Origin of the sequence: Phyllobacterium endophyticum (assembly GCF_003010935.1) — a bacterium.
GTDB lineage: Bacteria > Pseudomonadota > Alphaproteobacteria > Rhizobiales > Rhizobiaceae > Phyllobacterium > Phyllobacterium endophyticum.
On the sequence record NZ_PGGN01000002.1, the window covers coordinates 502,874 to 618,216 of the forward strand.

General features: G+C 57.1%; 101 protein-coding genes, 1 tRNA gene and 2 pseudogenes (2 of these 104 running past the window's edge). 66 read left to right on the forward strand and 38 right to left on the reverse strand.

Going from position 1 to position 115,343, the window contains the following annotated elements:
- Window positions 1-526, reverse strand: the 5' portion of a protein-coding gene (gene parE / locus CU100_RS10545) for a DNA topoisomerase IV subunit B (RefSeq protein WP_106716538.1). It extends 1,562 nt beyond the left edge of the window; 526 of the gene's 2,088 nt are visible here — the first part of the coding sequence; the start codon lies at window positions 524-526; the stop codon falls past the left edge of the window.
- Between the two features lie 286 nt (window positions 527-812).
- Entirely contained in the window at window positions 813-1,967 is a 1,155-nt protein-coding gene (locus CU100_RS10550; RefSeq protein WP_106716539.1) for an acyltransferase family protein, read from the reverse strand.
- 378 nt (window positions 1,968-2,345) lie between these two features.
- Between CU100_RS10550 and CU100_RS10555 the strand changes: the two genes are divergently transcribed.
- Window positions 2,346-3,257 (forward strand): DMT family transporter, encoded by a 912-nt coding sequence (locus CU100_RS10555; protein WP_106717218.1) that lies wholly within the window; start codon window positions 2,346-2,348, stop codon window positions 3,255-3,257.
- 220 nt (window positions 3,258-3,477) lie between these two features.
- Window positions 3,478-5,490, forward strand: a complete 2,013-nt coding sequence (locus CU100_RS10560) for an acetyl-CoA carboxylase biotin carboxylase subunit (RefSeq protein ID WP_106716540.1) — start codon at window positions 3,478-3,480, stop codon at window positions 5,488-5,490.
- A 212-nt stretch (window positions 5,491-5,702) separates the two neighbouring features.
- Here the strand turns inward: CU100_RS10560 and lipB are convergent, their stop codons facing one another.
- A complete protein-coding gene (gene lipB, locus CU100_RS10565) occupies window positions 5,703-6,419 on the reverse strand; it encodes a lipoyl(octanoyl) transferase LipB (protein ID WP_106716541.1) in 717 nt (238 codons plus the stop codon).
- 228 nt (window positions 6,420-6,647) lie between these two features.
- Between lipB and CU100_RS10570 the strand changes: the two genes are divergently transcribed.
- Window positions 6,648-6,732: transfer RNA gene (locus CU100_RS10570), tRNA-Leu, on the forward strand.
- 165 nt (window positions 6,733-6,897) lie between these two features.
- On the opposite strand, the gene CU100_RS10575 is transcribed toward CU100_RS10570, so the two are convergent.
- Together CU100_RS10575 and CU100_RS10580 are read right to left on the reverse strand one after the other, a co-directional pair.
- On the reverse strand, window positions 6,898-8,316 hold the full coding sequence (locus CU100_RS10575) for a hypothetical protein (RefSeq protein WP_106716542.1): 1,419 nt from the start codon (window positions 8,314-8,316) through the stop codon (window positions 6,898-6,900).
- Between the two features lie 169 nt (window positions 8,317-8,485).
- Window positions 8,486-11,218: a class I SAM-dependent methyltransferase gene (locus tag CU100_RS10580; RefSeq protein ID WP_106716543.1), complete on the reverse strand. Its 2,733-nt coding sequence runs from the start codon at window positions 11,216-11,218 to the stop codon at window positions 8,486-8,488.
- A 258-nt stretch (window positions 11,219-11,476) separates the two neighbouring features.
- Between CU100_RS10580 and CU100_RS10585 the strand changes: the two genes are divergently transcribed.
- Together CU100_RS10585 and CU100_RS10590 are read left to right on the forward strand one after the other, a co-directional pair.
- Entirely contained in the window at window positions 11,477-12,133 is a 657-nt protein-coding gene (locus tag CU100_RS10585; protein ID WP_106716544.1) for a class I SAM-dependent methyltransferase, read from the forward strand.
- 132 nt (window positions 12,134-12,265) lie between these two features.
- A complete protein-coding gene (locus tag CU100_RS10590; RefSeq protein WP_106716545.1) occupies window positions 12,266-14,308 on the forward strand; it encodes an NADH:flavin oxidoreductase in 2,043 nt (680 codons plus the stop codon).
- Window positions 14,309-14,507: 199 nt separating this feature from the next.
- Here the strand turns inward: CU100_RS10590 and CU100_RS10595 are convergent, their stop codons facing one another.
- The 5 genes from CU100_RS10595 to CU100_RS10615 all read right to left on the reverse strand — a co-directional run bounded on the left by CU100_RS10595 (window position 14,508) and on the right by CU100_RS10615 (window position 19,957).
- Window positions 14,508-15,509, reverse strand: a complete 1,002-nt coding sequence (locus tag CU100_RS10595; RefSeq protein WP_106716546.1) for an ABC transporter substrate-binding protein — start codon at window positions 15,507-15,509, stop codon at window positions 14,508-14,510.
- 152 nt (window positions 15,510-15,661) lie between these two features.
- Window positions 15,662-17,248, reverse strand: a complete 1,587-nt coding sequence (locus tag CU100_RS10600; RefSeq protein ID WP_106716547.1) for a 5-guanidino-2-oxopentanoate decarboxylase — start codon at window positions 17,246-17,248, stop codon at window positions 15,662-15,664.
- Window positions 17,245-18,432: a pyridoxal phosphate-dependent aminotransferase gene (locus tag CU100_RS10605; protein WP_106717219.1), complete on the reverse strand. Its 1,188-nt coding sequence runs from the start codon at window positions 18,430-18,432 to the stop codon at window positions 17,245-17,247. Before CU100_RS10605 ends, CU100_RS10600 begins: the two co-directional genes overlap by 4 nt.
- Window positions 18,432-19,091, reverse strand: coding sequence for a TetR family transcriptional regulator C-terminal domain-containing protein (locus CU100_RS10610; protein ID WP_106716548.1), 660 nt, complete (start codon window positions 19,089-19,091; stop codon window positions 18,432-18,434). Before CU100_RS10610 ends, CU100_RS10605 begins: the two co-directional genes overlap by 1 nt.
- Complete coding sequence (locus CU100_RS10615) at window positions 19,088-19,957, reverse strand: dimethylarginine dimethylaminohydrolase family protein (RefSeq protein WP_106716549.1); 870 nt, start codon at window positions 19,955-19,957, stop codon at window positions 19,088-19,090. The genes CU100_RS10610 and CU100_RS10615 overlap by 4 nt, the downstream gene beginning before the upstream one ends.
- A gap of 170 nt (window positions 19,958-20,127) precedes the next feature.
- Here CU100_RS10615 and CU100_RS10620 point away from each other — a divergent pair, with 170 nt between their 5' ends.
- The 9 genes from CU100_RS10620 (at window position 20,128) to CU100_RS10660 (ending at window position 30,848) form a co-directional block, all read left to right on the forward strand.
- Complete coding sequence (locus tag CU100_RS10620) at window positions 20,128-20,946, forward strand: ABC transporter ATP-binding protein (RefSeq protein ID WP_106716550.1); 819 nt, start codon at window positions 20,128-20,130, stop codon at window positions 20,944-20,946.
- Window positions 20,947-21,006: 60 nt separating this feature from the next.
- A complete protein-coding gene (locus tag CU100_RS10625) occupies window positions 21,007-21,789 on the forward strand; it encodes a transporter substrate-binding domain-containing protein (RefSeq protein WP_106717220.1) in 783 nt (260 codons plus the stop codon).
- A 122-nt stretch (window positions 21,790-21,911) separates the two neighbouring features.
- Window positions 21,912-22,625 carry an ABC transporter permease gene (locus tag CU100_RS10630; RefSeq protein ID WP_106717221.1) on the forward strand — a complete coding sequence of 238 codons (714 nt, stop codon included), beginning with the start codon at window positions 21,912-21,914 and terminating at the stop codon, window positions 22,623-22,625.
- On the forward strand, window positions 22,625-23,464 hold the full coding sequence (locus tag CU100_RS10635; protein ID WP_106716551.1) for an ABC transporter permease: 840 nt from the start codon (window positions 22,625-22,627) through the stop codon (window positions 23,462-23,464). Before CU100_RS10630 ends, CU100_RS10635 begins: the two co-directional genes overlap by 1 nt.
- 193 nt (window positions 23,465-23,657) lie before the next feature.
- Entirely contained in the window at window positions 23,658-25,661 is a 2,004-nt protein-coding gene (locus tag CU100_RS10640; RefSeq protein WP_106716552.1) for a CocE/NonD family hydrolase, read from the forward strand.
- 134 nt (window positions 25,662-25,795) lie between these two features.
- A complete protein-coding gene (locus CU100_RS10645; protein WP_106716553.1) occupies window positions 25,796-27,385 on the forward strand; it encodes an ABC transporter substrate-binding protein in 1,590 nt (529 codons plus the stop codon).
- A gap of 11 nt (window positions 27,386-27,396) precedes the next feature.
- Window positions 27,397-28,356, forward strand: a complete 960-nt coding sequence (locus CU100_RS10650; protein ID WP_106716554.1) for an ABC transporter permease — start codon at window positions 27,397-27,399, stop codon at window positions 28,354-28,356.
- Between the two features lie 9 nt (window positions 28,357-28,365).
- Entirely contained in the window at window positions 28,366-29,190 is an 825-nt protein-coding gene (locus CU100_RS10655) for an ABC transporter permease (RefSeq protein WP_106716555.1), read from the forward strand.
- Entirely contained in the window at window positions 29,190-30,848 is a 1,659-nt protein-coding gene (locus CU100_RS10660; protein WP_106716556.1) for an ABC transporter ATP-binding protein, read from the forward strand. Before CU100_RS10655 ends, CU100_RS10660 begins: the two co-directional genes overlap by 1 nt.
- Window positions 30,849-30,886: 38 nt before the next feature.
- On the opposite strand, the gene CU100_RS10665 is transcribed toward CU100_RS10660, so the two are convergent.
- The 7 genes from CU100_RS10665 to CU100_RS10695 are packed head-to-tail and all read right to left on the reverse strand — an operon-like array spanning window position 30,887 to window position 38,202.
- Entirely contained in the window at window positions 30,887-31,837 is a 951-nt protein-coding gene (locus CU100_RS10665; protein WP_106716557.1) for an alpha/beta hydrolase, read from the reverse strand.
- Window positions 31,834-32,616: a carnitinyl-CoA dehydratase gene (locus tag CU100_RS10670; RefSeq protein ID WP_106716558.1), complete on the reverse strand. Its 783-nt coding sequence runs from the start codon at window positions 32,614-32,616 to the stop codon at window positions 31,834-31,836. Before CU100_RS10670 ends, CU100_RS10665 begins: the two co-directional genes overlap by 4 nt.
- Window positions 32,613-34,691 carry an acetate--CoA ligase family protein gene (locus tag CU100_RS10675; protein WP_106716559.1) on the reverse strand — a complete coding sequence of 693 codons (2,079 nt, stop codon included), beginning with the start codon at window positions 34,689-34,691 and terminating at the stop codon, window positions 32,613-32,615. The genes CU100_RS10670 and CU100_RS10675 overlap by 4 nt, the downstream gene beginning before the upstream one ends.
- Before the next feature lie 11 nt (window positions 34,692-34,702).
- On the reverse strand, window positions 34,703-35,866 hold the full coding sequence (locus CU100_RS10680; protein WP_106716560.1) for an acyl-CoA dehydrogenase family protein: 1,164 nt from the start codon (window positions 35,864-35,866) through the stop codon (window positions 34,703-34,705).
- 2 nt (window positions 35,867-35,868) lie between these two features.
- Window positions 35,869-36,180, reverse strand: a complete 312-nt coding sequence (locus CU100_RS10685) for a hypothetical protein (protein ID WP_106716561.1) — start codon at window positions 36,178-36,180, stop codon at window positions 35,869-35,871.
- 45 nt (window positions 36,181-36,225) lie between these two features.
- The gene (locus CU100_RS10690; RefSeq protein WP_106716562.1) at window positions 36,226-37,290 is read right to left on the reverse strand and encodes a carnitine 3-dehydrogenase; all 1,065 of its coding nucleotides are present in this window, start codon (window positions 37,288-37,290) and stop codon (window positions 36,226-36,228) included.
- A 6-nt stretch (window positions 37,291-37,296) separates the two neighbouring features.
- Complete coding sequence (locus CU100_RS10695; RefSeq protein ID WP_106716563.1) at window positions 37,297-38,202, reverse strand: BKACE family enzyme; 906 nt, start codon at window positions 38,200-38,202, stop codon at window positions 37,297-37,299.
- A gap of 238 nt (window positions 38,203-38,440) precedes the next feature.
- Between CU100_RS10695 and CU100_RS10700 the strand changes: the two genes are divergently transcribed.
- The gene (locus CU100_RS10700) at window positions 38,441-39,424 is read left to right on the forward strand and encodes a GlxA family transcriptional regulator (RefSeq protein WP_407070319.1); all 984 of its coding nucleotides are present in this window, start codon (window positions 38,441-38,443) and stop codon (window positions 39,422-39,424) included.
- Between the two features lie 84 nt (window positions 39,425-39,508).
- Entirely contained in the window at window positions 39,509-40,000 is a 492-nt protein-coding gene (locus CU100_RS10705; protein WP_106716565.1) for a thioesterase family protein, read from the forward strand.
- A 208-nt stretch (window positions 40,001-40,208) separates the two neighbouring features.
- On the opposite strand, the gene CU100_RS10710 is transcribed toward CU100_RS10705, so the two are convergent.
- A complete protein-coding gene (locus tag CU100_RS10710) occupies window positions 40,209-41,105 on the reverse strand; it encodes a LysR substrate-binding domain-containing protein (protein WP_106716566.1) in 897 nt (298 codons plus the stop codon).
- A gap of 142 nt (window positions 41,106-41,247) precedes the next feature.
- Here CU100_RS10710 and CU100_RS10715 point away from each other — a divergent pair, with 142 nt between their 5' ends.
- Genes CU100_RS10715 through CU100_RS10725 form a run of 3 tightly spaced genes read left to right on the forward strand, consistent with a single transcriptional unit; the run spans window position 41,248 to window position 47,402 of the window.
- Window positions 41,248-42,480, forward strand: coding sequence for an aromatic ring-hydroxylating oxygenase subunit alpha (locus tag CU100_RS10715; protein WP_106716567.1), 1,233 nt, complete (start codon window positions 41,248-41,250; stop codon window positions 42,478-42,480).
- Between the two features lie 33 nt (window positions 42,481-42,513).
- Window positions 42,514-44,961 (forward strand): GcvT family protein, encoded by a 2,448-nt coding sequence (locus tag CU100_RS10720; protein ID WP_106716568.1) that lies wholly within the window; start codon window positions 42,514-42,516, stop codon window positions 44,959-44,961.
- The gene (locus tag CU100_RS10725) at window positions 44,958-47,402 is read left to right on the forward strand and encodes a GcvT family protein (RefSeq protein WP_106716569.1); all 2,445 of its coding nucleotides are present in this window, start codon (window positions 44,958-44,960) and stop codon (window positions 47,400-47,402) included. Before CU100_RS10720 ends, CU100_RS10725 begins: the two co-directional genes overlap by 4 nt.
- Window positions 47,403-47,430: 28 nt before the next feature.
- On the opposite strand, the gene rocD is transcribed toward CU100_RS10725, so the two are convergent.
- The gene (rocD, locus tag CU100_RS10730; protein WP_170113796.1) at window positions 47,431-48,642 is read right to left on the reverse strand and encodes an ornithine--oxo-acid transaminase; all 1,212 of its coding nucleotides are present in this window, start codon (window positions 48,640-48,642) and stop codon (window positions 47,431-47,433) included.
- Between the two features lie 126 nt (window positions 48,643-48,768).
- Window positions 48,769-49,788 carry an arginase gene (rocF, locus tag CU100_RS10735; RefSeq protein ID WP_106716570.1) on the reverse strand — a complete coding sequence of 340 codons (1,020 nt, stop codon included), beginning with the start codon at window positions 49,786-49,788 and terminating at the stop codon, window positions 48,769-48,771.
- A gap of 294 nt (window positions 49,789-50,082) precedes the next feature.
- On the opposite strand from rocF, the gene CU100_RS10740 reads away from it, so the two are divergent.
- The 6 genes from CU100_RS10740 (at window position 50,083) to CU100_RS10765 (ending at window position 56,468) form a co-directional block, all read left to right on the forward strand.
- Window positions 50,083-50,505 (forward strand): Lrp/AsnC family transcriptional regulator, encoded by a 423-nt coding sequence (locus CU100_RS10740; RefSeq protein WP_106716571.1) that lies wholly within the window; start codon window positions 50,083-50,085, stop codon window positions 50,503-50,505.
- A gap of 178 nt (window positions 50,506-50,683) precedes the next feature.
- Complete coding sequence (gene pabB, locus CU100_RS10745) at window positions 50,684-52,087, forward strand: aminodeoxychorismate synthase component I (RefSeq protein WP_106716572.1); 1,404 nt, start codon at window positions 50,684-50,686, stop codon at window positions 52,085-52,087.
- Window positions 52,084-52,662: an anthranilate synthase component II gene (locus CU100_RS10750; RefSeq protein WP_106716573.1), complete on the forward strand. Its 579-nt coding sequence runs from the start codon at window positions 52,084-52,086 to the stop codon at window positions 52,660-52,662. Before pabB ends, CU100_RS10750 begins: the two co-directional genes overlap by 4 nt.
- A 258-nt stretch (window positions 52,663-52,920) precedes the next feature.
- Window positions 52,921-54,369 carry an aldehyde dehydrogenase family protein gene (locus CU100_RS10755; protein ID WP_106716574.1) on the forward strand — a complete coding sequence of 483 codons (1,449 nt, stop codon included), beginning with the start codon at window positions 52,921-52,923 and terminating at the stop codon, window positions 54,367-54,369.
- A gap of 190 nt (window positions 54,370-54,559) precedes the next feature.
- Window positions 54,560-55,969 (forward strand): magnesium transporter, encoded by a 1,410-nt coding sequence (gene mgtE / locus CU100_RS10760; RefSeq protein WP_106716575.1) that lies wholly within the window; start codon window positions 54,560-54,562, stop codon window positions 55,967-55,969.
- Between the two features lie 112 nt (window positions 55,970-56,081).
- Window positions 56,082-56,468, forward strand: a complete 387-nt coding sequence (locus CU100_RS10765; protein WP_106716576.1) for a MerR family transcriptional regulator — start codon at window positions 56,082-56,084, stop codon at window positions 56,466-56,468.
- A 153-nt stretch (window positions 56,469-56,621) separates the two neighbouring features.
- Here CU100_RS10765 and CU100_RS10770 read toward each other — a convergent pair whose 3' ends face one another.
- Entirely contained in the window at window positions 56,622-57,590 is a 969-nt protein-coding gene (locus CU100_RS10770) for a DUF1624 domain-containing protein (protein WP_106716577.1), read from the reverse strand.
- A 214-nt stretch (window positions 57,591-57,804) separates the two neighbouring features.
- Between CU100_RS10770 and CU100_RS10775 the strand changes: the two genes are divergently transcribed.
- Window positions 57,805-59,004, forward strand: a complete 1,200-nt coding sequence (locus CU100_RS10775; protein WP_106716578.1) for an MFS transporter — start codon at window positions 57,805-57,807, stop codon at window positions 59,002-59,004.
- Here CU100_RS10775 and CU100_RS10780 read toward each other — a convergent pair.
- Window positions 58,999-59,715, reverse strand: a complete 717-nt coding sequence (locus tag CU100_RS10780) for a DUF599 domain-containing protein (protein ID WP_106716579.1) — start codon at window positions 59,713-59,715, stop codon at window positions 58,999-59,001. The genes CU100_RS10775 and CU100_RS10780 overlap by 6 nt on opposite strands.
- A gap of 216 nt (window positions 59,716-59,931) precedes the next feature.
- Between CU100_RS10780 and CU100_RS10785 the strand changes: the two genes are divergently transcribed.
- Together CU100_RS10785 and CU100_RS10790 are read left to right on the forward strand one after the other, a co-directional pair.
- Complete coding sequence (locus tag CU100_RS10785; RefSeq protein WP_106716580.1) at window positions 59,932-61,332, forward strand: L-serine ammonia-lyase; 1,401 nt, start codon at window positions 59,932-59,934, stop codon at window positions 61,330-61,332.
- Window positions 61,333-61,539: 207 nt separating this feature from the next.
- Window positions 61,540-61,977 (forward strand): DUF1489 family protein, encoded by a 438-nt coding sequence (locus tag CU100_RS10790; protein ID WP_106716581.1) that lies wholly within the window; start codon window positions 61,540-61,542, stop codon window positions 61,975-61,977.
- Between the two features lie 5 nt (window positions 61,978-61,982).
- Here CU100_RS10790 and CU100_RS10795 read toward each other — a convergent pair whose 3' ends face one another.
- Window positions 61,983-62,252, reverse strand: coding sequence for a hypothetical protein (locus CU100_RS10795; RefSeq protein WP_106716582.1), 270 nt, complete (start codon window positions 62,250-62,252; stop codon window positions 61,983-61,985).
- Between the two features lie 50 nt (window positions 62,253-62,302).
- Entirely contained in the window at window positions 62,303-63,730 is a 1,428-nt protein-coding gene (locus CU100_RS10800; protein ID WP_106716583.1) for a D-alanyl-D-alanine carboxypeptidase, read from the reverse strand.
- Window positions 63,731-63,921: 191 nt separating this feature from the next.
- Here CU100_RS10800 and CU100_RS10805 point away from each other — a divergent pair, with 191 nt between their 5' ends.
- The 5 genes from CU100_RS10805 to CU100_RS10825 all read left to right on the forward strand — a co-directional run bounded on the left by CU100_RS10805 (window position 63,922) and on the right by CU100_RS10825 (window position 68,447).
- On the forward strand, window positions 63,922-64,254 hold the full coding sequence (locus CU100_RS10805) for a phasin family protein (protein WP_106717223.1): 333 nt from the start codon (window positions 63,922-63,924) through the stop codon (window positions 64,252-64,254).
- A 198-nt stretch (window positions 64,255-64,452) separates the two neighbouring features.
- A complete protein-coding gene (gene clpS, locus CU100_RS10810; protein WP_106716584.1) occupies window positions 64,453-64,806 on the forward strand; it encodes an ATP-dependent Clp protease adapter ClpS in 354 nt (117 codons plus the stop codon).
- Between the two features lie 6 nt (window positions 64,807-64,812).
- On the forward strand, window positions 64,813-67,281 hold the full coding sequence (gene clpA, locus CU100_RS10815; RefSeq protein ID WP_106716585.1) for an ATP-dependent Clp protease ATP-binding subunit ClpA: 2,469 nt from the start codon (window positions 64,813-64,815) through the stop codon (window positions 67,279-67,281).
- Between the two features lie 66 nt (window positions 67,282-67,347).
- Window positions 67,348-68,100: an AzlC family ABC transporter permease gene (locus tag CU100_RS10820; RefSeq protein ID WP_106716586.1), complete on the forward strand. Its 753-nt coding sequence runs from the start codon at window positions 67,348-67,350 to the stop codon at window positions 68,098-68,100.
- A complete protein-coding gene (locus CU100_RS10825; RefSeq protein WP_106716587.1) occupies window positions 68,097-68,447 on the forward strand; it encodes an AzlD domain-containing protein in 351 nt (116 codons plus the stop codon). The genes CU100_RS10820 and CU100_RS10825 overlap by 4 nt, the downstream gene beginning before the upstream one ends.
- On the opposite strand, the gene CU100_RS10830 is transcribed toward CU100_RS10825, so the two are convergent.
- From CU100_RS10830 to CU100_RS10855, 6 genes are read right to left on the reverse strand one after another with little or no spacing between them, the layout of a single operon-like run.
- Window positions 68,437-68,871 carry an HIT family protein gene (locus CU100_RS10830; protein ID WP_106716588.1) on the reverse strand — a complete coding sequence of 145 codons (435 nt, stop codon included), beginning with the start codon at window positions 68,869-68,871 and terminating at the stop codon, window positions 68,437-68,439. The two genes, CU100_RS10825 and CU100_RS10830, sit on opposite strands and share 11 nt — an antisense overlap.
- Window positions 68,872-68,880: 9 nt before the next feature.
- The gene (locus CU100_RS10835; RefSeq protein ID WP_106716589.1) at window positions 68,881-70,065 is read right to left on the reverse strand and encodes a GNAT family N-acetyltransferase; all 1,185 of its coding nucleotides are present in this window, start codon (window positions 70,063-70,065) and stop codon (window positions 68,881-68,883) included.
- Window positions 70,066-70,097: 32 nt separating this feature from the next.
- Entirely contained in the window at window positions 70,098-70,367 is a 270-nt protein-coding gene (locus tag CU100_RS10840; RefSeq protein WP_106716590.1) for a type II toxin-antitoxin system RelE family toxin, read from the reverse strand.
- Window positions 70,351-70,578: a type II toxin-antitoxin system RelB family antitoxin gene (relB, locus tag CU100_RS10845; RefSeq protein WP_106716591.1), complete on the reverse strand. Its 228-nt coding sequence runs from the start codon at window positions 70,576-70,578 to the stop codon at window positions 70,351-70,353. The genes CU100_RS10840 and relB overlap by 17 nt, the downstream gene beginning before the upstream one ends.
- A 51-nt stretch (window positions 70,579-70,629) precedes the next feature.
- Complete coding sequence (locus CU100_RS10850) at window positions 70,630-71,349, reverse strand: glycerophosphodiester phosphodiesterase (protein WP_106716592.1); 720 nt, start codon at window positions 71,347-71,349, stop codon at window positions 70,630-70,632.
- Between the two features lie 2 nt (window positions 71,350-71,351).
- Window positions 71,352-71,816 carry a RidA family protein gene (locus CU100_RS10855; protein WP_106716593.1) on the reverse strand — a complete coding sequence of 155 codons (465 nt, stop codon included), beginning with the start codon at window positions 71,814-71,816 and terminating at the stop codon, window positions 71,352-71,354.
- A gap of 118 nt (window positions 71,817-71,934) precedes the next feature.
- Here CU100_RS10855 and CU100_RS10860 point away from each other — a divergent pair, with 118 nt between their 5' ends.
- From CU100_RS10860 to lpxB, 15 genes and pseudogenes are all read left to right on the forward strand, one after another.
- Window positions 71,935-72,756: a cell envelope integrity EipB family protein gene (locus tag CU100_RS10860; protein ID WP_106716594.1), complete on the forward strand. Its 822-nt coding sequence runs from the start codon at window positions 71,935-71,937 to the stop codon at window positions 72,754-72,756.
- Between the two features lie 96 nt (window positions 72,757-72,852).
- Window positions 72,853-73,041 (forward strand): annotated as a pseudogene (locus CU100_RS27215) (type II toxin-antitoxin system VapC family toxin); the annotation flags it as partial.
- A gap of 247 nt (window positions 73,042-73,288) precedes the next feature.
- Window positions 73,289-74,095, forward strand: a complete 807-nt coding sequence (rpsB, locus tag CU100_RS10870) for a 30S ribosomal protein S2 (RefSeq protein WP_106716595.1) — start codon at window positions 73,289-73,291, stop codon at window positions 74,093-74,095.
- A 117-nt stretch (window positions 74,096-74,212) separates the two neighbouring features.
- On the forward strand, window positions 74,213-75,136 hold the full coding sequence (gene tsf, locus CU100_RS10875) for a translation elongation factor Ts (RefSeq protein ID WP_106716596.1): 924 nt from the start codon (window positions 74,213-74,215) through the stop codon (window positions 75,134-75,136).
- An 87-nt stretch (window positions 75,137-75,223) separates the two neighbouring features.
- A complete protein-coding gene (gene pyrH / locus CU100_RS10880) occupies window positions 75,224-75,946 on the forward strand; it encodes a UMP kinase (RefSeq protein ID WP_106716597.1) in 723 nt (240 codons plus the stop codon).
- A gap of 45 nt (window positions 75,947-75,991) precedes the next feature.
- On the forward strand, window positions 75,992-76,552 hold the full coding sequence (gene frr / locus CU100_RS10885) for a ribosome recycling factor (RefSeq protein WP_106716598.1): 561 nt from the start codon (window positions 75,992-75,994) through the stop codon (window positions 76,550-76,552).
- Between the two features lie 131 nt (window positions 76,553-76,683).
- Window positions 76,684-77,424, forward strand: coding sequence for an isoprenyl transferase (locus CU100_RS10890; RefSeq protein WP_280951609.1), 741 nt, complete (start codon window positions 76,684-76,686; stop codon window positions 77,422-77,424).
- On the forward strand, window positions 77,421-78,242 hold the full coding sequence (locus CU100_RS10895) for a phosphatidate cytidylyltransferase (RefSeq protein ID WP_106716600.1): 822 nt from the start codon (window positions 77,421-77,423) through the stop codon (window positions 78,240-78,242). The genes CU100_RS10890 and CU100_RS10895 overlap by 4 nt, the downstream gene beginning before the upstream one ends.
- A 59-nt stretch (window positions 78,243-78,301) precedes the next feature.
- Window positions 78,302-79,441 (forward strand): RIP metalloprotease RseP, encoded by a 1,140-nt coding sequence (gene rseP / locus CU100_RS10900; protein ID WP_106716601.1) that lies wholly within the window; start codon window positions 78,302-78,304, stop codon window positions 79,439-79,441.
- A gap of 231 nt (window positions 79,442-79,672) precedes the next feature.
- A complete protein-coding gene (bamA, locus tag CU100_RS10905; RefSeq protein WP_106716602.1) occupies window positions 79,673-82,045 on the forward strand; it encodes an outer membrane protein assembly factor BamA in 2,373 nt (790 codons plus the stop codon).
- A gap of 52 nt (window positions 82,046-82,097) precedes the next feature.
- On the forward strand, window positions 82,098-83,153 hold the full coding sequence (gene lpxD, locus CU100_RS10910) for a UDP-3-O-(3-hydroxymyristoyl)glucosamine N-acyltransferase (protein WP_106716603.1): 1,056 nt from the start codon (window positions 82,098-82,100) through the stop codon (window positions 83,151-83,153).
- Complete coding sequence (gene fabZ, locus CU100_RS10915; protein WP_106716604.1) at window positions 83,146-83,631, forward strand: 3-hydroxyacyl-ACP dehydratase FabZ; 486 nt, start codon at window positions 83,146-83,148, stop codon at window positions 83,629-83,631. Before lpxD ends, fabZ begins: the two co-directional genes overlap by 8 nt.
- Before the next feature lie 8 nt (window positions 83,632-83,639).
- Window positions 83,640-84,467 (forward strand): acyl-ACP--UDP-N-acetylglucosamine O-acyltransferase, encoded by an 828-nt coding sequence (lpxA, locus tag CU100_RS10920; RefSeq protein ID WP_106716605.1) that lies wholly within the window; start codon window positions 83,640-83,642, stop codon window positions 84,465-84,467.
- The gene (locus CU100_RS10925) at window positions 84,451-85,347 is read left to right on the forward strand and encodes an LpxI family protein (RefSeq protein ID WP_106716606.1); all 897 of its coding nucleotides are present in this window, start codon (window positions 84,451-84,453) and stop codon (window positions 85,345-85,347) included. The genes lpxA and CU100_RS10925 overlap by 17 nt, the downstream gene beginning before the upstream one ends.
- Window positions 85,344-86,528: a lipid-A-disaccharide synthase gene (gene lpxB / locus CU100_RS10930; protein WP_106716607.1), complete on the forward strand. Its 1,185-nt coding sequence runs from the start codon at window positions 85,344-85,346 to the stop codon at window positions 86,526-86,528. The genes CU100_RS10925 and lpxB overlap by 4 nt, the downstream gene beginning before the upstream one ends.
- A 41-nt stretch (window positions 86,529-86,569) precedes the next feature.
- On the opposite strand, the gene gltA is transcribed toward lpxB, so the two are convergent.
- Together gltA and gltX are read right to left on the reverse strand one after the other, a co-directional pair.
- Entirely contained in the window at window positions 86,570-87,862 is a 1,293-nt protein-coding gene (gltA, locus tag CU100_RS10935) for a citrate synthase (RefSeq protein WP_106716608.1), read from the reverse strand.
- Between the two features lie 148 nt (window positions 87,863-88,010).
- Window positions 88,011-89,435: a glutamate--tRNA ligase gene (gene gltX, locus CU100_RS10940; RefSeq protein ID WP_106716609.1), complete on the reverse strand. Its 1,425-nt coding sequence runs from the start codon at window positions 89,433-89,435 to the stop codon at window positions 88,011-88,013.
- Between the two features lie 327 nt (window positions 89,436-89,762).
- On the opposite strand from gltX, the pseudogene CU100_RS10945 reads away from it, so the two are divergent.
- Window positions 89,763-92,038 (forward strand): annotated as a pseudogene (locus CU100_RS10945) (ComEC/Rec2 family competence protein).
- A 60-nt stretch (window positions 92,039-92,098) separates the two neighbouring features.
- Here the strand turns inward: CU100_RS10945 and lexA are convergent.
- Entirely contained in the window at window positions 92,099-92,815 is a 717-nt protein-coding gene (gene lexA, locus CU100_RS10950; RefSeq protein WP_106716610.1) for a transcriptional repressor LexA, read from the reverse strand.
- Between the two features lie 345 nt (window positions 92,816-93,160).
- Between lexA and CU100_RS10955 the strand changes: the two genes are divergently transcribed.
- Window positions 93,161-93,943 (forward strand): ThuA domain-containing protein, encoded by a 783-nt coding sequence (locus CU100_RS10955; RefSeq protein WP_106716611.1) that lies wholly within the window; start codon window positions 93,161-93,163, stop codon window positions 93,941-93,943.
- Entirely contained in the window at window positions 93,943-94,995 is a 1,053-nt protein-coding gene (locus tag CU100_RS10960; RefSeq protein ID WP_106716612.1) for a Gfo/Idh/MocA family protein, read from the forward strand. The genes CU100_RS10955 and CU100_RS10960 overlap by 1 nt, the downstream gene beginning before the upstream one ends.
- On the opposite strand, the gene CU100_RS10965 is transcribed toward CU100_RS10960, so the two are convergent.
- The 5 genes from CU100_RS10965 to CU100_RS10985 are packed head-to-tail and all read right to left on the reverse strand — an operon-like array spanning window position 94,987 to window position 100,427.
- A complete protein-coding gene (locus tag CU100_RS10965; protein ID WP_106716613.1) occupies window positions 94,987-96,195 on the reverse strand; it encodes a molybdopterin molybdotransferase MoeA in 1,209 nt (402 codons plus the stop codon). The two genes, CU100_RS10960 and CU100_RS10965, sit on opposite strands and share 9 nt — an antisense overlap.
- 1 nt (window position 96,196) lies before the next feature.
- Window positions 96,197-96,691 carry a cyclic pyranopterin monophosphate synthase MoaC gene (gene moaC, locus CU100_RS10970; protein WP_106716614.1) on the reverse strand — a complete coding sequence of 165 codons (495 nt, stop codon included), beginning with the start codon at window positions 96,689-96,691 and terminating at the stop codon, window positions 96,197-96,199.
- The gene (trpC, locus tag CU100_RS10975) at window positions 96,688-97,503 is read right to left on the reverse strand and encodes an indole-3-glycerol phosphate synthase TrpC (RefSeq protein ID WP_106716615.1); all 816 of its coding nucleotides are present in this window, start codon (window positions 97,501-97,503) and stop codon (window positions 96,688-96,690) included. Before trpC ends, moaC begins: the two co-directional genes overlap by 4 nt.
- A 2-nt stretch (window positions 97,504-97,505) precedes the next feature.
- Window positions 97,506-98,525, reverse strand: a complete 1,020-nt coding sequence (gene trpD / locus CU100_RS10980; RefSeq protein WP_106716616.1) for an anthranilate phosphoribosyltransferase — start codon at window positions 98,523-98,525, stop codon at window positions 97,506-97,508.
- Window positions 98,526-98,537: 12 nt separating this feature from the next.
- Entirely contained in the window at window positions 98,538-100,427 is a 1,890-nt protein-coding gene (locus CU100_RS10985) for a peptidyl-prolyl cis-trans isomerase (RefSeq protein WP_106716617.1), read from the reverse strand.
- A gap of 150 nt (window positions 100,428-100,577) precedes the next feature.
- Here CU100_RS10985 and tpiA point away from each other — a divergent pair, with 150 nt between their 5' ends.
- The 15 genes from tpiA to CU100_RS11065 form a co-directional block, all read left to right on the forward strand.
- Window positions 100,578-101,342: a triose-phosphate isomerase gene (gene tpiA / locus CU100_RS10990; RefSeq protein WP_106717224.1), complete on the forward strand. Its 765-nt coding sequence runs from the start codon at window positions 100,578-100,580 to the stop codon at window positions 101,340-101,342.
- 112 nt (window positions 101,343-101,454) lie between these two features.
- The gene (gene secG, locus CU100_RS10995; protein WP_106716618.1) at window positions 101,455-101,940 is read left to right on the forward strand and encodes a preprotein translocase subunit SecG; all 486 of its coding nucleotides are present in this window, start codon (window positions 101,455-101,457) and stop codon (window positions 101,938-101,940) included.
- Window positions 101,941-102,149: 209 nt separating this feature from the next.
- A complete protein-coding gene (locus tag CU100_RS11000) occupies window positions 102,150-102,821 on the forward strand; it encodes a L,D-transpeptidase (protein ID WP_106716619.1) in 672 nt (223 codons plus the stop codon).
- Between the two features lie 145 nt (window positions 102,822-102,966).
- Window positions 102,967-104,595: a CTP synthase gene (locus tag CU100_RS11005; RefSeq protein ID WP_106716620.1), complete on the forward strand. Its 1,629-nt coding sequence runs from the start codon at window positions 102,967-102,969 to the stop codon at window positions 104,593-104,595.
- Between the two features lie 71 nt (window positions 104,596-104,666).
- Window positions 104,667-105,563: a VOC family protein gene (locus CU100_RS11010; RefSeq protein WP_106716621.1), complete on the forward strand. Its 897-nt coding sequence runs from the start codon at window positions 104,667-104,669 to the stop codon at window positions 105,561-105,563.
- Window positions 105,560-106,393 (forward strand): 3-deoxy-8-phosphooctulonate synthase, encoded by an 834-nt coding sequence (gene kdsA, locus CU100_RS11015; protein WP_106716622.1) that lies wholly within the window; start codon window positions 105,560-105,562, stop codon window positions 106,391-106,393. The genes CU100_RS11010 and kdsA overlap by 4 nt, the downstream gene beginning before the upstream one ends.
- Before the next feature lie 90 nt (window positions 106,394-106,483).
- On the forward strand, window positions 106,484-106,840 hold the full coding sequence (locus tag CU100_RS11020) for a PRC-barrel domain-containing protein (protein WP_106716623.1): 357 nt from the start codon (window positions 106,484-106,486) through the stop codon (window positions 106,838-106,840).
- A gap of 150 nt (window positions 106,841-106,990) precedes the next feature.
- Window positions 106,991-108,268 carry a phosphopyruvate hydratase gene (gene eno / locus CU100_RS11025; protein WP_106716624.1) on the forward strand — a complete coding sequence of 426 codons (1,278 nt, stop codon included), beginning with the start codon at window positions 106,991-106,993 and terminating at the stop codon, window positions 108,266-108,268.
- A gap of 167 nt (window positions 108,269-108,435) precedes the next feature.
- The gene (locus tag CU100_RS11030) at window positions 108,436-108,768 is read left to right on the forward strand and encodes an FtsB family cell division protein (RefSeq protein ID WP_106716625.1); all 333 of its coding nucleotides are present in this window, start codon (window positions 108,436-108,438) and stop codon (window positions 108,766-108,768) included.
- A gap of 128 nt (window positions 108,769-108,896) precedes the next feature.
- Window positions 108,897-109,928, forward strand: coding sequence for a pyruvate dehydrogenase (acetyl-transferring) E1 component subunit alpha (pdhA, locus tag CU100_RS11035; RefSeq protein ID WP_106716626.1), 1,032 nt, complete (start codon window positions 108,897-108,899; stop codon window positions 109,926-109,928).
- 13 nt (window positions 109,929-109,941) lie between these two features.
- Window positions 109,942-111,342 (forward strand): pyruvate dehydrogenase complex E1 component subunit beta, encoded by a 1,401-nt coding sequence (locus CU100_RS11040; protein WP_106716627.1) that lies wholly within the window; start codon window positions 109,942-109,944, stop codon window positions 111,340-111,342.
- A gap of 15 nt (window positions 111,343-111,357) precedes the next feature.
- Window positions 111,358-112,716: a pyruvate dehydrogenase complex dihydrolipoamide acetyltransferase gene (locus CU100_RS11045; protein ID WP_106716628.1), complete on the forward strand. Its 1,359-nt coding sequence runs from the start codon at window positions 111,358-111,360 to the stop codon at window positions 112,714-112,716.
- An 8-nt stretch (window positions 112,717-112,724) separates the two neighbouring features.
- Window positions 112,725-113,363: an SGNH/GDSL hydrolase family protein gene (locus tag CU100_RS11050; protein WP_106716629.1), complete on the forward strand. Its 639-nt coding sequence runs from the start codon at window positions 112,725-112,727 to the stop codon at window positions 113,361-113,363.
- A gap of 18 nt (window positions 113,364-113,381) precedes the next feature.
- The gene (gene lpdA, locus CU100_RS11055; protein ID WP_106716630.1) at window positions 113,382-114,827 is read left to right on the forward strand and encodes a dihydrolipoyl dehydrogenase; all 1,446 of its coding nucleotides are present in this window, start codon (window positions 113,382-113,384) and stop codon (window positions 114,825-114,827) included.
- Window positions 114,828-115,168: 341 nt separating this feature from the next.
- Window positions 115,169-115,343 carry the 5' portion of a GlsB/YeaQ/YmgE family stress response membrane protein gene (locus CU100_RS11065; RefSeq protein WP_106717225.1) on the forward strand. It continues 104 nt past the right edge of the window, so the window shows 175 of its 279 coding nt (coding positions 1-175); its start codon is at window positions 115,169-115,171; the stop codon falls past the right edge of the window.

The window sequence follows — 115,343 nt, forward strand, 5'->3', positions numbered from 1 at the left end:
CGTTGACCACGGAAACACCGACGCCGTGCAGGCCACCGGAGGTTTCATAGACCTTGGAGTCGAACTTGCCGCCCGCGTGGAGCATCGTCATGATGACTTCCAGCGCCGACTTGTCCTTGAATTTCGGATGCGGATCGACCGGCATGCCGCGTCCATTATCCGTAACCGACAGATAGCCGTTTTGGTCCAGATCGATATCGATGAAATTGGCGTGACCGGCAACGGCCTCGTCCATGGAATTGTCGATGACTTCAGCGAAGAGATGATGCAATGCACGTTCATCGGTGCCGCCGATATACATGCCGGGACGGCGGCGAACGGGCTCCAGCCCTTCCAGCACCTCGATATCGGCGGCATTGTAGTTTCCGCTGGCCTCCGGCGTGGCGCGGGCTGTCCTTGCAGGAGTCGTCGGCGTCGCAGGTTTCGGCGAAGGCGCTACCGGCCGGGGAGGCGTCTGCTCGGCGGCGGCCTGCCGCTCGCGCGCAGTTTTTACGATCGCTGAAAAGAGGTCGTTACTGTCATCCATGGTTTTGTTCGGCCAACTTGATAGAGATTCGAATCACCCCTGATGGTTGCACGCTTCATGGCGAAACGCGATGGGAGTTCGCTGTCTGTTCCGGTAGTCACCCACAGAACTATACGCCTGAAGTTCAATATTCAAGGGTTGAAGATTTGGAGTGGCTGATAGAGTGCCGCATGGTCTGTCCGTCCTGAACACGGGTTGTACTGCAGAGGTGCATTGCGCTCAGTGACCAACTCTGGTGAGCAGAGCTGCTCTCTTGCATCAAGGTCCCTAGGTCTGGGTTACGTTTTCATGCCGCTACCGCCATCGGACTAACCTTATCCGTCTGGATTGACGAAGGATTGCGCTCCGTAAGATAAGGCACACGGTATTGTAGGAATGCTTTTTCGATAATTTCGTAAGATATGGCGCTCATGGCTATGGTGATTGGATAATGGAAGAGCAGGAGGATTGCGGTGCTATTCCATATATCAGCATCGAAGAAGCGAACGTCGACGAACTTCCGATAGACCTTGTCAGACAAACCCAGGGTTATGAAGTGCAGCATGTAAGTGCTGTATGAGATGGTCCCCAAGTAAGCGATCGATCTCGTGAGGCGATCCCTTCTTTGAAGCGTCAACAAACAGTAAAAGACAAGCGTTGAAGCCCAGAGAACTGCGATGATGGTGGGCCAGAAGATCCATACAACTGATCTCGATGGATGAAACGCCTGGTTGTAAAATCCTCCGAACGCATTGAACCAGTGGGCGGCACAGACTATCCCAGTGAACGAAACCGCAATGGACGTAACATATACTATGGTTCCACTTCGCGGCGGGTGGTCTCGTAGATGCAGGAACATCAATCCGGCCAGTATGCCCGCTATGAATGCGTCGCCCTGCCCAAATATCGTCCAATAGGCCAAGTTCTGAGCACTTCCCATGGTAGAGAAACAGGCGACCCTCAAAACCGTGAGAAACAGCAAAAGCAATCCGCAACAGCCGATCGTTTTGGTCACCGAATCAAACACTAGACGCTCTCTAAGAAAAGGATACGCAGCGTAGAACTGGAACTCCACTATGAGTGTCCACGTCCCATAGACGGTGCCGCCTCCCAATAGCCCGAAAAATAGGAACAGAGATTGATTGGATTTCCCTTCTACATTCACCGCGTAGAGTGTGACCAGGAATATCAAAGGCACTAAACGAAGAAACCGGTTTTTAAGAAAGGCGAAATACTCGATTTTCTTGCCATGAGTTTGAATCGTAAACACGAAACCGGTTATCGTTATGAAGAGGGAGACACCTATCCAACCCTCTTCCATGAGGCTGGCAATCCAACTATTTGGTACTGTACCGAATGGGACACCAAGCTGGTGAAGACCGTGCCAAGAGAATACCATCACGGCTGCGAACGCACGCAAGTGGTCCAAGCCTATCACATAGGCTCCAAGTCTTGGTGTCATATGGTTTGTCTCTTAGCAAATCGCTGCCATAAGCAAGAGGTGAAGGCTGGGTGCGCATCGGACGTTAGTGGACTAAATCCCCACCTCCGCTGAAGCGGGAGGTACATGCGCAGTTGAAAGCGGGGTTCTTCGGGAAGCATAAAAATATTGTGCAATTGGGACCGTAATTCTTGCAGATGATCGATCTAAATCCGTAAGCCAATGCATCCCATAAATTTTTTCGTAGAATGCGTCTATTGGACTTTAGACTAATCGAACAAACGCTTTTTGCCGTTTCCGCCTGGAACTCAGTCTATAGGGCGACCGAGATTGCATTTTTCGGCAGAGACGATATGCCAGCAAGCCATGTCTGCCGCTTCATCCAGAAAGATCGCCACCATGGAGAATACGACCTCGCAACAATTGCAGGGTGTTTCGCTTATGGCGGGGGCGATGTTCCTTTTGCCCATCATGGACGCGATCGCCAAGTGGCTTTCAACGGTGGACAGCGTGTCGCCGGGTACCGTAACGCTGTTCCGGTTTGCATTTCAGGCGGTGCTCGCGGCACTCATCATTGTCCCCACGACGGGGCTGGGATCGCTGCGACCGGTCAAGCTGTGGGGCAACCTGTTTCGCGGTTTCCTCATGGGCGTCGGCGGTCTTTGTTTTTATGCGGCGATCAAGTACATGCCCCTGGCGGACGCGATAGCGGTGTTTTTCGTCGAGCCGTTGATGCTGACGATGCTTTCGGCAATCGTCCTCAAGGAGCATGTCGGCTGGCGCAGGTGGATAGCTGTCGCAACCGGTTTTATCGGTACACTGATCGTCATTCAGCCGAGCTGGGAACTGTTCGGCTGGGTTTCGATCCTGCCGCTGGTGACCGCCGCTTCCTTCGCGCTCTACCTGATGCTGAACCGTCGCTACGGCACCGCCGACACGCCGCTCGTCATGCAATTATATGCGGGAGTAGGCGGCACATTGACGGTTCTCGTCGCACTGTTCTTTGGGGCGGCCTATGAGCTCGGCGACATGATGTTCAGCCTCCCTGCCAATGCCCTGTCATGGTCCTTGCTCTTGTTGATGGGTGTGATTGCGACAACGGGGCACCAGCTGATCACCAATGCCTCGCGTCTTGCCCCGGCCTCGCTGCTGGCGCCGTTTCAATATCTTGAAATCGTCATGGCCGTGCTCATCGGGCTTTTTGTCTTCAGCGAATTTCCCAGCGCATCGAAGTGGCTTGGCATCGCGATCATCGTCGCTTCCGGGGCCTATCTGATATGGCGCGAGGGCAAACGCAAAGCGAGAGCATGAACGAAAATTCGCCATGGAGGGGCTGCAAATGGCGGTTTTCTGCGCTCCGGTGCTCACGTACCAAAACGTACGCTGCGCTCCGGTGCTCGAAAACCACCATTTTCGCCACCCCCTGGCGGATTTTGGTTCGGGCTCTGGCGAGCCTGCGTATAACTGACAAGAAGCAGTTGAGTAGAACGAAGTTTGGCAATAGAAACAAAGACCTGTTGGGAGGTTTGCTTTGTTCAAAAAGATACTGATTGCCAACCGTGGCGAGATTGCCTGCCGCGTCATCAAAACTGCGCGCAAGATGGGAATTGCCACCGTTGCGGTTTATTCCGATGCGGATCGCGATGCGGTGCATGTGGAGATGGCCGACGAGGCCGTGCATATCGGGCCGGCTGCTGCGGCCGAAAGCTATCTCGTGGCCGACCGGATCATCGCCGCGTGCAAGGAGACCGGCGCCGAGGCCGTTCATCCAGGCTATGGATTTCTTTCCGAACGTGCATCCTTCTGCGAAGCGCTGGAAAAGCAGGGGATCATCTTCATCGGGCCAAAGCCCAAGGCGATCATCGCCATGGGCGACAAGATCGAATCGAAGAAATTCGCCAATGCGGCCAAGGTGAGCACGGTCCCGGGCTTTCTCGACGTCATCACCGACCCGGCCCATGCGGAGCGGATCGCCGGCGAAATCGGCTATCCCGTGATGATCAAGGCTTCCGCCGGTGGCGGCGGCAAAGGAATGCGCATCGCCTGGAACGAATCGGAGGTGCGTGACGGTTTCGAACGCGCCACGTCCGAAGCGCGCAATTCCTTTGGCGACGAGCGGGTCTTCATCGAGAAATTCATCGTCGACCCGCGCCATATCGAGATTCAGGTGCTGGCCGACAGCTTTGGTAGCTGCATTTATCTCGGCGAGCGCGAGTGTTCGGTGCAGCGGCGCAACCAGAAGGTGGTGGAAGAAGCGCCGTCACCCTTTCTCGACGAGGCGACGCGCAGGGCAATGGGCGAGCAGGCTGTGGCGTTGGCGAAAGCGGTTGATTACCAGAGCGCCGGAACGGTCGAATTCATCGTCGACAAGGATCGGAACTTCTATTTTCTCGAGATGAACACGCGCCTGCAGGTGGAGCACCCGGTTACCGAACTGATCACCGGGATCGATCTGGTGGAACAGATGATCCTTATTGCGGCAGGCGAGAAGCTGGCGATCAGGCAGGCGGATGTGAAGCTGAACGGCTGGGCCATCGAAAGCCGGCTCTATGCGGAAGATCCGTATCGCAATTTCCTGCCATCGATCGGACGGCTGACCCGCTATCGCCCTCCCGAGGAGGGTCCGGTCGGCAAGGCGATCATCCGCAACGACACCGGGGTGACCGAGGGCTCGGAAATCTCGATGTTCTACGATCCGATGGTCGCCAAGCTCTGTGCCTGGGCGCCGACACGGCCCGAAGCCATCGACGCCATGGCCGATGCGCTGGATGCATTAGTGGTGGACGGTATCGAACACAATTTACCGTTCCTCGCGGCGCTGATGCAGCATCCTCGCTGGCGGGAAGGGCGGCTTTCGACCGCCTTCATCGCCGAGGAATTCCCTGAGGGCTTTAAACCGGTTTCACCGACCGATGAGGATCGCGACGTTTTGGCGGCGATTGCCCTGGCTGCCGAACTGGTGCGCAAGGAGCGGCTCGATCGCTTGGGCGACAGGCTGCGCCCGCATACGGGCAAGGCGCGCACCGAATGGGAGGTGCGGATCAAAGACGATTATGTGCCGATCACGATCGCCGCATGTGCCGCCAGGCCGCCCGTGAAAATCGAGCTTTCGCTTCGGGGCGGCGATGTCGTCACTATTCGCAGCGACTGGCATCCGGGCGATGCCGTTTGGAGCGGCTATGTCGACGACCGCGCGGTAAAGGCGCAGTTGCGCCCGGTTCTCAATGGTATGCGCATCGACTGGAAGGGCATGTCCATCATCGCGCACGCCATGCAGACCCACGTGGCGGCGCTGGAAAAGCTGATGCCGGTGAAAATACCGCCGGATACGTCGAAGCTGCTGCTATGCCCGATGCCCGGTCTGATCGTCTCCATCAACGTGTCGGAGGGGCAGGAGGTCAAGGCTGGCGAGACACTGGCCATCGTCGAAGCGATGAAGATGGAGAATGTGCTGCGCGCCGACCGCGACCTGACGGTGTCGGCGATCAACGCCAGGCAGGGCGACAGCCTGGCTGTTGATGCGGTGATCATGGAGTTTATTTGAAAACGTTGATGCCGATTATCTCCCCCTTGTGGGGGAGAAAGCGATTTCAGCATCTTAGCCCTTTGCTAAGTGCTAGAAATCGCCAGAGAGGGGATTTGCCTCACTGAACTACCCCCTCACTTGGATTTTCCAAGGATTTAGCAGAGAGGCTAAATCCAGGAAAATCCTTTCTCTCCCACAAGGGGAGAGATAGACGGCATTCCGTGTCACAACTAACGCTCCACTGGCCCGAACACATCGCCGAACGCATCGAGCAGAGCCTGATCGAGGTCGTGCATATCCACCGGCAGGCCGAGATCGACAAGGCTGGTGACGCCATGGCCGCGCACGCCGCAGGGAACTATGCCGTCGAAATGCGCAAGCTCCGGTTCGACATTGATCGAGATGCCGTGAAAGCTGACCCACTTGCGCAGGCGGATGCCGATGGCGGCGATCTTGTCCTCGGCGGGCGAGCCATCGGGCAGGGCGGGCCGCTCCGGTCGCATCACCCAGACGCCGACGCGATCCTCGCGCCGCTCGCCCCTGACATTGAACGCGGCGAGGGTGGCGATGATCCACTGTTCGAGCGCGGTGACGAAGGCGCGGATATCCTCGCGGCGCCGCTTCAGATCGAGCATGACATAAGCAACGCGCTGGCCGGGACCATGATAGGTATATTCGCCGCCGCGCCCGGTGGCGTAGACCGGGAACCGGTCGGCAGCCAGGAGATCACCCGCCTTGGCGCTGGTGCCGGCCGTATAGAGCGGCGGATGCTCGACGAGCCAGACGAGTTCGCGCGCCGCGCCATCCCGGATCGCCGCAACGCGGCTCTCCATGAAGGCGAGCGCATCGTCATAATCGGTGAGGCCATCGGCAATCAGCCACTCCACCGGGGACGATCCATCCGTTGGCAAGAATGCGGGGACGAGATTGTCGCGGCTGGTCTTCATGATGCGAGATTCGTATCCGTTGCGGTTGCCTGCGCTGGAGATCTGGCAGGTCGAGACTGGGTGCGCGGGATATGGACCTTTTCTCAGGCGATTTCCAGTCGCATGGGAGTATGGGCGTGTTTTAAGCGCATCGGCGAAAAACAATCGCGATAGTCGACGATAGGGCTTGTTTAGCTGAAACCTATTTGCTACTAGCGCCAAGCCGACATGTTCGGCTTCTACCACAGTGCGGTCGTGGCGGAATTGGTAGACGCGCAGCGTTGAGGTCGCTGTGTCGCAAGACGTGGAAGTTCGAGTCTTCTCGACCGCACCATTCTCACTTTGAATGTGATGAGTTATTGCAAAAATGGCGGCCTCGTGCCGCCATTTTGCGATGACATATCGGCTAAGGGAGTAGCACTGCCCGGCTCACGCTGGCAACACAACGGCATGATAGAACTCCTTCCGCCCAAGTGCTTGTCGCCCAGAAAGCAATAGACTAATTGTCAGACACCTCGTTCAGGCGGATTACCCCTACTTTTCCTGTAGTGCCTATCCATTGATAGGATCCTCGCGGCGAAATTCCCTCCATCGCTAATGTCGAGGATATGCGTGAGCATTCCACGCTCGGGACGCGACAATCGACGAAGCGTCGTACCCCTGTCGATAGTACAATTGGGTGCAGGTAGACTGGTGAGTTTACTGAGCCTGCCTCCGCAGAAGAAGGATTGAGTTTCCCAAAAACTGCAACCGAATCGAAATTGGGAGATGATTCGTCGAGCAGAGATTTTAATTTAAGAGCGGCAAAATCGACCCGCTCGTGATGATCGATGAAATAGTTATATGCATAAGTAGCTTGGTTCCATGACGCCGCTGTAACCAGCACACAAGTCGCTGAAAGGATATGCTTGGATTTTCCTGTGTAGACAAACAATAGTAAAATTATCGATGTCGAGAGGGCTACCAAACTGCGAGTCTGGATAACGGGCGCAAGCGGTACAGAAAAAACAAAGAAACTTATCGCCGAAAGTACCAGAAGAAACCTGTCTTCTCTCACTCCTCGTGATAAAATGTCGGTCGCTAAAAATGCGCAGAGAACAACTAATGCGGCCAAGAGAGCCACGGTGTGCCCCCCAGACATTATATTTAAGATGTTACGAGTATTATCATAAAGTGATATGAGAGCGTATTTGATGTTCCTAAGCAGATCAGCAAATTCAGAAATTGGATGCGCCATCCTCCAGTCTGCGACAGTCAGGCCAATCTGACCTGCCAAAATATATACCCATAGCAATGATACCATCAATCCGAGTACCGAGCCACCTGCGAATAACAGGCAGTGATATGCCAATCCTCGTATGGACAAAGGGCGGTCCGAACCGAAGAATATAAGCGGTGTCAGAAAATAAAAATGTTGCGGAAGTCCAAAAAAGATAAGACCCGCTAGCAAATAGATCAAGACAACTGATTTGAATTGGTCATAAATTTTTAGGAGGACAAGCAAGGCGATAGGTTCAAGCAAATGTACGGTAGGCCAAAGGCTGCCTTCCACAACCGTTGGGTTGGATACGATCAGTACTGCGATCGCGCAGCTTATCGCCGGCGGGCATGATCGTCGTGAAAGCCAGTAGGCCGCTGTCCAGATCAATGATACGAATACAATCGACGTTAAGGGGGGCGGTAACTGACGAAGAGCATCGTGGAGAAGGAAGTTGATCCATCTCCCTTCTTCGACAAGCTTAAATTTTACGTTGTCATAGTATATAACCTCATCGTGGCCGAAAACTATCAACTGTGGTAACATGTGGTAAGTTATTGCTAAACAAAAGAAAGATACTGCAGCGAGCGCGTTGTTTAGATTGGGCGATGTGAATTGATCATTCGTTTGGGTCGCATCATCTATATTAAAGAAATTCATTTCCGCCCCTTGGCGCTCAACGTTTACGTGAATGCCTAGAACTTGGCATGTGCAATAATGTGATTTCTCAAGTGATCCCAACCGTAGGGGTTCGAATGAAGTTTCGCTCTTTACTTCACATAAATTATTCCCGCGACTGTGACGTGGTGCGAGCTCGCAAGCAGGTAATTTATGCCGAGACTTCTAGTTGGCGTGAGGTGGCTTGAGGTGAAACCAATCCATTGTTTTCCGCGTCTATTCTTCTCCGAGTGCGAAAATCCCTCACTTTTTCTGCCAGCAACCTCTCACTTTTGGAGATCATCTCTCTCATATCGCGATTATGAACGGGCCATATAGATGAAGCAAAATTCTCATGGTGACCAACAAGGAATGGGAGGGTAGTCACTGTTGTTAGATCGGACTTCTCCAGATACCGGTCTATTGAATTATTCATAATATTCCGATCGCTGTCTTCCCAACGCGAAATCAACTCTAGGGTCTTGCGGTTATAGATGTTGAAAACCATGCTGACCATTTTGTCCAAAACGACGTATGTCACACCATCGTTGTCGATGACGTCCAGAATGTGTGCGTTGGCGTGAAGGTCTGAAATAAAGCCCGAAAAAACATCCCATGCTCCAGAATTCTCGTCCAGGAACCGGGTTATCTTTGCCATTTTTTCATCATGGTCTACATAGAACTCAGCATCATCTTCGTAGATCACGACTTGATCCATTCTCGATCTGAGGACTTGGGTCGCGAGATATTTGTAGCTGTATGCCGCACCGATCCAACCGGGTCGTTTTCGCACCCCGTCAAAAATCACCACATCGTCTCGCTTTTGACTTTGAAAATATTGCCGACGTTCGACAGTTTCCGGCAGACTAAGCGCGATCTTGGCGCCAGTAGACTTAAAACTCATGGTGAGTGTTTCAAACGTCTTGTAATCGATTATGCCCACTCCATACGTCGCGCGGAACAGCATGAATTCAAACTGATTGTTTGAGTCTGTCAATTTGCTGGAAAATTCCAATTGAGGGCGCTGGAGTTCTTTGGCGACAGCCTGAACCATCGCATCCATGTTGCCGATCGGCACAAAAGAGACCAGTGTCTGAAGTGAACCATGATCGTCTTGATCGGATCCCACCTCCGAAATAACTCTGGCGCCGAGCGACAGACATTCGTAAATACGAGTCGTCTCCAGCAGTGCGCCCTCGTAGTAGTGGATATTTACGATAACTTTGGCGCCTCGAATTGCCCGGTACAGGCTCGCCCCAAACATATTTCCGACTATTCTGACTTTAAACTTCTGTTGAAGCGCGGAGAGCATAAGACGGCGACGTTCACTATTAACATCTCCATAAAAAAGGACGTCACATTGTTCGTCCGCAGCAATTTCCTCCCACTTTTCAGAGGATATCAACCAATTGCCATAGTCTGGGAAAGCTCCAACGGGAACATAATATGTCAAGGGATAAGCAATATTCTTCGTGGCCAGAAACTCAAGATTCTTCGATGAGTAGTCAAACACACAAAGTGAATTTTCGAGGAGACTTAAATACTCGGGCGTGAACCATCTGGAACTTACGGATTGTTCCATTTGTACAGCAATCCTCTTCTCCTGCGGAGGCTGGGTGCTGAACATCTGAGGGCAAATAACTATATAGAAATCACTCTCGAACTCCTGTGGCATCGAATTGGTGATTGAGACGATTATGTTCGCGCGCCGGAGGGCTTTCGTCATCAAATGCGCCACGTACATTGTATGTTCAGTTGCTATAATCATGATATGGGTTGCCGCCGCCAACCGCGGCGTTGAGACGATCCTGTCTCGCTCGACCTGCCAATGGCGAACGGCGTTCCCGGGTATCGGCGGTTTAGCGGCACGCACTCTCAGTCGTTGCCGCAGCGATTCAAGGTCTCCTGTGGCTAGTAAGCGCACCGCCGTCTTGAACTTTCGCAAATACGTCCCGACTGTGCGAACAGGTTTTGTAATTTTCCAGCTTGTAGATGATCGTACCGAAGCCAATTCTTGAACAACTGCCTCGGCTGCATAGGCTTTAGCGCTGTATTCTCGTACTTCAAACTCTTTTTGTACAAGGCGCTTCTTTAGTTGATTAATCTGCTCACGACTTTCCCGCAAGGTGTTTTCAAATTCTATCTCGTTCGAGTCGATTTGCTTTTGAAGCTCTAGCTCGCGCGCTACCGAGGTGTGGGCATTCTGTTCAGCGACAGCTCGCCATTCTAGTGAAGCGCCAACAGCAGTGAAGAATCGGTGCGCTTCACGCCAGTTTGGATTAGAATCCTTATGGTCAGCTAGCTCGACTAGTTCGTTGGGGCATTTCTCTCCAACCAGAAGAACGCCAAGTCCATTACTGTGATTAAATCGAAACGACTTATAATTTTTCGAGACTTCGTCCCACAACCTATGGACACCAAAAGATCCCTGATAGACATCCGTGTCGTGAAACATAACGACCCCACGATTGCTCATCGCAGGCAGCCAGTTCTCGAAGTCATGCTTGACTTCGTCATATGTATGAAGTCCGTCTATATGCAGAAGGTCAATCGAGCCGTTCTGAAAGCGTGGCCTTGCTTCATCGAATGACATTTGAAGTAGCTGTGAGAAACTACCGTAAAGTGGATCATGCTTTTTCTTAAGTTCAAGGAATATTTCATTGCCATAGTAACCGCTATGCTCGTCGCCCTTCCAAGTATCAACAGCGTATGCCCTGGTCGGTACGTTGTTGGCCAGAATAGATTGACAGAAATTCATATATGAGTTGCCACGGTAAGTACCCAACTCAACCAGGGATTGCGGCTTAAGGGAATATATTACCCAATGCGCGAAAGGAATGTGTCCGACCCAAGGTCCCGGTGTTGTAAAATGATCAGGACTAGCCAGTGCAGCTGCAAACTTCATTTGAAAAATCCATGTTTTTTAATTACTTTGTATAAAAAAATCGGTACAATATGGTTTCACTATCAAATACGGAGATTTTAGACCAGAGCGAATTGCGTCTTTTTTTCGATGAAATTGACTTTTTAGACTGGAGATTGAAACTCCGGCAGTTTCAGATTGCTAGCATTTTAATACGAGCGATCCGGATCCGGTACAGCACTGCGCTGTGGCGGACACATACATTCTCGGACGCGTAAATTATCCCAAACGAAAGCAAACATGCACCCTTCTTCATATAACCAGATGGAAGCAGCCATCAACGAGCATCTTGGTAATATAACCCCTCTAAACATTCTCGATGTTGGTAGTTACGACGTCAACGGAAGTTATAAGCCAATATTTGCACGCATTGAGTGGAGTTATACCGGTTTTGACCAAACTGAAGGACCGAATGTCGATGTAGTTTCTACCGATCCACACAAGTTACCTTTCGACAACGATTCGTTCGATGCCGTCGTATCTGGCCAGGCATTTGAGCACATGGAATACTTCTGGATCGCTATGCTCGAGATTGCGAGAGTTTTGAAACCGAACGGCAAAGCATTCATAATTGCTCCATCCAAAGGGTTCGAACATCGATATCCAATTGATTGTTGGCGGTTTTATCCTGACGGCTTCAGAACTTTGGGCAAGTGGAGCGGACTTACCGTTTTGGAAGTAAAGAGTGATCTTGCAGATCATGCGTCGATATGGGGTGATACGCTGGGTGTGTTCCACAAGCCCGCAGATTGGTCGCTGTTCGACACAGAGCTGTACGCGATTTCGGGTGCACACGATGAGCGCCGCCGAGCTGAAATGATCCTCAATTCCAGGTCATGGAAAATAACGTCTCCGCTAAGGTCCATTGCCAAGGCGTTGGGGATTACGAGGTTATAAGCGTTCGATGCTGCAAGTGTGTTCGGCGACGGCTCCGTACCAGAACACGTCGCGGGGGAGAAACTGCGGGCGCGGGGACAGAGGTAGGATCGTTCCAGACAGAGGGAATCTGGACAGAGGGAACCTGGTCCATTGCCATCACATGACGATCCGCTGCTGCAACCTTATCAGCTCAAACATTTGCGGCTCAAGAACCGCATCATGTCGACCAGCCACGAGCCTGCCTATTCGGAAGACGGCATGCCGAAGGAGCGCTATCGGCTCTACCACGCCGAGAAGGCAAGGGGCGGTATCGCGCTGACCATGACTGCGGGCTCCGCGGTCGTCTCGCGCGAGTCGCCGCCAGCCTTCGGCAATCTCCATGCCTACAAGGACGAGATCGTGCCGTGGCTGCGCGAACTCACCGACGACTGCCATGAGCACGGCGCGGCGGTGATGATCCAGCTGACGCATCTCGGCCGCCGCACCAGCTGGAACAAGGCAGACTGGCTGCCTGTGGTTTCGGCTTCCCCTATACGGGAGCCTGCGCACCGCGCCTTCCCGAAGGAAGCGGAGGAATGGGATATCGAACGTATCATCGGCGATTATGCGGCTGCGGCGCAGCGGATGCAGGCGGCGGGGCTCGACGGCATCGAGTTCGAGGCCTATGGGCACCTGATGGACGGGTTCTGGTCGCCCGCCACCAATCATCGCGATGACGAATATGGCGGTTCGCTGGACAACCGGCTGCGCTTTACCTTTGCTGTCATCGATGCCGTGCGTAAATTGGTCGGCCCGGATTTCATCGTCGGCATTCGCATGGTGGCAGACGAGGACTGGGAGCAGGGGCTTTCGAAGGCAGAAGGCGTCGAGATCGCCCGGCGCATAGCTGATTCGGGCAAGTTCGATTTTCTTAACATCATTCGCGGCCACATCGAAACGGACGCGGCGTTGAACGAGGTCATCCCTATCCAGGGAATGCGGTCCGCGCCGCATCTCGACTTTGCCGGTGAAATCCGCCAGCAGACAAAATTTCCGACATTCCATGCCGCGCGCATCGCCGATGTCGCGACGGCACGCCATGCGGTTGCCGAAGGCAAGCTAGACATGGTCGGCATGACCCGGGCGCATCTGGCCGACCCGCATATCGTGCGCAAGATCATGGCCGGCGAGGAACATCGTATCCGGCCATGCGTCGGTGCCACCTATTGCCTCGACCGGATCTATGAAGGCGGCGAGGCGCTGTGCGTGCACAACGCGGCCACCGGGCGCGAGCAGACCATGCCGCATGTGATTGCAAGAGCGCAGGCCCCGCGCAACGTGGTCGTCGTCGGTGCAGGCCCGGCCGGGCTTGAGGCTGCGCGAGTTGCGGCGGAGGGCGGTCATAGGGTCCACGTGCTGGAGGCATCGGATCAGGCTGGCGGACAGGTGCGGCTCGCATCGCAAAATCCGCGGCGCAAGGAGATGATCGGCATTGTCGATTGGCGCCTGGATGAACTCGATCGGCTCGGTGTCTCGCTGCGCTACAACGTCTGGGCCGAGGCCGGCGACGTGCTTGGGCTGGCGCCCGATGTGGTGGTGATCGCGACGGGCGGTCTGCCGCACAACCCGCCATTAACGGCGGGCGACGACCTGGTGGTCTCGAGTTGGGATATCCTGGCTGGCGCAGTCAAGCCGGGCGAGAATGTGCTCCTTTATGATGACAATGGCGGGCATCAGGGCATGAGCGCTGCGGAGATGATTGCGCGCTCGGGTTCAAGGCTCGAACTCGTCAGTCCCGAGCGGTTTTTCGCGCCGGAGATGGGCGGCATGAACCACGTGCCCTACATGCGTGCCTTCCAGGAAAAGGGCGTACGGGTGACGATCAACACGCGGCTTGTCAGCCTTGCGCGCAACGGCAACCAGCTTGTCGCGACGCTCGGATCGGATTTCGCGCCGGACTATCGGGAAGAGCGTCTGGTAGATCAGGTGGTGGTCGAACACGGCACTTTGCCGATCGATGATCTCTACCGTGAGCTGAAGCCCTTGTCGCGCAATGGCGGCGCCGTGGATTACGACCGGCTGGTCAATGGAGGCGCGATTTTTCCGCTGCGCGGAGAGGGCACGTTCGATCTCCTGCGGATTGGCGATGCAGTCCACGCCCGCAATATACACGCGGCGATTTATGACGGGCTGAGATACGCGACAAGGTTTTAGAGGGCTTTATCTCCCCCCTTGTGGGGGAGAAAGGATTTTCTTGGGTTTAGCCCTTGCTTAATCCTTAGAAAATCCAAGAGAGGGGATGATGTAGAGAGTTTGAAATCCCCTCTCTGGCGATTTCTAGCACTTAGCTGAAGAAGCTAAGATGCTGAAATCGCTTTCTCTCCCACAAGGGGAGAGATAACCGGCTGTCCTGTTAGTTGATTGCGGCCTTGATCTTTTCGGCAGCGTCGGCGCTGACCCACTTGGTCCAGATATCCTCGTGGTTCTTGAGGAAGTATTTCGCGCCGTCTTCGCCGGTCGCCTGATTGTCGGTCATCCAGGCCAGAAGCGTGTTGACGGTCTTGTTGTCCCACGAACGTGCCTTGAGGTAATCCATGGCCGGTCCCGCTGCGTCGCTGAACTTCTTGGTGACGACCGTATCGACTTCGGCGATTTCCCAATCGTTCTTCTTCGGATCCGGGCAATCGGCGACGGTGTTGCAGCGTTTCCACTCGGCGGCTTCGAATTTTACGCCATGGTCAAGCTTGACCATCGGATATTTTCCGAGAAGTGCCGTGGGCTCCCAGTAATAACCGAGCCAGCCTTCCTTGCGCTCATAGGCCTTTGCCAGTGCGCCATCGAGGCCGGCAGCCGAGCCGGTGTCGACGAGTGTGAAGCCTTTCTTCTCGGCGTCATAGGCCTTGAAGAATTGCGTGGTTGCGACAGTGCCGCCCCAGCCGGCAGGTCCGTTGAACACGGCACCCTTCGAAGAATCCTCGGGGGCGGGGAAAAGCTCCGGATGTTTCAGCGCATCATCGATGGTCTTGATGTCGGGATGGGCGTCGGCGAGATATTTCGGGATCCACCAGCCCTGCACACCGCCGTCCGACAGCGACTTGGAGGCGTAGACGAGCTTGCCGTCTGCAACCGCCTTGTCCATGATATCGCGCATGAAATCGATCCAGCCTTCAGGGGCGATATCGGGCTGGCCTTTCTCGGTCATCGAGGTGAGGGTCGGGATCGTGTCTCCCTGGATGATCTCGGCCTGGCAACCATAGCCGGACTCGAGAATGATCTTGTCGAGATTGGCCAGAACTTCGGCGGACTGCCAGTTCATGCTTGCAATGGTGACGTTGCCGCATTCAGCGGCGGATGCACCGCCCGCAGCGCCGAGCAGCGCAAATGCCATGACACCGCTCAATAACAATGCTTTCATCGTAGTTCCCTTTGTTTGTTTTTGTGAAAGTCCTTTTGAAAAGGTCATTCAACGATAGTCTTACACCCGGTGGTCGAGAAGCCCGCATGCGGCAAAGGCTTTGCCTTTTGCGACGCCGTTCCTGAATTGTTGAATGCAATCCGTGTAGCGCATTAAACTATCAGTTTTTCATCAATTTCAACGAGATACGGCTTTCCGCTCGCCTTGGCGTCGAGCAAGGCTGCTGGCAGTTGCGAGATGTTCGCCAAGCGCTGCGACGCCACTCCGTAAGCCTCTGCGATTTTCAGGTAGTCCGGTGCCGATGGACGCACACCTATGGGATCGATATCGACTTCCACCATGGCGCGTTCGATTTCCTGGTAGCCCTGGTTGTTCCAGACGACGAAAATCACGGGTACATTCTCATCGACTGCCGCGCCAAGTTCGCCGAGGACGAATTGAAACCCGCCATCGCCGACGATGCAGATCGTCGACGTTTCCGGCTTTCCGAGCGATGCTCCGATAGAGGCTGGAGGGCCAAAACCGAGTGCGCCGAAACCTGTGGCGGCATTGAACCAGCCACCGACACGATCATGATCATAGTACATGTTGCCGGCGTAGACGGCTTGCGTGGAATCGCCGACGATGAGAGAAGCCGGCAAAGTATCGCGCAGAATATCAAGGAAGCGGACCATGCCCTGATAGCGTTGGCCGATATGAGCCCAGGCCGCATCGCGCGTTTGCTGCGCGCGTTGCGCGCCAGCATGGGTGTTGCGACGCTCTGGAAGGGCAGCGGCGAGCGCCTCGACAGTTTCCCTGGCCGAAGCCTCGATCGGCATGAAGGCCGGGTGGCGATCGAGTTGCGCTGCATCGATGTCGATGCGAACGAGCCGCTTCAGGTCCGGAAAACCGCCCTCGCCATACATGTCATAATCAGTCGGGCCCATCTCCGTTCCGATGGCGAGGACGAGATCGCTGTCGGCGAGCAGTTCGCGGCAGGGCCTGAGGCTTGGGCTTGCGGGAACAAGGAGGGGATGGCCATGCATGATGCCACGCGCATTCGTGGTCGCAATCACCGGCGCATCGAGCCTTTCGGCAAGCGTTTGCAACGGGATTGCCGCAGCCTTCGCGCCGCCGCCGATCAGGATAACCGGCCGTTCGGCGCCGAGGCACAGGCGGGTGAGTTCCGCCATCGTCTCGGGCGAGGCGTGCGGGATGGGCGCGTCGGAGGGCAAACGCTCCGCCCCGTCGAGCGGCAGCGCCATCACATCGAGCGGGATCTCGATGTGAACTGGACCGGGACGCCGGGAGGCAAAAAGCGCGAAAGCACGCGCAAGAACGATAGGCAGCTCATCGGGCGTTTCGATGCGATGCGAGAACATGGCGACGGTTTGAAGCATGGCGCGCTGATTGGGCAGTTCATGCAGGAAACCCATGCCCTTGCCCAGCGACTCACGCTGGTTTACGCCGGAAATGACCAGCATGGGAATGGAATCGGCCCGCGCCTGACCCATCGCGGTTATGGTATTGGTAATGCCCGGTCCCGTAATGACGAAGGCGACTCCCGGCTTGCCAGTGGCCCTTGCATATCCATCGGCCATGAAACCGGCGCCCTGTTCATGGCGCGGCGTGATGTGGCGGATCTTGGAGCCGGCGAGGCCGCGGTAGAGTTCGATAGTGTGAACGCCAGGAATGCCGAAAACCGTATCGACATCATAGGATTCGAGCAGATGGACGAGGGCTTCACCGACAGTGGTCATGCGGATTTCCGTTGTTGCAGGCGCGAGGCGAGGCGAACAATACCGGCGCAGGCGGCGTCGATCTTGTCATCGGCAACGCTGAGGCTGAGGCGCAGATAGCCTGACAGATTGTCGCCGAAGGATTCGCCGGGCATCACCGCGACAAGTTCCTCTTCGAGAAGGCGCATCGCGAACTCCTGGCCGGAGAGCCCGGTTGCGCGGATGTCCGCGAGGATGAACATTCCGGCTTGCGGGACTTTGGAGACGATGCCCGCCTTGCCGTCCAGACGTTCCGAGATGCGCCGGGCGCGGCGCAAAAAGCTTTCACGCATGGTGGCGGCCGCGGCGGACGGACGGCCGAGGGCATAGGCCGTCATGTCCGCAATGAAGGGCTGTCCACCAAAAAGCATGGATTCGGACAAAGGCAGCAGGCGCTCCGTAAATTCCTTCGGGGCGATGCACCAGCCGCTGCGGAAACCGGGAGCGGCATGGGATTTTGAAATGGATGCAACGGCAATCACCCGGTCGGCTAGCTCGGGGCGATCCAGCGGCGAGGCGAAAGCGCCGTCGTATATCATCAGTTCATAAACCTCGTCGGAGACGATCCACAGATTGTGCCTGATACAGACCTCACCGATCTCCGCGATGTCGTCGGTGCTGAGAACAGCGCCGGTGGGATTGTGGGGGCTGTTGAGCAGCAGGACCCTTGATCGGGGCGTAATGACCTTCTCGAGATCGGCGGCCTGCATGCGGAAACCTTTTTCGGGCCGCAGCGGGACGGAAACACGCGTCGCGCCGGTGGCACGGACAACACCGTCATACGTAGCATAGAGCGGATCGCCGGTGATGATTTCATCGCCTTCTTCGGCAAGTCCCATCATGACCATAGCGAGGGCTGTCTGCGTGCCGGAAAAACACATGATGTTTTCCGGGCCAATTGGCCGGCCCGCGCGTTGGGTGTATTTCGCAGAAAGCGCCGCAAGCAAGGCCGGTTCGCCGCGACCGCTGGAATAGCCGGTCCGGCCCGCACGCATTGCGCGTTCGGCGACGTCTATCATGTCGGTTGGCGTTGGTATATCGGGCTCGCCGATCGTCAGTTCGATGATCTCGTGTCCGGCCTGCTTCATTTGGCGCGCGCGGAAATGGACAGCCCATTTGTCGGATCCAAGCCCGGCAAGACGTTCGGTGACAGACGCATAGCGCATCATATCGCGCCTCCTTTTTCAGGATTGAGAGAAATTGCAAGTACGGCTTCGATAGCGGCTATACCGGTCTCGGCCAATTCTCCATCGGCAAAAATGTCGCCAGCGAGACAGCCTTCCAGCCACAGCCCGTCGATGATCGCGTTGACGGCGATGGCGTGGCGGCGGGTATGAACCGGCTCAGCCGGCTTGCCGGCGGCCAGCAGGGCTTGGCGGATCAGCGCTTCCAATTCGTCGCGGAAGCCGAGATAGCCATCCCGGTGCGCCAAAGCCATCGCTGGATCGGCATGAACCATCGCGATGAATCCCGCCCAAAGCGAAAGATTATCGGGATCCATGATTGGCTGACCGAGATTGGCCTTCACAAAGGCATTGAGGCGATCGCGCGGATCATCGGCGGCACTTTTCAGTGCATCGCTTGCCTGGACCGTCATTCGTTTCATGACGGCGCGATAGGCCGCGCTGATCAGATCGTCCTTGGCGGGAAAATAGTAGCGGATGAGACCGGCGGTCACGCCAGCACGCAAGGCGATCTCGCGCACGGTAGCCCCCGCGAGACCACGCTCCGCCACACATTCAAGTGTTGCCGCGATCAAATCTTCGCGGCGCTTGTCCTCGCCCTCGCGGCGGAAGCTCTTGCGTGTGGCAGTCTGGGTTTTCATTGGCGCCAGACGGGCCGCGTCAGGCAGGTTGGCCCGCCCTCGCAGGCGATACATAGCGCATCGGCTTCGAACGTCGTGACCGTGCAGCCTGCTGCTTCCATTGCTGCCTTGGTCTTTTCGAAACCTGCCACGGCAATCACTTCATAAGGGGCGGTCGGCAAGACATTGAGATTGAGCCCGTTGCTCGCGGCAAACTCTTCTTCCGGCGCCACGACAAGACGGATTCCGCGTTCCTTCAGCAGCTGGTAGAAGGCCGCCGGCATGAGCGGCAGATGCACCAGCGCCAAATCCTCGGCCAAGGGGGAAATGATCGACATCAGATGCAGGCAGGCTTCTTCGCCATGCCAGAGCGGCAGGTCGAAGCCAAGGACAGTGATGCCCAGCGGCTTCAGGATCGCCGAGAGCTGTTCGATGCCGGACTGGTTGGTGCGAACACCGCGACCGACAGCCAGCGTCTTGCTATCGACCCAAACGCAATCGCCACCTTCGACAGTGCCCGGCGCTTCGATGCGGCCGAGAACGGGCACGTCCATCTCGCGGTAGGTTTCATGATGCAGATCGGGCTCATCAAGCCGCAGGCTCTTGCCCATTCGCAGGAGAACTGCGCCACTATCGGTGACGAGCGAGGGGTCATGAGTGAAAATCGAATCCGACAAGGCATCATTGCCGTCGCGAATCCAGGTGATGGCGGCACCCGACCGGGCGACAAGATCGGCAAAGACCTTGTGCTGCTCGGATGCCCGCCGCGCATCGAACTGCGGCCCATAATGCCAGACGTTACGTTCGGCACCGGCCATGACCCTGTCCGGCATGCGCATGATGACGCGTTTCAAGGGGAGGGCCATGGACTGCGAACCGAATGACATTTGCTGAACTCTCGAAAAATTGCTTCTGCCGGTATTTATACGCTTGCATAATTAGAGCGCAAGTGGTGTGATGGGCTAAATTCGGGCAATCAAGACCCATGCTGACAAAAGAGGCGGATCGAATAGTTGATGATTGAGCATGCACGACTGCTATGCGCGGGAATTCCGGAATGACGGCGACTGTTGCCGTTGCGGCGGACCCCCTCCAGTCAGGCGCGGCCGAGCAGGCCGAAGCCATCCACATCGAGAACCTGCACAAGCGGTTCGGCGCGCTTGAAGTGCTCAAAGGCGTTTCCATGACCGCCAAGGACGGCGACGTCGTTGCCATGATCGGCGGCAGTGGCTCGGGCAAGTCCACGTTTCTTCGCTGTATCAATTTTCTCGAAAATCCGACCAGTGGCGTCATTCGCATCAATGGCGAAGACGTGAAAATGGTCGGCGACGGCCATGGCGGCCAAGTGCCGGCCAACCGCCGCCAGATCGAGCGAATTCGCAGCCGGCTTGGCATGGTATTCCAGAACTTCAACCTGTGGCAGCACATGACGCTGATACAGAACGTTATCGAAGTGCCGGTGCATGTGCTCGGCATGAAACGCGATGAAGCGATGGCCATAGGCGAACAGCTTCTCGAGCGCGTCGGTCTTTCAGCCAAACGCGACGTCTATCCCGCCTATATGTCGGGCGGGCAGCAGCAGCGGGGCGCCATCGCCCGCGCGCTCGCAATTCAGCCGCGCGTCATGCTGTTCGACGAGCCGACATCGGCGCTCGACCCTGAACTCGTGGGCGAGGTTCTCAAGGTCATTGCCGACCTTGCGAAAGAGGGCCGGACCATGCTGCTCGTCACGCATGAGATGAAGTTTGCCCGCGAAGTGGCAAGCCACGTCATGTACCTGCACAACGGCATCGTCGAAGAAGAAGGACCGCCGGAAGAATTGTTCGGATCGCCAAAGTCCGAGCGTCTGAAACAGTTTATACGCACTGTTTCATAAATGTCATGAACAAAGACAGGGGGTAACCCCGGGGAACAGCAGGAGACAATGGAGATGAAAATGAAGTCTTTTCTGAAAACAACGGTAGCAGCCGTGGCGTTTGTCGTTGCCGGAATGGGTGCAGCGAGCGCCGAGCAGGTCAAGGTTGGTATTGCCGCCGAACCCTATCCTCCGTTCGCCTCTCCGGACGCGTCGGGCAAATGGCAGGGCTGGGAAGTTGAAATCGCCATGGCGATGTGCGAATCCGCAAAACTCGATTGCGTCATCACGCCTGTTTCGTGGGACGGCATCATTCCAGCGTTGACGACGAAGAAGATCGACATGATAGCCGCGTCGATGTCGATCACCGCCGAGCGTGAGAAGACGATCGATTTCTCCGACAAGTACTACAATACGCCGACGATGATCCTTGGCACCAAGGGCGAGAAAATGGACGCGACGCCGGAAGGCCTGAAGGGCAAGATCCTTGGCGTGCAGGTTTCGACAGTGCACCAGGCTTATGCCAAGAAGCATTTCGCCGACACAGCGGCCGAGATCAAGGAATATCAGACGCAGGACGAGGCCAATCAGGACCTGGCTGCCGGACGCATCGACGCAACCCAAGCAGATGGACTGGCGCTCGAGACATTCGTCGCGACCCCTGAAGGCAAGGCCTGCTGCGAGATCAAGGGCAAGGTGGCCGATGATCTCGAAATTCTCGGCCCGGGCGTCGGTGTGGGCCTGCGCAAGGGCGACACAGAAATGAAGGAAAAGATCAACGCCGCAATCAAGGATATCCGCGCCAGCGGCAAATATAATGAAATCTCGAAGAAGTATTTCACCTTCGACGTCTATGGCGGCTAGGTAAGGTGCCTGCCGGGGCAGGTTTTCTGCTCCGGCTCGCTCATCGATTGAAACCGCGCATGTTATGCTGAATCGAGGACGGCTTGGCCGACGCATCGATTATTCCAGCCGGGATTACCGGCATGTTCGACCTTCTTTCTCCTGTTGCACCGGGATGGGGTGCCAATCTTCTGCGCGGGCTGGTGCGGTCCCTGCAGATTGCATTGGGTGCGTTCGGCATGGGCCTGATGATCGGAACGCTGGGCGCCTACGGCAAGCTTTACGGCGGCCCTATCGTGCGCGATCTCGCAGCAATCTATACGACGCTGGTGCGGGCGATTCCCGAGCTCGTCATGATCCTGCTGCTCTATTACGCGGGGACGGACCTTATCAATCGCATCCTTGAGGGGATGGGATACCAGCGCGTAGATATAAGCGGCCTCGTCGCGGGTATCGTGGTTCTCGGCTTTGTCCAGGGCGCCTATGCGACCGAAGTACTGCGCGGCGCCATCAAGGCCATTCCGCAAGGCGAGATCGAAGCGGCGAGGGCCTATGGCATGTCGCCCGTGCTTATGATGCGCCGGATAACCCTGCCGGCCATGCTGCCGCATGCCCTGCCGGGGCTTGCCAATCTCTGGCTCATCTCGACGAAGGACACGGCGCTGCTGGCAGTCGTCGGGTTCAGCGAATTGACGCTGGAGACCCGCCAGGCTGCGGGGGCGACGAAGGCCTATATGACTTTCTACCTGGCGGCGGGTGCGCTCTATCTGTTTGTAACGCTGTTCTCCAATGTGATCCTCGAATGGGTCGAGAAACGGGCGCGGCGCGGCATGCCTTCCGTCAGGGAGGCGCACTGATGACCGAAGCGCCTCTTGAAGCACCTATCGAAACATTTCCTATCCACAAGGACACGGGCCCAAATCTTCAGGCGCGCAAACTACCGCCGCATCGCATTGTTCTGATACTGATCGGATTGGCGCTTGTTGCGTCGGCCGCTTATTTCATGCGCTGGGAATGGCTTCCGAACTATGGCGGCCTGATATTGCAGGGCCTGTGGCGGACGATCTGGATATTGTGCGTTACAGTCTTCCTCGGCTTCCTGCTGGCGGTGCCGCTGGGCCTGGCGCAGGCCTCCGGTCCGGCGATCGTGGCCATTCCGGCACGATGGTTTTGCACCGTCATCCGGGGCACGCCGCTTCTGGTCCAGCTTTGGCTGCTTTATTACGGACTTGGCTCGCTGTTCCCGCAATATCCATGGATCAGAGGATCCGAGCTGTGGCCTTACCTGCGCCAGGCCTGGCCTTACGCCGTGCTTGCCTTGACGTTGTCCTATGCAGGCTACGAGGGCGAGGTCATGCGAGGTGCCTTCGCAGGTGTTCCGAAGGGGCAGCTCGAATCGGCCCGTGCATTCGGAATGCCGCGCTTTACCATCTTCCGCCGCATCTGGCTGCCGCAAGCCATCCACCGGGCTTTGCCGACGCTTGCGGGCGAAGCGGTGCTGCAACTCAAATCGACACCGCTCGTTGCCACGATCACTGTTGTCGATCTCTACTCGGTGGCGTCGCGCGTGCGTCAGGATACATTCCTGACTTATGAGCCACTTCTCTTGCTCGCGGCGGGCTATCTGGTGATTACCGGCGTTATCGTGTTCCTGTTCCGGCGGGTAGAGAGATTGATACCGTCGAAGCTTGGTTGAGCGATTTCCGGTGGTGGCGCAAATGACGGGACTAATGTCGCAAGTGTTGGAGGCGCGTCGCTGAGCGGATGCGCATAGTGTGGGCAAAAGGAACACTTCGCAAAAGACGAGAAAATGGGACAAGGGTGATCAGCGGCATCGAGCCGGTGAGCATTATCCGTTTTCGGCTCTTTCTGCGGGGCGAAGGGCGATAATGCGAACAGTCGAGACTTTTCAGCATAATATCCACGAAGATGCCGATATGGGCATCGTCCTGCCCGATGGCTGCCGGTTGTCGGCGAGGGTCTGGATGCCAGCCGACGCCGAACAGAACCCGGTTCCAGCCATTCTCGAATTTCTGCCCTACCGCAAGCGCGATGGCACCACCGCGCGGGACAACCTTACCCACCCATATTTTGCCGGCCACGGTTATGCCTGCCTACGCGTGGACATGCGCGGGAACGGCGATTCCGAAGGGCTGATGGAGGATGAATATTCCGAGCAGGAACTCGCCGATGCCTGCGAGGTGATCAAGTGGATCGCGGCGCAGGCCTGGTCGACCGGGAAGGTCGGCATGATGGGCATTTCCTGGGGCGGCTTCAACTCCCTGCAGGTGGCGGCGCTGCAACCCGAGGCGCTGAAGGCAATCATCACGCTCTGCTCGACCGATGACCGGTATGCGGACGATATCCATTACAAGGGCGGCCTGTTGCTGAACGAGAATCTCGGTTGGGGTGCTACCATGCTCGCCTATTCCTCGCGTGCACCAGACCCGGCGCTCGTCGGTGAAAAATGGCGCGACATGTGGCTGGAAAGGCTCGACAATGAGCCATTCCTGCCGGCAGTCTGGCTCAACCATCAGACACGCGATGCCTATTGGCAGCGCGGTTCCGTATGCGCGGATTTCTCCGCGATCAAGGCGGCAACGCTTGCCGTGGGCGGCTGGGGCGACGCCTACAAGAACGCAGTGCCGAGGCTTATGGCGGGCATCACGGCGCCGGTCAAAGGCATCATCGGACCGTGGGTGCATAAATACCCGCATTTCGCCGTGCCCGAACCGCGCATAGGCTTTTTGCAGGAAGCACTGCGCTGGTGGGACCACTGGCTCAAGGATATCGATACCGGCGTCGAAAACGATCCCGCCTATCGCGGTTACCTGATGGATTCAGTGCGTCCCAAGAGCTGGTACACGGAGCGAGCCGGCTACTGGATCGCAGAAGATGAGTGGCCATCGAAGACGATTGCCACGGAAGTCCTGCACCTGCAGGCGGACAAGTCGCTCTCGGCCGACGCCGCTGACGATTTTTGCCACCTTGTGGCGTCGCCGCAGGATTGCGGCATGATGGGCGGCGAATATTGCGCAATCTGGCTAGGGCCGGAAATGCCCGGCGACCAGCGCCGCGACGATGCGTTGTCGGTCTGTTACGATACAGTGCTGGACAGGCCGATCGACGTCGTCGGCGCGCCAGAAATCATCCTGATGCTTGCGAGCGACAAGCCGGTCGCCATGGTTGCGGTGCGGCTTTGCGATGTGCATCCGGACGGCGCTTCGACACGCATCACCTATGGCGTATTCAATCTTTGCCATCGCGACGGACATGACACACCGGCGCCGCTGGTGCCGGGCGAAGCAATCCAGATCAGCTTCAAGCTTGATGATATCGCCTATCGCGTGCCCGCGGGGCACACATTGCGGGTGGCTGTGTCGTCGTCCTATTGGCCGATGGTCTGGCCCTCACCGGAAAATGTCAGCCTGACCATAAGTGCGGGGCAAATCAGCATTCCGGCGCGGGAGCAAGCCACAGGCGATGAATGGGTTTTCCCAGAGCCGGAAGCTGCCTCGCCTTGGCAGCTTGAAACCTTGAGGAAGGGCGGAAACAGCCGGTCAATCGAGCATGATCAGGTCACGGGCAAGATCAGCCTTTTGATCGAAGACGATTTCGGCGAGGCACGCGACAAGGAACATGGCCTGGTCCATGGCGGCATTGCCCGCGAGCGCTGGGAAATCAACGCCGAGGATCCGCTCTCCGCCTATGGCGAGACGCATTGGACCGAAATCTCGGGGCGCGACAACTGGCGGATACGCACAGAGACGTTCACGACGATGCGGTCCGACAGGCGGAATTTCTATCTGACCGGCCGTATCGAAGCCTACGAAAACGACAACGTGGTGTTCGAGCGGGATTTTACCGAAACGATTGCACGTAATTGCATCTGAACGAAGGGCTGCCGCTGCAGCGCTATCTCAAATGCAAAAGATAAAGGGTTGAAATTTACGGATATCAAGTCGCATAATTCACGAAAACCAGAATTGGGACGCCGGGCGTCGCAAGCAGAAGAAGGGGAATAGATATGTCAAACGAACTCGATTATCTCAGCCGCAGAGTAGCACTTGGCAAGCTTTCACGCCGGGACTTCCTCGGGCGTGCGGCGGCTCTCGGCGTCACCACGGTCTTCGCCAACTCCCTGCTGTCGAGCGCGGCGCTTGCGGAAGGCCCTGTCAAGGGCGGCACGCTGAAAGCCGGTATGCAGGGCGGCGCTTCCACTGACAGCCTTGATCCGGCAACTTGGCAGAGCCAGGTACCCTACAAGTTCGGGCGCCAATGGGGCGAGCAGCTTGTGGAGATACAGCCGGACGGCACACTCAATCCCAAGCTTGCGACGGAATGGGGCTCCTCCGACGACGCCAAAGTCTGGACCTTCAAGATCCGCAAGGGCGTGCAGTTCCACGACGGCAAGGAGATGACGCCTGATGACGTCGTCGCCACGATGGAACGTCACTCAGATGCGAACTCCAAGTCCGGTGCGCTGGGTGTGATGGGCGGTATCGAGAATGTGAAGAAAGACGGCGATACCGTTGTTTTCACGTTGAAAGAAGCCAATGCCGACCTGCCGTTCCTCATGGACGACTACCACCTGATGATCCAGCCAAACGGCGGCAAGGACAAGCCGACTGCCGGTATCGGTACGGGACCTTACAAGGTCGTGACCGATGAGCCGGGCGTTCGGCATATCGGCACAAAATTTGCCAATTACTGGGACGGCGACAACCGTGGTCATGCAGAGCAGATCGAGATCATCGTCATCAATGACGCAACGGCCCGCACAGCTGCTCTGCAGTCCGGTCAGGTACACATGATCAATCGTGTCGAGCCGAAGATCGTCGATCTGGTGAAGCGCGTTCCGGGCGTTACTATCCAGAACGTAGCGGGCAAGGGGCACTATGTCTTCATCGCCCATTGCAATACGGCCCCGTTCGACAATGCCGACCTGCGGCTTGCACTGAAATACGCCATGAACCGCGAAGACATGGTGAAGACGATCCTGCGCGGGTATGGATCGGTTGGCAATGACACGCCGATCAACAAGGCTTATCCGCTGTTTTCCGATGACATCGAACAACGCAAATACGATCCGGACAAGGCGGCTTTCCACTACAAGAAGTCCGGTCACGATGGCGCTGTGCTGCTTCGTACTTCCGATGTGGCATTCCCCGGCGCGATCGATGCGGCGCAGCTCTACCAGCAGAGCGCTGCCAAGGCCGGCATCACGATCGAGGTCAAGCGTGAGCCTGGCGACGGCTACTGGTCGCAGGTGTGGAACAAGCAGCCATTCTCGACATCTTACTGGGGTGGCCGTCCAACACAGGACCAGATGTTCTCGACGGCGTATTATTCCAAGGCCGACTGGAATGACACACGCTTTTTCAACGAGAAATTCGACAAGATGCTGCTTCAGGCGCGCGGCGAACTGGACGAAGCCAAGCGCAAGGCAATGTATCGCGACATGAATGTCATCGTACGCGATGAAGGCGGTGTCATCGTACCGATGTTCAATGACTTCATCGATGCGACAAGCAAGAAAGTCGGCGGCTGGGTGCCGGACGGCAATCAGGAGATGAGCGGCGGTTACGCATTGTCGCGCTGCTGGCTGATGGCTTAGGACTTCGGCGGATGAGTACGCCTGTCCTTAAACTGGTCGCCCAGCGCATTGCGATGGGCGTACTCCTCCTCCTTGCGGTTTCCGTGCTGATCTTCGTCGGCACGCAAATCCTGCCTGGAGATGTCGCGCAATCCATTCTTGGACAATCCGCCACGCCGCAGGCACTCGAAAACCTGCGTCGCGACATGGGGCTGAACGATCCGGCCTACATTCGCTACCTGCGCTGGCTCGGCGGTATCCTGACCGGCGATCTTGGTACGGCACTTTCCAGCGGACAGGATATCGCGACGTCGCTGAAAGATCGTCTGTGGAACACGCTGTTTCTCGCTTCTGCCGCTGCTGCGGTTTCCATCCCGCTGGCCATAGGGCTGGGCCTGCTGGCGGTACGCTACCGCAACGGTTTCGTAGACAAGCTGATTTCCGGTCTCGGTCTTGCATCGACGTCACTGCCCGAATTCTTCACGGGCTATCTGCTGATCTATTTCGTCGCCGTGCAATTGCAGTGGTTTCCAAGCGTCTCCACCGTTTACGAGGGCATGCCGCTCGGAGAGCGGCTCAGCGCGATTGCCCTGCCGGTTACCGTGCTGACGCTGGTCGTTCTGGCGCATATGATGCGCATGACGCGTGCCGCGATCCTCAACGTCATGCAGTCCGCCTACATCGAAACGGCGGAACTGAAGGGGCTTACGCCCTTCCAGATCATCACCCGGCATGCCTTTCCGAATGCGATCGCTCCGATCGTCAACGTCGTCATGCTTAATCTGGCGTTCCTGATCGTCGGCGTGGTCGTCGTCGAGGTGATCTTTGTCTATCCCGGCATGGGCCAGTATCTGGTCGATCATGTTGCCAAGCGGGACGTTCCGGTCGTGCAGGCATGCGGGCTGGTTTTCGCGGCTGTCTATATCAGCCTCAATATTGTTGCTGATATCGTGGCGATTGTTTCCAATCCCCGCCTCAGACATCCCAAGTGAGGCCGCCGAATGCTGAACGTTAAGACAATCCCGATCAGCGCCTGGATCGGTCTGATCATCACGGCGATTTTTCTCTTCGCAGCGATCTTCGCCCCTTGGGTCGCACCATTTTCGGTTGGCGAGACAGTGGGCGATGTGTGGGAGCCGAGCTCTGCCAAATATTGGCTCGGAACCGATAATCTCGGACGAGACCTCTTGTCCCGCATGATATATGGCGCGCGCATCACGATTTTCATCGCGGCAATGGCGACGGCGTTGTCGTTCATTCTAGGCTCGGTGCTCGGGTTTGCGGCAGCAGTCATAGGCGGTTGGTTCGATCAGCTCATGTCGCGGTTCGTGGATCTGATCATGGCAATTCCGACCCTGATCTTCGCACTCGTCGTGCTTTCGGTGCTGCCCGCGAACGTTCTCACGCTGATCCTGGTCATGGGTCTGCTCGATTCAACCCGTGTCTACCGGCTGGCGCGTGCGGTCGCCGTCGATATCAATGTGATGGATTTCGTCGAGGCGGCAAAGCTGCGCGGTGAAGGACGCATGTGGATCATCTTCCGCGAAATCCTGCCGAACGCACTGACGCCGCTGATTGCCGAGCTCGGGCTGCGGTTCATCTTTGCGGTTCTTTTTCTCTCCGCGCTGTCGTTTCTTGGTCTGGGTGTGCAACCGCCGGATGCGGATTGGGGCGGCATGGTCAGAGAAAACAAGGAAGGCATCGTGTTTGGCATTCCGGCAGCCCTTATTCCCGCCGCGGCCATCGCCATTCTTGCGATTTCCGTTAATCTGGTTGCCGACTGGATACTCAATCGCACCACCAGTTTGAAGGGAGGGCGCGGATAATGGCCAAACGTCCTGTAGACAGAAGTGGAACCCTGCTCGACATTCGCAACCTGCGCATCGAGGCGACCAGTTATCCTCCGGGAGAGCCGCCACGCAACGTCGTTATTGTCGATGACGTTTCGGTGAAGGTCGAGCGTGGCAAGGTGCTCGGGCTGATAGGCGAATCCGGAGCGGGAAAATCGACCATCGGCCTTTCGAGCATGTGCTATGGTCGCGGCGGCGTTCGCATCACAGGCGGCGAGGTCCTGCTCAATGGCCGCGACATATTGAAAGGCGGGCCGAAACTGTTGCGGCAGGTGCGGGGACGTGAAGTCTGCTACGTCGCACAATCGGCCGCCGCAGCGTTCAATCCTGCACGCAAGCTGATGGATCAGGTAGTCGAGGCGGCGCTCCTGCACAGGATATGTTCGAGGGCCGAGGCCGAAAAACGTGCGATCGGGCTGTTCAAGAAGCTCGGCCTTCCCAACCCTGAGACATTCGGCCAGCGTTTCCCGCACCAGGTATCCGGCGGACAGTTGCAGCGGGCCATGACGGCGATGGCGCTGTGTTCCGAGCCAGATCTGATCGTCTTCGACGAGCCGACGACCGCGCTGGATGTGACCACCCAGATCGACGTACTTGCTTCGATCAAGGATGCCATCCGCGACACGAATGTTGCGGCGCTCTACATCACCCATGATCTTGCAGTCGTTGCGCAGGTCGCCGACGACATTATCGTCTTGCGGCACGGCAAGAAGGTTGAGTACGGCGACACGCACCAGATCATCAAGGAACCGCGCCAGCAATACACCAACCAGTTGGTCTCGGTGCATCATATACCGCACGAAGAGAAGAACCCCACCGACGCGCCGATCCTCACGGTGAAGAACATAACTGCCGCGTATGGCGGCGGGCTGGTGAAGGTCCTGAAGAATGTGTCCGTGGATATCCACCTTGGTCAGACGCTGGCCGTGGTGGGTGAATCCGGTTCGGGTAAATCCACCCTGGCGCGTGCGATTACAGGACTGTTACCGCCGATGGAGGGAAGCATCACCTTCGACGGGCGGACGCTGTCTCCCCGGCTGGCGAACCGGACGCGCAACGATCTGCGCGAGTTGCAGATGATCTACCAGATGGCGGATACGGCGATGAATCCGCGACAGACCATCGGCACCATCATCGGGCGGCCGCTTGAATTCTATTTCGGCATGAAGGGCAGGGAGCGGGACAAGCGCGTAACGGAACTGCTCGAAAAGATCGAAATGGGCAAAGGCTTTGCCGACCGCTATCCGGCCGAACTGTCCGGCGGCCAGAAGCAGCGCGTCTGCATCGCGCGGGCGCTGGCGGCGAAGCCCAAGCTCATCATATGCGACGAGGTCACCAGTGCGCTCGATCCGCTCGTTGCGGACGGAATATTGAAGCTGCTTCTTGATCTGCAGAAGGACGAGAACGTCGCTTATCTCTTCATCACCCATGATCTTGCGACTGTGAAATCAATCGCCGATTCCATCGCCGTGATGTACCGGGGGGAAGTCGTGCGCTATGGGCCGAAATCCGATGTGCTGAAACCGCCATTCGACGATTACACGGACCTGTTGTTGTCCTCGGTCCCCGAGATGGAACTCGGGTGGCTCGAAGGTGCGGTGAAGAACCGGCGCATGGCCAGCGCCGGAAACTAGGCGCTGCGTTATCTCTCCCCTTGTGGGAGAGAAAGAGGTTAGAGCTGGCCGGGCCAGCGGCCCTGACCGAGCAGATGCAAGGCTGTCGCGATGCGCCGAAAGCTGGCGCGAGCGCGATCAACGCTGTGGCGTGCACGCAGAAAGGCATGCACAAGACCCGGCTCATTATTCCAGATCGCCTTGCCGCCCGCGGCGAGTATCTTGTCGCGATAGTGCCGGCCATCGTCGGACAGCGGATCGCATTCAGCTGAGATGACTACAGTCGGCGGCAGGCCGGTAAAATCCGTGTCGTTGAGGGGCGAAAAACGCGCGTCCGTGGACCAGTTGAACCCACCGCCGCGGAGGTCGGCATAATAGATCGTATCGCGCGTCGTCAGCATGGGCGCGTGCGCGTGGGTGACGTAAGAGCCCTGATCGGTCGCTCCGCCAAGCCCGGGATAAATGAGAACCTGGCCGATCGGCGCGCGTTCGTGGCGGCGGACGTGATGCGAGACGGCAGCGGCCAGATTACCGCCGGCGCTGTCGCCGCAAAGGACGATTGGCAGGTCTGTCGTCGAGGCGACATGCTCGAAGGCGGCATGGCAATCCCTGAACGCGACCGGGTGCAGGTGCTCCGGTGCAAGCCGGTAATCCACCGACACAACCCGGAACCCGGTTGCTTCGCAGAGTTCCGCGCAGACGTCGTCATGACTTTCAAGACCGCCGACGACGAATCCGCCGCCATGAAAGTAGAGGCAGACGGCCTGCGGATCGCTGCCATATTTCTCGTAGACGCGAATGGGTATCTTGCGCTCGCCGGTCTCGATGAAGCGATAGGCGGACGACACGAGTTCCGGATAGCCGGTAAAGAACGCCCGGCACATGGTGTCGTAGACTTCGCGCTGCTGCTCGACTGAACGCTCGACCGCATCGGGCGGATAAAAGCTGTTGGTTCGCTCGATGAATGCCCAGGTCTGTTCGTCGATGAGTGTCGTATAGTCGGTGGTCATTTTCCCTTCCAGACTGGATCGCGTTTTTCGGCGAAGGCCTTGAAGCCTTCCTGGCCGTCTTCCGATGCGTAGAGCGTATCCACTGTACGGAACTTGCGCTTGGTTATCCAGTTCATCGCATCCTGGAAGCCCATGCTTTCCGCTTCCCGCGCCACTTCCTTGATCGCCGCAAATACCAGCGGCGGTCCGCTTTCAAGCATTCGCGCGATCTCCCAGACACGCTCCATCAGTTTGTCCTTAGGCAGAACCTCATTGACCAGACCCCAGCGGTGCGCTTCAGTAACGTCCATCCAGCGGCCTGTCAGCAGAAGGTCCATGGCGACATGGTAAGGTATGCGCTTGGGAAGCTTGACCGTTGCCGCGTCGGCGAGGGTGCCCGCGCGGATTTCCGGCAAGGCAAAGCTGGAATGGTCGGAGGCATAGATAAGATCGCAGGAGAGGGCGAGTTCGAAGCCGCCGCCCACAGCCATGCCGTTGACTGCGGCGATGACGGGCTTGTTGAGGTCGATCAATTCTTGCAGACCGCCGAAGCCTCCAACGCCATAGTCGCCGTCGACAGCATCGCCGCCCGCGGCTGCCTTCAAATCCCAGCCGGCGCAGAAAAACTTGTCACCCTCGGTCTGGACAATGGCGACCCGCAGTTCGGGATCGTCACGGAATTTTTTGAACGTTTCGCCCATAAGCCGGCTCGTGGTGAGATCGATGGCATTGGCCTTCGGCCGGTCCAGCGTGACTTCGAGAATGCCGCCTTCGCGGCGCGTCCTGACTACATCGTTCATCTCAACTCTCCCTTTGTCACCAGCAGCGCATCGGCGATCCAAGCGCCTTGTCCCTTACTGCAGACCAGCAGCGGATTGATATCGAGTTCAGCGATCCGTCCGGCATTTTCTACCGCCAAGGCGGCAATGCCCATGATCGCATCGAGTGCAGCTTCCAGATCGGCCTTTGGCTTGCCGCGATAGCCGTCGAGCAGCGGGAACATGCGCAGCGAACGCAGGGCCGTCTCGATATCGTCGCGGCTCGAGGGCAAGAGCAACGTCACGCTGTCCTGCAGCAGTTCCACCAGAACGCCGCCGGTGCCGAGTGTCATGACCGGACCGAATTGCGGATCATGGACGATGCCGACGATGAGCTCGGCAACCGCCCCCGTGACCATGCGCTCGACATAAAGGCCGAATCCGAGGCCGGCGAGATCATCAGCGGCGGATCTGACCGCATCGGCGTCCCCGAGATTGAGCCGTACGGCATTCTGTTCGGATTTGTGGGCGATACCGAGTGCCTTGAGCGCAACCGGATAGCCAATCGCGTTGGCAGTTGCGACAGCCTCGCCGGAGTTTGCGCAGCGACGTCCCTCAGGCACCGGCAGGCCGGCGCTCCTCAGTCTGGCCTTGGCCTCGGCTTCGTCCGGAGCTGTTGTTTCACCTGCACCATCGCCAGCCGGAACCGCAACCGAAGTTGCGGGCGACCTTTTCCACGCCTGACCTATAAAAGCTGCAGCTTCCGCTGCGTCGAATGCTTCGGTGATACCGCAGAGCGGCGCGATACCCTTTTCCATCAATCCGGCCATATATTCTTCCGGAATATTTTCGGGGATCGAGGCGACGATGGCTCCCTTGGCCTTGTTGGTTCGAAGCGCGTTCTCAAATCCGCGGACCGTCGACCACCAATCCACATCCGAACAACGATCCTTGCGCGGAAAATCAAGGACGAGGCAGCTTAGCGAGAACCCGCCGGATACCATTGCCGTGAATGTCTCTGTCAGTGCCGGCTCATTGTTCCAGATGAACGTGTGATAATCGAGCGGATTGGCGACCGCGACGAATGTCCCGAGTGTGGATTTCACCCGGGCGCGATGCTCGGGCGACAACGGCGGAAATTCAACCGCGCGCCCCTCGGCGCTGTCGGCCATGACCGAGGCTTCACCGCCGGAGCAGCTCATGGAACAGAGCGTCTTGCCATCAAGCGGGCCGTGCACATGCAATAGCTTCAATGTTTCAAGAAAGGACGCGATCGAGTCGACGCGGGCGATGCCGAGGCGCTTGAGGAAGGCGTCCGATGACGCGTCGGATCCCGCCAGCGAAGCCGTGTGCGAGACAGTTGCGGCGCGCGCCTGCGCAGAACGGCCGACTTTCATCGCGACGATCGGCTTGCCCAGCTCGCGAGCGCGCCTGGCAAGGAGTTCGAACTTTGGCGCCGACTGGAACGCCTCGATATGGAGGCCAAGCGCTGTAACGCGTTCATCTTCGAGCAGGGCTATCGCCATGTCCGGCAGGCCTGTTTGCGCCTGGTTGCCCGCCGTCATGACGTGGGCAATGGGGAGGCCGCGCGTTTGCATCGTCATGTTGATGGCGATGTTGGACGATTGGGTGATGATGGCGACGCCGCGTTCGTCAGCGCCGAGCCGCCGCCCGCCATGCTGGTCGGGCCAGAGCAGGGCGCCATCGCAATAGTTGATCAACCCGTAGCAGTTCGGCCCGATGATCGGCATGTCGCCTGCCGCTTCGACGAGTTCCTGCTGCAGTCTTGCACCGTCCGCGTCGTCGGCACCGGCTTCGAGAAAGCCCGAGGCATAGCAGACCGCGACGCCTGCGCCGGCTTCCCGCAACTCGCGGACGATGTCCAAAGTGAGAAAGCGATTGACGCCGACGAAAGCAGCATCGGGACTGCCCGGCAGATCAGCGACTGATCGGTAGACTTTCAGGCCGCAGATTTCATCATGTTTGGGATGCACCGGCCAAATTTCGCCGGCGAAGCCCATTTTTTGCGATTGTTTTATGACTTCGGCGGCTTGTAGACCGCCGAACACGGCGATGGTTTTTGGCCTGAGCAGACGATCGAGCTTATGCGATGCCATCGAATGCTCCCTCACGCACCGTGCGGACGCAGAAGAGCGCGCGAGATGATATGCCGCTGGATTTCGGAGGTGCCCTCCCAGATGCGTTCGACACGCGCGTCGCGCCAGATGCGTTCGAGGGGCAAGTCATCCATCAAGCCCATGCCGCCATGGATCTGGATCGCCTCGTCAGCGACAAAAGCCAGCATTTCGGTGGCCTTGAGCTTGGCCATCGCCATGTCCTGATCCGTGACTGTACCTTGGTCGAACTTCCAGCCAGCCTCAAAAGTGAGGAGGTCGGCGGCTTTCAGCTCCGTTGCCATATCGGCGAGCTTGAACGAAACGCCCTGGAACTTGCCGATCTGCTGGCCGAATTGCTGGCGCTGAGCCGCATATTCGATGGCGTGGCCAAGCGCGCGCTCGGCGCGGCCGAGACAGGTGGCCGCCACCTGGAGACGGGTTGCGCCGAGCCAGGTATTGGCGACATCAAAGCCCTTGTGGACTTCACCAAGAATCGCATCCTGCGGCAGGCGGCAATCATCAAACTCGATGATCGCGTTGGTGTAACCGCGATGCGAGACATTGCGATATCCTTCGCGAATGGTCATGCCGGGATGACCCTTGTCAACGAAGAACGCCGTGATCTTCTTTTTCCTGCCGCGCGGCGTGTCTTCTTCGCCGGATGCGACGAAAAGGATAACGAAATCCGCTTCGAGCGCATGGCTGATGAAGTGCTTCGTGCCATTGACGACCCAGTCACCCCCGCTTTCAACGGCGGTGGCCTTCATGCCGCGAAGATCGGACCCGGCACCCGGTTCGGTCATCGCAAGGCAGTCGGACTTTTCGCCGCGAATGCAGGGGAACAGGTACTTTTCCCTCTGCGCATCGGTGCCGGCGAGCAGAATGTTGGAAGGCCGCCCGACACAGCTCCAGTGCAGCGCGTAATTGGCGCGGCCAAGTTCCTTTTCGTAAAGAAGCCATGTTACCGTATCGAGACCCGCGCCGCCCACGTCTTCCGGCATGTTGGCGGCGTAGAGGCCGGCGTCGATTGCTTTTTGCTTCAGCTCACCAGCCAGTTCCTTGCGCAGAACCCCCGTGCGCTCGACCTCCGCTTCGTGTGGATAGAGTTCGTTTTCGACAAACGAGCGTGTCGTCTCGACAATGAGCCTTTGTTCCTCCGAAAGACCGAAATCCATGGTTAGAGCCTTTCCCGGCCATATTGGCCGTATTCTGTTTCTCGCCTGACGAGACAATCCGCGCGGAAGGTGGCGAGGCCGATGTGGTTCATCGGCCGAAGCCGCTTGACAAAGCGGGTGTTCGTCAGACGGAAACCCAGCCGTTGGTTTGCTTTGCAAACCAACAAGCTTTCAAACCCGCTGGTCGCATTATCCACATTTCGAGAGGAATGCGGTTCGACCAGTGGGACGGGGCCTGTTGCGCCAATATCGGCGCCAAGCCTCTCGCCCGCACGCAGAGTGCGGGTCTTCGTGTCTTTGCTTGATCTTGTCACAACATGCCTCCGTCAGAATAGGTCAATATGGCCGGGAAAGGCTCTTTAGCCCTTCTTTTTCTTAGGCTTGCTGGTTTTGGCTTTTTCAGCAGCTTTGGATGTAGCGGGCTTTTGCGCCAGCTTCGACAGACGCTGGGTGTAGTCGTTGTGAAGTGCGCCTGCACCCCACCCCTTGCCCTTGTTCTGCTTGGAAAGGGCTTCCATGATGGCCACGAGATTATCGTCGCGGATGCGCTCCAATTCGCGGATCGACAGGCCATGCGCCTGTTCGTCCGACTGATTGGCGATCTTGTCGACCAGTCCCTCGTCAAGTTCCGGCACATCCATCAGCTTGGTCCACGGCCAGGAGAGGCACGGGCCGAACTGGGCGATGAAGTGGCGCATTCCGGCTTCACCACCGGCAACGCGGTAGACCTGGAACATGCCCATCTGCGCCCAGCGAATGCCGAACGAATAGCGGATGATGTCGTCGAGCTCTTCGACGGTGGTAATGTCGTCCTTGATCAGCCACAGGGACTCGCGCCAGACGGCTTCGAGCAGGCGGTCGCCGACGAAGGCTTCGATTTCCTTGCGGATCACCACCGGTTTCATGCCGATCGAGGTGTAGAGTTCGCGTGCCTTTTCGACAGCTTCAGGCGAGGTTTGCTTGCCGCCGACGATCTCGACCAGCGGGAGGAGATAGACAGGATTATAGGGATGGCCGACGACCAGACGCTCAGGGTGCTTCATCGCCGTTTGCATTTCCGACGGCAGGATGCCCGAAGTGGAAGAACCGACGATGGCATCGACTGCCGCGTGTTTGTCGATTTCGGCCAGCACCTTGTGCTTCAGGTCGAGCCGTTCCGGAACGCTTTCCTGGATGAAGTCTGCACCGGCTACGGCGGCTTCGATCGTCTTGGAAAAGGTCAGCTTGCCTTCCTTCGGCAAGCCACCCGGCACCATTGTCTTATAGGCGCGGCGTGAATTCTTCATCACCTCGCTGACCTTGCGCTCGGCTTCAGGATCCGGATCGAAGATGGAGACGTCTATGCCGTTGAGAAGCAGGCGGGCAACCCAGCCCGCACCGATAACACCGCCGCCTATAGCTGCGGCCTTGCGAATACCTGCCATGATTTCTTACCAGCCCTTCGTCAGTTTCATGCGCTCGCGGACTTCATTCGGTCCGAGAATTCGCGCGCCCATGCCTTCCGCAACCTTGACCGCCCGTTCGACCAAGGGGCCATTGGTGGCAAGAACACCCTTGTCGAGCCAGATATTGTCTTCGAGGCCGACGCGGATATTGCCGCCAGCGAGCATCGCCATAGCCGCATAGGGCATCTGGTTGCGGCCGATCGAGAAGGCAGAGAATGTCCAGTTGGACGGGAGGTTGTTGGTCAAAGCCAGCAGCGTGTTGATATCATCCGGGGCACCCCACGGAATGCCCATGCAAAGCTGCACCATGACCGGATCTTCAAGCAGTTTCTGATCGTAAAGCCACTTGGCCAGCAGCAGGTGCCCTGTATCGAAGATCTCGACTTCCGGACGAACGCCAAGCGCCTTGATCTGCGCCGCCATAGCCTTGAGCATGGCTGGCGTGTTGGTCATGACATAATCGCCTTCGCCGAAATTCATGGTGCCGCAATCAAGCGTGCAAATCTCGGGGCGAAGCTTTGCCACGTGTTCCAGGCGTTCGGTTGCGCCCGCCATATCGGTGCCGTCGAGCGAAGGCGGCATTGGCTGTTCCACGCTGCCGAGCGTGAGATCGCCGCCCATGCCTGCGGTAAGGTTCAGCACCATATCGACGCCTGACGCCTTGATGTGCTCGACAACCTCGGTGTAGAGCGCGACGTCGCGCGAACCCTTGCCAGTTTTCGGGTCGCGGACGTGAATGTGAGCAATTGCAGCGCCGGCATTGGCCGCGGCGATGCATTCATCGGCGATCTGGCGCGGCGTGACCGGAACCTTGTCGGAACGGCCCGTGGTATCGCCCGCACCGGTTACGGCGCAGGTGATGAATACTTCGCGGTTGGGGGTAAGTCCCATTTTAGAGCCTTTCTTGCTTAACTAGAAAATCCTGCCGGGTAAATTCCGGCCAAATCCTTCGGGCTTCGGCATTGTCCGATGGAAAGGCATCGGCCTCGCCGAATCCCTTGACCTTGTCCATGAATTTCCACCGGCAGAACTTCTCTATTTCAACAAGCAAGGCTCTGCGCTCCCATGTTCTCGTTGAAACGATCATGCCCCCATTGCCGGACGATGCTTTGCAATATACGAATAGAAATTGATGAATAGCGAAACGTCGCCACTCTTTTTACCGAACACCAAAGCGCTCGACGTAACGGTCCTGGTCTTCAGCGGAGCTTCGTTGATGTGCGTTGCCTCGACGATCGATCCCATGCGCGCCGCCAACCGGGTTTCCGGCGCGAACTTGTTTAACTGGCGAATTGTATCACTGGATGGCGAACCGACAATGACTACGTGCGGCCTGCCGATTGCCGTATCCGGCTCATTCGATGCAGCAGAAAAAGGCGACATCCTATTGGTTGTTGGTGGTTTTGGTACATCCGACATTGCGCGCACGACCTTCACGGCCAATTTGCGCCGTGCTGTGCACAATTATCGCATGATTGGCGGTATCGAAGCGGGATCATGGCTGCTCGGGCGGGCGGGACTGCTCTCAGGACGCAAGGCGACGACGCATTGGGAGGACATGGAGGAGTTTACGGCTGAATTTCCCGATGCGGATGTTCGCCCCGACCGCTACGTCATCGATGGGCCGGTTTTCACGAGCGGCGGCGCGTCGCCCACCTTCGACCTGATGCTGCACCTCATCCGCTCACGGTACGGCATGTCCGTGGCGCTCGATGTGGCGAGTGTCTTCATCTATGACGATGCCCATGCGTCCAATGATGCGCAGCCGCTGGTTTCGCTGGGCCGGCTCGACGATGTGCATCCCAAGCTCGCGAGCGCCATTCGCCTGATGGAGCGCCATATCGAACAGCCGTTGACCATCGGCGCCATTGCCAGGCGTTGCGGCCTGAGCGCCAGAAGTCTTGAGAAGATATTCGCCAAGGCGGTCGGTGAGGGACCCGGACGGTATTATCTGCGGCTGCGGCTGAAAGTGGCGCGGCGGCTAATCACCGATACGAAGTCGCCGCTGGCAGATATCGCCGCACGCACGGGTTTTTCGTCGGCATCGGCTTTCACCAGGACCTTTCGCAATTTCGAGGGCAAGCCGCCAAGTGCTTTCCGGCCTGTTCATTGAGCGTCGCTTTTGACAAAGCGGCAACGCAGACTTCATGTTTCAAACCGCCAACACCTAGTCGCACGATCCAGTCAGGAGCCCAGAATGTCAGCCGAGAATGCAAAAGGTCAACTGCATCGCTCCGAACCGATCGCAATGGAAAAGGATTGGATCGACTATAACGGTCATTTGAACATGGCCTATTACAATGTGGTCTTCGATCGTGGCGGCGATGAGTTTCTTGCCGAATTGGGCTTCGGCCCGATATATGCCGCCGAGCGCAAATTGACGATCTACACCGCTGAAGTGCACATCTGCTACGTGCAGGAAATTCATCTCGATCATATCGTGACGGTCACCAGCCAGCTGATCGATTTCGACGCCAAGCGCCTGCACACATATAACGAGATCGTTCACAGGGATGGCTGGGTGGCGGCGACCGCCGAGGTGATGTCGCTGCATGTCGATATGAGCGGCCCCAAGGTCGTGCCGTTTCCCGATGATATCGTGCCGACGCTGGAAGCCTATAGAAAAGCACATTCGATGCTGCCAGTTCCTGCACGCGTCGGCCGTTCGATCGGGATCAAGCGGAAGTAGATATAGCTTCGTGGCATCATTCTTGCCTCGATGCAGTGCGTGGTCCGACAAGCTCACCATGAGGGAGGGCAAGGGATTGCAGGGAGCGAGGACTTGAGACCTCGTAGGTCCGAATTGCAGGGCCGAAGATCAGAATTTACGACCTTGATGATTATTGTGTCATCAACCCACCTCCCTCTGAGCTTGTCGAACCACGCACTGTAAAACCTCAAGCCTCGAACTGCTCAACCAGCCAGTTCTCGAATTGGCGGATGCGGGTTTCGCCGACGCGTTCCTTGCGGCAAATCATATACCAGGCGCCGGGCTGCGGGACTTTCAGCGGGAAGGGCGCCACCAGGCGACCGGCCTCGATGTCATCAGCCACCAAAAAATCGGGTGCGACCGCAAGGCCCTGGCCATCGAGTGCCGATTGCAGCGCGGCAAGATAGGTGTCGAACTTCAACGTTACCGCCTGCGCCGTATCGGCTATTCCGGCTGCTTCCAGCCATGTGCCCCAATCTTCGGGGGCGGTATAAAGCGCAAGCCGCGGCACCTTGTTCAAGCCCTTCGCGCCTGTATCGCTGCCGATCCTCGCAGCGACGTGCGGGCTGCAGACAGGGCGCATTTCCGCTTTCACCAATAGACGGTAATGCAGGTTCAGGCGCTCCGGACGCGTCGTGTGGATGATGCCTATATCCGAACTGTCGATGTTGAGTTCCCAATCGAGCTGGCTGGTACCGATGCGGATGGCGAGGTTGGGATTGACCTTACGAAAATCGGTCAGTCGCGGGATGAGCCAGCGAATGGCGAATGTCGCATAGGTTTCGAGCGCGAGATCGTCGCTCGTTCCGATGCGGTTTATCAGCGCCGTGCCGCGCGCAATTTTCTCGAAGGCATCGCGCATATAAGGGTAGTAAAGCGTTCCGGCGTCCGTCAGCGAAACGCCGCGCGGCATGCGCTCGAACAGCTTGACGCCGAGGATGGTTTCAAGCTCCGCAATGCGGTGGCTGATGGCTGATTGGGTGACGCCAAGCTCATCCCCGGCGAGCCGGAAACTCAGAAGCCGCGCCGAGGCCTCGAATGCCCGCAGGGATCCGAGTGGCGGTATGCGAGGCTTGGACATCATGGCGGTAAATCTCGGGTAAGCTGGACCGGTGAAAATTATTCATGTCTTTATGAGTAACGATCGCTTGAATGCCGCGCAATGCGGAATCATTCTAAATTGCAGGACAGAATAATTGTCTCAGGGCGAACCTTCGGAGAATCACATGGGTGCAGAACAGGCATTTGCGGAAATTGCACCGGCTGTCGACAAGATCGATCGCATGATCGCCGGGCACAAGGCGGGTCATGGGCTGGTTCGCGCATTCTACATGGACCCGGATGTCTATGCCCGCGATATTGAGCGTGTGTTCCGCCGGCACTGGCATTGCATCGGTCATGCCAGCATCATTCCAAATGCAGGCGATTTCGAGCTGTTCAAGATCGACACCGAGACAGTGGTGGTTTCGCGCACGGAAGATGGGTCAATCCATGCGTTTCTCAATGTGTGCCGTCATCGTGGCGCGGAGGTCTGCACCAAGCAGAAGGGCAACGCCCGGTTCTTCGTCTGCCCCTATCACGCCTGGACCTATGCCAATGATGGCAGCCTGCGTGCGGCGCGCCTGATGCCGAAGGACTTCGACCGCAGTGCTCATGGCTTGAAGACGCTGCATGTGCGGGTGACGGAAGGCTTGATTTTCATCTGCTTTGCCGACGAACCGCTCGATTTTTCCGTCATCGAACAGTCGTTGCGCACGACGTGCGGGCAGTATGGCTGGGCGGACGCCAAAGTCGCATATCGCGAGACCTATCCCGTCGATGCCAACTGGAAGCTTGCGGTCGAGAACTATGTAGAATGCTACCATTGCGGTCCGGCTCATCCGGAATATTCGCAGACGCATGCGCTCGAACAGCCGCTCGAAAAGATCGCCGAACTGAATGCACGCATGGAGCAGCGCACCTGCGCTCTTGGCATCGACATCGCCACGGGCGATCACTGGCAGAGTTCGGCGCAGGGCCAGGAAGCGATCCACACGTTTCGCTATGCGCTCTACGATGGCGTTTCGAGCGGTAGCGAGGATGGCTCACCTGTGGGGCCGCTGATGGGCCGGTTCAAGGAGTTCGATGGCGGCGTGACGTCGATTCATCTCGGCGGGACAAGCTTTCTTGTCTGCTATCCGGACCATGGAATGATTTACCGCTTCATTCCGAAGAGCGTCGACACATGCGAGATGGAACTGATCTGGCTGGTGCGCGGCGACGCCGAAGAGGGCAAGGACTACGACCTCGAAAAGCTGACCTGGCTGTGGAAGGTCACGACCGCCGAAGACAAGACGATCATCGAGCATACGGCGCGCGGGGTTCGCTCGCATTACTTCGTTCCAGGGCCAATTGCACCGATGGAACAAAATGAATTGCGGTACATCCAGTGGTACCTCGACGAAATCGCGCGGCCGTAGGCCGAAAAAGCATGAGACTACAGGGGACTGAATATGTCTGATTTTCCAACGTCGGCGCGCGTCGTCATCATCGGTGGCGGGGCGGTCGGCGTTTCATCGCTTTACCACTTGGCCAAGGCGGGCTGGACCGACTGCGTGCTGCTTGAGAAGAACGAACTGACATCGGGCTCGACATGGCATGCGGCCGGCAATGTGCCGACGTTTTCGGCATCCTGGTCGGTCATGAACATGCAGCGTTACTCGGCCGAACTCTATCGCGGGCTGGCTGCCGAAGTCGATTATCCCATGAACTATCACGTAACCGGATCGTTGCGGCTGGCGCATAGCAGGGAACGGATGCGGGAATTCCAGCGCGTCAAGAGCATGGGCCGCTATCAGGGCATGGATATCGACGTACTTGGCGTCGGCGAAATCAATGGACGCTATCCGTTTATTGCGACTCATGAGTTGGAAGGCGCGCTCTACGATCCCAATGATGGCGATATCGATCCGGCGCAGTTGACGCAGGCGCTGGCCAAGGGCGCACGCGATCTTGGCGCCAAGATCATCCGGTTTTGCCCTGTTACGGGCGCTCGGCGAGAGAATGACGAGTGGTTGATATCGACGCCGCAGGGCGAGATTCGCTGCGAATACGTGGTCAATGCTGCAGGCTATCGCGCGCAGGAAATCGGCAGGCTGTTCGGGCGCGACGTGCCGATGATGGTGATGAGCCATCAATATCTGCTGTTCGACGAAATCCCGGAGATCGCCGCGTGGTCGCGCGAACATGGCCAGAAATTGCCACTGCTGCGGGACGTGGACTCGTCCTATTATCTCCGGCAGGAAAAAAACGGCATGAACCTCGGGCCATACGAGCGCAATTGCCGCGCCCACTGGGCGACCGCCGACGATCCGATGCCGGACGACTTCTCATTTCAGCTTTTCCCCGACGATCTGGAGCGGCTCGAATGGTATCTGAACGACGCCATCGCGCGGGTGCCCATACTAGGTACCGCCGGTCTGTCGAAGATCATCAACGGGCCGATCCCTTACGCGCCCGATGGCAACCCGCTGATCGGTCCGATGCCGGGTGTTCCTAATGCTTTCGAGGCCTGCGTCTTCACCTTCGGTATCGCGCAGGCAGGCGGCGCGGGCAAGGTTCTCGCCGAGTGGGTCACGGAGGGCGCGACGGAATGGGACATGTGGTCATGCGATCCGCGCCGGTTCACCGGTTTCACCGATCCTGACTATTGTGTCGCCAAGGGTGTTGAAGTTTACGGGCACGAATACGCCATCCATTTTCCGCGCCACACTTGGCCGGCGGGACGCAACAAGAAGCTTTCCCCCATCCATGACCGCATCGCCAGCCTTGGCGCACAGTTTGGAGCTTATAATGGCTGGGAGCGTGCCAACTGGTATGCGCAGCCGGGTGACGATGTATCGGAAGTATCGACGCAAACATTTCTGCGCGATGGACCCTGGCAGAAGCGTATTCGACAAGAGTGCCACGCGGTGCGCGACGCGGTCGGCATTCTCGACTTGCCCGGCTTCTCACGCTTCAAGGTGAGCGGCGAGGGCGCGCGCGCATGGCTGTCGACGTTGATCACCGGCGTCGTGCCCAAGCCAGGGCGTATCGGCCTCGGTTACTTCTCGGATGACAAGGGCCGGGTCGTCACCGAAATGTCGATCATGGCGATTGACGAGGATGTCTTTTTCCTGATCACCGCGGGCGTTGCGGAATGGCATGATCGCGACTGGTTGCTCAATCATGTGCCGAAAAACAGTGCGATCAGCATCAGCAATGTGACGGACGACTTCTCCTGCCAGATCGTAACCGGTCCGAAGTCGCGCGATCTTTTCCGCGATATCTGCGATGCGGACCTTGAGCGGTCCTGGCTGTCGCACCAGACGGCGCAGATCGCCGGGCGCTATTGCCAATTGGTACGGGTTTCCTTCGCCGGAGAACTCGGCTGGGAGGTCCACACCAAGGTGGCCGATACGGCCGCGATCTTCGATGCGGTGTGGGAGGCGGGGCAGAAATACGGGATCAAGCCGTTCGGCATGTTTGCGCTGGATTCGCTGCGGCTCGAGAAGGGTTACCGCGCATGGAAGGGCGACCTTTCGACGGATTATACGCCGCTGCAAAGCGGACTTGAACGTTTCATCAAATGGGAGAAGCCGGAATTTCTCGGCAAAGCGGCGCTCGAGCGCGAAAAGCAACAGGGCATCAAGAAGCGTTTCGTGACGCTGACTGTCGATGCGGGTGATTGCGACGCGCCTTACATGTCGACGCTCTGGCATGACGGCAATATCGTTGGCGAGACGACCTCTGGCGGCTGGGGTCACCGGATAGACAAGTCAATTGCGCTCGGCATGCTGAAGACGGAACTCACTGAACCCGGCACAGAAGTCGAAGTTGAGATATTCGGCGAGCGCTACAGGGCGACGGTTCATCCCGACCAGCCGCTGTGGGATCCCAAAAACGAAAGAATTCGCGCATGAGCTCTCTACCGGCCAAGGCCCGGGCCGTCATCATTGGTGGCGGCATTTCCGGCTGTTCTGTCGCCTACCATCTGGCGAAGCTGGGCTGGACCGACATCGTGCTGCTGGAGCGCAAGCAACTGACGTCCGGTACGACGTGGCATGCGGCGGGACTGATCGGGCAATTGCGGGCTTCGCAGAACATGACCCGGCTCGCCAAATACTCCGCCGACCTCTACGTGAAGCTCGAAGCAGAGACCGAGGTCGCCACCGGTATGCGTCAGGTGGGCTCGATCACCGTTGCGCTGACCGAAGAGCGCAAGCATGAGATTTACCGCCAGGCCTCGCTGGCACGCGCATTCGATGTCGATGTGCGCGAGATTTCTCCGCGCGAAGTCAAGGAGATGTACCCGCATCTTAATACCGGAGATGTGGTTGGCGCAGTGCATTTGCCGCTCGATGGACAGTGCGACCCCGCCAATATCGCCATGGCGCTTGCCAAGGGTGCACGCCAGCGCGGCGCGAGGATTGTCGAGAACGTCAAGGTCACCGAAGTTCTCAAGAAGAATGGCCGCGTGACTGGAGTCACGTGGGCGCAAGGCGACGAGCAGGGCACGATCGAGACCGATGTCGTGATCAACTGCGCGGGTATGTGGGCGCGCGATCTGGCGGGAACGTCTGGCGTGACTGTGCCGCTGCATGCTTGCGAGCATTTCTATCTCGTCACCGAAGCCATCGAGGGGCTTGGACGTCTGCCGGTGCTGCGAGTTCCCGATGAATGCGCTTACTACAAGGAAGACGCGGGCAAGATGATGCTCGGCGCCTTCGAGCCAGTGGCAAAGCCCTGGGGCATGGATGGGATTTCCGAGGACTTCTGTTTCGACCAGTTGCAGGAAGACTTCGAGCATTTCGAGCCTATCCTGGAACTGGGCGTCAACCGCATGCCGATGCTGGGAAGCGCCGGTATTCACACATTCTTCAACGGCCCCGAAAGCTTCACCCCTGACGACCGCTATTATCTCGGCGAAGCGCCGGAACTCGGCGGCTACTGGGTTGCGGCGGGGTATAATTCCATTGGCATCGCCTCATCCGGCGGCGCCGGCATGGCATTGGCTCAATGGATAAACGATGGCGAAGCGCCGTTTGATCTATGGGAGGTGGATATCCGCCGGGCGCAGCCGTTCCAGAAGAACCGGCGCTACCTGAAGGAACGCGTATCGGAAACGTTGGGCCTGCTCTACGCCGATCATTTCCCGTACCGGCAAATGGCTACATCGCGCAATGTCCGCCGCTCGCCCATTCACGAGCATCTGAAGGCGCGAGGTGCTGTGTTCGGCGAGGTAGCGGGTTGGGAGCGCGCCAACTGGTTCGCCAAAAAAGGTCAGGAGCGCGAGTACCGCTACTCGTGGAAGCGGCAGAACTGGTTCGACAACCAGCGCGAGGAACATCTTGCCGTGCGCAACAATGTGGGCCTGTTCGACATGACATCCTTCGGCAAGATCCGCATTGAGGGCCGCGATGCCCTGGTGTTTCTGCAGAAGCTTTGCGCCAATCAGCTGGACGTGGAGCCGGGCCGCATTGTTTATACGCAGATGCTCAACAATCGTGGCGGGATCGAAAGCGACCTGACGATCACGCGGCTTTCGGAAACGGCGTTTTTTGCCGTGGTGCCCGGCGCGACGCTGCAGCGCGACCTTGCGTGGATGCGCAAGCACCTCAAGGATGAATTCGTCGTCATTACGGACGTAACTGCCGCGGAGTCAGTGCTGTGCCTGATGGGGCCGAAATCACGCGAACTGATCCAGAAGATCAGCCCGAATGACTTCTCCAACGAAGCCAATCCGTTCGGGACGGCACGCGAGATCGAAATCGGTATGGGATTAGCGCGGGCACACCGCGTGACCTATGTCGGCGAACTTGGCTGGGAGCTTTATGTCTCGACCGATCAGGCGGCACATGTGTTCGAAGCCGTCGAAGAAGTCGGTCAGGAACTTGGCCTCAAGCTCTGTGGCCTGCACACGCTCGACTCCTGCCGCATCGAAAAGGGATTCCGGCATTTCGGTCATGATATTACCGATGAGGACCATGTGCTGGAGGCCGGGCTGGGCTTTGCGGTGAAGGCGGACAAGGGCGACTTCATCGGTCGCGATGCAGTTTTGCGCAAGAAGGAAGCAGGGCTGGATCGCCGTCTCGTGCAATTTCGCCTCAGCGACCCGGAGCCGCTGCTGTTCCACAACGAGGCGATCGTCCGTGACGGCAAGATTGTCGGGACGATCACGTCCGGCAATTACGGGCACCATCTCGGCGGCGCGATCGGGCTTGGATACGTGCCGAGCAAGGGCGAGAGCGCCGAACAGGTGCTGGCTTCCGATTATGAGATCGAGATTGCCGGTGAGCGCGTGAAGGCCGAGGCCGCGCTGCGGCCGATGTATGATCCAAAGGCCGAGCGGGTGAGGGTATGAGAGAGTAGGTGCACCACCAATCTCAGTCTCAATTCATGCTGGTGAGCACCGTATTGAACTGCTCCAGCGCCCAATCGACCTGATCGCGCTTGATGACGAGTGGCGGTGCAATGCGGATCGTATCGCCATGGGTATCCTTGGCGAGTATGCCGCGGGCTTTCAACTCATAGCAGAAACGGTTGGCACCCCCGGCTTCTGGATGAAGCTCGACAGCCAGCATCAGCCCGCGCCCGCGCACTTCGCGCACGATATTGCTGCGAATGCCCTTAAGCTCCTCCAGGAAATATTCTCCCTCAATGCGGGAATTCTCGATCATGTTTTCTTCGGTGAGCACGCGCAGCGCCGCGCGGGCGATGGCGCAGGCAAGCGGGTTGCCGCCAAAGGTGCTGCCGTGCTGGCCGGGCTTGAGAACGCCGAGGACATCGCTGTTCGACAGCACGGCCGAGACAGGATAGAAGCCGCCGGACAATGCCTTGCCGATCAGTGTCACGTCCGCTTCGATGCCTTCATGCGCTTCGGCGAGCAAAGCGCCGGTGCGGCCAAGGCCCGTCTGGATTTCATCAAGGATAAGCGTGATGTTATTCTCAGTGCACAGTTCGCGCACTTTGGTGAAATAGCCTTTCGGTGGAATGATAACTCCGGCTTCGCCTTGGATCGGTTCGACAAGAAAACCGACTGTGTTGGGAGTGAGGGCCGCGCTGAAAGCGTCGATATCGCCGAAGGGCACGACCTTGAAGCCCGGAGCGAACGGGCCGAAATTATCGCGAGCCGATGGATCGGTGCTAAAGCCGACGATACCCATGGTGCGGCCATGGAAATTATCCGAACAGACGATGATTTCTGCGGCGTTTTCCGGGACGCCCTTGACCTCGTAGCCCCACTTGCGCACGGCTTTGATGGCGGTTTCGACGGCTTCCGCTCCGCTGTTCATCGGCAGGATCTTGTGCGAGCCGGTGAGTGCGGCGAGTTCCTCGTAGAACAGTGCAAGCTGATCGTTGCGGAATGCGCGCGAGGTCAGCGTAAGCTTGCCGGCCTGCTCGACCATTGCTTCAAGGATTTTCGGATGACAGTGACCCTGGTTGACAGCTGAGTAGGCCGAGAGGCAATCGAGATAGCGGTTGCCATCGATGTCCCACACGTGCACGCCTTCGCCGCGCTCCAGCACCACGTCGAGCGGCTTGTAATTATGCGCCCCGAGGCGGGATTCTGTCGATATCAGGTCAGCGGCAGTGTGAAGCAAGGTATCCTCCTATTATGTCATCAGGGTCTGTCGATATTCACGCCGAGACGGCCTGCAAATGGCACTTTTGTGCGGTCCGGTGCTCATGAACCCAAAAGTTCACTGCGCTCCGGTCCTCGAAAAGTGTCATTTTCGGCTCGCCCCGACCTGAATTTCAACGGACCCTAGAGCGGCGGCGCTCTGTTCGGCTAATGTCGGCTTGTCAAAAATCTGCCGGCCGAACAGGCTGGCAACCAGATCGACGAGGAGCAGGGCACTCTTGCCGCGTTCATCGAGAAAGGGGTTGAGTTCGACAAGGTCGAGCGAACCGACGATGCCGGAATCGTGCAGCATCTCCATGACGAGATGCGCCTCCCGGTAGGTGGCGCCGCCGGGAACAGTGGTACCGACGCCAGGCGCAAAGGCCGGGTCGATGAAGTCCACGTCGAAACTCACGTGAAGCATGCCGTTGGCCTTCTGTACACGCTCGATTATGCGGCGCAGCAGCTTCGAGACACCGAATTCATCGATCTGGCGCATGTCGATCACGTCGATACCGCGCTCACGCAGGAGAACGCGTTCGGTCTTGTCGATCGAGCGAATGCCGAAGAGATGCAGGTTCTCCGGCTTGACGAAGCCATGCGGCTCATCTCCGAACACACCTTCGAGGCCGGGTTCGCGGCAAAGAAGGGCTGCCGACATTCCATGCATGTTGCCTGACGGTGAAGTGGCGGGCGTATTGAAATCGGAATGGGCGTCGAGCCAAAGGACGAACAATTCGCGGTCATGTTCTTCGCAATAACGGGCAATGCCGCCAATCGAACCCATGGAGAGACTGTGGTCGCCGCCAAGAATGACGGGTAACGTGCCGTTCTTCATCGCGTCATAGGTCTCGGCGGACAGGAGGCGCGACCAAGCGGCGATTTTCTCGATATGATGCGCAAGGCCCTGCACGGGCGGCACGACAGGCAATGTTTTCGGCAAGCGCAGGTCGCCGCGATCCTCGACTGGATGTCCGATCTCCTCGAGCATGCTTATGAGCCCGGCGGTGCGAAGCGCAGCGGGACCCATCAGTGCCCCAAGCGTACTCGCGCCTTCTTCGATCGGCGCGCCGATGACGGTCAGCTTCTGCTTGTGCGTATCCTCGAAATTGCTCTGCATGTTCATTAGCAACCACCACTCTCTGGGTCTGTTGATATTCACGCCATGACGGCCTGCAAACGGCGCTTTTCTGCGAGCCGGTGCTCATGAACCAAAGTTCACTGCGCTCCGGTTCTCGAAAATCACCATTTTCGGCACGTCCTGATCGCGAATCTCGCCGGACCCCCCGCTCAGAAGACATAATATCGCGTTTCGGCGCTATATTCTCATCTCGGCGCGGTGACAAAAAGACAGCATCCTGATAGATATGCGCATTCTGATGCGCACTTTGCTCAGTCAAATTTGCCAGATTGAAAGACAATGGATGATGTAGACCGGAAATTGCTGTCACTCCTGCGCGACGATTGCCGCCTGCCGGTCTCGTCCATGGCGACGATCCTTGGCATTTCGCGCGCTACGGTGCGGGCGCGCATAGACAAGCTGACGACAGACGGCACTATCCAGGGGTTTACCGTAACGTTGAAGGCGGGCGCGGGCCTCTACGGCGTGCGCGCAGTCGCCATGGTCGAAGTGGCGGGGCAGGCGGCGGAAAAGGTTGTGCGGCGATTGCAGGGCTTTCCGGAAATCCGTGCTTTGCACACGACGAACGGCCGCTGGGACATTGTCGCCGAAATAGAGGTCGAGACGCTTGAGGCTTTCGACCGAACCCTGCGCGATATTCGCCATATTGACGGAATCACTTCCACGGAGACTAGTATCCTTCTGTCGACGCGCAAGAGCTAGGATATACTGATATTCACGCCAGGACGGCCTGCAAATGGCACTTTTCTGCGATACGGTGCTCATGAACCCAAAAGTTCACTGCGCTCCGGTTCTCGAAAATCATCATTTCCGGCTCGCCCTGACGCGAATCTCAATATACCCGACCCCAGTAACGGCGGGCGGTTGAAGGAGGAGTGGTTTGCACATTCGTGAGATTCCATGGCTGGAGCCAGTCGAAGCCGCAGAGAGATTGCGTGCGCTCGGAGGGTTGAGCTTTCTCGATAGTGCCATGCGCCACGACAGCCTTGGACGTTACTCCTACGTGGCGGCTGATCCATTTGGTCGGCTTGTCGTCGAGAACGGCGTGGCGCGGTGGAACGGCACAGTGCTTCATCAGCACCCGCTCGATGCGATGTCGCACTATCTCGACTTTTACCGGCTTGAGGATCAGCCCGGTGTTCCGGCGTTCCAGGGAGGTGCAATCGGCTATTTTTCCTACGAATTCGGGCGCTTGCTGGAGCGTTTGCCACAGCCGGAAGTGCCGGCGCACGGCTCCATGCCGGATGCGGACTGGTATTTCTACGATGTGGTCGTTTCATTCGATCATGCGGCCGGCAAAGTCTGGCTCTTGTCATCCGGATTGCCGGAAACAGACGCTACGGCCCGCACCAGCAAGAGCGTCGAGCGTGCAGAACAATTCCTGCAGCTGGTGCAAGGGAATTTGTACCAGGACGGTACGGCTGGCAAGGAACAGAGAATCCCTCGATCGTCATGGCAGTCCAATTTCGAGCGCGACGCATATATGCAATCCGTTGCCAGGGTGGTGGAATATATTCTCGACGGCGATATTTTCCAGGCAAACATAGCCCAGCGATTTGTCGCCGACCTGCCCGAAGGGTTCGCACATTGGCCGTTCTACAAGGCGCTGCGCCAGCGCAATGCCGCGACCTTTGCCGCCTATCTCGATCGTGGCGAGATCGTCATCGCGTCGAGTTCGCCGGAACGTTTCATTGCGGTGAAAGGCGATCAGGTCGAGACGCGTCCGATCAAAGGCACGATGCCGCGATCCCCAGATTCCGATGAAGACAAGAATCTCGCCGACATTCTTCTCAAGTCGGAGAAGGATCGTGCGGAAAACCTGATGATCGTCGATTTGATGCGCAACGATCTCTCCCGCGTTTGCCGCCCGCATTCCGTGCTGACGCCGGTCCTTTGCGGTCTCGAAACCTATGCGAGCGTTCATCATCTGGTTTCCGTCGTTACCGGAAGGCTGGCGGAAGGCAAGTCCTTGATGGACTTGATCAGAGCGGCGTTTCCCGGCGGTTCGATCACTGGCGCACCAAAATTGCGGGCCATGGAAATCATCACTGATATAGAACGAGAGGCGCGAGGGGTCTATTGCGGCTCAATCGGCTATATCGGCTTCAACGGCAATTTCGATAGCAATATTGGCATTCGCACGGTGGTTTTCCAAGGCGGGAAGGCCGTCTTCCAGGCGGGCGGCGGCATCACCGCGCTATCCGACCCTGCTGCGGAATACCAGGAAACACTGGACAAGGCGGTGCGCATCTTCGCAGTGTTCGATCAGGGTGCTGCGCCATGATACTGATCATCGACAATTACGATTCCTTCGTTTTCACTGTGGCGCGGTACTTCACGGAACTGGGCGTTGAAGTTCAGGTGCTGCGCAATGACGCCATAACCGCAGCGGAAGTCGAGAAACTGAGACCTGATGCCATCGTGGTTTCGCCTGGGCCATGCGGACCGCGTGAAGCGGGGCACTCGATGCAGATTATCGAGAGGTTGAGCGGACAGGTGCCAATTCTCGGCATATGCCTTGGGCATCAGTGTATCGGTGAAGTTTTCGGTGGCAAGGTCGTGCGAGCGCAGGAGCCGATGCATGGGCGTTCATCAGCGATAGATCACGACGGTACAGACATTTTCAAGGGGCTGCCGAGCCCGTTCCGCGCTGGCCGTTATCACTCGTTGATCGTCGAGTCCGTCGATGGCAGCGACCTTTCGGTAACGGCGCGATCCAGTGCGGGCGAGATCATGGGGCTTGCCCATGTAAGTCACCCGACTTTTGGGGTGCAGTTTCATCCAGAATCCGTGCTGACGGAATATGGCCACGCCATGCTGGGCAATTTCCTGCGGCTATCGCGAGCATTTAGGCCATAACGGCCTGCAAATGGCGTTTTTCTGTGGCTGGTGCTCATGAACCCGAAGTCACTGCGCTCCGGTGTTCGCAATCTACCATCGTCGACTCGTACTGACGCAAAATCCCTTAAGCCCGAAACGCCGCTATTTTAGCCTCATTGTTCGATATTCCTGTTGGCCGCAACGCCAATCATCCGCTACACACTCAATGGAACGCACGCCAATACTATCCGGCGCTGAATCAACGACAATCAGAGAACCACAGGCAGGAGAAAGACCATGCTTCGCAAGACCGATTTCTACATCGACGGAAAGTGGATAGCGCCGGTATCAGCGAAAGAGCTTGAGGTGATCAATCCAGCCGATGAGCAGCCTTTTGCCGTTATTTCGCTTGGCTCTGAAGCGGATGTGGACAAGGCCGTTTCTGCCGCGCGCAAGGCATTCACCACGTGGAGCGAGACCAGCCGCGAAGAGCGACTGGCCTGGCTGGAACGCCTGCTCGCCGTCTATAAGTCGCGCATCGCCGACATGGCCAAGGCTATTTCGTCCGAAATGGGCGCGCCGATCAAAATGGCGCTGGACGAACAGGCGGCATCAGGCACGGGTCACATCGAGGCCTTCATCCAGGCATTGAAGAACTTCGAATTCGAGCGGCCGTTGAATGGCCATGGCGGAACCGTTCGGATCGCCTATGAGCCGATCGGTGTCTGCGGTCTGATTACGCCGTGGAACTGGCCGATGAACCAGGTGGTCCTGAAGGTAGTCCCCGCGATCGCCGCAGGATGCACGGTTATTCTCAAGCCTTCCGAGATCGCGCCCATCTCTTCGGTGATCTTCGCGGAAATGGTCGACGCATCGGGCCTTCCGGCAGGTGTGTTCAACCTCGTCAATGGCGATGGTCCGACTGTTGGTGCAGTAATGTCCGCCCATCCTGAGATCGACATGATGTCGTTCACAGGCTCCACCCGGGCCGGAATTGCCGTGACCAAGGCAGCAGCCGATACGGTCAAGCGTGTATCCCTGGAACTTGGCGGCAAGTCGCCGAACATCGTGTTTGCGGATGCGGACGTGGAAGCTGCGGTCAAACGCGGCGTCGAGCATGTATTCAACAATACAGGCCAATCGTGCAACGCGCCGACGCGCATGCTCGTCGAACGCTCGGTTTATGACAAGGCGACTGAGATCGCCGCCGAGACCGCGAAGGCAACCAAGGTCGGCGATCCCTCGCAGGACGGCGATCACATGGGGCCGCTCGTTTCGGAGTTGCAGTTCAACAAGGTTCAGGGTCTGATCGAGCAGGGCATCAAGGAAGGTGCGCGCCTGATTGCCGGCGGTACTGGACGCCCTGAAGGATTCAATCGTGGTTACTACGTACGTCCGACCGTTTTCGCCGACGTGAACAATGAGATGACGATTGCCCGCGAGGAAATTTTCGGTCCGGTGCTCGCCATAATTCCATTCGACACCGAGGAAGAGGCAGTAGAAATCGCCAATGACACGCCTTATGGGCTGGCTGCCTACATCCAGTCGGGAGACCGCGAGCGAATCAAGCGTGTGTCAAAGCAGTTGCGTGCGGGCATGGTTCGGATAAATGGCGCCGAACATGCGGCTGATGCGCCTTTCGGCGGCTACAAGCACTCGGGCATAGGACGGGAAGGCGGACACTTCGGGATCGAGGATTTCCTGGAGGTGAAGGCAATCAGCGGCTGGGAAGACAGCGCTGCCTGAATGCCGGTTTGAAACGTGCGACGGTCATCTGACGCGATTTTCTGCGCTTCCGGTGCTCACGTACTTGATGTACGCTGAGCTCCGGTTCTCGTAAACCGCGCCATCCGACTCAGCGTAGCGTCTTTTCCAAACGGACACTGAGTTTTAACTGACGAGACGCCATATTTGTCAGGAAGGCAGGTGCGGATACATGGAACCAGAAACTCTCCCCGAATTCGCACCTGACGATGATGCCGTTGATATCTACGGTGAGGATGGTGCTGTCCGCACCTCCTATCTGGCGCGTGTCGGCGCCGCCATCGCCGACCGGGATGTTCTGTTTCTCCGCTCGCACGTGGGCAAGCTCCATCAGTCGGAACTCGGCCACGTTCTCGAGGCCCTGCAACCCGATCAACGCAGAGCGCTCGTCGAGCTTCTCGGCGATGAGTTCGATTTTGCCGCGCTGACCGAAGTCGACGAGGCGGTTCGCCTCGAAATCGTCGATGCAATGCCTAACCGGCAGATCGCCGAAGGCGTCCAGGAACTCGATTCCGACGATGCAGTCTACATTCTCGAAGATCTCGAGCAGGAGGATCGCGACGAGATCCTGGCGCAGCTGCCTTTCACCGAACGGGTTCGACTACGCCGCTCCCTTGGCTATCCGGAGGAGACAGCCGGCCGCCGCATGCAGACGGAATTCGTTGCGGTGCCGCCATTCTGGACCGTCGGCCAGACCATCGACTACATGCGCGAGAACGACGATCTGCCCGAATCCTTTTCCCAGATATTCGTCATCGATCCGATGTTTCGTCTTTTGGGGGCTATTGACCTCGATCGCATCCTGCGTACGCGGCGCGATGTCAAGATCGACGAGATCATGCACGAAACGCGCCACGCAATTCCGGCGACGATGGACCAGGAAGAAGCGGCCCAGATTTTCGAGCAATACGATCTCCTGTCGGCTGCTGTCGTGGATGAAAATGACCGGCTTGTCGGTGTTCTGACGATCGAGAACATCGTCGACGTCATTCAGGAAGAGGCCGAGGAAGACATCCTGCGTCTTGGCGGCGTCGGCGACGAAGAGTTGTCTGACTCGGTTCTGTCGACGTCGCGCTCCCGTACACCCTGGCTTGTGATCAACCTGTTTACGGCTTTTCTCTCGGCCTCGGTGATCGGGCTCTTCGACGGAACGATCCAGCAGATGGTTGCATTGGCAGTGCTCATGCCGATCGTGGCTTCGATGGGTGGCAATGCGGGCACGCAGACGATGACCGTGACCGTTCGCGCTCTTGCGACACGCGACATGGACATTTACAACGCCGGCCGGATCATCCGGCGTGAAGCCTTCGTGGGGCTGATCAATGGCGTTATTTTCGCCATAATGATCGGCGTCGTCGCCGGTTTGTGGTTCACCAACGTCAACATCGGCGGAATCATCGCAGCGGCGATGATCATCAACATGCTTGCCGCCGCACTTGGCGGTATATTGATTCCCCTGTTGTTGCACCGCTTCGGGGCAGATCCGGCGATAGCTTCCGCGGTGTTCGTTACCACGGTAACCGATGTGGTTGGTTTTTCATCGTTTCTTGGCCTTGCGACTTGGTGGTTCGGCTTCAGGTAACAGCTGTTGCAGAACGATTGGACTTAAGTTCACAACCGAGTACAATCGTGCAATTGACTTTTACGTAATTGCGTGAGCACAACATTGATATATGACGAGGGGCTGTGACTGCATGCGCGAGTATTACACCATCACCGAACTGACACGGGAATTCGGCGTGTCGACGCGCACGTTGCGATTCTATGAGGACGAGGATTTGATCCACCCGGTCCGACGCGGACGTACGCGGCTGTTCCGGCCGTCCGACCGGCATTTGCTCAAGCAGATATTACGCGGCAAACGGCTCGGTTTTTCGATCGCCGAAATTCAAGAAATCATCCAGATGTACAAGGAGCCGCCCGGTGAAATGGGACAGCTGCATCTGATGATGAAGCGCGTCGAGGAAAGGCGCGCAGAGCTGCGCCAGAAGCGCAGGGATATCGAGGAAACACTGGCTGAACTCGATCAGGTCGAAGAAGGTTGTATAGAGCGTTTGGCTGAGTTGGGCGTAAACACCTAGGATGTGCTGATATTCACGCCATGACGGTCTGCAAACGGCGTTTTTCTGCGATCCGGTGCTCACGTACTATAAGTACGCTCCGCTCCGCTTCTCGAAAACCACCGTTTTCGCCTTGTCACGATCGCGAATCTCAGCACACCTAATCTACGCGAACTAGGGCAGGTTCTGCTGCGTGCAGACGCCGGCGATCTGCTGCATCTGCGGATCGTTCTGATCGCGCTTTCCCGCGAACATTTCCTCGAAGATGCCCTGCGCTTCGGTCTGGCCGATGACGCAATCGCAAAACTTCTCGCAAAAAGCCTTGTCATTGTCGTTCTGGCAACTCTGGACACAGGCCCTGCCGAAGACCTCGCGTGGTGCTGGAACCGACGGCGGGGATAGTTGCGAAACAAGAAAAACGCAAGCGATGATCACCGGTTGGTGGATCAGGTAAAAGGCAAGGCTGTGCCTGCCGATGAAACGCAGACCGCGATCTAGCCAGGATGGAGTGATGTTTCCGGCAAGCAATTCGATCGCGCCGAAATATTGCATCGTCTTGGCGAGCGCCACGCCGGCAAGAACGGCGCCGAACCACGGGAAGATCGGGACGTAATCGTTTGACTTTATGATGATTTCGGAGAGGCCGAGCGGCCAGAATATCGGCGCGTCGAAGGTGGGAGAGACGAAATAATGCGGAAGGGCGATGACCGCCGCCGCGGCAGCGGCGACGATGAACGCCGGCAGACGCAGGAAAAGCAACCCAAGAACACTGGCGACTGCAATTTGGTGCAGAATACCGAAGAATACAAAACTTCCAGGGGTGAAATACATCGTTGCGAGCGTGATCGCCAAAGCTGCCACGACGATCTGAGCCAATCGAATTCCAAACCTGCGCCAGCGAATGCCGCGCCCGTGCGCAAGGAAGAGGCTGAAGCCGACGAGGACCAGAAATGTCGACGCGATGATCCTGGCATATAGTTTCCACGCACCATGGCCGGTCGTGCCGGGTTCAAGGTAGCCAAAAAACTCGAAATCCCAGCCCGTATGATAGGTGGCCATGGCCACGAGGGCGATACCACGCAGGACATCGAGTTTGCCGAGCCGTGGTTTCGATGGCGCAGTCGAGGTATCGGCTTGAATCATAAAATGGAAACTCGGAGGTTAGGGCAATCGGCACAAGCTAGGTGAGTTGGGCCGCAAAATCCATTGCCTTGGCCGACAAACGGAAGAAGTTTTTGTCACGCGGTTTCAGCCGTTTCTGCGAAACGGACATATTATGTCGCTTGATTGACTGCCATCACAACTTGCGAAGCCGAAACTCCGGTGACGCTCGAATCACTTCCCCAAAGTCATCCACGTGATCAATCAGGTTCGCTATCCAATCTGGATTACCACGGCCAAGCGTCCGACGGCGCGGGTTTTCGCTATCCTCTTTGGTATCGAATCTATGGCGCGGGCGATCATCACCAGCGTCGTGCCGATCCAGACCTACGATCTTGTACAAAGTGAGCGGGGCGTCAGTATCCTCTATACCTGCATGTCTTTGCTCGGGCTGGTTTCGACCCTCTCGATCCCGCTGCTGATTGTGCGAATACCGCGCCGCTGGGTCTACACCGCCGGAACCGCATCGCTGATGCTCGGGTGCTGCGCCTTTGCGCTCGATACGCTGCCGGGACAGGCGGCCGGGCTGTTCCTGCGCACGTTCGGTTCCGGCACCTTGTCGATCACACTCAGCCTCTACATCATGGATCATATCAAGAAGGGTGAACTGGTCCGTGCGGAGTCGGTGCGCATGGCGACTGCGACACTCGCCTGGACGGCAGGACCTTTTCTCGGGGTACTGCTCTATACAAGCGTTGGAATGGTAGCGCCTTTCATCCTGTCGATATGTTTTTCGCTGCTGCTGCTCTCGCTGTTCTGGTATTTCCGCCTCAGCGACAATCCGGCGCTGAAAAGAGGGCCCAGCCGCCCGGCCAATCCAATCGCCAACGTGCGCCGTTTCGTCGTGCAGCCGAGATTGCGCCTGGCGTGGCTGATCGCCTTTTCCCGCTCATGCTACTGGAGCACTTTCTTCGTCTATGGACCTATTCTCATGGTGGCGACGGGACAGGGAAACCTTGCCGGCGGGCTATTGGTGTCACTGGGCAACCTTTTTCTGCTCGGTTCGATCCTGTGGGGAAAGGTGGGCATGGCCAAGGGTCTGACGCGTACGATCTCCGGTGTGTTCATATTGCTTGCCGTGGCGCTTCTAGGTGCGGGAATCGCCGGCGAAAGATTCCCAATGGCGGCGGCGATCATGCTGCTCTTCGGAGCCTTCTTCTGCGTGGCTATCGACACGCTTGGCTCAACGACATTCATCCGTGCAGTCCACCCGCATGAGCGGGCGCAGATGACGGCGGTCTATCGAACCTACCTTGATTTCTCGGAGATACTGCCGGCTTTCTTCTACTCGATCATCCTGACTTTTTTCCATCTCGGCTCGATATTCATCGCGCTCGCCCTGCTGATGGTATTCACGGCGATGTTCGTCTGGCGGTACCTGCCGCGCGGCCTATAGGTCCGCAACGCTGTTCTTCATCAGGACCTCGCGCGCCCTTGAAAAGAACTGACGCCTCAAAAGCACGATGGCAACCAACGTCGTCGTGAGCATGAACAGCAGCGGATGCAAAAACCATCCAAGATAGCCGATGGAGAAGAAAATCCCGCGCAAGCCGCTGTTGAAGTGCTCACCTGCCTGAATATTTATACCCGCGGCCCGGTTGATTCCCGCAACGACAATCGGATCATCCGGGCCCTTGTCGCGCGCCATGGGCACACTGCCGATAAGGATCGAGCAATAGTTGAAGAGACGATATGACCACGCGAACTTGAAGAATGCATAGGCGAACAAAACGAGGAGTCCCAGGATTTTGGTCTCGAACAATTGTTGAGTCGTGTCGCCCAGGAATGGCAGGTCGTGAAACAGCGTCAGAACGCGACCGGACGAATTCAGCAGACCAAAGCAGCCGCCTATCGCCAGAATCGAAGTCGATGCGAAGAAGCCCGTGCCCTGCTGGAGGCCGATCATGATGCTCGTGTCGATCATGCGGAGCTCGCGTGTCGACATTGTCGCCATCCATTGGCGTCGCGCCTGGTTCATCTCATAGGTCAGGGATTTCCTGCCCGCGAACCCGTTTGCGGTTGTGTGAGAATAGAGAACCCAGACCGTGAAAAACCAGGCGAGGGCAAGGATGTCGAGCCAATAGGATGTGTTGGGGGCAGATACCATTGGATTTCTCTGTGATGCGACAACTGACGGGAATGTACGTGAATTTGACCGGCTGGCAAATCCGGGTGACCTATGGGTTCAGCGGCTTTTTCTTTGACTTTCGCGCCGGCTGGCCTATGTCGTAGAAACGCAAGGTGAAGTCGGTGCCGAGCTGCGGGAACCGGTGGCGAGCGACCATTATAGGCCGCGAATACTTCGCCCGGAAAAGGTGGTCAGATGTTTCTGTCGGTTTTCGATCTGTATAAAATCGGCATTGGTCCTTCGAGTTCCCATACGATGGGGCCAATGACAGCCGGCAGTCTGTTTCTTGAGGAACTGAAGAGCGGGCAATGGCCGCGACCGACCGGGATCAAGGTCGACCGGCTGCGCGTGCATCTGCACGGATCGTTGGCGTTTACCGGTATTGGTCATGCGACGGACCGCGCTGTCATTCTTGGCTTGTGCGGTCTGCTGCCAGCCACGATCGATCCGAACGAAATGGACGCATTGCTTGAGACCGTGAAGCAGACCAAACGCATTTCGCCCGAAGGTCATCCCTCCTACCGCTTCGACCCTTCCACGGACCTCATCATGGACCGGCGCACGCCGCTGCCCGGTCACGCCAATGGCATGGCCTTCGAAGCTTATGACGTCGACGACCGGCTGTTGTTGCGCCGTATTTTTTACTCGGTCGGCGGCGGTTTCGTGGTGACTGAGGAAGAACTCGAGGCAGCGAAAACACGCACCGCGCCGAAACCGGAGCATCCGGTTCCTTACCCGTTCAAGAATGCCGCAGAGATGATGAGCATGGCGAGGGAAAGTGGGCTTTCCATCGCCGAAATGAAACGCAGCAATGAAGAAGTCTTCATGAGCCGCGATGAGCTGAACGCGGGCCTCGACAGGGTCTGGGCCGCAATGCGCTCGTGTATAGATCGTGGCCTTGAGCAGGAAGGCATCATGCCGGGCGGTCTAAAGGTCAAACGCCGTGCGCGCTATCTTCATGACCGCTTGCAGGAAGAATGGCGGCAGAACCGGATCAACCCGCTGCTCGCAAATGATTGGCTTTCCGTCTATGCGATGGCTGTCAACGAGGAGAATGCGGCGGGCGGACGCGTTGTGACGGCGCCTACCAATGGTGCTGCCGGCGTGGTCCCGGCGGTTCTGCGCTACTATCTGCATTTCCACGACGATGCCGACGACAACGGCATTCGCGACTTCCTCTTGACCTCGGCTGCCATAGGCGGTGTGATCAAGACCAATGCTTCGATCTCGGGAGCGGAGGTCGGTTGCCAGGGCGAAGTCGGTTCTGCATCCGCCATGGCAGCGGCCGGCTTGGCCGCAGTGCTGGGCGGCTCGCCCGAGCAGATTGAAAACGCTGCCGAGATCGCACTGGAACATCATCTTGGCATGACCTGCGATCCTGTTGCCGGTCTGGTGCAGGTGCCTTGTATAGAGCGCAACGCGCTCGGTGCGGTAAAGGCCGTCACGGCTGCTTCGCTGGCGGTCAAGGGGGACGGCACCCATTTTGTGCCGCTCGATGCCTGTATCGAAACCATGCGGCAGACCGGTGTCGACATGAACGAGCGCTACAAGGAGACAAGTCTTGGCGGGTTGGCCGTCAATGTAGTGGAGTGCTGAAAGACCTTTGCCAATCCAGCCTGATGGTTATCTGACGCGATTTTCTGCGCTTCCGGTGCTCACGGACCATCAACTCCGCTGCGCTCCGGTTCTCGAAAACCGCACCAGCTAACTCATCACGCTGAATTCTCAATAGGTCTTTACGGCGCTTGTGGAGAAGCCGCCATCATGGTTGACGCCACAACCTGAAAGCGTAAATGCTTTGCCATGGCCCTTAACCTCGTAAAACTCTGTGTCGGTTGTAGCGCGATCGAAGAACTCGCGGCGTGGATTGATTTCAAGCTCGACGAGCGCAGACGGGCAGGGCTGCCAGCTGAACAATTTCATACCACGCGCATGGTACCAAAGCGCGCCGAGGAACTGCTCGATGGCGGATCGCTCTACTGGGTGATCAAGGGCAACATCCAGTGCCGCCAGCAACTGACGGATATCAGGACCTTTACCGATGATGAAGGTATTTCACGCTGTCACCTGGTGCTGGACCCGCGCATAATCGCCACGGAATGGCAGCCACGCCGAGCCTTTCAGGGCTGGCGTTATCTGACCAGCGAAGACGCGCCCTTCGACGAGGGACACGGCAAGATCGGGCGGGCGAAACTGCCGCCAGAGCTGCGCAATGAGCTTGCTGCTCTAGGATTGCTTTAGAGCGCTCAGGAGACCCTTAGCCGCACGGCCGACACGCCATTGCGATTAGCCGAGCGCAGTCGCAGCCGTACCGGCGGCATGGCGGCGCGACGCGTGCGAGCAGCTTGACAAAGCAGAACGTTCACCAGGTCCATCGTCTTGAAAGCGGAGTTGCCCCGCCGCAGATCAGCAATCTTCATCGCGGCCTGTTGAAGGGCATGCATGCCGCCGAAAAATGGCTTGGTTTCTCTGGCTGTCAGATCAGCTGTGCTGTGAGTTTCAGTGGTACTGGACATTCGCAAAACCCTTTACGCTATACAAATCGGGGTCTTTCGGATCGCCTGCCTTACGACTGGGGAGCAATCGCAAAGCAGTTGAATTTCTGGCGCTTGAGCGCGGCGCAGGCATTGTTGGCCGCCTTGGCCGAGGTGATGCCGGCAAAGCGCGCACGATGATAGGTGGTTGAGCCCTTCTGGAATTTTTCCGTATAGGGCGAGAGCCCGGCAATCGGACCGCCAACCTGCGCGGCGGCCTTGGACAGCAGGGTCTTGGCATCCTCCGGGCTGCCGGTCGATCCGATTTGCACCATCCAACCGCCTGGCGATGCCGATGCGGTGGTTACGGGATCAACTTCATCCACGTCACCTTCGCCGATTTCAGCTTTTGGCTCGGGGGCAGGGACATTCAAGATGCGTTCGGCCGGCGACTGGGCGGCTGCGGGCTCTGCATAAGCCGTCACGACTTCGGCAGGCTGCTGAATTTCTACCTGTTCGCGCTGAACCGGTATGGGTGCTTCGTCGCTCGCTGGAAGTTCAAGCGCTGCGACCTCGACCTTGCTGTTCTTGCGTGACGCGATAAGGTTGCCACCGTCGCGGCGCGATGCCGCCGGAAGATACTTGGCGATCAGGCTGGCCATCTGCGCATCGCGCGCCGGTGTGCTCGACCCGCCCATGACGACTGCGACGAGCTTCTTGCCGTCAGTGTTGACCGACGAAACCAGGTTGAAACCGGAAGCACGAGTATAGCCGGTCTTGATGCCATCGACGCCCTGAATCTTGCCGAGAAGACGATTGTGACCAACAATGCGGCGGCCGCGATAGCTGAAACTGCGGGTGGAGAAATATGCGTAATATTGCGGAAAGTGCTCGCGAAGGGCAACGCCCAACAAGGCAAGGTCGCGCGCGGAAGAATGCTGCTGCGGATCCGGCAGACCATTCGCGTTGCGGAACTGGGTGTTGCGCATGCCGAGTTGGCGCGCCCTGTTGGTCATCATGACCGCGAAACGCTGCTCCGAGCCGCCGAGAAACTCGGCGATTGCCGTTGCGGAATCATTCGCCGACTTGGTGATGAGGGATAGTATCGCTGCCTCGGCGCTGATCGTCTGGCCCGGTTTGAAACCAATCTTCGTTGGGGGCTGCGAGGCAGCAAACGCCGAGACTGGAATGGGCGTCGACTTGGAAACCTTGCCGGAAGCCATGGCGTCGAACAGCATATAGAGGGTCATCATTTTTGTCAGGGATGCCGGATAGCGCTGTGCGTCAGCATTGGACGAGTAGAGCGTCTTGCCGGTATTGGCGTCTACCACAATGGCGGCTTGCTTGGACGCGGCCGCCGCCATGGGCGCTTCAGCGACATTTATGCCGGCGCCCAGCGCCAGAGCCAGGAATGCATAAGCCAATCTTTGTACGTAGCTGGAACCTTGGCGGGCCTTATAATGCACAATCAACACCTGCTCGAATATGCGCGTAGAACTTTCCTGATGCCCCTGTTGCATCAGAGCGATTTCATGGACTTTAGTCGCATCAGCGTTACCAAACTGTTTATGGTAACCGGGCCGTTCACCTTTTCCGCAAGATTTGGTCTAAATTTTAGGCGAATATTGCAGTGCAGCAGGAATTTGACATTTTGTGCACCGCACCCTACCTCTTGCAGGATAAGAAAATTCAACAATTGGAAGGATCCGAAATGGCCACTCCGTTCGAAACCTTGAATGAGTCCAGCAAGGAATTCGCCACCAGCGCGATCAAGAGCGCCTCCGCGCTCACCCAGGGATTGCAGACCATTGCAAATGAAGCGGCAGATTACTCGAAGAAATCGTTCGAAGAGGGTAGTGCCCTTATCGAAAAGCTAGCTTCCACGAAATCGCCTGAACAAATATTCCAGACTCACAGCGCGTTCTCAAAGAAGGCCTACGAAGCCTTTATTGCCCAGGCGACCAAGTTTGGCGAGCTGTATGCCGATCTCGCCAGGGAAGCGTACAAGCCCTATGAGGCAGCCGTGGCTAAAGTAAGGAAGTAAAGACTATCTACTTCGTCCTTACAAAAAAAACCCGGTTGCCACTCGCAACCGGGCTTTTTTTATTCCAGCGGAAGCAATTCGGCCTTTGCAACCGCAACTTGATATTGCAAGCTTCAGGAGAGGGCTTAAAATCAGCCTGCAGCGACCTACATAGAATGCATAGAGCGACACACTATGAGAATGCGGGTATCGGAAGAGATGAAGCGGTTTTCACCCAAGATGCAGGATGAGGACAAGGGAAGCGGCAACGGCCCCGGTCGGGGAACGGCAGTTATAACCCGGACCAAACCCAAACTTAAGAAGCCGAGTCTCTATCGCGTGTTGCTTCTGAACGACGATTACACTCCCATGGAGTTCGTCATTCACGTCCTGGAGCGTTTTTTCCAGAAGAACAGAGAAGACGCTACACGCATCATGCTCCATGTGCACAATCATGGGGTCGGAGAATGTGGTGTCTTTACCTATGAGGTCGCGGAGTCCAAGATGACCCAAGTCATGGACTATGCGCGGCAAAACCAACATCCGCTGCAATGCGTGATGGAGAAAAAGTGAGGTTTCATGCCATCTTTCTCACCTAGTCTGGAGCGCGCCCTGCATCAGGCGCTGACAATTGCAAACGAGCACCACCACGAGTATGCGACTTTGGAGCATCTGCTTCTTGCGCTGATCGATGATCAGGATGCGAGCAGTGTCATGCGCGCCTGCAATGTAGACCTCGCTCAATTGACCCGCACGGTGACCGACTATGTCGACCACGAACTGGATAATCTCGTCACCGGTTACGACGAAGATTCGAAGCCGACCGCGGCTTTCCAGCGCGTGATCCAGCGCGCCGTGATCCATGTACAATCCTCCAACCGCGAAGAGGTGACCGGCGCGAACGTTCTTGTTGCTATCTTCGCCGAACGCGAGAGCCATGCTGCGTTCTTCCTGCAGGAACAGCAGATGACCCGCTATGACGCGGTCAACTACATATCGCATGGAATTTCAAAGCGCCCGGGTGCTTCGGAGCCACGCACGCCGCTCGGCGCCGAAAGCCCCAGCGAAGACAGCCATGCCGCCGAGTCGGAAGAGGGCGCAACGAAGAAGAAGCAGGACGCGCTGACCGCTTACTGCATCAATCTGAATGACCGCGCCAAGGCGGGCAAGATCGACCCTCTTATCGGCCGCGACCAGGAGATCAACCGGACGATCCAGATACTTTGCCGCCGCTCGAAGAACAATCCACTTTATGTGGGCGATCCGGGCGTTGGCAAGACGGCGATCGCCGAAGGTCTGGCCAAGCGTATCGTCGAAGGCAAGGTTCCGAACGTTCTCAGCGACGCTACCGTCTTTTCGCTCGACATGGGCACGCTGCTTGCCGGGACGCGCTATCGCGGTGATTTCGAAGAGCGTCTGAAGCAGGTTATCAAAGAGCTGGAAGAATTTCCGGGCGCGATCCTGTTCATCGATGAGATCCACACGATCATTGGTGCCGGGGCGACTTCGGGTGGCGCGATGGACGCATCGAACCTGCTGAAGCCGGCGCTGTCAACGGGTGCAATTCGTTGCATTGGATCAACGACTTACAAGGAGTTTCGCCAGTTCTTCGAGAAGGACAGGGCTCTGGTTCGCCGGTTCCAGAAGATCGACGTCAACGAACCTTCCATTCCCGATGCCATCGAGATCATGAAGGGGCTTCGGCCGTATTTCGAAGACTTTCACAAGGTCAAGTACACCGTGGAGGCGATCAAATCGGCTGTGGAACTGTCGGCCCGTTATATCAATGACCGCAAATTGCCAGACAAGGCCATCGATGTCATCGATGAGACCGGCGCGAGCCAAATGCTTCTGCCGGAAGCGAAACGCAAGAAGTCCATTGGCGTGAAGGAAATCGAGGCTACTATCGCCACGATGGCCCGCATCCCGCCGAAGACGGTTTCGAAGGACGATGAAGCCGTGCTCTCCAACCTCGAGGCAGAGCTCAAACGCGTCGTATACGGCCAGGATCTGGCGATCGAAGCGCTGTCATCCTCGATCAAGCTGGCACGTGCCGGCTTGCGCGAGCCGGAAAAGCCGATCGGTTCTTACCTGTTCTCCGGACCCACCGGCGTGGGCAAGACCGAAGTCGCCAAGCAATTGGCAGCTTCTCTCGGTGTGGAGCTCCTGCGTTTCGACATGTCGGAATATATGGAGCGCCACACGGTATCTCGCCTGCTCGGTGCACCTCCGGGCTATGTCGGGTTCGATCAGGGCGGCCTGTTGACAGACGGCGTCGATCAGCATCCGCATTGCGTATTGTTGCTCGACGAAATCGAGAAAGCGCATCCGGATCTGTTCAACATCCTGCTGCAGGTCATGGACCACGGCAAACTGACGGATCACAACGGCAAGCAGATCGATTTCCGCAACGTCATTCTGATCATGACAACGAACGCGGGTGCTTCGGATGCGGCAAGGGCGGCAATCGGCTTCGGTTCGTCGCGCCGTGAGGGCGATGACATGGAAGCGATCAACCGGTTGTTCACGCCGGAGTTCCGCAACCGTCTCGATGCGATCATTCCGTTCGGTCCGTTGCCGGTTCCGGTCATCCATCAGGTCGTGCAGAAGTTCGTCATCCAGCTCGAAGCACAGCTCGCCGATCGTGGTGTCACGTTCGACCTGCAGCCTGAGGCGATCGCATGGCTGGCTGAGAAAGGCTATGATGACCGCATGGGCGCACGTCCGCTTGGCCGCGTCATCCAGGAGCACATCAAGAAGCCACTGGCGGATGAAGTGCTGTTTGGCCGACTAAGGAAGGGCGGAACTGTTCGCGTCTCCGTGGCGGAGAAGCCCGATGGCTCGAAGGGTCTTGTTCTCGACTACATCGCCGATGAAGTGGTGGTGAAGCCGAAAAAGGAAATACCGGTCGACAAGAAGCCATTGGCCAAGAAACGGCCAGCTCCCAAGAAGGCGCTGGAAAAGGCGGGTGCCGATTTATCGGCGGGACGGAACGTTCCGCCTCTCGCACCCAAGGCTTCGGTACCGAAAGTGCCGCGTAAGAAATGATCGAAAAGGCCACCTTCGGGTGGCCTTTTTCTTGATGGCCGCCGTTCTTCCGGTTATCGCTGAGACATGGCTGATTCCGGTACGCCTACCCACCAAGACGAATACCCGAGAACTCGAGCCTCGTGGTTCTTTTCCGGTGTATGGCTCATTACGAGCATCCCTGCTCTCATTCTGATAACCGCCCATGTGGGCTTTGCCGGTTTTGCCAGCGAAAGCGGCGTTTCGCTTTTACAAGCGACCTTCATGGTAGCTGCCATCTGGGCGTTGCCGGCCAATATCGTGCTGATTGGCGCCATCGCGGGCGGCTACTCGCTTGTCGGCGCAGGAATCGCCGTTGGTCTGTCGTCCATTCGTCTCATGCCGATGGTGGCGGCGTTCGTGCCGGAATTGCGCGGGCCAAAGACGCGGAAAATCACATTGCTGCTCCTGTCGCACTTCATTGCGGTGACCGCATGGGTGATCGGGATGGAGCGGCTCCAGCATGTTCCCCGAGACATGCGAACCGCGTATTTTGCCGGTCTGGGAATAACCCTTACCCTGACGAACACGCTCGTCGTGGCCATTGTCTATTTCCTTTCGGCGGACTTCCCGCCGATGGTCTTTGCCGCGTTGTTTTTCCTGACACCGATGTATTTTCTCACGTCATTGTGGGGATCGGCCCGGGACAAATCGATCCATGTCGCTATGGTTTCCGGCCTGCTGCTTTTTCCGTTGATCCACTGGATCGCACCTGCCTATGACCTGCTGCTGACCGGCGTTGCCGGCGGCGCTGTCACGATGGTGTATGTTCACCTCGTAAACAGGAGCAGGGCGTCGTGACCTGGCAGAGCCTGACGGACTGGTGGTGGCCCTATCTTTTCATTCTGCTTGCGGGATGGCTTCCGACCGACATGTGGCGTTTCATCGGTGTATTCATAGGGGGCCGTGTCCGGGAAGATTCGCAAGCGCTGGTCGCGGTGCGTGCTGTCGCGACTGCACTGGTCGCAGGGGTCATAGCCCAATTGATCCTGTATCCAAGCGGCGTCCTGGCTGACTCGCCGGTGATCCTGCGAGTCGGTGCAGCCGCAGCTGGCTTCCTGGCCTATGTCACGCTGGGCAGGCGGGTAATCATCAGCGTGATCGTCGGCGAGATCGTCCTGCTCGCCGGATTGCAGCTTACGAGCTAGATGCCAATGCTTGCCGGATCTTCTCGGCGTTCGCAGCCAGGACATTCTGGTCCTCCATCTGGCCAGTGTGCGGCTTGAGTGCCACTCCATCGAAACGCGGAATGATGTGAAAATGCAGGTGGAAAACCGTCTGCCCTGCGGCAGGTTCATTGAACTGGATGATCGTAACACCATCGGCGCTGAATGCGGCCTTGACCGCGCGTGCCAGCTTTTGCGTTGTTGAAATGACGGCCGAAAGACTCGACTGATCCACATCCAGAATATTGCGGAACGGAGCCTTGGTTATCGCGAGGCAATGCCCTTGGCCCTGCGGCATGACATCCATGAAAGCATAGGTTCCGGCATCTTCGTAAAGCTTGTGCGAAGGGATCTCACCGCGCAGTATCTTCGCGAATATGTTGTTCTCGTCATAGGGTATTATCATGGCCTGCCTCTAATGCTCTGATTTCCTGAATGGAGCGTGATCGTTGAGAACATGGCTCATTAGTGCGACATCCTCGCGCTCGCGCCGGAGAAAGTCATCGATAGCGCGCCTCAACCCATCATGCGCAAGATAATGAACCGAGTGCGTTATCACGGGAAGATAACCGCGTGCGAGCTTGTGCTCACCTTGGGCACCCGCCTCGACAACATGCAGTTTACGTTCGATGGCGAAGTCAATTGCCTGATGATAGCAGACTTCAAAATGCAGGAAACGATGATCCTCGATGCAGCCCCAATGTCTGCCGAAGAGCCGGTCCGATCCGATGAAGTTGATCGCCCCGGCGATGTAACGTCCATCGCGCCGAGCCATCACCAGCATGATGTCATCGGGCATGTGCTCGCCAATCAGCGCGTAGAATTTGCGATTGAGATAGGGGCGGCCCCATTTGCGGCTGCCAGTGTCCATGTAGAACGCGAAGAAAATGTCCCAGATTTCCTTGGTGAGCTGGCCGCCGGTCAGCCGGTCGATGCTGATGCCATCGGCAAGTGCCTCGCGTCTTTCCTTTTTCAGCGCCTTGCGTTTTCGTGAGGCAAGCGTCGCAAGGAAATCGTCGTAGGTCGCATAGCGTTCGTTGAAGAAGTGGAATTGCTGATCGATGCGATGCAGGAATCCCGCATTGGTGAACGACGGCAAATCCTTTTCATTGACAAAGGTCGAGTGCGCCGATGAGACCCCAAGCTGATCGGTCAGTTGGCGCAGGCCATTGGCGAGGGCTGTCCGAACTGCCTCTCCATCCCAGCCCCGGTGAACCAGCAAGCGTGGCCCCGTCGCGGGTGTGAAGGGAATGCTTGCCTGCAGTTTCGGGTAGTAGCGTCCTCCGGCGCGCTCGAACGCATCGGCCCAGCCATGGTCGAAAACATACTCACCCTGGCTGTGACTCTTCAGATAACAGGGAACGGCGCCGATCAGCGTGCCGCTATCGTCTTCCAGGCGGAGGAACTGCGGCAGCCAGCCGGCTTTGGGCGCGACGCAGCCGGAATCTTCGAGCGCAGACAGGAAGGCGTGCGACAAGAAAGGATTGTACTCCGGTCCTTCACGCGAAGTGCCGGATAGGTCCGACCACTCCACCGGTGTGAATGCTCCCACGCCCTCACAGACACGTAAGATGAAATCGCCTCGATCAAGATTTAGCATTTTGAATTTGGCTTCCTGACTCCGGACAGTGTTTAGCGATAGACCTCGCGCCGGTGGCCGATTTCCACAACCAACACTATTAGCCGATGATCCTGTAGATCACATAGGATGCGATAGTCGCCAATGCGATACCGCCAGTAATTTCCAAGCTCCGAACTTTGCAGAGCTTTTCCGGTTTGGCGAGGATCGTCCAGATTGGCAATTCTTTGATCCAGAAACTTTCGAATTCGCCCTCGCGTTTGTGTATCAAGGTTTTTAAGCGATTTCTGAACCGATCGAGTGTACTCAATCGTCCAGGCCACGCCAGAATTCCTCTGCGGTTAGAACCTGATCCTCACCGCGATTCAGGCGCAGCGTGGCCTGTTCTGCCAGATACAAATCTTCCAGATCGTCCAAATATTCTTCAATAGCTTGACGCATGTAGAACGTGGCGGTGCGTCCGGTCTTTGCAGCCAGCGACTGAAGACGTTTATAGGTCTCGTCTGGAAGCCTGATGGCTGTTTGCTTGCTCATGGAACATCCCGTCGGTTTACGTGTATACCATAGTGGAAACTCGCGCATGCCTCAAGCCGTGCGCGGATCGAATCCCTCGAAAGTGATTTGATCGGCAACGGCATCGCTGATGGCTTTTTCGGTGAAGTTCCGCACCGTCCAAGAGATGACGGGCATCTCCATCTTGCGCCGTATGAACTCGATAAAACGGTTCTCGAGATGATGGAGATTGTAGGAGACGAAATCGATGTCGTAGGCCAGCATGGAAAAATGCGCTTCGATGTCTTCATCCCGAAGACCTTCGGCGGTCAGTCCGGCAGGAATGCCCGGCGCGTCCGTGCCAAAGCGGCGGATCAAATGATGATCGAAGGACATGATCGCGGTCTCACCCCGATATCCGGCGAGTTCATCGGCAACAGCCTTTACCAAGCCATCGTCTCGACCGGCGATGCCTTTCAATTCGATCACTATGGGAACGCGTCCGCCAATCAACTCCAGCGATTGCGCCAGGGTTGGAATGTGATCGTTTGTACCGCCGACCCGAAGCCTGCCAGCCTCTTGGGCAGTCAGTTCGTCTATGTTGCCCTTGGTTCCTGTCACCCGGTCGAGCGTGCCGTCGTGGAAGACGATGGCCTTGCCGTCGGCGGAAAGGTGGACGTCGCATTCAATCGAAAAACCGGCTCTTGCCGCCGCATCGAAGGCCGACAGAGTATTTTCCCAGCACTTGTTGTTCAGATCGTGCAGACCGCGATGCGCAATCGGCACCTTTTTCAACCAATCGAGAGAAGACATGTTTAGCGCACCTCGATGATGGCTTCGATCTCGACCGGTGCGTTCAGGGGCAGGGCGGCGCTACCTACTGCGGACCGTGCGTGACGACCCGGTTCGCCCAGTACCGCGACGAGCAGGTCCGAGGCGCCGTTGGCGACAAGATGCTGTTCGTTGAAATCCGGCGTACACGCGACGAAAACCGTGATCTTCACAATCCGGGCGATAAGTTCGAGATCACCCAGTGCTGCTTTCGCCTGGGCCAGGATATTGATCGCGCAAGCCCTTGCGGCTTCCTGGCCCTGCGCAACGTTCAGATCGGCACCGACCCGCCCGGAGTGAATGAGTTTACCGCCATCCAGCGGCAATTGCCCCGACGTCAGCAGGAGTGAACCAGTCTGGACATAGGGAACGTAATTGGCTGCCGGTGCCGCTGCGACAGGCAGCGTTATACCAAGCTCCTGCAGGCGCGTTTCGATGGTGCTGGTCATGGGATAATTTCCTTATGTTTCGGAATCGAAAGGGATTGTGAATGAAGTTGCGATTTTTGCCTCGCTTCCGCCAAGAGTTATTTTAATATGTCCGTTCAAATGTTGGAGAATCTGGTCAATGCGCGTTTTTTCTGTTCTCGTTTTCAGTCTCGGTGCCTTGGGTCTGGCAGGCTCACCCCTGGCGTTTGCCGCTGGAACGGCGACGCTCGTACCGCACCGCGCCATTTACGATCTCAAGCTGGACAGTGCACAGGATAGCAGCGGCATCACCGGTCTGACGGGCCGAATGGTCTATGAATTCAATGGCTCGGATTGCGAAGGCTATACGACTAATTTTCGCTTTGTTACCCGCGTTGACATGGAGGAGCAGCCGCAACGTGTAACGGACCAGCAAACAACGACTTTCGAGTCTGGTAGCGGCGACAAGTTCCGTTTCGTGAACAAGACATTCGTCGATCAGAGCCTAACCAAGGAGGTGAGAGGCGATGCGGCCCTGCTCAAGGACAAGACAGAGATTTCCCTGACCAAGCCCGAGACGGCGAAGGAAGATTTGGAATTGTCGCAGTTTCCAACCCGCCACATGCAGGACCTTATTTCAAAGGCCGTCGCGGGCGAGGTTTTCTATCAGACAAAGCTGTTCGACGGGTCGGAAGATGCCAACAAGGTGATGGCGACGACCGTTGTCATCGGCAAATCTGCAGTTTCTGACGACGAAGAGACGAAGAATATGGGTCCGCTTGCCAAGGAAAACACCTGGCCGGTTTCAATTGCCTATTTCGACGAGAACGAAAAGACGGAAGGACTGCCGAGCTACCGGATCAACTTCAAGATGTACCGCAATGGCGTGACGCGCGATCTCAAGATGGACTATGGCGACTTTTCGATGACCGGAAAGCTCGTCAACCTACAACTGTTCGATGCACCGAAGTGCACGAAGTAATATCTTGGCTTCTGTTCTTTTTAGGCACGTATGGTAGAAAGTTGCTAATTAGGTACCTAGGAACCTGATCGTGGCGCTAAGCATAAAAGATCCTTTGACAGAACAGCTTACAAGGCAGGGGTCGACATCGTTGCGGTTGACACAAATCAGGTGGACGCCGCCCGGCGTGCTTGGCGACGTTACGGCAAGGGTCGGCATCCGGCGGGACTGAATTATGGAGACTGCTTCTCCTATGCTCTTGCGGTGACCCACCAGGAGTCCCTCCTGTTCAAAGGAGAAGATTTTTTTGCAAGACCGACGTCACCAAGGCTGAGCCTAGTTAGGCTGCTCTCCCGCCGGAGTTTGTCGAAAACTCCGTCCAGCAGAGGCTTTTATCATCCGCGCACTTGCCTTTGCCGCAATTATCCATTAACAGCCGCTTCATTCCACACACGGGATTTGGGTTGATATCGGGAGAAATCCGATATGGCCTCCGGTGGCGGGTTTCCCGCCTCTTCCCGTGGAGGTTAAACCGGAAAAGGAAATTAACGAGATGGCATTGCCTGATTTCAGCATGCGTCAGCTCCTTGAAGCTGGCGTTCACTTCGGCCACCAGACACATCGCTGGAACCCGAAAATGGCACCATATATCTATGGTTCCCGCAACAATATCCACATTCTCGACCTGGCCCAGACCTATCCGCTGCTTCATACAGCGCTGAAGAAGGTCTCGGACACCGTTGCTCGTGGCGGCCGCGTTCTGTTCGTAGGGACCAAGCGCCAGGCTTCGGACATCATTGCAGACGCCGCAACGCGTTCGGCCCAGTATTACGTCAATGCCCGCTGGCTTGGCGGCATGATGACCAACTGGAAGACGATTTCGAATTCCATTCAGCGTTTGCGCAAGCTCGACGAACTTCTTGCGGGCGAAGCACATGGCTTTACCAAGAAGGAACGCCTGAACCTCGACCGCGAGCGCGAAAAGCTGAACCGTGCACTTGGCGGCATCAAGAACATGGGCTCCGTTCCGGACCTCATCTTCATCATCGATACCAACAAGGAAGCCATTGCCATTCAGGAAGCCAAGCGTCTTGGTATCCCGGTCGTCGCTGTTATCGATTCCAATTGCGACCCGGACCAGATCGATTTTCCGATCCCAGGCAATGACGATGCTTCCCGCGCGATCTCGCTTTATTGCGACCTGATCGCCAAGGCAGCACTCGACGGCATCCTGCGCCAGCAGGGCTCGCTCGGCATCGACATCGGTGCACAGGAAGAAGCGCCAGCCGAGCCAGCTCTCGAAGCCCCGGTTGAGGCTTCCGCAGAAGCTCCTGCACAGGAAGGTGAAGCCTCCGCTTGAGGCTTCATACACCCGTCTTGCCGGGTGATTAAAATTGATTCGATTGGCGCATAACGCGCCGCAAAGTTGGCATGCTGGTTCTCCAGTATGCCTTCGCTTTGAGAAGAGGCGACTAGAATGAGCATTACTGCAGCACAGGTAAAAGAACTTCGCGAAATAAGCGGCGCCGGCATGATGGACTGCAAGGCAGCCCTGACCGAGACCAATGGCGACATGGAAGCGGCTGTCGATTGGCTGCGTGCCAAGGGCATTTCCAAGGCTGACAAGAAGGCTGGCCGCACGGCAGCCGAAGGTCTTGTCGGCGTGGCATCGAACGGCACGAAGGCAGTCGTCGTCGAGGTCAATTCCGAGACGGATTTCGTGGCCCGCAATGACGCATTTCAGGAGATCGTTCGCAACGTAGCCAACATAGCACTGACGACTGACGGCTCGACTGCCGCCGTTGCAGGCGCAACTTATCCTTCGTCCGGCAAATCCGTTGTCGACACGATCAAGGATGCCGTGGGCACCATCGGGGAAAACCTTTCGTTCCGCCGCTCGGCTGCACTCACGGTCAATGGGGGTGTCGTTGCAACATACATTCACAACGCTGTTTCCGATGGTCTTGGAAAGCTCGGCGTTCTGGTAGCGATCGAAACCGCGGGCAACGCGGATATCGCCCAGGCTTTCGGTCGTCAGGTAGCGATGCACGTCGCTGCGACCAATCCGCTTGCTTTGACTGCTGCCGAGGTCGACCCGGCCGCTGTCGAGCGTGAAAAGGCGGTATTCACCGAGTCTGCCCGCCAGTCCGGCAAGCCTGAAAACATCATCGAAAAGATGGTGGAAGGCCGCCTGCGCAAATTCTACGAGGAGGTTGTGCTTCTCTCGCAGGCTTTCGTCATCAATCCTGACCTGACTGTCGAGGCTGCTCTCAAAGAAGCGGAAAAGACCATCGGCGCACCAGCCAAGATCACGGCTTTTGTCCGTTTTGCTCTTGGCGAAGGCATCGAGAAAGAAGAGACCGATTTTGCAGCGGAAGTAGCCGCGGCTGTGAAGAAGTAATCTTAGAAGACTGAAATCAAAGGGCATCGCGTGACAACGCGATGCCCTTCGTGTATCCGGAATTCGAAACGACGTTGAGGAAGGTCCATGGCTGGTACGGCAGTTTACAAACGCGTTGTGCTTAAAGCCTCGGGAGAAGCTCTCATGGGCGAACAGGGCTTCGGCATTGACGTTGCCGTCGCCGACCGGATCGCTAGTGATATCGCGGAAGCTCGTGCCCTTGACGTACAAGTTGGCGTTGTAATTGGCGGCGGCAATATATTCCGCGGCGTTGCGGTGGCCTCCAAAGGCGGCGACCGCGTGACCGGCGATCACATGGGCATGTTGGCGACCGTGATCAACTCCCTGGCTTTGCGTACATCTTTGGTCAAGATCGGCATTGACACCGTTGTGCTTTCAGCGGTCGCAATGCCGGAGTTCTGCGAGACGTTTTCACAACGTCTGGCGACCCAGTACATGGATATGGGCAAGGTTGTTATCTTTGCCGGCGGTACGGGCAACCCGTTTTTCACCACAGATTCCGCGGCGGCTTTGCGGGCGGCGGAGATAGGTGCGGACGCGCTTTTCAAGGGTACCCAGGTCGACGGCATTTATTCGGCTGATCCTAAAAAAGACCCAAATGCCGTGCGGTTTGATCGTCTGACCCATAAGGATGTTCTCGATCGCGGGCTCGCAGTGATGGATACAACCGCCGTCGCACTTGCACGTGAAAATAATATCCCAATAATCGTATATTCGATCCACGAAAAAGGTGGATTTGCGGAAGTGTTGCAAGGCAGGGGGCGCGCGACGGTCGTTTCGGACCGCTGACCGTTCCGTCTGAAACAATCCGCCAAGAATAAAGGAGCATTGAGCATGAGTGACGCACTTGATCTGAACGACCTTAAACGGCGCATGGACGGTGCCATACAGGCGTTGAAACACGATCTCGGCGGGCTGCGTACGGGACGGGCGTCCGTAAGTCTGCTGGAGCCCATCACGGTTGAAGCTTATGGTTCGCAGATGCCTCTCAACCAGGTTGCCAATATCACCGTGCCCGAGGCACGCATGCTTTCGGTGTCGGTATGGGACAAGTCGATGGTGGGCAAGGTGGAGCGTGCCATCCGCGAATCCGGCCTTGGCCTCAATCCAATCACAGACGGCAACAACCTGCGCATTCCATTGCCGGAACTCAACGAACAGCGCCGCAAGGAACTGGTCAAGATCGCCCATCAATATGTCGAGCACGCAAAGGTCGCAGCGCGCCATGTGCGTCGCGACGGCATGGATGAGTTGAAGAAGCTCGAGAAGGACGGCGACATCAGCCAGGACGATAACCGTGTCCTTTCTGAAAAAGTTCAAAAGCTGACAGATGACACTATCGCAGAAATGGATAAGGTCGTTGCTGTCAAAGAAGCGGAAATCATGCAGGTTTGAAGAGCCATGGGATCGGCTGGATCTGTGCATCCTAGGGGTTTTCAAGCGTCCGTTGCTCCGGATATCGCAAACCAAGCCAGTTGATGCACAGGACCAATCTCCCAGCATCAAGCCGGTGCTAGCCTAAAACTATCCACAGGAGGTCGAAGCAAATGTCCCATCCGCGCCACATTGCCATCATCATGGATGGAAATGGCCGTTGGGCAAAGGCGAGGGGATTGCCCCGAACGGCCGGCCACAAGGCGGGCGTCGACTCTTTGCGGGAGACCATCCGTGCCGCCGGCAAGATGGACATACCGTTTTTGACGCTGTTTGCCTTTTCCTCCGAAAACTGGTCGCGACCGCGGTCGGAAGTCTCCGATCTGATGGGCCTGTTGAAACTTTTCATCCGGCGTGACCTGGCCGACTTGCACCGCGAAAATGTGAGGGTGAGGATTATTGGGGAACGCGAAGGATTGGCCAAGGATATCCGCGGACTTCTTGAGGAGGCGGAAGCGCTGACCAAGGGAAATTCCGGCCTTACCCTGGTCATTGCCTTCAACTATGGCTCACGCAATGAAATAACGCGGGCCGTCCAGCGTTTGATTGCGGACGTGGCATCGGGGGCTCTTAACGAGGGCGATGTGACTCCGGAGGCCATTTCGGCACGGCTGGATACTGCTGATATTCCGGACCCCGATATGATCATCCGCACGAGCGGCGAAATGCGGCTTTCCAACTTCCTCCTCTGGCAAGCGGCCTACTCCGAATTCATGTTCATGCCATGCTACTGGCCGGATTTCCGGCCGTCTCACCTCATCGAGGCGATAGAGACTTTTCAGATGCGTGAGCGGCGCTTCGGCGGCGTGACGGCGCAGGAAATCGCCCTGTGACCTTTGATGGTCTTTCCAATCTCCAAAAACGCATTCTGAGCGCGGTCGTTCTTGTCGCACTTGCCGTTGTACTCACTGCGCTGGGCGGGTTAGCATTCGGTATTCTCGCTTGCGCGATCGGCCTGAGCGTATTCTATGAGTGGCAACTCATGACATTGGCGCGCTCCACGCCGACGACCCGCGGCCTCGCCTGGGCATTCCTCATCGGTATGATGGCCGTTCTTCTCTTCACACAACACGTGATGACGATGATAGGCGTTCTCTTTGCGGGCGCAGCACTTGTCGCGGTAATAGGGGGAAGGAGAAATGGCTATTGGCCGGCGTTCGGCCTGATTTATGCAGGTTTTCCATCCATCGCTTTGACATTGCTGCGCGGCGACACCGGCGACGGCTTTGCCGCGATCCTTTTTCTTTTTGCGGTCGTCTGGGCAACTGACATTTTTGCATATTTCAATGGGCGCGCACTCGGCGGCCCGAAACTTGCTCCTCGATTTTCACCCAACAAGACCTGGTCAGGAGCAATTGGCGGCGCCGCGGCGGGCGTTGCGGCCGGGGTGGGCATTGCCGCGTTCATGACGCCTACCGGCGGGGTGCCTGTTCCACTGATCGCTCTTTTGCTGTCGATCATTGCGCAGATTGGCGATCTGGGAGAATCCTGGGTGAAACGCCGATTCGGGGTAAAGGACTCCAGCAGGCTCATTCCCGGTCACGGTGGCGTGATGGACCGGGTTGATGGGCTTGTAGCTGCTGCAGCATTGCTATACGTCATCGGAGCAATTCTGGTGGCACCAGAAACGCCATACGACATTCTTTTCTAAGCGGCCGAACGTTTGGGCCCATCGGGCCAATTGATTGTGGTGCAGGCCCGGAGGACACATTGACAGAAACCTTGCATATTCTCTTCGGCACCCAAAGCGTGTTGATTGGTACGATACTGCCATTCCTGATCGTGCTCACAGTCGTCGTCTTCGTTCACGAGATGGGGCACTATCTGGTTGGGCGCTGGTGCGGTATCGGTGTCCAGGCGTTCTCGGTCGGCTTTGGACCGGAACTCATCGGCTTCAATGATCGCAGAGGCACCCGCTGGAAGCTCTCGGCAATTCCACTTGGTGGATACGTCAAATTCGCGGGCGACGAGGGCGTATCCAGTTCAGTCGGAACGCCGGCCGCGGCAATGAGTCCAGAAGAGCGGGCCGTTGCCTTCCACACGCAACCCGTATGGAAGCGTGCTGCAACCGTCTTTGCCGGTCCTGCATTCAACATATTGCTGACGGTAGCCATATTTTCGGTATTCTTCTCTCTCTACGGCAAGATGGTTGCTGATCCCATGGTGGCGGAGGTCCGTCCCGGCGGTCCCGCGGCAATTGCGGGTTTTCAGCCCGGCGACCGCTTCATCAGCGTGGACGGGGACAAGGTCGAAACCTTTGCAGACGTTCAGCGTCATGTCTCGGCACGGGCCGGTGATTCTCTGAATTTCGTGGTGGAACGCAAAGGCCAGGAGATCCAACTGACAGCCACTCCCGAACTGATCGAGCAAAAGGATCCGTTGGGAAATACAATCAAGACCGCGGTGATTGGCGTCGTCAACAATCAGGAGTTGGGCAATTTCAGGCGGATCAGCTACGGTCCTGTCGAATCAGTGGTGCAAGCAGTACAAGAAAGTGGATTTATCATCGCCCGCACAGGCCAATTCTTCAGCAGGTTCTTTGCGGGGCGTGAAGACAAGTGCCAGCTGGGCGGTCCGGTGAAGATCGCTACGATGGCAGGTCAGGCAGCGAGCCAGGGTGTGGACTGGCTGATCCAGCTGACAGCGATGCTGTCCATCGGAATAGGTTTGCTCAACCTCTTTCCATTGCCGCCGCTGGACGGCGGTCATTTGGTGTTTTATGCCGCTGAAGCTGTCATCGGCAGGCCGGTCAGGCCAGCTGTCCAGGAGATATTCTTTCGTGCGGGTTTCCTGCTAGTGCTTGGATTCATGGGGTTTGTTATATTCAACGACCTTTTCGCCTGCAGGTAGCAAACATTAAATATTGATGAAAATTCGAGGCATTGGCTGGCAAAGCGAGATGATCTGTTTACTATAAGCTCGGAATGGCGTGGCAGGGATGCCACGCTTTGTTGTGAAGTAAACAGATTTTAACCGTAAGCCTTGCGTGTATGTAAAAACCGGCTATGACGGTGTGCGAGTGTAAGTGCTTAGTCCGGGATCTCGCCCGGGGACAACGAGAAACGAAGGTTCAGAAGGCCTATGGCGGCAAGTTCAAAATTCGTTGGTGCAGCGTCGGCGCTCGCCATATCAGCGGCTCTGGTGAGTTCCGGTGCAATCGTATCCATGGTAGCCGGTATATCAGCAGCCCATGCAGCAACGGTAAGCCGCATTGAAGTACGTGGTAACACACGCGTGGATGCTCAGACGGTACGCGATAACCTGGGTATCACCCCAGGCAAGCCTTTCTCCAATGCAGATATCGATGCGGCTACAAAGCGCCTGTTCGGCACGGGGCTTTTCAGCGACGTACGTATTAGCCAGTCGGGAGGCGCGCTGATTGTTCAGGTCAATGAACATCAGGTCGTTAACCAGGTTATTTTCCAGGGCAACAAGAAGATCAAGGATCCTGCGCTGCAGAACGCAGTACAGTTGAAGCCGCGCGCTGCTTTCGACCAGGCAACGCTCGATGCCGACGTCGAGGCCGTACGCGCCGCATACCGCAACGTGGGCCGCAGCGACGCGACGGTGAATGGCCGTACGATGGATCTGGGTGAAGGACGCGTCAACGTCGTTTTCGAGATCAACGAAGGCGATCGCACCAAGATCGCCAAGATCAATTTCGTCGGCAACCAGGCTTTCGGCAACCGGCGCCTGAGCGACGTCATCTCGACCAAGAAATCCAATCCGCTTTCCTGGCTTACACGCAATGACGTGTACAGCGAGGATCGTCTGCGCGCCGACGAGGAAGCCCTCCGCCGGTTCTATTATAATCGCGGTTACGCGGATTTCCGCGTCGTTTCCTCGACGGCTGAACTCGATCCCGCAACGAATGATTATACGATCACAATTACGGTGGAAGAAGGCGAGAAGTACAAGTTCGGCGGCGTGCAGATCGAAAGTTCGGTTGAGGGCGTAGATACATCGCAGCTGAACGGTCTCGTCGAGACGCGAGAAGGCGACACATACAACGCCAAGGAAGTCGAAGATTCAATTATCAAGGTCTCCGAGAAGGTTGCCGGCCAGGGATATGCGTTTGCGAAGGTTGAGCCGCGCGGCGACCGTAACTTTGAGAACCACACGATTTCTGTGACATATGCGATCGATCAGGGCCCACGCGCCTATGTCGAGCGCATTGAAATTCGCGGTAACGAGAAGACACGTGACTTCGTTATCCGTCGCGAGTTCGATGTCAGTGAAGGCGACGCTTTCAACCAGGTTCTGATCCAGCGTGCCAAGCGCCGGCTTGAGGCTCTGCAATTCTTCCAGACAGTCAACATTTCAACGGCACCTGGCTCGCAGCCGGACCAGGTTGTCCTGGTCGTGGATGTCATCGAAAAGTCGACCGGTGAGTTCTCCATCGGCGGCGGCTATACGACCGGCGGCGAGAATCCTGGCCCTACTGTTGAAGCCTCGATCACCGAGCGCAACTTCCTTGGTCGCGGCCAATACGTGCGTATCGCTGCTGGTGGCGGTCTCGATAACAACCGCTCGTACTCGCTGTCATTCACCGAGCCATATTTCCTCGGGCAGCGCATTGCGGCCGGTTTCGATATCTACAAGCGCCAGTCCGGCGTGAGCGACAAATACGAAACAGACCTGACTGGCGGCACAATCCGCTTCGGGCTGCCGATTACCGACGACTTGACTGCCGGCGTTGCTTACAATCTCACGCAGGAAGAGTATGAGATTGATGGCGAAGCGTTGAATCCCGATGGCACGCCAGATCTCAGCGAGATATCGCAAGCCTTCTTCGATGCAGCACAAGAGAGTCCCTGGATCAAATCGTCAGTTAGCTGGTCACTGACCTATGACACAATCGACGACAAGAAGAACCCGCACGATGGTATCTATGCAAGGTTCAATCAGGAATATGCCGGTCTTGGCGGTGATGCGAACTTCCTGAAGACCACATTCAGGGGTCAGTACTACAAGACCCTTTCGGATGAGATGGACATCGTGGGTCTGGTTGGTGTCGGCGCCGGCTATATAGCCGGATTTGGTGACGAGGATTTGCGCGTGTTTGACCTCTTCAAGAACAACAGCGAAATGATCCGCGGTTTCAAGTACGCCGGAATCGGTCCTCGGGACTTGAGTGTCAACGATGATGATGGCAGTTTCCTTGGTGGTACGACCTATTTTAGCGGATCGGTCGAAACGCAATTCCCGATGCCAGTAGTTCCAGAGAGCATTGGTATTCGCGGCGCCTTGTTTGCGGACGCGGCTACATTGTATGGAAACGAGTTGCCGGAAGCTGAAGGCTCGACGGAAATGGAATGGCGTGCATCGGTCGGTGCCAGTATCATGTGGGCATCGCCATTCGGTCCATTGCGCTTCGATTATGCTGTGCCGGTCAAGAAGGTTGAAGGCGATCAGGTCCAGAATTTCAACTTCGGCATGTCGAGCAAGTTCTGATAGATTGCTGACCTCCCGGGGGAGCAAGTTTCCCCGGGGGAGAAAGTAGCCGATGGCCGATCCGATTTTTTACGAGCCACTGTTGAACGTGACTATTGGTCAGATCGCAGGTCTGACCAATGGCGTTCTCGTGGACAGCTCGCTGGCAAATCGACCGGTAAAGCGTCTGGCTTCACTCGCGGATGCCGGGCCTGATGCTCTGGTCTTTATCGAGAACAAGAGACATGCAACGGATTTGGGCAGTCTCAAGGCTGCCGGGGTGTTGTGCACCGAAGAAATCAAATCAAGTGTGCCTAAAAAGGTAGCCATCATTGTTACCCGGCACCCCCAGCAGGATTTCGCGGCGATCGGACGGGCGCTATACCCGAATGCTGTCAACGCTCATTTGTGGAGCGGTCAGGAAGGCATTTCGATCCACGCGATCGTCCACCCCTCCGCCGAGATCGAGAATGATGTCACGATAGAGCCCGGTGCCATCATCGGGAGCAACGTGTCGATTGGATCGGGAACGGTGATCGCCGCCAATGTTGTCATCGGCAACGGTTGCAAGCTTGGCCGCGATTGCTATGTCGCCCCGAGTTGCTCGATTCAATACGCATTTCTGGGTAATCGCGTCCTGCTGCATCCGGGTGTAAGAATTGGTCAGGATGGCTTTGGTTATGTTCCAGGCAAGGCAGGGCTCGAAAAGATGCCACAGCTCGGCAGAGTCATAATCCAGGACAATGTCGAAATTGGTGCCAATACGACTGTCGACCGCGGTGCTCTTGCGGATACCATTATCGGCGAGGGCACAAAGATCGATAATCTCGTGCAAATAGCGCACAATGTGCGTATAGGCCGCCATTGTGTCATCGCGGCGCAATGCGGCATTTCCGGAAGTGTCGTCCTTGGCGACATGACGAGGCTGGGTGGAAGCGTTGGAATCAAGGATCACGTCAGTGTTGGCTCACGCGTTGAGATTGCGGCAGCGAGCGGGGTGATGAACGATATACCCGACGGCGAAAGATGGGCCGGAGCGCCCGCGCAGCCGTTCAAGCAGTGGTTTCGCGAGATCGCGAGCGTGCGAGCGATGACGCGGACCAAGAAGGAGAGCGGGTCAGATGAGTGACAATGTGAAAGCGGACAGGCTTGGAGTTGCGGATATCCAGAAACTTCTGGCGAATCTGCCACATCGTTATCCATTTCTGCTGATTGACCGTATCGTCGATATCGACGGCGATGTATCAGCTACCGGTATCAAGAATGTCAGCATCAACGAGCCGCACTTCGCCGGTCATTTTCCCGAACTTCCTATCATGCCCGGCGTGTTGATTATTGAGGCCATGGCACAGACTGCGGGTGCAATCGTTCTCTTTCACAATGGCAGCGGCAAGCCTGGCAAGGTCTTCTTCATGACTATCGACAATGCCAAGTTCCGGAAACCCGTCGTTCCGGGGGACCAATTGAAGCTGCGTGTCACCAAGCTGAAACAACGCGGTAGCATTCACAAATACGCCTGCATCGCCGAGGTTGACGGCGTCAAAGTCGCTGAGGCTGAAGTGGCCGCGATGGTCGGCTTCCCTGACGAAGACGAGACCGGAGCCTGAACCCATCTATGTCTCGCATTCATCAGACCGCCATCATCGAGCAGGGCGCGACAATCGGGGACAGGGTTTCTGTCGGACCGTTTTGCCATATCGGATCCGAAGCCGTAATCGGCGATGACGTTGAACTCCTCAGCCAGGTCGTGGTCATGGGGCCGACCACGCTCGCCAGCGGCTCCAAGGTCTATCCGAACGCCGTACTCGGTGGTGATCCGCAAAATACCAAGCACAAGGGCGGCTACACGACGCTTGTCATTGGCAAGAACTGCGTGATTCGTGAAGGCGTTACCATGCATCGCGGCACGGACGGCAGCCGCGGCATCACCACGATCGGTGACAACTGCATGTTTCTCGCCTATTCCCATGTCGCGCATGACTGCGTCATTGGTGACAATGTGACCTTCTCCAATAATGTAATGATTGGCGGCCATGTCACCATCGGCAACAATGTCATTATCGGCGGCGGCGCGGGCATTCATCAGTTCGTGCGCGTCGGGCACCACGCTTTCATCGGTGGACTTGCTGCGCTGGCAAGCGACCTCGTGCCATACGGCATGGCAATCGGCAATCACGCCTATCTTCATGGATTGAACATCGTCGGCATGAAGCGCTCTGGAATGGCACGTCCGGAAATCCACAATTTGCGGCATGCCGTCCGCATGCTGTTCGACCGGACCAAACCGATCAAGAATCGTGCAGAAGACGTGCGCCTTGCGTTTCCGGATTCACCCGCCGTCACCGATCTGGTCGGTTTCATAACCACTGATACGAAGCGGGCCTATTGCACGCCGCCACTCGATTCCGCCATCGAGATCAGTGACAGTGACGACAACAGCTAATAAGCCGTCATCAATAGACAAGAACCCGCCGATTACGGGAAGGACGGCTATTGTCGCGGGCAATGGTCTGCTTCCTCTGGCGGTCGCTGAAAGTCTGCGCAAGCAAGGTGGAAATCCACTCATCATTGCCATAAAGGGCGAAGCTCAACCGGAGCTTTACGAAGGTGACCACGCGGAAATCTCGATCGTCGAGCTTGGCGGCCTGGTAAAAATTTTGAAGGCCGAGGGCATCTCCAATGTCGTCCTGGCAGGCGGTATCCGTCACCGTCCGGAGTTCCGTGCCGCACTGAGGCCGGGCAACGGCAATTTGATTGCACTCTTGCGTTTCCTGCGCGCCTTCCGCCTGGGTGATGACGGACTGCTGCGTGCCGTGATAGCGACAATCGAGTCATACGGCTTCCGGGTATTGGGCGCGCATGAAATCGTGCCCGATATCGTTGCTCCGGCACCCGGCACGATAACACGCAAGCGCGCCGACGGGGAGAGCATCGCCAACGTGAAAGCGGCGCGGCAAGCCGCAATCATGATCGGATCTCTGGATATCGGCCAGGCAGCTGTTGCTATCGGGAGACGTGTCGTTGCGCTGGAAGGCGTTGAAGGCACCGATGCGATGCTGCAACGCGTGGCAGATTTGCGGCGAGAAAAACGTATCAACCGGAGGGGCGGTGTTCTGGTCAAATGTGCCAAGCCGCAACAGGAAGTTCGCGCCGACCTGCCCGCAATCGGCGTGAGTACTGTGGAGAACGCCGTCAAGGCCGGACTTAAGGGCATTGCCATCGAAGCCCGGCGGACACTTATCCTGGGCTTCAGCGAAACCGTTGCGGCTGCCGACGAGGCAGGATTGTTCATCGAGACGTTTGAACAGGAACCCTCGTCATGAGCGCCGTGACAAAGCCAATGCGCCTTGCCATTGTCACCGGAGAAGAGTCAGGCGATTTGCTCGGTGCCGATCTCGTGCAAGCATTGCGCCGTCACTACGAGGGCGAGGTGTCGCTTAGCGGAGTGGGAGGGGAACACCTTGCCGCCCTTGGGCTCGACAGCCTGTTCGATCAACATGATATCGCATTGGTCGGCCTCAGTGCCATCGTCAAAAATCTGCCGCAACTCGTGCGCCGAATCTCCCTGCTCGCAAAAGCCATTGTTGCTGCAAAGCCTGACTGCCTTGTCATCATCGACAGTCCGGATTTCACCCACCGGGTCGCGCGCAAGGTGAGGGCAGCCAATCCTTCGATCCCGATCATCAACTATATCAGCCCGTCGGTCTGGGCTTGGCGGCCCGAGCGGGCAAAGGCGATGCGCAGCTATATCGATCATGTGCTGACGATCCTGCCGTTCGAAGTTGCTGCACTAGGAGAACTCGGAGGACCACCCGCGACCTATGTCGGACACCGACTGGTTTCATATGCACCGCTCCTGGAGGCGGCGAGGAGAAATCAGGCGCGTGATGCTGGCCTTGGCGATCGCGAAGACAAGAACCTTGTCATACTGCCCGGCTCCCGGCGTTCAGAGATTACCAGCCTCGCGGAGCCATTTGGCGAAACAGTCGATCTTCTGGCAAGCCGTGGCAACCGCATCAACGTCGTTCTGCCCACGCTGCCGAAGGTTGAGCCGCTGGTTCGGCAGCTTACGGCCGGCTGGAAAGTACAACCCAAAATCGTGGTGGGTGAGGCGGAGAGATTAAAGGCGTTTGCCGAGGCCGACGCTGCGCTCGCAGCGTCGGGAACGGTGTCATTGGAGCTGGCGCTTGCCCGCATACCGACTGTACTATCCTACAAGCCCGATTGGCTGGCGCGAACTTTCCTTGCTCCGCGCATCACGATCTGGAGCGCGGCGCTGCCTAATATCATTGCGGACGAGCCGGTCGTTCCCGAATACTTCAACATCTTCGTGCGGGCGGGCTCGCTTGCGCGCCAGATCGAGCAGCTACTGGTGCCGGGTCATCGGCGTAGTGCGCAGCTTGCAAGCTTCGACAAGATTTCGCGCCTTATGCAGACGGACCGGCCGGCAGGCGAGATCGCTGCTGAAAAAGTGCTGGAATTTGCCAGCGAAAATAGACGATGAAAAAAGGCGCCGGAAGGCGCCTTTTTTGTCAGGTCTGCCGACTATTTGCGGTTTTCGACGCTCACATAGTCACGCTGGGTCGCGCCCGTATAAAGCTGGCGTGGACGGCCGATCTTCTGGTGCGGGTCTTCAATCATCTCCTTCCACTGGGCAATCCAGCCGACCGTGCGGGCGACGGCGAACAACACCGTGAACATGGTGGTGGGAAAGCCGAGCGCCTTCAGCGTGATGCCGGAGTAGAAATCCACGTTTGGATAGAGCTTCTTTTCGATGAAATATTCGTCAGTTAGCGCAATACGCTCGAGTTCCATAGCAACATCCAGCAACGGATCGTCCTTGATGCCAAGTTCAGCGAGAACTTCACGCGTCGTCTGCTGCATGATCTTTGCGCGCGGATCGTAGTTCTTGTAGACGCGGTGACCGAAGCCCATCAGGCGGAACGGATCGTTCTTGTCCTTGGCGCGATTGATAAACTCGGGAATGCGATCGACTGTGCCGATCTCACCGAGCATTTGTAGCGCTGCCTCGTTGGCACCGCCATGAGCAGGTCCCCAAAGGCAGGCGATGCCTGCAGCGATACAGGCGAAGGGGTTGGCTCCGGATGAACCAGCAAGGCGCACTGTCGATGTCGAAGCGTTCTGTTCGTGATCCGCGTGCAGGATGAAGATGCGGTCCATCGCGCGCGCAAGAACTGGGTTCGGAACATAATCCTCACAGGGAACAGCAAAGCACATGTGGAGGAAGTTCGTCGCGAAATCGAGATTGTTCTTCGGGTAAACGAAGGGCTGCCCGATATGGTATTTGTAGGCCATCGCAGCAAGCGTCGGGATCTTCGCGATCATGCGGATCGAGGCGACCATACGCTGGTGCGGATCGGAAATGTCGGTCGAGTCGTGATAAAATGCGGATAGGGCGCCAACGCAGCCGACCATGACGGCCATAGGATGAGCATCGCGGCGGAAGCCGCTGAAAAAGCGCGACATCTGCTCGTGCACCATCGTGTGGCGTGTTACGCGGAAGTCGAAGTCAGCCTTCTGGCTCTTTGTCGGGAGTTCACCGTAGAGCAAGAGATAGCAGGCCTCGAGAAAGTCGCCATGTTCGGCCAGTTGTTCAATAGGATAGCCGCGATGCAGCAAGATTCCTTCATCACCATCGATATAGGTGATCTGGGACTCGCATGAGGCCGTGGAAGTAAACCCGGGATCATAGGTGAAGGCACCGGTGTTCTTGTATAATGTCCCAATGTCCACCACATCCGGCCCAATGGTCCCCCGCTTGATGGGCAAGGAGAATTCATGACCATTCAGGTCGATGTTGACGCTGTTTTCAGACATTGCCGTTCCTTTCTTGCTTCGACTTGCGCTGATCCAGCGCAAAAGCATCTACCTCCATCGAGGCCATAATCGTGATCTTGTCAGGCACGCCACCGTACTCGAAAGGCACAATGTTGCAATGCAAAATTGCGCTCAAATGTGTGTGCCCTCAGCCTTTTATCTGATCCTTTATCCGGCCGAGGGATTCTTCCCGCCCCAATACCGCCAGTACATCGAAAACACCCGGGGACGTTGCTTTTCCGGTAAGCGCGGCACGTAACGGTTGCGCGATTTTGCCTAGCTTCAGGCCGGTCTCCTCCGCATATGCCCGCACTGCAGCATCAAGCGGTCCGGGCTCCCATTGCTCGACACTGGCAAGCTGTGGAAGTACACCCGAAAGAATGCTCCGGCCCTCTTCGTTAAGCAAGCCATAAGCTTTCTCATCAAGCGACAGCGGGCGTTGCGCGAAGAGATATTTGGCGCTATCCGCGAGTTCGACCAAAGTCTTCGCTCGTTCCTTCAAGCCCGGCATCGCGGCCAGCAATTGCTTTTTCGTATTGCCATCCAATCGAGACAGCATCTCGGCGCCACCTTCGATTTCCGGAAGGATGTCGACCATGGCTTGGACGAGGCCTGCGTCATCGGACATGCGCATGTAGTGCCCATTGATCGCCTCGAGTTTCTGAAAATCGAAGCGCGCCGCGCCACGGTTGATGTCCGATATCTCGAACCATTGGATCATCTGTTCGTCGGACATAATTTCGTCGTCACCGTGGCTCCAGCCGAGTCGAACCAGATAGTTGCGCAGTGCCGCCGGCAAATAACCCATCGCACGATAGGCTTCCACGCCGAGCGCGCCGTGCCGCTTCGACAATTTGGCACCGTCCGCTCCGTGGATGAGCGGAATGTGACCCATGACAGGCACTTCCCAGCCCATCGCATCATAGATCACCGTCTGGCGTGCCGCATTGGTCAGATGATCATCACCGCGGATAATATGGGTGACGCCCATATCATGATCATCCACGACTACCGCGTGCATATAGGTCGGATTACCGTCCGATCTAAGAATGATGAAATCATCGAGATCCTTGTTGGGAAAGCGAACGTCACCCTGGACCTGATCGCGAACGAGCGTTTCTCCTTCCTGCGGCGCTTTGATGCGGATGACCGGCTTGACACCCTCAGGAGCCTCGCTTGGATCGCGGTCACGCCACCGGCCATCGTAGCGGGGCGGGCGACCTTCAGCCCGGGCTTTCTCCCGCACCTCTTCGAGCTCGGCCTGGGAAGCGTAACAATAATACGCCTTGCCCTTGCTTACGAGCTCTTCCGCAACGGCGCGGTGGCGCGGCGCGCGTTCGTATTGCGACACTGCATCGCCGTCCCATTCGAGACCAAGCCATCTCAAACCATCGAGAATGGCCGTCACGGCGGCTTCTGAAGATCGTTCGCGATCAGTATCCTCGATGCGCAACAGCATCTTGCCACCCGTATGCTTTGCATAAAGCCAGTTGAACAGGGCAGTACGCGCGCCTCCGATATGCAAGTATCCGGTTGGAGAAGGTGCGAAACGGGTGACGACGGAAGATGACATGAGGTCTCCAGCGGAGCGCCCGGCATATTAGCCGAACGTCCAATCGAATTGATCTGGGGTTCATGTAGCATAGCAACGCTGCTGTGCAAGGGCATTGGCAGAACCGGAAGGCAAATGGAAGGTCCTGTCACCAGAACGAAGACAAGAGAAAAACTGCTTTTTTTACGTCCGGACGAAGACGGTCGCGAAATCGCGACTCGGACCGGCAACCAGCATCCAGTCGCGGCGGAGGGGCGTCGGCTTGCCAGGCTTGGTGAACACGGCGGTTTCGTACGCGATAGACTACGCCTCCTTATCTTTGGAGTTCCAACGTCGTTCGCCAGCGAAATGGAACGGGGGACATTGTTTCTGTTTCTGCCGGTTTTTACCGGAATCGGCGCAATCTTGTACTTCAGCACCACGCGCGAGCCGAAATTGAGCGCCTTGCTTTCGGCGCTTACAGTTCTCGCGGGCTGTCATGCTGTGGCTGCTGCCTATCCGCGGCTCAGGCTGTTGTTCGTCATCGGACTGGCTCTCGTTTCCGGTATGATCTTCGGGAAGATCGAAACTCTGCGCGCCGATACGAGAATGCTCGGCTCGGAAGTAACCACACGTGTGACCGGTCGCATCACGGCGATGTCGAAGGACGCCACAGGCGGATGGCGGGTCACCATGGACGTGATCTCGACGCAGCGCCCATCATTGCGCTACGGACCCGATCGGGTCACCGTGTCTGCAAGATCGATGCCACACAATCTGAGGGTTGGCGACGGTCTGGCTGGGCTCGTCCATCTCCGGCCACAATCAGGTCCGGTGCGGCCGGGCAATTATGATTTTGCCTTCAACAATTATTACAAGGGAGTTGGCGCCAGCGGTTTCGTTTTGGGCAAGCTTGAGAAGGTGCCTGTGGCGGCTGATACGGGCTTACTTGCCAAGGCACTTCTTACAGTCGCAAATATCAGGCACCAACTTACCCAGCGCATATTGCGCACCATCAAGGGAGAACCTGGGGATATAGCCGCGTCCCTGATCACGGGGCAGCGAGATGGTATCAGCGACGACACCAACAATGCCTTCCGGTTGAGCGGGTTGTCGCATATCCTATCGATCTCCGGGTTCCACATGGCGCTGGTCGCGGCGACGATCATCGGCTCTCTACGGGCAGTAATGGCGTGCTTTCCGGGTTTTTCGGCGCGATACCCGGTCAAAAAATTCGCCGCAGTTTCTGCGCTGGCCGGCTCCGCTTTCTATCTGCTGCTTTCCGGTTCGGATGTTGCGGCCCAGCGCAGTTTCGTCATGCTGGCTGTCATGCTTCTGGCCATGACGGCCGACCGTGCGGCGATTTCAATGCGTAACCTTGCCATCGCAGCCTGCATCACTATGCCTTCTCGCCGCACGAAATCCTCGGACCAAGCTTCCAGATGTCTTACTCGGCAACCGCCGCGCTGATCGCCTTTTATAGCTGGTGGTCACGCCGCCGGGACGAGCGGACGTTTAAAAAAACCGGCAATTGGGTTCTTGCCCTGCCGGTAAAAGCGATCAACCATCTTGGCGCCATCGCAATGACTTCTATCGTCGCTGGATCGGCAAGTTCCATCTTCGCCGCTTACCATTTCAACAACACCGCGCCATTTGGCCTTGTCGGCAACGCCCTTGCATTGCCAATCGTCTCGATCCTGGTGATGCCATTCGCGGTGCTCGGTCTGCTGGCGATGCCATTCGAAATGGAGTGGCTGCCCTTCAGGGTCATGGGTCAGGGTATCGAGGCCGTCATCGCGATCGCCAAGGCCGTTGCGACATACTCGCCGAGCGGCAATCTCGGGTTGATGCCACAATCGACTCTGGTACTTATGAGCCTTGGGCTGATTCTCCTGCTTTTCCTGTCAACAAGCTTGCGCCTGTGCAGCATACCTGTCCTGACGTCGGCAGCCTTCCTCATGCTCCGCGTGCAAGAGCCTTCGATCATCGTTTCCGAAGACGCGAAACTTGTCGCCCTGCGCACGAACGACAACGGTCTCGCGACCAATCGTGCTGCAGGCAGTGCGTTCAGTCTCAAGAACTGGCAGCAGGGCTATGGTGCCGATCAAGTGATCAAGCCGTCGAACGCGGGATCACCGGTATCGAATGAGACACAGTTCGAGTGTCATGAGAAGCTGTGTACCGCGCGCGAGCCAGGGGGGTTGATCATTACTTATACTGATGATCCCACGCAAATGCTGCGCGCTTGCGGGGCAGGCGACATAGTCGTACTGGCTTTCGCCGATGCCCCGGCAGCATGCGACGACACGAACACGCTGGTAATCAGCAAGCGCGATCTGGCATTATACGGAACCGCTGAGATCAGACTGCAAGACAGCCGCATGGAATCGACCAATACCAGCCCTGAAATTGACCTGCCCCAAGCAGCTCTTGCCGAGGCAAACGCCTCCCGGCTTCGACGGGTCAAGTCCGCGGCACTGATCCATGCCGTCGGATCCCCACACCGGCCATGGAATACCTATCGTGTCTACTCCCGTGCGGCCCGGAACGTCGAAGACTTCAAGCCGCGCAAACGCGTTAATGCCGACAGAAACAAGGCAGCAGCTTGCGACAAGCCGGACGATTGCCAGGGTCGTGACCAGTGATTCCGATCCAGCCCGACAAGCCTTCGATGCGTGAGAGCAAGGACGATGCAGTGTGATGTTCTAGTAGCGCCTTATGAGACCGACCAGTTTTCCCTGTACCCGAACCCGGTCAGGTCCGAATATTCGCGTTTCGTACGCGGGGTTCGCTGCTTCCAGCGCGATCGAGGCTCCCTTGCGACGGAAGCGCTTGAGTGTTGCCTCTTCATCATCGACAAGCGCCACGACGATTTCGCCTGGGTTGGCTGTATCGCCCCGCCTGATGACCACAGTATCGCCGTCGAAGATTCCGGCCTCGATCATGGAATCGCCTTTAACCTCAAGGGCGTAATGTTCGCCGTTGCCAATCATGTCCGGCGGCAGACCGATCGTGTGGGTCTGGTTCTGAATTGCCGAAATCGGCACACCGGCGGCGATGCGCCCCATGACCGGGATACTGATGACGCCAGCAACATCCGGCTGATCGGTCTGCCGCGGCTGTCGCGGCGGAACGGGATTTCGGCCAAGGCTACCCTCGATGACGCTCGGCGAAAATTTTCTCTGCGCGTTGAGACCTGGGGCTATGGAGTCGGGCAAGCGCAGGACTTCCAGCGCCCGTGCCCGGTTCGCGAGCCGACGAATGAAACCGCGCTCCTCTAGAGCCGTGATCAAGCGATGGATGCCGGATTTGGACGCCAGATCCAACGCATCCTTCATCTCGTCGAACGAAGGGGGAATGCCAGTCTCCTTCAGACGCTCATGAATGAAGAGCAGGAGTTCATGTTGTTTGCGCGTAAGCATCGGCGATCCTTTGCGTGGAATCGGAAAAACAAAACCAGAACAAACACTATCTGTTCCATTTGTGTTCTACAAGGATTAATATCTGGTGCATACGCTGGTGGAGGGGCGACGATTAATCGGGAACAAAACAGCGGACAAGAACATCGCTTCGGGCTGAAACTGGCAAGGGCAGCACACGGGCGCGACACGTCTTGAAAATGCCAAGCTCCCCGCCAAGATGCACCCGGCAAATCTACAAGTGAGGGAACTGCTCCAAGTCGCACCCGTTAACAATAACGTACATCGCTTCGATCGGTCGGGTCGCCCCGCCCGATCCCTCCCAATACGATAAACAAGGAAAGACTAATGGCAATTCGCACGCTTATCTGGGGCGAGAACGTCCATGAACAAGTCAACAAGACTGTTGCCGATATCTATCCTGAAGGCATGCACAACCAGATCGCCAGCCTATTGGCACCCGACAAAAATCTGAGCGTCAGAACCACTACTCTCCAGGAACCGGAACATGGTTTGACGGAGAAGACTTTGGAAGAAACCGATGTTCTCCTATGGTGGGGACATCGTGCGCATCGTGACGTTGCAGACGAAATCGTAGAGCGCGTTGCCAAGCATGTTTGGCAAGGCATGGGCTTGATCGTCCTGCATTCGGGACATTTCTCGAAGATATTCAAAATGCTGATGGGATCACCCTGCGCCCTGAACTGGCGTGAAGCGGGTGAGAGGGAGCGTATCTGGGTGGTCAATCCGGGACATCCCATCGCCAAAGGATTGCCTGCATATTTCGAACTCGAAAACGAGGAAATGTATGGGGAGCCGTTCTCCGTGCCGGAACCGCTCGAAACCGTATTCGTATCCTGGTTCCAGGGGGGAGAGGTGTTCCGTTCCGGACTCACCTATCGCAGGGGAGCCGGCAACGTCTTCTACTTCCGTCCCGGGCATGAGACCTACCCAACCTACCACGACGAAACAGTGGGTCTTGTGCTGCGAAACGCGGTGAACTGGGCCTATAATCCGTTGCGCTTTGCGGATATTACGAAAGCACCGAATGTACCGGTGGAAAAGGCGCTGGAACCAATAACTGCACGTGGCGGCAGTCTGCATGAATCCGGTGAGGAAGGCTTGCGTTGATGCGTTTACTCATTCTTGGCACCGGGCATATGGCTAATGCCCACGCCAGAAACTTCATCGAGATCGAAGGGGTTACCCTGGCCGGAGCCGTTGACATCGACAAGGTCAGGGCAGAGGCCTTTCGGGACAAGTACTCGTTCGAGCGGGCCTTCACATCGCTCGAAGATGCACTTGCGTGGGGCGATTTCGATGCCGTCGCCAATGTGACGCCGGACGGTGCGCATCACTCCACGACCATGAAGTGCCTAGCTGCCAATAAGCATGTATTTTGTGAGAAGCCATTGGCGACCAACTATCAAGACGCCATGGAAATGGCGGAGACGGCAGAGACGTCCAACCTGGTGGGAATGGTCAATCTCACCTATCGCAACGTTGCACAATTGCAGACCGCGCGCCTTCTTGTGACCAGCGGTCAGGTGGGGAAAATCCGGCATGTGGAGGCGTCCTACCTCCAGAGCTGGCTCGTGTCGAAGGTCTGGGGCGATTGGCGCACCGAAAGCCAGTGGCTTTGGCGCCTGTCGAAGCAGCATGGATCGAATGGTACGCTCGGGGACGTCGGTGTACACATCCTGGACTTTGTCGTCTTCGCTACGGACACCGAAATTGACGAGGTCTTTTGCCGGCTTAAGGCCTTCGACAAGGCCGATGGCAACCGGATCGGAGAATATCAACTCGACGCCAATGACAGTTTCACCATGACGGTGAGCTTCACCAATGGTGCTCTCGGCGTCGTCCATTCCAGCCGGTGGGCCACCGGGCACGTGAACGAACTGCGCCTGCGGGTCTATGGCGACAAGGGTTCATTCGAGATACAGCACCGGCACGACGGATCGAAACTGTTCATCTGCCTCGGCGACGACATTGAGACCGCCAGCTGGAAGGAGATGGAAGCTGAGCCGGTTCCCACGAACTATCAGCGCTTCGCCGAAGCTGTGGGGCAGGGCCGGACACTAGAGCCCTCATTTCGTCACGCGGCCAAGCTGCAGAGAGCTATTGACCTTGCTACCGTAACCGAGGTCGATCGCCGGGAACATCGCCTTGGATCAGCGTAGCATCATCACGTCGCATGTCGATCCAGCCGTGGCCGCTGCTGCGTGCGGTTCCCGTACGATCAGGCCGTTTGCCTCTGCCAGGAATTTCAACATGGACGAGTCCTGCACAGGAAATGGTGTTGCAACGAGGTGCCCCCCGGGCGCTTTCGTAATGCGGGCACGAACATAATCCTGACGCTGATCATTGGCGCCCATATCTGTTGCAAGCAGCGCGGGGCGAAGATCCTGGACATGGGGCAATCCAAGCATGGCGTGGATTAACGGCATCAAGAATATATGAGCGCAAATCAGGCTTGAAACCGGATTGCCGGGTAGACCCAAAATCTTCATGTCCTGCAACCGCCCAAACATCAGCGGCTTGCCGGGCCGCAGAGCGATCTTCCAAAAATCGAGCTCCATGCCCTTTGCTGCAAGCGCAGGCTTGACGAGATCGTGATCACCGACTGAAGCGCCGCCAAGGGTCACAAGGATATCTGCATTCGCATTCAAGGCCCGATCGAGCGCATCACTCAGAGCATCAAGACGATCCTCGGCAATCCCGATGTCAATCGGGTGGCCTCCGGCCTGACGTATGATCTGTGCCAGACCAAAGCTGTTGGAAGAAATAATCTGATCGGGCCTATACTTTTCACCCGGCATGACCAACTCGTCGCCGGTTGCAAGAATGGCAACGCGTGGCTTCCGGACCACATCGATCGTGGGGTGATCAGCTGCGGCAGCGAGCGCGAGCGCAGCCGGATCCAGAACTCGTTTGGCCCGAAGCAGCAGATCACCTTCGTCGAAGTCGAGACCGGCCTTCCGGATGTTCCTGCCGAATGCAATGGTTTGAGCAATGCTGACCTCGCCGTCTCCGGCAACAGTATTCTCCTGAACAACCACGCTGTCGGCGCCTTCGGGAACAGGGGCGCCTGTGAAAATGCGAACCGCTTCGCCGGCGTTCAAGACACCGGAAAATGCGTGGCCCGCTGCAGATTGCCCAACCAGCCGCAGCGAAACCGGAACGTTCACCACGTCGGCGGCTCTAACAGCGTAACCGTCCATTGCTGAGGCTGCAAAGGGTGGCTGTTGACGTTTTGCAAGCAAATCAGCAGCAAGGACGCGGCCGCCAGCGGTGGCGAGCGGGACCGTTTCGACTTCAGCGGTTTGTGCGCTGGCAATTATGCGCCTTAGTGCCTCGTCAACCGGCAGAAGTCCCGTCATGCTACTTCTCGCTCGCCGCAACCGACCAGTCGCCGGATTTTCCGCCAGTTTTCTGCAAGAGTCGAATGTCCTGAATTATCATTCCCTTGTCGGCAGCCTTCGCCATGTCGTAGATGGTCAGGCACGCGACGGAGACTGCGGTGAGCGCTTCCATCTCAACACCGGTTTTGCCGGTCAGTTTTACGGTTGCCACCACGTGCAGCCCCGGCAGTGCCTCATTGGCTTCTATATCGATCGAAATCTTGCTCAGCAGGAGAGGATGACAAAGCGGAATAAGATCATGGGTCTTTTTCGCTGCCATGATGCCGGCAATCCGCGCAGTTCCAATGACGTCACCCTTGGCAGCATCGCCAGCTTTGATGAGGGCCAGCGTTTCGGGGCGCATTCTTACTGAGCCTTCAGCCACTGCGACCCGGTCCGTTTCAGCTTTGCCACCGACGTCGACCATGTGGGCAGCGCCGGTCTCGTCAAGGTGCGTAAGCTTTGATCTTGTCATGCCGCGTCAGTCTGGTTTTCTTCGCCTTGCAACAGGGTTTTGGTCGCCGTCGCAACGTCGTCCTGGCGCATGAGGCTTTCGCCTACAAGGAATGTGCCGATGTTGCATTTGGCAAGCCTGTGGCAATCGGCATTGGTGAAAACACCGCTCTCACTGACGAGAAGTTTGGAGGAGGGCACCATTCTCGCCAGTCGTTCTGAAACGGCAAGATCCACGCTGAAAGTACGCAGATCACGATTGTTGATGCCCAGCAACGGCGAATTCAGCTTCAATGAGCGCTCGAGCTCTGCCTCATCGTGCACTTCGACAAGCACGTCCATGCCGGTCTCGAGCGCTGCCTCTTCAAGCGCTTTCGCCGCATCATCGGTCACGCTCGCCATGATGATCAGAATGCAATCGGCGCCCCAACTACGCGCTTCATAGACCTGATAGGTGTCGAACAGAAAATCCTTGCGCAAGGCGGGCAGCCTTGTCGCGGCCCGCGCAGCTTTCAGATATTCCGGAGCGCCCTGAAAAGACGGCGTATCGGTAAGCACGGAAAGGCATGCCGCGCCGCCTGTCTCATAGGCCTTTGCCAATGATGGAGGATCAAAATCCGGTCGTATCAGGCCTTTCGATGGGCTAGCCTTCTTGATTTCGGCGATAAGAGCAAATTGTCCAGCAGCACGCTTGTCCTGCAAGGCGGAAACGAATCCTCGTGGTGGCTCCTGATCCAGTGCTTGTGCCTTCAGCTCATCAAGTCGAACACGCGCCTTCGCTGCAGCAATTTCCTCGCGCTTGTAGGACTCGATCTTGCGAAGGATATCAACCATGGTCAAAGCGCCTCACTGTTGGAGACATGTACGAGCTTCCTCAGAACATTTCGCGCAGCACCGCTGTCGATCGAATGCGCGGCCATTTCGATACCCACCTTGAGATCGGCTGCCACGCCCGCAATTACAAGCCCGGCACCAGCATTGAACAAGGTGATGTCTCGATAAGCGCCGTGCGCGCCGTCGAGGACCGAAAGCAGTGAGACGGCGTTCTCGTCAGCTGTCCCGCCTTTCAAATCGTCCGGATTGACGAGGCGCAGGCCAAAAGATTCCGGGTCGATCTCGAACGAGCGCACGTTTCCGTTTTCGAGGGCTGAAACTTTGGTCACGCCCGCTGTGGTGATCTCGTCCAGACCATCGCCATGGACGACCCAGACGGCCTCGGATCCCAACTTCTTCAGGACATGAGCAATCGGTTCGACCCATTCGGGAGCGAAGACGCCAACGAGCTGGCGTTTTACGCCTGCGGGATTGGTCAACGGTCCAAGCAGATTGAAGATGGTGCGGGTACCAAGTTCAACGCGGGCAGGTCCGACATGCTTCATTGCCGGGTGATGCATGGGGGCGAACATGAAACCGATTCCAGCCTGTTCGATACAGGTGGCAATCAGTTCCGGGCTGATCTCGATGTTGATGCCCAGTGCCGCCAGCGTATCGGCCGCACCGGAACGCGACGAAAGCGCGCGATTGCCATGCTTGGCAACCGGCACACCGGCTCCGGCAGCAACAAAGGCAGCACAAGTCGACACATTGTAGGAGCCGGACTGGTCGCCGCCAGTGCCGACAATGTCTATGGCATCGGCCGATGTGACAACCCTGAGCATCTTGGAGCGCATGGCGGAAACAGCACCGCTGATCTCATCGATGTTCTCGCCGCGTACCCGCAACGCCATGAGGAGGGCGCCGATTTGCGCCGGCGTTGCCTGACCGGACATCATGATGTCGAAGGCCTCCACGGCTTCCCCCTGCGAGAGCGCCTTCCCCGCCGCCGCGATGCCGATGAAACGCTTCAAGTCAGCCATGTTCTCTTTGACCTAACGTGCAAGTGCCTGATTGATGACTGTCTGATTGATCGAGACCGGATAAACCGTTTGCAATTGTGCAACGAGCTGGTCCAGCAGGTCATCGGCGATACGGGAGCCGAAGGCATCCTTTTCCACACTGGTCAGGGTTTCGGGTCCGACATTTGCGGGCTCGATAGCTTCAGTGACCTTGAAGATCAATTTCGATCCGTCGGATGCGGATTCCGTTACACCTACAAGTCCCTCTGGTCCATCAAAGATTGCCGCGACGCCCCCTTCGCCAAGATCGGCGTCCTTGCTCTGCCGTGTAATGCCGCGTTTCGTATCCTTGGTAAATTTGAACTCCGACGCGATGTCATCGAGCGACGTTCCCCCGGCAACGCGTTTGCGAACCTCTTCCGCCTTCTCATTGAGACGCCTCTCGGCTTCGACAGCCTTCCAAGCCGCGATAACGCGAGGTTTTACTTCTTCAAGCGGGCGTTCGCGTGCAGGGGTTACGCTGTCAACGTCGTACCAGAGATAGCTGTTTGTGCCGAGGCTGAACGGCTCATTGTCAAATCCGACATCTGCCTGAAATATCGCCGCCAGCTGGTTGTCGTCAAAGGGAAGGTCTGGAAACTCCTTCTCATCCGGTCCGCGACCGCTGGCATCGACAGCGTCGATCGTTACCACTTTAAGATTCTGTTTTGCCGCGGCCTCCGCCATGCTGGCTCCGTCGGCGCGCGCGTTCTCGTAAGCGTCGTGTACCTCGGTGATGACGTTGGCAGCCTGCGTCAGCGCGATTGTTTCGCGGATTTCGTTCTCGACTTCCGCCAGCGGTTTGATGACTGCAGGGGTAGTCGCGGTTACTCGAACCAGAACAGGGCCAAATGCCCCTTTCAGCACGTCACTCACGCCGTTTGCCGGAATAGAAAAGATCGCATCCGCTATCGACTGGTCGGGAAGAGCGGTCTTGGGGAATGTTCCAAGACGTACATCTTCCGCCGTCTTGCCTTCAGCCTTGACGATGTCGTCAAAGCTCGTTCCTGCGACGATTTTGTCATGTGCTGATTTGGCTGCCTCGTCGTTGGCGAAGGTCAGCTGCTCGATCGTACGGGTTTCCGGTGTTGAATAGCGGGCAATATTCTTGTCGTATTCCGCCTTGATCTCCTCGGGCGTCACCGAAGCAGGGTTCGCGATGTCCTTTGGTTCAAGTTTGACATAGCTGACCTTGCGGTATTGTGGCGCCCCATAAACTTCCTTGTTCGCGTCGAAATATTTCTTCAACTCAGCATCACTTGGATCGGCGATGTCGCTGACAAAGCTTTTCGGCATGGCGACATAATCAATCGTGCGGGACTCGCCCTTGTAGAGGGCAACCGCCTTAAGCAGCGTGTCGGGCGCCTTTACACCATCAGCCACCGCTTCGACGATCTGCTGGCGCCGGGCGACTTGCGCACGATTGTCGAGGTAGTTTTGCGGGCTCATGCCGGCGTTGCGCAGGACCATATCAAATTGTGCAGGGTTGAAGCGCCCATCGGCACCCTGAAATGCCGGATCTTCAGCCGCAAGCTGGGCCAGCCGATCCTTGGACAGACCGAGCGACATGGTGCGCGCCTGTTCGTCAAGGACAACGCCTGCAACGAGCTGCCCTTGGACTTGATGACCAATTCCTATGGCATCGGCCTGTTCACGCGTCAAACGCTGGCCAAAGCGTTGCGACAATGCCGCAAGCTGGCGATCATAAGCCAGGCGATAATCAACCGGCGAGACTTCGGAATGTCCCGCGCGAATGGCCGCGTTACCGCCGATGGCGCCGAGGATCGTATTGGAAACACCCCATCCGGCAAAGCTGATCACCAGAAGGCCCATGAGCACCTTGACCACCCAAGTCCTTGCGAGGTTGCGGAGAGAGTCGAGCATTAAAAGTCACCGTATCAGTCAAGAGGCTTGTTTGAATTCACAGGGGAATAGCGTCATGGAAGGCTTGTGTCGATTGCTTTATGGAGTGAATTTGCTAGTCAGGCAAACAATTGCCGCGAAATTGCCGATCAATCGACCGAGGAACGCCCCATGACCCCAGATGTCCGTCCACTTGTTGCTGGTAATTGGAAGATGAACGGGACGGGAGATTCTCTGGACGAGTTGCGCACCATCGTCAACCGCCCGAACTCTGCGATAGGTGGGAAGATCGACGCCCTGATCTGTGTCCCGGCGACGCTCGTGTTCCGGGCTGCCCAGTCTGTCAGTGGTGAGGCCTTGAACATCGGCGGTCAGGATTGCCACGCCAAGAGATCTGGCGCGCATACCGGAGACATCTCGGCGGACATGCTCAAAGATGCAGGTGCATCTCACGTCATCGTCGGCCACTCCGAGCGTCGGACCGATCATGGCGAAACCGACAACATGATCAATGCGAAGGCTAGGGCCGCCTGGGATGCCGGGCTGATCGCGATCATTTGCATTGGAGAGACGGAAGCGCAACGCGAGGCTGGCTCCACGCTTGGAATAATCGGCGGACAGCTGGCCGGTTCTGTCCCCGATGGCGCTAGCGCGTCTAACACCATTGTCGCGTATGAGCCAATCTGGGCGATCGGAACGGGTCTGACGCCGACGGCTGCCGATGTACGCGAAGTACATGCATCGATCCGATCCACCTTGACCAGGCGTTTAGGTGCGGACGGCGAGAGAATGCGGATACTCTATGGCGGATCCGTGAAGCCAGCCAATGCGGTCGAACTCCTGGGCGTCGAAAACGTCGACGGTGCTCTCGTGGGAGGCGCAAGCTTGAAAGCCGCGGACTTCCTCGCCATCTGTGAAGCATACCATTCGCTATGAAGGTCGATGGTGACCGCTCCGGCGACTGGAAATCTGTCGCCGTACGGGCTTGGTTTATCGGCTGATACGGTGTAAAGAGCCGCGTCCGACCCCTAGAAAGCAGAAAATACACATGCAAACCGTTGTCATTGTCATACATCTTCTGATTGTACTTGCCCTCGTCGGGGTCGTGCTTATGCAGCGCTCTGAAGGTGGTGGTCTCGGGATCGGCGGCGGCTCGGGCTTCATGACGGCGCGCGGCGCTGCGAACGTGCTGACCCGGGCGACGGCTATTCTTGCTACGGGCTTTTTTATCACTTCGCTCGCACTTGGCATCATGGCCAGATACGGTGAAAATCCGACTGATATTCTCAACCGCATTCCGGCAACGACGGGCAGTCAGCCCGCCGGCCAGCAAGCTCCGGCAGGTGGAGGCATTCTCAACCAGCTCGGCGGTCCATCCTCGAATAATGCAACGCCGCCAGCAGGAAACGCTCCAGCTGCGCCCCCGGCCGCAGGTTCGACAGCGCCGGGTACAGCCGCGCCAGAATCGACGCCCGCGCCGACTGCGCCTGTCACTCCGGCGCAGCCTGCCAATCCGGTCCCGAATTCTCAGTAATTCGTGCTTCCGGCGGTTTTGTCGAGGCAATAGGGTAGAAGGTGTTGCGCTTGCGCAACCCTTTGATGTGAACAATCAATCCGTGCTGTTCTTCACGGCGATTTGCATTGAGAACAAACTGCTCTTCGGATATCGCGATATTCAGATTGGCCTCGGGCCTCGCATACGCTGCTGATAGCGTTATGCAATCTCTGCGGGAACTTTAAACTATGCTGTCACGTCGCACACTGCTCATCGGAATGTCACTTCTGGCAATAACCGGCCCGGCATCTGCCGAGCCAATTCTCAAGAAAATCCTGAATCCTTTCGGCGGCGGTAGCGATGAGGTCGAAGCCGCGGCAGTTGCGCAACCCGTCAAGGTTGCCGAAGTCCGCAAACCTGCGCAGCCGGTGAAAAACAAGAACAAGTATGGGATCGACCCGAAATACATGCCGCAGGACGTCGAGTTTAGCGGCTATAGGCCCGGTACGATCGTGATCGACCCGAAGGCAAAGTTCCTCTACCTGGTCCAGAGTTCGTTCACGGCGCGCCGTTATGGTATTGCAGTTGGCAAGGAAGGCCTTGAGTTCAAAGGTACGGCGGTCGTCCAGACCAAGCGCGAGTGGCCGCGCTGGATTCCCACTAAAGAAATGATTGAACGTGAACCAGCTCACTATGCCAAGTACGAAAACGGCATGGATGGCGGGCCGGGCAATCCGCTCGGTGCACGTGCACTTTACCTGTCGCAGGGCAACAAGGACACGCATATCCGCATCCATGGCACTATCGTCCCATCGAGCATCGGAAGTTCCGCCTCCAACGGCTGCTTCCGCATGGTCAATGATCACGTAATCGATCTCTACAATCGCGTTACCATCGGCACGGAAGTCATTGTTCTGTAACAATTAGCTTCATGCTTTTTCGAACGGCCAGACTTTGCGTCTGGCCGTTTTGTTTGAAATGAAAATGGATTGGAACGGGGAAAACGGCTTTCCAGCCGATTTTTTTGTGGCCAAATCACTTGCAAAGGACTAACGAGATAAGCCCATGGCCCGATATGTTTTCATCACTGGCGGCGTGGTTTCTTCCCTCGGAAAAGGCATCGCTGCTGCCGCCTTGGCGGCACTCCTCCAGGCTCGTGGATACCGCGTACGGATTCGCAAGCTCGATCCTTATCTTAACGTTGACCCCGGCACGATGTCGCCATATCAGCATGGCGAAGTCTTTGTGACCGATGATGGCGCTGAAACTGACCTTGATCTTGGTCATTACGAACGCTTCACGGGGCGTCCCGCCAACAAGCAGGACAACATCACCACAGGGCGCATCTATCGTAACATCATCGAAAAGGAACGTCGCGGCGATTACCTCGGCGCAACGGTCCAGGTGATTCCACACGTAACCGACGAGATCAAAACCTTCATTGTCGATGGCAACGAGGATTATGATTTCGTGCTTTGCGAAATCGGAGGAACCGTCGGCGATATTGAAGCTATGCCGTTCCTTGAGGCAATTCGCCAATTGGGCAACGATCTGCCACGCGGCACTGCCGTCTATATCCACCTGACCTTGATGCCGTATATCCCGGCCGCCGGTGAGCTCAAGACGAAGCCGACGCAACATTCGGTGAAGGAATTGCGTTCGATCGGCATTGCGCCGGACATCCTCTTGATCCGGGCTGATCGCGAAATCCCGGAGTCAGAACGGCGCAAGCTTTCTCTGTTCTGCAACGTCCGCGCTTCGGCGGTTATTCAGGCGCTTGACGTGGACACAATCTACGATGTGCCGATGGCCTACCACAAGGAGGGCCTTGATTCCGAGGTGCTTGCCGCCTTCGGTATCGATCCAGCGCCCAAGCCACGAATGGAGCGATGGGACGAGGTCAGCCAGCGTATTCACAATCCCGAAGGCGAAGTCACAATCGCTATCGTCGGTAAATACACGGGCCTCAAGGACGCTTACAAGTCGCTGATCGAGGCGCTTCATCACGGCGGGATGGCCAACAAGGTGAAGGTCAATCTCGACTGGATAGAATCGGAAATCTTCGAACAGGAGGACCCGGCTCCCTACCTGCAGAAGGTGCACGGGATTCTCGTGCCGGGAGGCTTTGGCGAACGCGGGTCCGAAGGCAAGATTCTTGCAGCGAAGTTTGCCCGCGAAAAGAAGGTGCCTTATTTCGGTATTTGTTTTGGCATGCAGATGGCGGTGATAGAGGCCGCGAGGTCGCTTGCTGGCGTGGAGAAGGCATCCTCGACCGAATTCGGCCCGACGAGCGAACCTGTTGTCGGCCTGATGACGGAATGGCTGAAGGGGAACATGCTGGAAAAGCGGGCGAAGTCTGGAGATCTTGGCGGAACGATGCGTCTTGGCGCTTACGAGGCTCTGCTCAAATCAGGCACGCACATTGCCGATATCTACGGATCAACGGACATTTCGGAACGCCACCGTCATCGGTACGAGGTGAATATAGACTACAAGGAGCGGCTTGAGGATTGCGGACTGGTCTTCTCCGGCATGTCGCCGGATGGCGTGTTGCCGGAAACCATCGAGTACCCCGACCATCCCTGGTTTATCGGTGTTCAATACCACCCGGAACTGAAATCGCGCCCGTTTGAACCGCACCCTCTGTTTGCCTCGTTCATCAATGCGGCGATGGCACAGAACAGGCTGGTCTAGGATCCTATCCCTCGTCCTCCTCCCGTCGAGGAGGACTGAGCGAAGCGACGGAGAAGGAAGAAGCGGGCGCCATGACGATCACTGCACCTCGCACCCCGCGTCCTGTCGACCATCTGGTCCTGCCCACTGCTGGCCTCGATAGCGCGCGTGCCCGGTTGGAGTGCTTGGGCTTCACCGTAGCGCCCGTTGGTAAGCACCCATTTGGCACGGAGAACGTGTGTGTTTTCTTAGGCGACGGCAGCTTTCTCGAACTCTTGGCAGTCAGTCAGCGTGAGATGTGCGAAGAAGAGGCGCGGAACGGCAATGTCTTCGTCGCAAGGGATCAGGCTTACCGTTTTCGTAACGGAGACGAGGGTTTCTCCGCTCTTGTCATGGGTACACATGACGCGACCGGCGATCACGAGGCGTTCACCAAAGCCGGCATTTCCGCAGGAAATATCCTTGATTTCTTTCGACCATTTACGAGTCCGGACGGGAAAGAGGACATAGCTGGTTTCCGTCTCGCGTTCGCGGCCGATCTGCGCGCCCCTGACGCCTTCTTTTTCACTTGCCAGCGATTGAACACGCCCAAGGTTGATCGCGCGGCGCTGCAGACCCACAAGAATGGTGTATTTGAGCTGCGTGAAATTGTCCTCTCGGAGGTTAATCCGACCGATTTCCAGTATCTGCTACAGGAAGTCGTCAATCAGCGCGACGTTACCGCGCACTCCTTTGGTATGGATGTGCGATCGGCAACTGCCAATGTTGCGGTGTTGACGCCACAAGGCTTGCGTTCGTTCTTCGGTATCGAGGCGTCCGAAAATGAGCGTGGTTTGCGCCTGCAGGCGTTTGTGCTGGCGGTCCGCGATATCGCTGCGGTTGAAACCTTGCTCATGACCAACAATATCCCGTACGAAAAGCGTGGTTCCCGTCTGATTGTGCATAAGGCACCAGGTCAGGGCGCCGCCATCGCATTTGAGGCCTCCTGATGTCCCTAAACTCCACCGTTTCCGCAGGCAATGTTGCGTTTTCCAACACTGGCCAATTGTCCCTGATCGCTGGCCCTTGCCAGATGGAAAGCCGTCAGCACGCCTTCGACATGGCTGGGGCCCTGAAAGAGCTGACTGGACAGCTTGGTATCGGCCTTGTGTACAAATCGAGTTTCGACAAGGCAAATCGTACATCGCTGACTGGCCGGCGCGGGTTCGGCCTGGAAAACTCGCTGCCGGTCTTTGCGGATATCCGCAAAGAACTCGGTCTGCCGACATTGACCGACGTTCATACGGAAGAGCAATGCGCCATTCTCGGCGAAGTCGTCGACGTCTTGCAAATCCCCGCGTTCCTGTGCCGCCAGACCGACTTTCTGATCGCCGCAGCCAAGACCGGCAAGGTCGTCAATATCAAGAAGGGCCAGTTCCTCGCGCCTTGGGACATGAAGAATGTCGTTGCCAAGGTTACGGAGAGCGGCAATCCCAATGTGATGGTAACGGAGCGTGGTGCTTCGTTCGGCTACAATACGCTGGTGTCGGATATGCGCTCGCTGCCCATCATGGCAGGTTTCGGCGCCCCGGTGATCTTCGATGCTACGCATTCGGTGCAGCAGCCGGGCGGACAGGGGGGCTCATCAGGCGGACAGCGCGAGTTCGTGGAAACGCTCGCACGGGCAGCGGTGGCAGTGGGTGTTGCGGGTGTGTTCATCGAGACACACCAGGATCCGGATAACGCCCCGTCCGATGGTCCGAATATGGTGCCGTTGGCCCAAATGCCACGGCTCCTCGAGAAGCTCCTCGAGTTTGACCGCATAGCCAAGGCGGGTTGAAGTCTCGTTGGCAAAAAACTCAGTTTTTATGCAACTCTGACGGAGGTTCGCTCATTATTACTGTATGGAAACGGGATAAGGAGCAAACAAATGCCGACCACATCAGGACATACCAAAGCGATCCGGGCTTCCCGCGTCATAGGTACCAACGTGTATAATAGCACGGGGGAAAAAATCGGCGAAATCGAAGATGTGATGCTCGACAAGACGTCGGACTCCATCATGTTTGGCGTCGTCGGATTTGGTGGTTTTCTCGGAGTTGGAGAAAAGTACCACCCCGTGCCATGGAAACTATTGGACTATGACGAGGCAACTGGCGGCTATGTCGTTCCATTCACCCGGGAGCAGTTGGAACAGGCGCCCGCTTACGGCATTTCGGAACTGACCGAGAACGATGGTCAGGCTCGGGACCGGTCGTTCACGTACTACAACGATATAGCAGCCTAAGGATCGAAAATCGGTGAGACAAGGCCGCCACCAGGCGGCCTTTTTTCTGTTTTGACCTACAATTCGCCCCCGTGGGGATTTTCCTTGTCATGTTCATTCGCTATTCAGTGGCCAGCCCAAGGCTTAATGCTCATTGAAAGGGAATGCCCCATGACTGCTATTGTAGATATTATTGGCCGTGAAATTCTGGATAGCCGCGGGAATCCGACTGTTGAGGTCGATGTCATTCTTGAAGACGGTTTCCGGGGCCGTGCAGCCGTTCCTTCCGGCGCGTCTACCGGTGCGCATGAGGCAGTAGAATTACGCGACGGTGGAACGCGTTATCTCGGCAAGGGCGTCGAGAAGGCGGTCGATGCGGTCAATGGCGAATTGTTCGATGCTATCGGCGGTATGGAAGCTGAAAACCAGATCCACATCGATCAGACTATGATTGACCTCGATGGTACGCCGAACAAGAGCCGCCTGGGTGCCAACGCAATTCTTGGCGTATCACTCGCCGTGGCCAAGGCCGCCGCTGAAGCCTCAGGCCTGCCGCTTTATCGCTATCTCGGTGGTCCGAGCGCCCATGTATTGCCTGTTCCTATGATGAACATCATCAACGGCGGTGCCCATGCCGACAATCCAATCGATTTCCAGGAATTCATGATCTTGCCGGTCGGCGCGTCCAGCTTTGCTGAGGCAGTTCGTTATGGCTCCGAAGTATTCCACACGCTGAAAAAGCGTTTGAAGGATGCAGGTCACAATACCAATGTTGGCGACGAGGGTGGCTTTGCGCCGAACTTGAAAACGGCACAGCATGCTCTGGACTTCATCATGGAGTCGATTGAAAAAGCAGGGTTCAAGCCAGGCGAAGAGATTGCTCTTGGTCTTGATTGCGCTGCCACCGAGTTCTTCAAAGACGGCAACTATGCCTACGAAGGCGAGAAGAAATCGCGCGATCCAAAGACGCAGGCGAAGTACCTTGCCAAGCTGGCCGCCGATTATCCAATCATCACCATTGAAGATGGCATGGCCGAAGATGACTGGGACGGCTGGAAATATCTCACAGAACTGGTCGGCAACAAGTGCCAGCTCGTTGGCGACGATCTGTTCGTCACTAACTCTGCCCGCTTGCGTGACGGTATCAAGATGGGCGTGGCGAACTCGATTCTCGTCAAGGTCAATCAGATCGGAACGCTTTCCGAAACATTCGACGCTGTGGATACCGCACATCGTGCTGCCTACACCGCAGTCATGTCGCATCGCTCCGGTGAAACCGAAGACACCACTATTGCCGATCTCGCCGTTGCGACCAATTGCGGGCAAATCAAGACCGGTTCCCTTGCACGCTCGGACCGGGTTGCGAAGTACAACCAGCTTATCCGCATCGAGGAGGAGCTGGGACCGCAGGCGAGCTATGCTGGCCGCGGTATTTTCCGCTTTCTTTGAGAATTGTCGAAGAAACTGGCGCTGACTAACTCTCCCCCACAATGGGGGGAGAGTTACCAGTGCCCGTTTGAGTTGCGGTAATCGCCTGTTAAGCAAAACAATGTTTTATGGATGTCACGACAAATCGGACCATAACGGCCTGATACCCTGGCAATCCGGACATTCCCATGTGGACAAAACAGAGACGAAAAACCAAGCGCGGGCGCTTGATCGTGCCGCTTCTCGCCACCCTGTTTTTTGCCTACTTCGGTTTTCATGCCTATCATGGCGAGTACGGACTCTATTCCACAATCAAATTGCAGGAGCAGACCCTGTTGCTCCAGGCGCAACTCGAGGCGGTCAAGGCGACGCGTTCCGAGCTTGAACGCCAGGTCCGACTTATGCATGATGGCACCATCGAGAAGGATATGTTAGACGAACAGGCCCGCAGGGGATTGAACGTATCTCGTCCCGACGAAGTCACAATAATGCGTGGCTCCGGTGATTTAGCTATTAACTGAAATGTAGTTAACAGGTGTTTTCGTGTTTAATTTGAACGGTTTATTTGCATAGCTCTTATTCGATTCTGCGTATTGTAACTTGCGAACCTGCTGCTATTCTCGTGCGACCAAATCACAGGGAGTGAGAAATGGCCACGAGGGCGAAAAAAAGCCCTGCGCGTTCTGCGCAGACCTCTGCTATCAAAGCACCAAAACCCATACAGTTCAGTAAGGACCAAGAGCTAGAAGCCTATCGGCACATGCTGCTGATCCGCCGTTTTGAAGAAAAGGCCGGCCAGCTCTATGGCATGGGCTTTATCGGTGGTTTTTGCCACCTGTATATCGGCCAGGAGGCCGTCGTTACCGGAATGCAGTTGTCGCTGAAGGAAGGTGACCAGGTCATTACCGGCTATCGTGATCACGGCCATATGCTGGCTTGCGGCATGAGTCCACGCGGGGTCATGGCCGAGCTTACCGGGCGCCGCGGCGGCTTGTCCAAGGGCAAGGGTGGCTCTATGCACATGTTCTCGAAGGAGAAACATTTCTACGGCGGACACGGGATTGTTGGCGCGCAGGTGTCTCTCGGAACCGGCTTGGCTTTCGCCAACCGCTACCGCGACAATGGCAATGTTTCGCTCGCCTATTTCGGCGACGGAGCTGCCAATCAGGGCCAGGTTTATGAAAGCTTCAACATGGCTTCGCTATGGAAGCTGCCGGTTGTCTATATTATCGAGAACAATCGCTATGCCATGGGAACGTCGGTGTCTCGTGCGTCGGCAGAGACCGACTTCTCAAAACGCGGTATCTCGTTCAACATTCCTGGAATTCAGGTCGATGGCATGGACGTGCGGGCTGTAAAGGCCGCCGGCGACGAAGCTACCGCGTGGGCTCGTTCGGGCAAGGGGCCCATGATCCTTGAAATGCAGACCTATCGCTATCGCGGGCATTCCATGTCCGATCCCGCGAAGTACCGTACCAAGGACGAAGTGCAGAAGATGCGCTCCGACCACGATCCTATCGAGCAGGTGAAGCACCGATTAGTCGAAAACGGATGGTCGACCGAGGATGACCTGAAGAAGATCGACAAGGATGTTCGCGATATCGTGGCTGATGCCGCGGATTTCGCTCAGTCCGATCCGGAGCCGGATGCATCCGAGCTTTACACCGACATTCTGCTCTAAGGGAGGCGCGATAATGCCTGTAGATATTCTGATGCCAGCGCTCTCACCGACCATGGAAGAGGGCAAACTGTCAAAATGGCTGAAAAAGGAAGGCGACAAGGTCACTTCCGGAGATGTGCTTGCCGAAATCGAAACAGACAAGGCGACCATGGAAGTGGAGGCTGTCGATGAGGGAACGCTCGGAAAGATCCTGGTTCCCGAAGGTACAGACAATGTCAAGGTGAATGCGGTTATCGCGGTCTTGCTAGGCGATGGCGAAAGCGCCGACGCTGCAGACGCCGCGCCAGCGGCATCGCCGGCTGCCCCAACACCTCCGGACATGGAAGAGGAGCCTGCGAAGAACGTGGAGCCTGAAAAGTCAGCTGCTTCCGTTCCCGCCGCACCGAAGGCCGAGATCGCCGCTGATCCGGACATTCCGGCCGGAACAGAGATGGTTTCCACGACAGTTCGTGAAGCATTGCGCGACGCTATGGCCGAGGAGATGCGCCGCGATCCCAACGTCTTCATCATGGGTGAGGAAGTCGCCGAGTACCAGGGCGCTTACAAGATCACGCAGGGTCTGCTTGACGAATTCGGGCCGCGCCGCGTTGTCGATACTCCGATCACGGAACATGGTTTTGCCGGCGTCGGCGTTGGCGCAGCGATGACGGGCTTGCGCCCTATCGTCGAGTTCATGACCTTCAACTTCGCCATGCAGGCCATCGATCAGATCATTAATTCCGCCGCCAAGACGCTTTACATGTCCGGTGGCCAGATGGGCGCGCCAATGGTATTTCGCGGTCCGAGCGGCGCAGCCGCCCGCGTCGCTGCCCAGCACTCGCAGTGTTATGCTGCCTGGTACAGCCATATTCCCGGCCTGAAAGTGGTGATGCCGTATACGGCCGCCGACGCAAAAGGCCTGCTCAAGGCTGCTATTCGCGACCCAAATCCGGTGATCTTCCTCGAAAACGAAATCCTCTATGGACATTCATTCGATGTACCCAAGCTGGACGATTTCGTTCTACCAATCGGTAAGGCGCGCATCCACAAGACTGGCAAGGACGTGACACTCGTATCCTTCGGGATTGGCATGAACTACACGGTCAAGGCAGAGATGGAACTCGCCAAGCTCGGCATCGATGCGGAAATCATCGATCTGCGCACGATTCGGCCGATGGATATCCCGACTGTCATTGAATCGGTGAAGAAGACCGGGCGGTGCGTCACAATCGAAGAGGGCTACCCACAATCCTCGGTTGGGACGGAAATCGCCACGCGTGTCATGCAGCAAGCGTTCGACTATCTCGATGCCCCAATCCTGACAATCGCCGGCAAGGATGTGCCAATGCCTTATGCGGCCAATCTTGAGAAGCTGGCGTTGCCGAACGTTCAGGAAATCGTCGACGCCGTCAAAGCTGTGACCTACACCGCCTAAGGGGAGGAACCCGATATGCCGATCAATATCACCATGCCGGCGCTTTCTCCTACGATGGAAGAAGGCAACCTCGCGAAATGGCTGGTCAAGGAAGGCGACAAGGTCACGTCCGGTGACGTGATCGCCGAAATTGAAACCGACAAGGCGACGATGGAAGTCGAAGCTGTCGATGAAGGCACTGTAGCCAGGATTGTTGTTCCTGCAGGTACCGAGGGTGTCAAGGTCAATGCACTGATCGCCATCCTGGCGGGTGAGGGTGAGGATGTTGCCGCGGCTGGCAAGGGTGATGGCGGTGCCGCTCCTGCCAAGGCGGAAGCGCCGAAGGAAGAAAAGAAAGCGGACGTTGCGCCTGAAGCACCCAAGACTGAGGCTGCGCCGAAAGCTCCCGCGCCGACAACAACGTCTGCGCCTGCGAAGACCGGTGAACGCCCATTCTCGTCGCCACTGGCTCGGCGCATCGCCAAGGATGCAGGCATCGAACTTAGCGCGGTGACTGGTTCGGGCCCTCACGGACGTGTCATCAAGAAGGATGTCGAGGCGGCTATTTCTGGCGGTGGCGCAAAAGCGGCCCCGCTTGCTGGACCGACACCAACAACAGCAGCGGCTGCTCCCGTTGCCAAGCCAATGTCCGATGACACCGTGCTCAAGCTGTTTGAACAGGGAACGTACGAGCTGGTGCCGCACGATGGCATGCGCAAGACTATCGCCAAGCGTTTGCTCGAAGCCAAGTCGACTGTTCCGCATTTCTACCTGACCGTCGATTGCGAACTTGATGCACTGCTTGCTCTTCGCGCGCAGATCAATGCCGCTTCGCCCATGCGCAAGACAGAGAAGGGTGATGTTCCAGCTTACAAGCTTTCAGTGAACGATATGATCATCAAGGCGATGGCGTTGGCACTGCGCGATGTACCAGAGGCAAACGTCTCGTGGACGGAAGCCAATATGGTCAAGCACAAGCATTCCGACGTCGGAGTTGCCGTCTCTATTCCCGGTGGGTTGATCACACCCATTATCCGCAGGGCGGAAGAGAAGACGCTTTCAGCTATTTCCAACGAAATGAAGGATCTCGCGAAGCGCGCACGTGACCGCAAGCTCAAGCCTGAGGAGTATCAGGGCGGGACGACGGCCGTTTCCAACCTGGGCATGTTCGGTGTCAAGGACTTTGCGGCGATCATCAATCCACCGCACGCCACAATTCTCGCGATTGGTGCGGGCGAGGAGCGGGCTGTGGTCAAGAAGGGCGAGATCAAGGTTGCAACCGTAATGTCCGTGACGCTTTCGACCGATCATCGTGCCGTTGACGGCGCTCTGGGTGCAGAACTTGCTCAGGCCTTCAAGCGTCACATCGAAAATCCGATGGGCATGCTGGTCTGAGAAACGCCATGAAAACCATACTTTGCTATGGAGATTCGTTAACATGGGGGTACATTCCGGATGGCACGGGCCGCCACGCGCTCAACGATCGCTGGCCCATGGTGCTTCAGGCCGAGATTGGTCCTGACGTTCACGTCGTGACTGATGGCCTCAATGGCCGCACGACCGCCTATGACGATCATTTGTCCGGGTTTGAACGCAATGGCGCCAAGACGCTGACCACCGTACTTGGCACTCATTTTCCGCTCGACCTGGTGATTATCATGCTCGGCACCAACGACATGAAAAACTTCATCTGCGGCAATGCTCAAGGTACGAAGCGCGGTATTCAGCGGTTGATCGAAATCGTTCGCACCGCGCCTTATCAAATGGACGCTCAAATTCCGGAGATTCTTGTGATCTCACCTCCGGCTCTGACGCCTATAGACGACACGGACTTCCAGCGAACGTTCGAACAGGGCGTCGAACAATCAAGCCTGCTCGCTGGACTCTACAAGAATGCCGCTGAGTTCGCGGATTGTGCGTTCTTCGACGCCGGTTCGGTCGCAAGAACGTCGCCGCTCGACGGCGTACATCTTGATGCAGATAACACAAGGGCAATCGGCAAAGCGATTGCGCCTATCGTTCGAGGCATACTCGAAATTTAGTTCAGGAGGACAACGGTCTTGGCCAACAATTACGACGTAATAATCATTGGTTCGGGCCCCGGCGGCTACGTTACCGCCATCCGTTCTGCGCAACTTGGGCTCAAGACTGCGATCGTTGAGCGTGAACATCTTGGAGGTATTTGCCTGAACTGGGGTTGCATTCCCACGAAGGCACTCCTGCGCTCCGCCGAAATCTTCCATTACGGCCAGCATGCCAAGGACTATGGTTTAAGCATCGAGGGTAAGATTTCCGCTGATGTCAAGGCCGTGGTGCAGCGATCACGTGGCGTCTCAGGCCGTCTCAACGCCGGCGTCGGCTTCCTCATGAAAAAGAACAAGGTCGATGTGATATGGGGTGAGGCCAAGCTGTCAAAGCCAGGTGAAATCGTCGTCTCGAAGTCTTCGAAGAAGCCCATGGAGCCGCAGCCTCCGCTGCCCAAGAACGCTCTTGGTGAGGGAACTTATTCGGCTAAGCACATTATTCTCGCTACAGGAGCCCGTCCGCGCGCGCTGCCGGGGATCGAGCCGGATGGCAAACTGATCTGGACCTATTTTGAGGCGATGGTGCCGCCGGAAATGCCAAAATCCCTTGTGGTGATGGGCTCTGGAGCTATCGGCATCGAGTTTGCCTCGTTCTACCGCACAATGGGTGCGGAAGTGACTGTTGTCGAACTTCTCTCCAACGTCATGCCGGTTGAGGATGCCGAGATTTCCGCAATCGCTCGGAAACAGTTTGAAAAGCAGGGGATGAAGATCATCACCGATGCCAAGGTGACGAAAGTCGAGAAGGCTGCGAATTCAATCACCGCTCATGTCGAAACCAAGGACGGCAAGGTTGAGAAGATTGCGGCGGACCGCCTGATTTCCGCGGTCGGGGTTCAGGGAAATATCGAGAATCTTGGACTTGAGGCTTTGGGCATCAAGACGGATCGTGGCTGTGTCGTCGTTGACGGCTACGGCAAGACAAGCGTGCCCGGCATCTATGCCATAGGCGATGTCGCAGGGCCTCCGATGCTCGCGCACAAGGCCGAACATGAGGGCGTTATCTGCATTGAAAAGATCGCCAATTTCCCTGGCGTGCATCCGATCGAAAAGGACAAGATACCGGGCTGCACCTACTGCCAGCCGCAGGTTGCGTCGGTGGGGCTCACCGAAGCGAAAGCCAAGGAAAACGGCCGCGAGATCCGCGTCGGACGCTTCCCGTTCGCCGCAAATGGCAAGGCGATCGCCCTCGGGGAGGATCAGGGGCTGATCAAGACTATCTTCGACAAGAAAACCGGGCAATTGATTGGCGCCCATATGGTCGGTGCGGAAGTCACTGAGCTCATCCAGGGCTTTGTCGTGGCGATGAATCTCGAGACGACTGAAGAAGAACTGATGCATACTGTGTTCCCGCACCCCACCTTGTCGGAGATGATGAAGGAGAGCGTGCTGGATGCCTATGGGCGCGTGTTGAATGCCTGATGTCGACTGTTTCTCTCCTTGTGAGAGTAAAATCGGCACCATTGAAAACGAAAGGGAACTGAGCTGGTCGCTGTAAGGGATAGCAGGTTCTGGATCAGGCTTTCCTGGACGATCCTCAAGTGGTCAACGCTGATCGGTCTTCTGCTCGGCTTTGTGCCTTCTGCCTTGAGTCTCGTTTCAGGCAACACCATATCCGTCAGCGGAACCGCGATCAGCGGTTGGACGGGCGTCTGGACCGTAACCCTGGCTTGCGGGTTGGGTGGTTTTCTTTTCGGTGCTATATGGGCCTTGGTGTTCCGCGCCCTTGCGATTGCATCAGAGCGATAATGACGGAGAAGAAGATGGATCAGCCAGTTGGTATCATGGGCATGCCCGGTGTTGGTTTCTTTGGAATGTTGTTGATTGGATTCATCGCTGGTTATATCGCCGAAAAGGCGATGAATCGCGAGCACGGCCTTTTCACCAACATTCTCGTCGGCATTGCCGGCTCGTTTTTCGGCGGTACGCTGGCGGGCC

What these genes read in the sequence shown, in the direction of transcription:
- moaC (WP_106716614.1), bottom strand. Translation starts at nt 96,691, where the DNA reads ATGACAAGATCAAAGCTTACGCACCTTGACGAGACCGGCGCTGCCCAC.
- rocF (WP_106716570.1), bottom strand. Translation starts at nt 49,788, where the DNA reads ATGAACATGCAGAGCAATTTCGAGGATACGCACAAGCAGAAGCTGACC.
- CU100_RS10715 (WP_106716567.1), top strand. Translation starts at nt 41,248, where the DNA reads ATGGGTGCAGAACAGGCATTTGCGGAAATTGCACCGGCTGTCGACAAG.
- CU100_RS10795 (WP_106716582.1), bottom strand. Translation starts at nt 62,252, where the DNA reads ATGTCCAGTACCACTGAAACTCACAGCACAGCTGATCTGACAGCCAGA.
- pdhA (WP_106716626.1), top strand. Translation starts at nt 108,897, where the DNA reads ATGGCCACGAGGGCGAAAAAAAGCCCTGCGCGTTCTGCGCAGACCTCT.
- CU100_RS10650 (WP_106716554.1), top strand. Translation starts at nt 27,397, where the DNA reads ATGAGTACGCCTGTCCTTAAACTGGTCGCCCAGCGCATTGCGATGGGC.
- CU100_RS10860 (WP_106716594.1), top strand. Translation starts at nt 71,935, where the DNA reads ATGCGCGTTTTTTCTGTTCTCGTTTTCAGTCTCGGTGCCTTGGGTCTG.
- CU100_RS10645 (WP_106716553.1), top strand. Translation starts at nt 25,796, where the DNA reads ATGTCAAACGAACTCGATTATCTCAGCCGCAGAGTAGCACTTGGCAAG.
- relB (WP_106716591.1), bottom strand. Translation starts at nt 70,578, where the DNA reads ATGAGCAAGCAAACAGCCATCAGGCTTCCAGACGAGACCTATAAACGT.
- CU100_RS11030 (WP_106716625.1), top strand. Translation starts at nt 108,436, where the DNA reads ATGTGGACAAAACAGAGACGAAAAACCAAGCGCGGGCGCTTGATCGTG.
- CU100_RS10695 (WP_106716563.1), bottom strand. Translation starts at nt 38,202, where the DNA reads ATGGGACTTACCCCCAACCGCGAAGTATTCATCACCTGCGCCGTAACC.
- CU100_RS11000 (WP_106716619.1), top strand. Translation starts at nt 102,150, where the DNA reads ATGCTGTCACGTCGCACACTGCTCATCGGAATGTCACTTCTGGCAATA.
- CU100_RS10740 (WP_106716571.1), top strand. Translation starts at nt 50,083, where the DNA reads ATGGATGATGTAGACCGGAAATTGCTGTCACTCCTGCGCGACGATTGC.
- CU100_RS10585 (WP_106716544.1), top strand. Translation starts at nt 11,477, where the DNA reads ATGCACCCTTCTTCATATAACCAGATGGAAGCAGCCATCAACGAGCAT.
- fabZ (WP_106716604.1), top strand. Translation starts at nt 83,146, where the DNA reads ATGAGTGACAATGTGAAAGCGGACAGGCTTGGAGTTGCGGATATCCAG.
- CU100_RS10660 (WP_106716556.1), top strand. Translation starts at nt 29,190, where the DNA reads ATGGCCAAACGTCCTGTAGACAGAAGTGGAACCCTGCTCGACATTCGC.
- CU100_RS10655 (WP_106716555.1), top strand. Translation starts at nt 28,366, where the DNA reads ATGCTGAACGTTAAGACAATCCCGATCAGCGCCTGGATCGGTCTGATC.
- gltA (WP_106716608.1), bottom strand. Translation starts at nt 87,862, where the DNA reads ATGTCTGAAAACAGCGTCAACATCGACCTGAATGGTCATGAATTCTCC.
- CU100_RS10805 (WP_106717223.1), top strand. Translation starts at nt 63,922, where the DNA reads ATGGCCACTCCGTTCGAAACCTTGAATGAGTCCAGCAAGGAATTCGCC.
- bamA (WP_106716602.1), top strand. Translation starts at nt 79,673, where the DNA reads ATGGCGGCAAGTTCAAAATTCGTTGGTGCAGCGTCGGCGCTCGCCATA.
- CU100_RS10670 (WP_106716558.1), bottom strand. Translation starts at nt 32,616, where the DNA reads ATGAACGATGTAGTCAGGACGCGCCGCGAAGGCGGCATTCTCGAAGTC.
- CU100_RS10755 (WP_106716574.1), top strand. Translation starts at nt 52,921, where the DNA reads ATGCTTCGCAAGACCGATTTCTACATCGACGGAAAGTGGATAGCGCCG.
- CU100_RS10820 (WP_106716586.1), top strand. Translation starts at nt 67,348, where the DNA reads ATGGCTGATTCCGGTACGCCTACCCACCAAGACGAATACCCGAGAACT.
- lpxA (WP_106716605.1), top strand. Translation starts at nt 83,640, where the DNA reads ATGTCTCGCATTCATCAGACCGCCATCATCGAGCAGGGCGCGACAATC.
- CU100_RS10665 (WP_106716557.1), bottom strand. Translation starts at nt 31,837, where the DNA reads ATGACCACCGACTATACGACACTCATCGACGAACAGACCTGGGCATTC.
- CU100_RS10785 (WP_106716580.1), top strand. Translation starts at nt 59,932, where the DNA reads ATGTTTCTGTCGGTTTTCGATCTGTATAAAATCGGCATTGGTCCTTCG.
- CU100_RS11005 (WP_106716620.1), top strand. Translation starts at nt 102,967, where the DNA reads ATGGCCCGATATGTTTTCATCACTGGCGGCGTGGTTTCTTCCCTCGGA.
- CU100_RS10985 (WP_106716617.1), bottom strand. Translation starts at nt 100,427, where the DNA reads ATGCTCGACTCTCTCCGCAACCTCGCAAGGACTTGGGTGGTCAAGGTG.
- CU100_RS10855 (WP_106716593.1), bottom strand. Translation starts at nt 71,816, where the DNA reads ATGACCAGCACCATCGAAACGCGCCTGCAGGAGCTTGGTATAACGCTG.
- lipB (WP_106716541.1), bottom strand. Translation starts at nt 6,419, where the DNA reads ATGAAGACCAGCCGCGACAATCTCGTCCCCGCATTCTTGCCAACGGAT.
- CU100_RS10635 (WP_106716551.1), top strand. Translation starts at nt 22,625, where the DNA reads ATGACCGAAGCGCCTCTTGAAGCACCTATCGAAACATTTCCTATCCAC.
- frr (WP_106716598.1), top strand. Translation starts at nt 75,992, where the DNA reads ATGAGTGACGCACTTGATCTGAACGACCTTAAACGGCGCATGGACGGT.
- CU100_RS10960 (WP_106716612.1), top strand. Translation starts at nt 93,943, where the DNA reads ATGCGTTTACTCATTCTTGGCACCGGGCATATGGCTAATGCCCACGCC.
- CU100_RS10965 (WP_106716613.1), bottom strand. Translation starts at nt 96,195, where the DNA reads ATGACGGGACTTCTGCCGGTTGACGAGGCACTAAGGCGCATAATTGCC.
- gltX (WP_106716609.1), bottom strand. Translation starts at nt 89,435, where the DNA reads ATGTCATCTTCCGTCGTCACCCGTTTCGCACCTTCTCCAACCGGATAC.
- CU100_RS10835 (WP_106716589.1), bottom strand. Translation starts at nt 70,065, where the DNA reads ATGCTAAATCTTGATCGAGGCGATTTCATCTTACGTGTCTGTGAGGGC.
- CU100_RS10690 (WP_106716562.1), bottom strand. Translation starts at nt 37,290, where the DNA reads ATGGCAGGTATTCGCAAGGCCGCAGCTATAGGCGGCGGTGTTATCGGT.
- tsf (WP_106716596.1), top strand. Translation starts at nt 74,213, where the DNA reads ATGAGCATTACTGCAGCACAGGTAAAAGAACTTCGCGAAATAAGCGGC.
- CU100_RS10550 (WP_106716539.1), bottom strand. Translation starts at nt 1,967, where the DNA reads ATGACACCAAGACTTGGAGCCTATGTGATAGGCTTGGACCACTTGCGT.
- CU100_RS10780 (WP_106716579.1), bottom strand. Translation starts at nt 59,715, where the DNA reads ATGGTATCTGCCCCCAACACATCCTATTGGCTCGACATCCTTGCCCTC.
- rpsB (WP_106716595.1), top strand. Translation starts at nt 73,289, where the DNA reads ATGGCATTGCCTGATTTCAGCATGCGTCAGCTCCTTGAAGCTGGCGTT.
- CU100_RS10580 (WP_106716543.1), bottom strand. Translation starts at nt 11,218, where the DNA reads ATGAAGTTTGCAGCTGCACTGGCTAGTCCTGATCATTTTACAACACCG.
- CU100_RS11050 (WP_106716629.1), top strand. Translation starts at nt 112,725, where the DNA reads ATGAAAACCATACTTTGCTATGGAGATTCGTTAACATGGGGGTACATT.
- CU100_RS11040 (WP_106716627.1), top strand. Translation starts at nt 109,942, where the DNA reads ATGCCTGTAGATATTCTGATGCCAGCGCTCTCACCGACCATGGAAGAG.
- trpC (WP_106716615.1), bottom strand. Translation starts at nt 97,503, where the DNA reads ATGGTTGATATCCTTCGCAAGATCGAGTCCTACAAGCGCGAGGAAATT.
- CU100_RS10600 (WP_106716547.1), bottom strand. Translation starts at nt 17,248, where the DNA reads ATGACCACTGTCGGTGAAGCCCTCGTCCATCTGCTCGAATCCTATGAT.
- eno (WP_106716624.1), top strand. Translation starts at nt 106,991, where the DNA reads ATGACTGCTATTGTAGATATTATTGGCCGTGAAATTCTGGATAGCCGC.
- CU100_RS10765 (WP_106716576.1), top strand. Translation starts at nt 56,082, where the DNA reads ATGCGCGAGTATTACACCATCACCGAACTGACACGGGAATTCGGCGTG.
- CU100_RS10575 (WP_106716542.1), bottom strand. Translation starts at nt 8,316, where the DNA reads ATGAATTTCTTTAATATAGATGATGCGACCCAAACGAATGATCAATTC.
- CU100_RS10625 (WP_106717220.1), top strand. Translation starts at nt 21,007, where the DNA reads ATGAAGTCTTTTCTGAAAACAACGGTAGCAGCCGTGGCGTTTGTCGTT.
- trpD (WP_106716616.1), bottom strand. Translation starts at nt 98,525, where the DNA reads ATGGCTGACTTGAAGCGTTTCATCGGCATCGCGGCGGCGGGGAAGGCG.
- CU100_RS10720 (WP_106716568.1), top strand. Translation starts at nt 42,514, where the DNA reads ATGTCTGATTTTCCAACGTCGGCGCGCGTCGTCATCATCGGTGGCGGG.
- CU100_RS11010 (WP_106716621.1), top strand. Translation starts at nt 104,667, where the DNA reads ATGACGATCACTGCACCTCGCACCCCGCGTCCTGTCGACCATCTGGTC.
- tpiA (WP_106717224.1), top strand. Translation starts at nt 100,578, where the DNA reads ATGACCCCAGATGTCCGTCCACTTGTTGCTGGTAATTGGAAGATGAAC.
- CU100_RS10770 (WP_106716577.1), bottom strand. Translation starts at nt 57,590, where the DNA reads ATGATTCAAGCCGATACCTCGACTGCGCCATCGAAACCACGGCTCGGC.
- lexA (WP_106716610.1), bottom strand. Translation starts at nt 92,815, where the DNA reads ATGCTTACGCGCAAACAACATGAACTCCTGCTCTTCATTCATGAGCGT.
- CU100_RS10680 (WP_106716560.1), bottom strand. Translation starts at nt 35,866, where the DNA reads ATGGATTTCGGTCTTTCGGAGGAACAAAGGCTCATTGTCGAGACGACA.
- CU100_RS10615 (WP_106716549.1), bottom strand. Translation starts at nt 19,957, where the DNA reads ATGTCATTCGGTTCGCAGTCCATGGCCCTCCCCTTGAAACGCGTCATC.
- lpxB (WP_106716607.1), top strand. Translation starts at nt 85,344, where the DNA reads ATGAGCGCCGTGACAAAGCCAATGCGCCTTGCCATTGTCACCGGAGAA.
- CU100_RS10605 (WP_106717219.1), bottom strand. Translation starts at nt 18,432, where the DNA reads ATGCGCTATGCGTCTGTCACCGAACGTCTTGCCGGGCTTGGATCCGAC.
- CU100_RS10710 (WP_106716566.1), bottom strand. Translation starts at nt 41,105, where the DNA reads ATGATGTCCAAGCCTCGCATACCGCCACTCGGATCCCTGCGGGCATTC.
- CU100_RS10620 (WP_106716550.1), top strand. Translation starts at nt 20,128, where the DNA reads ATGACGGCGACTGTTGCCGTTGCGGCGGACCCCCTCCAGTCAGGCGCG.
- clpS (WP_106716584.1), top strand. Translation starts at nt 64,453, where the DNA reads ATGAAGCGGTTTTCACCCAAGATGCAGGATGAGGACAAGGGAAGCGGC.
- clpA (WP_106716585.1), top strand. Translation starts at nt 64,813, where the DNA reads ATGCCATCTTTCTCACCTAGTCTGGAGCGCGCCCTGCATCAGGCGCTG.
- CU100_RS10555 (WP_106717218.1), top strand. Translation starts at nt 2,346, where the DNA reads ATGGAGAATACGACCTCGCAACAATTGCAGGGTGTTTCGCTTATGGCG.
- CU100_RS10675 (WP_106716559.1), bottom strand. Translation starts at nt 34,691, where the DNA reads ATGGCATCGCATAAGCTCGATCGTCTGCTCAGGCCAAAAACCATCGCC.
- lpxD (WP_106716603.1), top strand. Translation starts at nt 82,098, where the DNA reads ATGGCCGATCCGATTTTTTACGAGCCACTGTTGAACGTGACTATTGGT.
- CU100_RS11045 (WP_106716628.1), top strand. Translation starts at nt 111,358, where the DNA reads ATGCCGATCAATATCACCATGCCGGCGCTTTCTCCTACGATGGAAGAA.
- pyrH (WP_106716597.1), top strand. Translation starts at nt 75,224, where the DNA reads ATGGCTGGTACGGCAGTTTACAAACGCGTTGTGCTTAAAGCCTCGGGA.
- CU100_RS10705 (WP_106716565.1), top strand. Translation starts at nt 39,509, where the DNA reads ATGTCAGCCGAGAATGCAAAAGGTCAACTGCATCGCTCCGAACCGATC.
- CU100_RS11020 (WP_106716623.1), top strand. Translation starts at nt 106,484, where the DNA reads ATGCCGACCACATCAGGACATACCAAAGCGATCCGGGCTTCCCGCGTC.
- CU100_RS10955 (WP_106716611.1), top strand. Translation starts at nt 93,161, where the DNA reads ATGGCAATTCGCACGCTTATCTGGGGCGAGAACGTCCATGAACAAGTC.
- CU100_RS10850 (WP_106716592.1), bottom strand. Translation starts at nt 71,349, where the DNA reads ATGTCTTCTCTCGATTGGTTGAAAAAGGTGCCGATTGCGCATCGCGGT.
- CU100_RS10610 (WP_106716548.1), bottom strand. Translation starts at nt 19,091, where the DNA reads ATGAAAACCCAGACTGCCACACGCAAGAGCTTCCGCCGCGAGGGCGAG.
- CU100_RS10790 (WP_106716581.1), top strand. Translation starts at nt 61,540, where the DNA reads ATGGCCCTTAACCTCGTAAAACTCTGTGTCGGTTGTAGCGCGATCGAA.
- CU100_RS10640 (WP_106716552.1), top strand. Translation starts at nt 23,658, where the DNA reads ATGCGAACAGTCGAGACTTTTCAGCATAATATCCACGAAGATGCCGAT.
- CU100_RS10830 (WP_106716588.1), bottom strand. Translation starts at nt 68,871, where the DNA reads ATGATAATACCCTATGACGAGAACAACATATTCGCGAAGATACTGCGC.
- CU100_RS10725 (WP_106716569.1), top strand. Translation starts at nt 44,958, where the DNA reads ATGAGCTCTCTACCGGCCAAGGCCCGGGCCGTCATCATTGGTGGCGGC.
- secG (WP_106716618.1), top strand. Translation starts at nt 101,455, where the DNA reads ATGCAAACCGTTGTCATTGTCATACATCTTCTGATTGTACTTGCCCTC.
- CU100_RS10800 (WP_106716583.1), bottom strand. Translation starts at nt 63,730, where the DNA reads ATGCAACAGGGGCATCAGGAAAGTTCTACGCGCATATTCGAGCAGGTG.
- mgtE (WP_106716575.1), top strand. Translation starts at nt 54,560, where the DNA reads ATGGAACCAGAAACTCTCCCCGAATTCGCACCTGACGATGATGCCGTT.
- CU100_RS10750 (WP_106716573.1), top strand. Translation starts at nt 52,084, where the DNA reads ATGATACTGATCATCGACAATTACGATTCCTTCGTTTTCACTGTGGCG.
- CU100_RS10595 (WP_106716546.1), bottom strand. Translation starts at nt 15,509, where the DNA reads ATGAAAGCATTGTTATTGAGCGGTGTCATGGCATTTGCGCTGCTCGGC.
- CU100_RS10630 (WP_106717221.1), top strand. Translation starts at nt 21,912, where the DNA reads ATGTTCGACCTTCTTTCTCCTGTTGCACCGGGATGGGGTGCCAATCTT.